We start from the raw sequence: 110,932 nt of genomic DNA, 5'->3' as shown, positions 1-110,932 counted from the left end.
GCAGTCAGGGGGCGCTGACAGACCGCCGCGCTCACTCGTCTCAACGCGACGAATTGTCGGCGCTCAGAACGGTCCGCGAACGCCGTCGGCATACGAAAAGTGATACGCGAAATCGCACGCCAACGGTTCCCAAATCCCGGTTCGCGGGGGAACGAGAACCGTTCGCGGGGTCCGAACCCGCGGTTCGGCGGGGTCACCGAGCGCGCGCGACACGCGAGAGCGGATGGCTTTTTGCGGTGGCCCCCGAAGCGACGCGCATGGACGCGCCGATACCGGACACGGGGGACCGCGGGAGCCGTCGGCAGGCCGCACTCGCGATTCTCCCGTTTCTCCTGCTCGGTCTCGCCGACGTGGTACTCCTGCTCCAGTGGGGGCTGAACCCCCTGTGGGGGTTCGTCATCCTCCCGCCGATTCTGTTCATCAGCGTCCTCGGCTGGATCGGGTTCAAGTCCGGATTCATCCGCGACCAGGGAACGACCGACGCCGACGCGGAGTGACGGCCGTCAGTCGGTGACGGCGACGACGCGAGCGGGCGCGCCGTCCGCGTCGACCGGCAGCGGGTGCGCGCGCACGCTCGTCGCCTCCCCGAGCGCGCCGAGGTTCGTCAGATTCTCCAGCAACAGCAGCCCCTCGCCGAGGAGCGCGCGGTGGGCGGGATAGCCGTCGGGTTCGCCGTCGCGCGCCCGGTCGGTCGGCGTCGGGTCGACGCTCGGCGCGTCCAGCCCCACGGCACAGCCCTGCGCCGCACAGCGCTCGGCCGCCGCGCTCGCGAGATAGGGGTGGTCGAAGTACGACTCGTCGCCCCAGCGCGCGTCGAACCCCGTGTGGAACACCACGAGGTCCGCGTCCGTCTCCGGCACGCGGTCGGCGGGAATCGGCTCTCTGTCGCCGAGGTCGGTGCAGTCCACGACCCGCGCGTCGAACTGGAAGTCGCCGGGCGCGTAGTCGCCGAGCGTCGCACCGTCCGCGAGGAGGTGTGCGGGCGCGTCCAGATGCGTCCCCGAGTGCGTGCTACACGCGATGGCGGCGACGCGGTAGCCGTCCGCCTGCATCGTCGCGTGCGGCGTCACGGACGCCGGCGGGTCGCCGGGGTACGGTAGCCCGGAACCGAGTTCGTGGGAGAGGTCGACGACGGTCACGGCCTCGCTTCGCGGGACGCGCCCGTGAAACCTCGGGTCGGCGCCCCGTCCGGCGGCGACAGGCAGTAAGGATTAAGCCCACCGTGGCGCAGTACGGCGTATGGGACTCCTCGTCGCCGTCGCGTACGCGGCCATCGCGGTCGGCCTGCTCGCCGCGGGGCGCGCGCTGTTCGTCGCGGAGTCGATGGACGGCGTGCCGCTCTACGACCCCGCGGAGGCCGAAGACCCGGACGCGCTCGCCCGCGTCCTCGGCGTCTCGCTCGTCGCGTTCGCCGTCGCGACGTTCGCGTTCGCCGCCTTCGAAGCCAGCGACGGGACGACGACCATCGTGGTCGCCGGCTACACCACGCTCGTCCTCACCATCGCGCTCCTCACGGCGGCCCGGACGCGGAAATACGAGTAATCAGCCGTCCGCGCGCTCGCCGTCGAGGTACGTCTCGTGGACGCGCTCCACCGCCGAGATGTCCGCCAGCGGGTCGTGTTCTAACACCGCGAAGTCCGCCCGGTTGCCGACCTCCAGCGTCCCCACGTCGTCGCGGGGGAGCGTGCGAGCCGCGATGCGCGTCCCGGACTGGAGTGCCTCCATCTCGGACATTCCCACTTCCTCGACGAGCAACCGCATCTCCAGTGCGTTCTCGCCGTGGGGCACCAGCTCGGGCCCCATGAAGTCGGTGCCCGCCGCGATGGGCGTGTTCTCCTCGTAGGCGTTTCGCACGGCGTCGACGTGGGCCTCGCGGGCCTCGCGAGCCTTCTCCATGCCCCACTCCGGCACGCCGTGCTCGTCGCCGTGTTCCGTGATGCGCCACATGATGGCGAGCGTCGGCACGAACGTCCCGCCGCACTCCTTCAACAACTCGATGCACTCGTCGTCGAGGTAGAAGCCGTGCTCGACGGTCGTCGCGCCGTTCCGGAGCGCCGCCTCGATGCCCGCCGCGCCCTGCGCGTGAGCCGCCACGTCGACGCCGACGCGGTCGGCCTCCTCGGTCATCGCGCGAATCTCCTCGTCCGTGAACTGGCGCACGTCCGGCGTGTCCCGCTGACTCAACACGCCGCCGGTCGTCATTATCTTCAGGCAGTCCACGCCCTCCCGGATTCGCTTGCGGGCCTCCCGCCGGCACTCCGTCGGCCCGTCGGCCAGCGTCGACAGCGGCGTGCCGTCGGCCACCCACCCGTAGGGCGCGCCGTGGATGTCGCCGTGGCCCGCCGTCTGGGAGATTGCGCGCCCGCTCGTGAACACGCGCGGCCCCGGCACCTCGCCGGACGCCACGGCCTCTCGAAGCCCGAGGCCGATGGAACTCCCGAGGTCGCGCACGCTCGTGAACCCCGCGTCCACCAGCGACCGCAAGTCCCCGGTGGCGCGCGCCGCCGCCAGCGAATCCGGCGTCGCCATCCAGTCCTCGATGTTCATCGACCGCGCGCCCTGCACGTGAACGTGTGCGTCCACGAACCCCGGCACGACGGTTCGGTCCGGATACTCCACGCGCTCGGCGTCCGGCGGCGCGTCCACGCTCTCCCGGGGGCCGACCGCCGCCACCTCGCCGTCCGCTACGACGAGGCGCGCGTCGTCTATCGCGTCGTCCCGGCGGCCGTCGACCAACCGGGCCACGTCGAACACTCGCATACCGGAGCGTCGGCGGCCCCCACCGAAAACGTTGCCCTCACGCGGGCCGCCTGACGGCGTCGAGCGCGTCGAGCGCGTCCGCCACCAGCGACGCGTCGTACGTCCAGAAGCCGTAGTAGCCGCCGTCGTCTTGCTCCTCAGCCAACAGCGCCGAGGACTGCTGTTCGTTCCCGCCGCCGTCGAACACCACGAACCACGTCGTCGTTATCTCCGGGTCGTCGGTCGCGTGGACCGTGAACGACTCGCCGGCCCCGATTTCCGCGTCGCGCTCCCCGTACACGTGTACGTCGAGGTCGCTGTCCGCCAACTGGGCGTACGTCTCGACTTCCGGTTCGAGGTTCGACAGCCGCTGGAACCCCGCGTGCAGACACCCCGACTTCGCGCGCCACGCGCGGTCCTCTATCTCCCGAGACGCCTGCATCATCTGGCACCGGCTGTACGACGTGAACGTCGTCCGGTCGAGGTGCTCCAACAGCGGACTGTACGCCGCGTCCTCCCCGATGGGGTGTGGTTCGCTCCCGGTCAGCGCGCGCAACGCGTCGGTGCCGACCGACGTGAGGTACTCGCCGTCGTCCGAGAGCACCGCGTGGGCCGGCGCGTCCGTCGTCGGTTCGTGCTCGATGGCGACGTTCTGGGACGCGAAGTACTCTCTGACCGACGCGACGACGTCCGTACCGGGCGGCGCGTACACCGTCAGCGTCTTCTCGCGGCCGCGAACGTCCTCGATTACCCGCCGGAGGCCCATCACGTCCGAACTCTAGGCCTCTGGTACAAATGCGTTGTTCCCGACGGCGGCCCGGACATTTAAGGTGGCAGACCGAGCGCCGTCCCACATGGACCGCGCTATCGCAGTTGTCGAAGCCAGTGACTCAGCGAAATCCCTCGTACAGGAAGCCGGCGAACTCGCCGCCGGCGTCGACGCCGAACTCATCCTGCTCCACGTCACCACCGAAGACGAGTACTCCGAGCGCCGGGAGTCCATGGCGAGCATCCCGGACCTCGACGTGAACTACACCATCGACGAGGCCGTCGACGGCGCCCGCAAGTTCGCGACGGACATCGGCCGCGACGTGCTCGAAGACGTCGACGTGGAGACGGAACCCGTCGGCCGCATCGGGGACAAGGGCGACGAAGTCCTCGAACTCGCCGCCGAGCGCGACGCCGACCACATCTTCGTCGCGGGCCGCAAGCGCTCCCCCACCGGGAAAGCCATCTTCGGCGACGTGACGCAGCGAATCATCCTCGAGTTCGACGGCGCCGTCACCGTCGTCACCACCTGATTCTGCGAACGTTCAAACGGGAAGCCGGGACCACCCTCCGACGTGCCCTGACAGCGGACTCGGGAGCAACGCCCCGCCACGGCGGCACTCACTCCCGAGCGCGCCAGCGACCGCGAGTGTCGCCAGCACGCCCCTACAGCCAGTCCTCGGGTTTCGTGTCGTAGTCCAGTTCCTCGGCCGCGAGGTGTTCGACCTCGCTCCACGCCAACTCCTCGCGTTCCACCTCGTCGCCGTCGTACCGGAGCGCCACGCCGACCTCCTCGGGCTCGGGCTCGCGGTCGTTGCGCCGCGCGCGCTTGCGTTCGGTCTCGCTCACGCGCTTCGTGATGGTGTGCAACACGACCGGTCGGCCCCACAACTCGAAGACGCGCTTTAGCGTCGCCTCCGCCGCGCCGCGGTCCAACATCACGCCGTTGTACTCGTGGCACAACAGCAACTCGCCGCGGTTCTCGTGGTTCGCGTCGTACACCGCGACGGTCGGCTTCCCGAGGTTCGTGAACCGCAGGAGGAGTTTCTTCTTCACGTCCGCGGCGTCCGTGCTGGTCGCGCGGAAGTCGCCGCGGGTCTGACTGTACTCGTACGCGAAGTAGTCGTTCGCGTCCACGAACTCCTGGGTCAGGAACTCGTCCACGAACGTCACGTCGTTGTGACTCTCCCGGACCGCGTACATGCGGTCCCAGCCGGCCGCGAAGTCCACGTCGGCGAGGGCCTGCTCGACGGACGCGTAGCGTTCGTCCTCGAAGAGGTACCGGCTCGTCGCCTCCAACTCGGAGCGGGACACGCGTTCGAGGAATCCCCGGAACTGGGGTTTCGCGAGCGAGTAGTGGCGGCGCGCCAACCCCTCGTAGGTGAACAGTTTCCACGGGAACCGCGTCGCGTCGACGTCGCCGTCGCGGGCCGCCGCGAGCGACTCGCTGTCCACGTACGCGTCCGGCAACGCCGCAACCGCGTCGAGGTCGTCGGCGTCCACGGCGGCGAGCGCGTCCGGCGGCGCGAGCGCGTCCGCGACCGCGGCGAAGTCCACGGCATCGTGGAAGTTCCGCCACGTCACGCCACGCACGCGAAGCAACCGCTCCAGAACTTCGCGGCGGTTCGCGCGGTTCTCCACGTACTCCCAGAGTTCCTTCCCGAGTTTGTACGGATTGAAACCGGGGCTGTTCAGGACGCGGGCCTGGTGGTCGGCGTAGTCGAGGAACTCCGTCTCGTCGGCGAACGCCTCCTCGCCCATCATCACGGACTCCCAGTACGCCGCCCACCCCTCGTTCATCACCTTCGTCGTGCGCTGTGGCGCGAAGTAGTAAGCTTCCCGGCGCAGCATCTCGATTAATTCGCGCTGCCAGTCCTCGAACTCCACGGCCTTCCCGGCGGCCTCGTCGTACGCCCGCCCGTGCTCGCGGAGGAACGCCAGCAGGTCGTACTCGGGTTCCTCGGGGAACCGAACGTCCAGTTCGTCGTCGTCGAGCGCGGCCAGCCAGTCGTCGTCGAACACCTCCGCGCGCACCTCGTCGCTGACGCCGAGGCCGTCGAGCGTGTCCGCGAGCGCGTCCGGGTCGCTCGCGCCGGCGTCCCGGTCGAACGCACGCCGGTACTCGATGTTGTCCTCCAGCGTCGAGACGGTGTCCACGAACCGCTCGACGGCTTCGCGGTCGACCTCGGGGTCGGCGAGCACGTCCTCGATGCGGCGGGCGTGGCGCTCCAGCATCTCCGCGGCGTTCGGGCCGTCGTCGCCGCCGAACAGCGCGAACCACTCGTTGTTCGCGAAGAAGTCGGCGTGGGCCTCGACGTGCGTGATGACCGCCTTCTGGTCCGCGAGGTCGTTCGAGACCTGCAGGAACGCGTTCGACGGGTCGTCGTTGTTCACTATCTCGAAGGCCTTCCCGCCGAGGAACTGGCGCTGTTTGCGTTGCTGTTCGTACTTCATCCCCCACCGCCAGTGCGGGTACCGCGTCTGGAACCCGTCGTACGCGATGAGTTCGTTCATCTCGTCGTGGTCCACGACCCAGTAGTTCACGTCGTAGGGGTCGAGGCCGAGGCGGCGCGCGAGCGCGTTCGCTTCCCGCGCCGGTTCGACGAGTGCCGCGGCCGTCCGCTGTTTGTCTGGTTCAGTCGTCATCTTCGGTGCCGAGAATCGTCTCGATGGCGTCGAGCACGTCGTCGTTGCCCGTGACCGTCGCGACGGCGACGTCCTCGTCGTCGCCGAACGCCTCCCGGAGTTTGCCGGCGTGCGTCCCGGTCTGCATCGTGTCGTTGGGCTGTGTCTCGACGTACGCGTGGAGGTTCGCGTCTATCGCCCGCATCAGGGGGACGACGTTCTCCTCCGTGTCGTTGTGGCTGTTCTCCCCGTCGCCGGCGGCGAACACGTAGCGGTTCCACTCGCTGAACGGGTAGTCCGCGAGCAGTTCGTCGGCGAGTTCGTAGGCCGTCGAGATGCGGGTGCCGCCGCCCGACCGGATGCCGAAGAAGTCCGACCGGTCGACCTCCCAGGCGTCCGCGTCGTGGGCGATGTAGACGAACTCCGCGCGGTCGTACTTCCCGGTGAGGTACCAGTCCAGCGGCGTGAACGTGCGCTCGACGAGTTCGCGCTTGGCGTCCCGCATCGACCCGGAGACGTCCCGGATGTTCACGACGACGACGTTGCGCTCGCGCTCCTCCTCGATTTCCGGGTGGCGGAAGCGCTCGTCGTCCCGGCGGAGCGGCACTTTCCCGACGCCGTCCCGCCGGAGTCGCGCGTGCGTCGGTTCAGGGTCGCGCTCCGCCTCCATCTCCTCGATGGACGCCCAGCGCTCGGGGTCGTCGAGGTCGCGGGCGCGGTCGACCAGCCACGCCTTCGACACCGGGACGTGCTGCTCGCGCGCCCACTCGAAGGCCTCGCTCGGCCCCCAGTCGGCGACGCGCAGGGCTTCCGCGACGTACTCCTCGTCGAAGTCCATCGCGACCGTGCGCTTCAGTCCCTGCTTGTAGAGGTGGTCGAAGTCCAGCGTCCCGCGCGGGCCGCGGCGCGCCGTGTCGTTGAACGCTCCCTCGACTTCCTCGATTACCTTCTTCCCCTTCGGGTCGAGGTCGAGCCCGAGGCGCTCGTCGAGCGCTTGCGCGAACTCCTCGGGGTCCATCTCGTAGTACTCGTGTTCTGCGCCCTCCTCGCCCGCTTCGTCGCCGTCTCCGTCGCCCTCCTGTGGCTCGCCGACCGGGTCGCCGGATTCGGCGTCTCCCTGTCCGACGCCGCCGCGGTCGAGCCTGTCGTACTGGAACTCCGGCAGGTCGACGAGTTTCACCGGGACGCGCACCGAGGTGCGGTCGCTCCCGCCGAGGTCGCCGTACTGGATGAACTCGGCGAGGTCCTGGCGTCGCTGCTCGCCGACCTCGCGGAACCGTTCGCGGTCCTCTCTCAGTCCCATCTGTGTGTCACCTCGGCGACCACGGTCCGGGTCGCCAGTTCGGCGCTCGCCGGCGAGTATCCCCGTTCCGCGGTCAGGTAGTCGATTGCCCGCGCTTTCAGTTCGGCCGTGGCGGTGTCCTCGGGCGGGTCCGGCCACTGCGCCGGGTCGAAGTCCGGGTGGACGCGCTCCACGTCGTCCCAGTCGTTGCCCGCGAGCACGTCACCGAGCACGGGGACGGACGTGAGGTCGACGTCGCGGGCGCGGAACTCGTCGTCGCGGTTCTCCCACGCGTGCCGCGTCACCGCCGTCATCACTGCGTCCTCGCGGAACTCGCGGACCGGCTCCCGCGGGTCGTCGCCGTGGTAGTTCGCGTCGCCGAACCGCCCGAGCGTCTCCGTCTCGAACACCTTCATCGCGAGCGCGTCCGGCGGCACGCGCTCCCCGCGGTCGTTCGTCACGGTGTCGTCGGTCGCCCACGCGTGGACGTGCTCGACGTACTCCTCGACCTCGCTCTCGGTCGCGCCCTCGTCGGCGAGCAACGCGTCCAGCACGTCGCGTTCCTGTTGCTCGTGGACGCGGTCTTTCGCGGGGAGCAGGCGGTCCTCGAACTCCGCGCGCTCGGCGTCCGAGAACACGGGCGCGTCGGCGAGCCCGGACACCATCGCGTCCAGCACGTCGCCGGGCGTGACGACGCGCTCCACCGGGAGGCCGGGGTGGGAGCGGTCGGCGTCGGTGTGCAGGAGGTCCGCGAGCACGTCCCGCGTGTACGTCACCGGGATGCCGTTCGCGCCGTCCGCGTCGCCGTCGAACGCGAACTCGTCGGCGTCCCGCCGGTCCTCGCCCCGGCCGACGTAGCCGCGGTCGAACAACAGCGCCTTGTCCACGAGGTCGAAGTCCTCGGGCAGGTCGCTCGCGTCGAGGCGCGTGACGACGCTGTACAGCGCCGCGGCTTCGAGCGCGTGGGGCGCGAGTTCGCGCTCCACGACGCCGCCGCGGTCCCGCACCTGCACTGTCGCCGGTTCACGGACGCGGGACGCCAGCACGTCGGGGTCCGTCTCGGTCCACACCTCGGTCTCACCCGTGAGTTCGCGGCGCAGGAGCTGGGTTTCGAGGCGAAGGCTCGTGAGGTAGCCGAACTCGTGTTTCGACAGCCGCCGCTTGAGCGCCTTCAGGGGGTCGAATCCCTGCCGGTCGTCGTGCTGGTTCAGTTGCGCCTCCAAGTCCAGATTCGAGATGACGACCAACTGGGTGTCGAGGTCCATCCCGATGCCCTTGTCCAGTTTCACGCGGCGCTCGTCGGGGACGTTCAGGAGTTTCTGGAGCAGGTCGGCGTGCTGGCTGGCGTCCTCCACGACGGTCAGACAGCCGTTGCCCTGGGAGAGCACGCCGTCGTAACTGAACGCCTGGGGGTTCTTCCGGCCCTTCGAGTCGAGCTTCGATAAGAGGGGTGCGACCCACGACCCGACGAGGCGCTCCTTCGGGCTGCCGGCGTCCTCCGAGTGGAGCACGCCGACGCCCTTCCCGCGGTCGACGACGTAGTTTTTCACGCGCAGGTGCTTGCGGTCCGTGACCGCCGCGAACAGGTCGCTGCGGCCCTCGCGGCGGTAAGCCTCTTCGAGGTAGTCGTAGGCCTCCCGCGAGAACGGGTCGAGGTCGGCGTCCACGCGAATCCGGTCGGCGTCGTCGCGGCCCTCGTTCAGTTCCGCGAGCAGGTCCCGGCGCACGTCGGGCGGGAACACCGACAACGGATTCGCCTGCACCGGACTCTCGTACCAGTCGGTCTCCCGGTCCACGCGGTCGTCGCCGTACGTCAGACCGGGGTCGTCCTGGGCGCCCGCGACGTTCCACTCGACCGTGTATCGTCGGCCCTCGGGCGTCTTCGAGAACTCCCGCAGTCCGTTCACGAGACACCGCTTCAGTTCCGACTTCCCGGTGGCGGTCGGCCCCGCGAACCACAGGATGGTCTCGGCTTTCCCCCGTCCGGCGGCGATGGCGCGTAGGTCGTCGACGAACGCGTTCAGCGTCGCCGTGTTCCCGAGGACGGCGTGCTCGCCGTCGTTGTGCGGGTCGTCGAAGAACCGGTAGCGCTCCAGTTCCTCGCCGTGCTCCACGACCTCGCGAGTGCCCTCGCTCTCGATTGCGGCGAGCAGGTAGCGGCTGGCGTGGGCGGCCGCCAGCGGCTGTTCGAACACGCGGTTGACGTACTCCGCGAGGCTCGTCGGCTCGTCGTAGGCGGACCGGAGCGCCCGGTTCGCCCGGGAGACGTAGTCGGTCACGACTCCAGTTCCGCCTTCGCCACCTCGGCGCCGGCGAACTCCAAGACCTCGCGGGCGCCGTCCTCGGAGTAGCCGCGGTCGACGAGCGCGGCCACCCAGTCGTTCCCGTCGTCGTCTATCTCGGCGTTCGACACGAGCGCCGAGAAGTTGATGTTGTGTTTCTTGTCCTCCCAGAGTTTGCGCTCGAGCGCGCGCCGCAGGCGGTCGTTGTCCTGCGGGTCGAACGGCTCGCCCTCGCGGGCGCGCCGGCTCACCCAGTTCGACACCTCCTGTCGGAAGTCGTCCTTGCGGTCCTGCGGGACGCCCAGTTGCTCTTCGACGGCGCGCAGGAACGTCTCGTCGGGTTCCTGCTCGCGGCCCGTGAGCTCGTCCGCGACGGTGTCGTCGTCGATGTACGCCATCACGTGGTCCATGTACTTCTCGCCCTGCCGCTGAATCTCGTCCAAATCGTAGGCGAGCGCGTGGCGCACGTCCTCGATGGCGCGTTCCTTGTACTCCTCGCGGACGAGCTCGAGGTGGCGGCGGTACCCCTCGACGTTCTCCTCTAAGATGGAGCCGTGCTGGCCGACGTGCTCTTCGAGGCGGTTGAAGACGGTGAGCGGCGAGAGGAACCCTCGATCGCGGTCCATCGACTCCATGATGGCGCCGGCTATCTCGTCGCCGACGAACCGCGGACTCACGCCCGACATGCCCTCGCGCTCGCCGGACTCGGCGGCCTCCTCGCGGAGTTTCTCCGGGTCCACGTCCTCCACCTCGTCGAACTCGCCGTTGTACGCCTTGGCCTTCTCCAGTAGCCCGACCATGTCGTTGTCCGGCTCGCGGATGCGCGTCAGCACGCCGAACAGCCCCGCCATGTCGAGCGTGTGCGGTTCGACGTGGATGTCCGGCACGTCCGCGTTCCCGAGCAGTTTCTCGTATATCTGAGCCTCCTGCTCGTATTCGAGGACGTACGGGAAGTCCACGCGCTTCGTGCGGTCGTTGAACGCCTCCATCTTCTCGTCGGCGCGCTTGTCCCGGTACTCGGGCATGTTCGTGCGGCCGACGATGACCTGGTCGATGTCGATTCGGGGGTTGTTCTTCGGCTTGATGGTCTGTTCCTGGGTGGCGTGCAGGAAGTCGTAGAGGAACTCGCGCTGGAGTTTCAGCAGTTCCTCGCCGGAGAAGATGCCGCGGTTCGCGTTGCAGAACGCGCCCGCGTAGTCGAACGCTCGCGGGTCGCTCTCGCCGTACACCGCGAGTTTCGAGTAGTTCACGTCGCCGGTCAGCTCGGTCTCGTCCTGATTCTTCTTGTCCTTCGGTTCGAACGTCTCGATGCAGTTCCGGCGGTTCTCGCTGGCCACCAGCCGGACGACCTCGACGTGGTTCGAGAGGACGGCCTGCAGGTCGTCGTCGTAGTGTGCGAGCAGTTCGTCCATGTAGAACTCGCTCTCGGGGTCGAGGGCCTGCTCGTTGCGCAGGGAGTACGGCGCGTCCAGCACCTCGTTCAGGTCGTCGATGACCTGCTGGCGCTGCTCGCGCGGGAGCAACACGAGCGGGTCCTGGTGCATCGGGGACGTGACCGTGTCGTCGTTCGGGTCCTGGTCGTCCACGACTGAACAGAGGTTCGTCCACCGGAACGTGTAGAGGCGGCCCGCGTCCTGTGCGGTGTAGTCCTCGTAGTAGCGACGCACCTGCCGGTCGACGTCGGACTTGCCCGAGCCGACGGGGCCGAGCAGGAGGATGATACGCTTCTCGGGGCCGAGGCCGCGCGCGCCGCTCTTGACCTTGTTCACGAACTCGTGGATGGCCTCGTGGACTTCGCGCCCGAAGAAGGTGTTCGCACCCTCGCCGAGTGGGTCCTCGGATGCCAGTTCGTACTCGACGACGCCGTCCTCGGTGTTCGAGCCGTAGTAGTCGAACATGTCCGCGAGACGCTGGTGGGCGTTCCGCGCTACCTTGGGGTCGTCGTACAGGGTGTCCAGATACCAGTCGAACCCGTGGGCTCGACGGAGGTCCGACGGAACTGATTCCTTGTACTGCTCGCTGAGGCGGTCGAGGGTTTCCGTCATGTTGGTTGTTCAGTGTGACCAGATGCCACACCCGGGGGCGCAACCGGGTCGTCTCTACTGTGCGACAGGGGACGGGCGGCCGCCGGGTATCACACCGGCACTACTATTATCTTGTGGTGTGTTAACGTATAAGCATTCCGCCGAGGTTGGCACGCATCGCGTCGGCGGCGCGACGACGCGTCGGACACCAATGCGGCGACTGAACGGCGACAAGCCGGCGCCCACCGACGGGCAACCGCGCCGACACGCCGTCGTCGCAGTTCCGGCGTGGACCCGAAGTAAACTCAGATGGTGTCGGTCGGCGCGTGGTCGCTCGCCATCTCGCTGGCCGCCTCGGCGTACCGCTCGCGCTCTGCCGGGTCCGACACCTGCCCGAGGTTCTGCGGGTCGGCGTCGATGGCCGCCGTCGTCGGGCGGTCGTCGCTGAAACTCGTGAGCGCGCGCTCCTTGCGCAGGTAGCGCTCGCCGTCGGGCGTCGCGTACACGAGGATGATGAGATTCTGCTCGTCGTCGGAGTACGTGCGCTCGACCAGCCACACGCGGACGGTCTCCTCGCTCATACGCGTGCTTCGGTACCGAGGCCCAAAAGCCCATCCGCGGCACCGGTATTGTTCTCTTAGTGCAATACAGTTATGTCGCTCCGCGTCCTACGCAGAGACATGACCGACGAGACCATCGACGAAATCAAAGCGCGCAAGAAACGAGAACTCCAGCAGAACGAGGCCGGCGGCGACGTCCCCAGCGAGCCGGTCGAAATCGAGAGCGCCGACCACCTCGACGACGTCCTCGCGAACCACGACACCGTGCTCGTGGACTTCCACGCGGTCTGGTGTGGTCCCTGCCAGATGATGGCGCCCGCCGTGAACAAACTCGCGGCCGACGACGACGTGGTCGTCGCGAAAGTCGACGTCGACGAGCGCAAGCAACTCGCGCAGGCCTGGGGCGTCCAGGGGATGCCGACGCTCGTCGTCGCCGAGGACGGCGAGGAGGTCGAACGGGCGGTCGGCGCGCGCTCCTACGACGGCCTCCGCGGCCTCGTCGCCTGACCCGGCGGTCTTGTACGATACCGCCAACACTTTTCACGCGGCGGTCGTACGTCGCGCCGATGGGATTCCACACGTTCGACCCCGAGGGCGCCGACCGACTCGAAGACCCGTCGCGGTTCCGGTACTGCTCGCGCGAGGAACTCGCGGCCGCGCTCGCGCCCGACGCCGACAGCCGAGTCGCCGACCTCGGTAGCGGGACGGGCTTCTACACCCGCGAAATCGCGCCGTTCGCCGGTCGCGTCGACGCCGTCGACGTCCAACCCGAGATGCACGACGCGTTCCGCGAGCAGGGCGTCCCCGAGAACGTCTCGCTGGTGACCGCGGACGTGAGCGACCTGCCGTTCGCGGACGGCGCCCTCGACGGCGCGTTCTCCACGATGACGTTCCACGAGTTCGCGTCGCCGGACGCGCTCGCGGAGGTCCGCCGCGTCCTCGCCGACGGCGCGCGTTTCGTCGCCGCCGACTGGTCCGCGGCCGGCCGCGGCGAGGACGGGCCGCCGGTCGACGAGCGCTTCGACGCCGACGAGGCGGCCGAACTGCTCGCCGACGCGGGGTTCGACGTCGAGCGCGCCGAGGAGCGCCCCGAGACGCTGTTCGTCGTTGCTCGCGCGTGAATCGAGGCTCCCCGGGCAGTACTGTTATGTGGTAGCACGTACCAGATAACGGGCATGGAGGAGGTACCGTCCCGTCAGCCCGCGTGGAGTCGCCCGGCGGACCGCGCCATCGTCGAGTTCCTCGCCGACCGGAACGCCGAGTACCCGGCCATCGTCGCGAACCGCATCGGCATGCACGCGCCCTACGTCGAGCGACGCTGCGAGGTGCTCGCCGAACGCGGCCTCCTCGAAGCCGTCTCCGGCGAAGTCGTCTACCGACTCACTGACACCGGCGAACGCGCCGCCGACACCGGGATTCTGCCGGAGTGAACGCCTCTTTACGTCCCCACCACTAACTCACGACCATGAACCACGAGTCCTACCTCCGGGCCGTGGGCCTCCCGGACCTCGCCGACGTGCCGACCGACGCCGCCCAGCGCGGCGCTTCGCTCGTCGCGCGACCGCCCCACGCCACCGCGAGCGCCGAAACCGTCGAAGAGCGCTACGTCTACCCCGTCCCCGAGGAGGGCGAGGACGGCGCCTGCGGCGTCGGTCTCGCCGACGAGAAGTACAACCTCGCGCCCATCTGCGGGCTGGAGTACGACCGCGAGCGCCTCCGCGACCACCCGAACACCGCCCGTCTCGTCGCGCTCCACGAGACCGTCCAGCGCGTCGCCGAGGAGACGAACGTCGACTGGGTCGGCGTCTACCGCCGCGCCACCAACCCGGACGGCGAGGAAGTTCTCGTGAAGGAGGCCTACGTCGGCGACCACTCCCGCGCGGAGTTCCCGCTCACCGAGGCGTTCGCGGAGCGCTCGAACAACTCCACCGTCGGCTTGACTGGGGACGCCGTGCTCGTGAACGACGTCGAGGACCACGACGGCCCGTACTACGAGTGCGACGGCCGCGTCGAAAGCGAATTCTGCTGTCCCATCCTCGCGGGCGACGACGTCATCGGCATCGTGGACGCGGAAGCCCACGAACCCGGCTTCTTCACCGAGGAGCGAGTGCTGACTATCGCGGGTGCCTGTGCCGGCCTCGCGGACTCCGACCTGCTCACGCCGCCGCGCGTCGAAGCCTGAACAGGACGCGAATTCTCCGCTCGAAGCCACGTCCGGACAGCGCCGCCGACGCCCCGTTAGATACTGTCAGTAGACTATTGGATTGAATCCACCCCGAAATTTAATACAATAGAATACATACGTGAAAAACAAGCATGGACGACCTCACAGGCTTCCAGCGCGACCTCCTCGTCGTCGCCGCGGGACTCGACGAACCGAACGGCCTGGACATCAAGAGCGAACTCGAATCCTACTACACCTCGGAGATCAACCACGGCCGCCTCTACCCGAATCTCGACACGCTCGTCGACAAGGGCCTCGTCGAGAAGGGACAACAGGACGAGCGCACCAACCAGTACGTCGTCACGGACCGCGGTGAACGCGAGATTCGCGCGCGCCGCGACTGGGAGGACGACTACGTCGCCGACGCGCTCTCCGAGGAACCCACGGTCGTCGCTGACTGACGCGCCTGATTCGACGCGACACGACGCAAGGTTAACCACACTCCTCCGCGAACCGGGGCGTATGCCCGCCGACTCACTCGCCCGCCACATCCGTTCGCTGGACGTCGGCGAGCCCCGAACCGTCGTCCGGTACGACGGCGACGACTACGACACCGTCCATCAGGCCGACGACCTCGACGAGGAGCTCACCGACGAGGAACTCGAAGAAGTCGCCAAACACCTCGTTCTCAAAGGCTTCGACGACGGCCTCGAACAGCCCGAGTTCGCGCGGTTCGGCCACCTCGACGCCACGGTCCGGTGGTTCCACGAGGTCGTCGTCTTGCAGATTCCCCTCGACGACTGGTCGGGAATCATCGTCTCCTTCGACCGCGACAGCATCTCGGACACGGGACGCTTGCTCGACGAGATTCTCGAGTTCGTCGAAGACGAATTCCATCACGACACTGAGCCGGACGAGGTCGCCGACGAGTTCGCCGACGAGTTCGCTCAGTAAGCCACCCAGTCGGTCCGCCCCTGCCCCAGGCCGACGACCCTGACCTCGGTGCCGTCGTCCGTCGCTCTCGTCTGCACCATGCCGTCGTACAGCGGCGCGAGCACGTCGAAGGCCTCCTTGTTGCTGGTGTCGAGGACGCCGAATCCGAGCCAGTCGAGGCGCTCGACGTGCCCCGAGAAGACGTGCAGGAACCGGTAGACGCGCCGCGTGTCCGCGTACATCAGCATCGTCGAGATGGTCGAGACGTTCACGCGCGCTCGGTCGCAGGCGTCCTCGAGTGACTGGAAGAGGCCGCCGAGCCGGATGCCGATGTCCGTGACGTCGCCGGGCGACCCGACGTACTTCACGAGGTCTCGGTCGCGCACGTCGTCGCCTCGCTGCCGGGACACGCAGTCGACGATGCCGCCCCGGCCGTCCTCGACCGCGCGCCAGACGTTCGGTGCGCGCGCTTTGATTCGCTCGGTGCTGTCCCGCGTTCCGACGACGATGCCGCCGTCGCCGCGCTCGCAGCCGTCGTCGACGAGGCCGAGCGCGAGTTCTCGCTTCCCAGTGAGCGGCGGCCCCGCGACGAGGACGTTCGAGCCCGCGGGAATCTCGTCGACGGGCAGTCGGTCGGCGACGGCGTACCCCTGCATCGATTGTATTGGGGTCTGAGCGCGGCGACAGTAAAGGCGTTGTTGCTGACGGGCGACTATTCGCGTTCCGCGCGCAGTTCCTCGACGAGGCCGCGGGCCGCCGTCCGCACGGACTCGTCGCTGGAAAGCGACGGTTCCCAGCCGAGCGCCGACAGCTTCTCGATGGAGAGGCGCATCTTCGGCACGTCACCGGTCCACCCGCGGTCGCCGCCCGTGTACTCGTAGTCCGGGTCGAGTCCCATCTCGTCGGCGACGATGTCGGCGATAGCGTTCACCGACGTCGTGGTGCGCGTCCCGAGGTTGTACGTGTTCAGGTCGTCCTCGGCGTGTTCGACGACGTGGAGCATCGCGTCGACGCACTCCTCGACGTGGAGGTAGGACTTCTCCTGTCGCCCGTCGCCGAGAATCGTCAGCGTCTCCGGGTCCTCGAGCAACTTCTCGATGAAGTCCGGAATCACGTTCCCGCGTTGCTTCGGCCCGACGATGTTCGCGAACCGGTACATCCACGTCTGGATGCCGTGGGAGTGGGCGTACGTCGAGACGATGCCCTCGTCGGCGAGTTTGCTCGCGCCGTAGATGGAGATGGGTTCGAGGGGCGCGTAGTCTTCGGGCGTCGGCATCGGCGCCTCGCCGTACACCGTCGAGGAGGACGTGAACGCGAGGTTGTCGACGCCCACCTCGTCCATGCGTTCGAGGACGTTGTACGTCATCTCGCCGTTCTCCTCGAACAACTGGCGTGGGTTCCCGTAGTTCGTGTCCGTGTACGCCGCGAAGTGGAAGACGATGTCCACGTCCTCGGTGATGGCGTCGGCCACGTCCTCGGGGTCGCACATGTCCCGCTGCCGGAACTCGACGCCGTCGGGCACGCGCTCTCGCGTTCCCTTCGAGAGGTCGTCGACCGCCAGCACGTCGTTGTCGTCGGCGAGCGCGGCGGCGAGGTGCGAGCCGACGAGGCCCGCCGCGCCCGTCACGACGACGCGCTTGTCCGTGAGGTCCATACCGAACGCGTTTGGGGCGGCGGAGAAGTGCTTTCCGATGTTTCTACCGCGAGGCCCGGTCGGCGCTCCACGCCCACAGGTCCGCCGCGAGTTCGTCGTCGGTCGCCGCTGGCGCGGGGTCCACGGCCTTGCAGTCCTTGTAGTACGCGCCGTCCTCGTGGTCGCCGGTCGCCGCGAGGAACGTCGGCGTGATGGCCGCCGACCCCGCGGAGTCCACGCGCCCGAACGTGAACTGCCGCGGGACGAGCGAGAACACGCGCATCACGGCCCGAACGGGGAGCGAGGCGTTCCGCCACAGCCCACTCGACGGCACGAACCCCGGGTGACAGGACACCGACGACAGCGCGTCGTCGCGGCGCGCGAGTTCTCGCGCGAACAGCACGTTCGCCAACTTCGACCGCGAGTACGCCTCGAAGCCGTCGTAGTCGGCGACGCTCGTCACCGCGTCTAAGTCGAGGGTGGCGCGCCGGTGGACCTCGGAGGCCACCGTGACGACCCGGGCGCCGTCGAGCGTCCCGCGCTCCCGCAGGCAGTTCGTGAGGCGGAACGGTGCGAGGTGATTGACGTGGAACGTCCGCTCCACGCCGAGTTCCGTGAGCCCGCCCTCGTCGAAGTGCGCGCCGGCGTTGTTCACGAGCACGTCCAATCCGTCCGCTCGCTCGGCGACGGCGTCCGCGAGTTCGTCGACGGCCTCGATGTCCGCGAAGTCGGCGCGGAAGAACGCCGCGTCCGACCCGAGCGCTCGCAGTTCGCTCGCTACCGATTCGCCGCGGGCGGCGTCTCTGCCGTGAACGAGAACGTCAGCGCCGAGGCGCGCGAGCGCCAGCGCTACCTCGCGTCCGACGCCGCTCGTCGCGCCGGTGACGAGCACTGTCTCCCCCGAGCAGTCGCGGTGTCCCACGCTCGCGCCGACTTCCGGTCGCACCATGCCCGGGCGTTCGACCGGCACCGACAAAAAGCGCCCCGTCGCGCGGTCAGGCGCTCCCGGCAATCGGGAGCAACACGAACGACGCGTACGAGAGCGCCGTCGCGACAGACGGGCCGATAATCCAGAAGGAGACGAACCGCACGACGACGGAGGGGTCGAACAGGTCCCCGGCGTGCTGGACGTCCTCCCCGGGCTCCCGCCCGATTCGCGCGGCGTCTTCGGGCTCCTCGGTCAGCGCGTCGAGTTCCACGTCCTCCTCGTCGACCTCGCCGCGCGCAATCTCGGCCGCCGCCACCGACCGCGTCGCCCGCCCCCACCCGAGGCCGACGATGGTCATCACCGTCGCGAGCGCGAGGCTGATGGGGATGCCGAGCGCCGACGCCACCGTCGTGATTGTCGCCGCGACAACCATCACGATGGTCGCCGCCAACAGCGGCAGGTCGGTGAGCCCGTTCCCGACCGACTCCAGCGTCCGGCGCGCGATGGTGAACGCGCCGAGGCCGATGGTGGCGGTCGCGAGGAACACCGCGTCGTTCGTGCTGACGAGGCCGCCGCCGACGAGCGGCGCGACCGCGTTCGCGACGTTGCTCGCGCCCGCGCTGAACGACATGTAACACGCGATGAGGAACACCACGACCGTGCTCACGGCCTCGCGACGCGACGTCCCCGGCCCGAGCGTCGGTTTCGGCACGACTCCGGACCGGTCCAGCGCCAGTAACGGCCCCTCGGATTGCTGTATCGCGAACCGCTCCTCGATGTGGGGGTAGAAGTACCGCCCGACGACCGCGCCACACCAGAACCCGACGATGGGCGCGATAATCCACCAGACGACGATTTCGCCGAGCACCGCCCAGTCGAGCGTGTTCGTCGCGAGCCCGAGCCCCGAAATCGCGCCGACCGCCGTCATCGACGTCGACACCGGGACGCCGTAGAGGTTCGCCAGCAGCATCCCGAGGCCGATGAACGCCAACACGACGATGCTCGCCTCCGTGGTGAACACGGACTGCCGGACGATTTCGCCGCCGAGCGTGTCGATGACGTTCCGCCCGACGGTCCACCCGCCGAGGAACACGAAGAACGTCATCACCACTGCGACCGCCGTCTTGTTGATGATGTTCGCGCCGACGGCGGGCCCCCACGCGACGCCGGTCGACGAGCCGCCGATGTTGAACCCGACGAACCCCGCGGCGAGGGCTGCCAGAAGGAAGAGGACAGAGACCATGGGCTACGTTGTTCGCGTCACCGACGTATAGGTTCTGATGCCGGCGAGGCCGCGGTTCTCGGACGCCACCCGAACTTTATGCCGGGGTCCGTCGTAGTCGCCGTATGGTCGCTCGCGTTCTCGTCCCGATGGACGACTCTGAGATGGCCGAACGAGCGCTCGAGTACGCCATCGACGCCCACCCCGACGCCGAGATTTCCGTCCTCCACGTCGTCGGCGAACCGTCCGCGACGATGGGGGAGGCGGTCGGCCTGGCGCTGGAGGACGACGTCGAGCGTGCCGCCGAGACCCTCGCCGAGGACGTCCTCGACCGCGCCCGCGAGATTGCGAGCGACGCCGGCGTCGACGTGGCCACCGAAGTCCGCTGGGGGAGCCCCGCGAAAGTCATCGTCGGCATGGCCGACGACTTCGACGTGGTCGTCGTCGGGAGTCACGGCGGCGGCCTGGCCGAGCGACTGTTCGTCGGGAACATCGCGAAGACCGTCTTCCAGCGGTCGCCCGTGCCGGTGACCGTCGTCAGGTGAGCGCTGGAACCCCAGAAAACCGGTAGTCGGCGTCGTTACGACGAGGACTCGTCGTCTTCGTCGCTCTCGTCGCCGTTGACCTTCTCTTCGACTTTCTCCTCGACAGTCTGTTCGACCTTCTCGTCGACAGTTTTCTCGACGGTTTCGTCGACGGTTTCGTCGACCTTCTCTTCGACTTTCTCCTCGACGGTTTTCTCGACGGTTTCGTCGACTTTCTCGTCGACTGTCTCGTCCACGGTCTGGTCGACCTTCTCGTCGACCGTCTGTTCGACGGTCTTCTCGACTGTCTCGTCGACTGTCTCGTCCACGGTCTGGTCCACTTTCTCGTCGACGGTCTTCTCGACTGTCTCGTCGACTGTTTCGTCGACCTTCTCTTCGACGGTCTGTTCGACCTTCTCCTCGACAGTCTGGTCGACCTTCTCGTCGACGGTTTCGTCGACGGTTTCGTCGACCTTCTCTTCGACGGTCTGCTCGACGGTCTTCTCGACAGTTTCGTCCACCTTCTCCTCGACCGTCTCGTCGACGGTTTCGCCGACCGTCTCGTCCACCGTCTCTTCGACTTTCTCCTCGACGGTGACGTTTACCGACTCGTCGACGGTTTCGCCGACCGTCTCGTCGACCTTCTCCTCGACTTTCTGTTCGACTTTCTCCTCGACGGTGACGTCCACGGATTCGTCGACGGTTTCGCCGACCGTCTCGTCGACCTTCTCCTCGACCTTCTCTTCGACTGTCTTCTCGACGGTTTCGCCGACTTTCTCCTCGACGGTTTCGCCGACTTTCTCCTCGACGGTTTTCTCGACGGTCTCGTCCACGGTGTCGCCGACCGTCTTGTCGACGGTTTCGCCGACCGTCTCACCGACCTTCTCCTCGACTGTCTTGTCCACCGTCTCGTCCACTTTCGCCTCCACGGTCTCGCCGACGGTCTGGTCGACGGTCTCCTCGACGGTCCGGGACACCTGCTCCTCGACGGTCTGGTCGACCTTCTGTTCGACCGTCTCGCCGACCGTCTCGTCCACCTTCTTCTCCACCGTCTCGTCGACGGCTTGGGTCATCCACTGCGGGTCGAAGCGCGCCATCTTCCACCCGATGTGGAGCACGTACGACAGCAACGCGCCCAGCCCGAACGCCAACCCGGTCTCCGTCCCGACGACGAGAATCAACGCGACGGACACGAAGATGAGGACGCCGTACGCGAGGTCGGTCAGGCTGTCTACGCGACTCGGATTCACAGACGACACCTCCACGCGATGGCCCGCGCCGCTGCGGGCGCGCGACCGGTGGACACGCTCGATAGCAAGATACTGGAAATACGACGCGCCGAACCCAAAGCGGTTCCGGTGGCCGCAGGCGGCGCCCGAAATCGGCAGTCGAAACGCGTACCCCGACGCGGCGACTCACCCGACGTATGCAGGGTGACAGAGAAGTCGCGGTGCTCCGGTACGGCCACCGTCCGGGCCGCGACGACCGCATGACCACCCACGTCGGCCTGACGGCGCGAGCGCTCGGCGCTGACCGCGTGATTCTCCCGGACAACGCCAGCCAGTCCGAGGAGACCGTCGCGGACATCACGGGCCGCTTCGGCGGGCCGTTCGGCGTGGAGCGAACTGAGGAACTGGACGCCACCATCCGGGACTGGGACGGCGTCGTCGTCCACCTCACGATGTACGGCGAACCCGTCCAGGACGTCGAGGACGACATCCGGAACGCCCACGCTGACGACGCGCTCCTGGTCGTCGTCGGCGGCGAGAAGGTGCCCTTCGACGTCTACCGGCACGCCGACTGGAACGTCGGCGTCACGAACCAACCGCACTCCGAGGTCGCCGGCCTCGCCGTGTTCCTCGACCGCCTGTTCGACGGGTCGGAACTCGACCAGACCTACGAGGACGCCGACCGGCGCGTGATTCCCGAGGCCTGCGGGAAACACGTCGAGGACGTAGACGACGAGTAGCGGCGCGAAAACCGGAAATCGACCGCGTCTCCACGCTCGGGAGTGACAAGACTTAATGGCGCTCCGGCCGGCGTTTCACGCAATGGCTTTTGAGGACTTGCTGGACGAACCCGTGGTGCAGAAGTACCTCCACGAGTTGGTCGGGCCGAAGGGGATGCCCGTGGCCGCGGCGCCCCCGGACGGGGAGGTCACCGACGAAGAGTTGGCCGAGCGCCTCGGTCTGGAGTTGAACGACGTGCGTCGCGCGCTGTTCATCCTCTACGAGAACGACCTCGCGACCTACCGACGGGTGCGCGACGAGGACTCGGGGTGGCTGACGTACCTCTGGACGTTCGAGTACGACAACGTCCCCGAGAACCTCCGCGAGGAGATGGAGCGCTTACTCGACGCGCTCGTGGAGCGCCGCGAGTACGAACTGGAAAACGAGTTCTACCTCTGTGAGGTGTGTTCGATTCGCTTCGAGTTCGCGGAAGCGATGGACCTCGGCTTCGAGTGCCCCGAGTGCGGGTCGTCGGTCGAGGCGATGGAGAACACCCACCTCGTGGACGCGATGGACGAACGCATCGAGAACCTCCGCTCGGAACTAGGCGTGAAGGCCTGATGGTCGTCCTCGCAACCAAACTGTACGTGGAGGGGGACGCCCGCGAGCGAGCGATGGACGGCCTGCGGTCGCTCGTCGCCAACGACGTCGGCGACCTCGACGTGGAGTTCGACGTGGGCGTGCGCCACGACGACTTCCCGACGGTCACGCTCGACGGCCCCGACGAGGTCGCCGCGCGGAACGTCCTCGCGGAGACGTGGGGCGAAATCACCGACGAGTTCGAGGCCGGCGAGACGTACGTCGGCACGCTCGAATCGTGGGACGACGACGGCTTCGTGCTGGACGCCGGCGAGGAGATTCGGATTCCCGCCAGCGAACTCGACCTCGGGCCGGGGTCGCCCGCCCAGATTCGGGAGCGCTTCGGGCTCGTCCAGCACGTCCCCATGACGTTCGTGTACGGCGACCCGTGCCGGCTCGCCGACGAGGAGCGCGACCGGCTCTACGACTGGACGCGGGGCACCGGCCGCCTGAACGTGAACAGCGCGACCCGCGGCGAAGTGCGCGCGACGGTGAACCGCGCGGGCCACGCCCGCGACATCGTCACCGTCGAGCGCCTCGGCCTGCTCGAACAGAGCGTCGTCTGCAAGGAGGGCACCGACCCGCCCGGCCTGCTCGCCGCGGTCGGCGAACACCTGCCCGCGGAACTGCTCTGCGTCGTTCCATGAGGAAACTGCTGGTCGCTGTCGCGGTCGCCGCCCTCGCCGTCAGCGCCGGCTGTCTCGGGGCGGGCGGCGGCGGGCCGAGCCAACAGCAACTCGAACAGAACGCGACCTACGACTGGCAGAAAGACACCGACGTCGCCATCGACGTGGGCGGCGGCGAGTACCGCGTCGTGGCGACCGTCGACAACCAGAGCGAGGTCAGGCTCGCGCGCAACACCGGGTTCGGCGGTCGGAACGCGCTCTCTATCTCCGCGGTGCAGTTCCGCTACGAGAACGGCACGCAGGTCGGCGCCGACGCCATCGACGTGTCCACGCGGAACTCGCGGACGATAGTGACGTTCCCGGCGTCGAACGGGACGTTCGCGTACTCCGCGAACGCGGGCGGCCGGTCGGTGACGGTGCCGGTCGGCTTCGAGGGCTCGCACGAACTCGTGTTGCCCTCGGGGATGCGCGTCTCGGTGCCGGTCTTCGGCGTCGTCGAACCGTCCGGCTGGCAGAAGACAGTCGAGGACAACCGCGTCCACGTCCGCTGGGAGTCTCTCGACGGCGGCACCATCGACGCGAAGTACTACCTCCAGCGGGACCTCCTCCTGTTCGGCGGCATCACGGGCGCGCTGACGGTGGTCGCGCTGCTCGGCGTCGTCTACTACCGCCTCCAGATTCGGCGACTGGAGGACGAGCGCGAGCAGGCGGGACTGGACGTCGAGGAGTAGAGGCGGCTTTTTCCGGGGCGGGGCCGTAGCCGTCCCCATGCAGGTCGCGCTGGTCACCGTCGGCGACGAACTTCTGGTCGGCGACACGGCGAACGGGAACGCGACGTGGCTCGGCGAGCAGTTGACCGAGCGCGGCGCGGATGTCGCGCGGGTCGCCGTCGTGCCGGACGACGTGGACGCCATCCGCGAGGAGGTCGCGCGGCTGGCGTCGGCGTTCGACGCGGTGGTCGTCACGGGCGGCATCGGGCCGACCCACGACGACGTGACGATGGACGGCGTCGCCGCGGCGTTCGACCGCGAGGTCGTCGAGCACGCGGACGCGGTGACGTACTTCGACGACCACGCTACCTACGAGCGACAGGAGTTGACCGACGGCACCACCCACCTCCCGGCGGGCGCGCGCTTACTGGAGAACGTCGAAGGGGTGGCGCCGGGTGCGGTCGTCGAGAACGTCTACGTGATGCCGGGCGTGCCCGCGGAGATGGAGGCGATGTTCGAGACGGTCGCCGACGAGTTCGGTGGCGAGTCTGCCCACGTGGAGTTCGTCTACGTCGACGCGCCCGAGAGTTCGCTGTTGGACGCGCTCGCGGAGTTACGGGAGCGATTCGACGTGACGGTCGGCAGTTACCCCGGCGAGGAGGTGCGCGTGAAGATTCGCCACCGGGACGAGAAGAGAGTCCGCGAGGCGGCCGACTGGTTCCGGGAGCGCGTCGGCACCGCGGTTCAGCGGTAGAGGTACGCCGTCCACGCGACGGCGAGGCCGACTCCGAGAATCGTGACGGCCCAGCCGGTGGCGTTGATCGGTAGCGACGCACTCTCCGCGGCACTCAACAGTTCGAACATACCCGCGTGTTCCGCCGGCCCGGTCTTAACTCTTGGTTCACGCGACGGTGTCCCGGACGACCGAGACGACGTCCCGCCCGAGCACGTCGGCGTCGTCCGCGACGGAGACGAGGTAGCCGCTTTGCGCGTCCGTCGGGACGTGGACGACGATGCCGTCGTCGAACAGGCGGACGGTCGCTCGGAGGTCGCCGAGCGCGTAGAGGTCTTCCTGCCGGTCGTTCCCGACCGCGGAGAGCGCGAGGTCGTCGGCGATGGCGTCGATGTCGTCGGTCTCGTAGGTGTCTCGGAGGTCGTCGCGCATGTAGTCGACGGCCCACGCGTCGCCCTCGTGGTGGCCGACGACGCGGAGCGACTCGCCGACGCGACCGCGGAGTTCGTCGGCGAGCTCGGTCGCAGTCTCGTCCATACGCCGAGAGGACAGCCCCGTCCCTTCACAGTTACGGAGACGGCGACCGGGCGGCTTTTCGGCTCGCGGTACCAACCGCTCGACATGCGAACTGTCGGGGTCGTCGTGAATCCGATTGCTGGCATGGGGGGTCGCGTCGGCTTGAAGGGGACCGACGGGAACGTCGCCGAAGCCCGCGAGCGCGGGGCGGAACCGCGGGCGCCGGACCGCGCTCGCGACGCGCTCGCGGCGCTCCACGAGCACGCGCCCGACGCCGACGTGCTCGCGTACGGCGGCGAGATGGGCGAGTTCGAGGCGCGGGACGCGGGGTTCGACCCGGTGGTCGTCGGCGAGCCCGCGGGCGAGGAGACGACCGCCGCCGACACCCGAGACGCGGTGCGGGCGTTCGCGGAGCGAGACGCGGACCTGATTCTGTTCGTCGGCGGCGACGGCACCGCGACCGACGTGGCGGAGACGCTGGACGAACTCGACGCGGACGTGCCCGTGCTCGGCGTGCCGGCGGGCGTGAAAGTCTACTCGTCGGTGTTCGGCGTCCGGCCCGAGGCGGCGGGCCGGGTCGCTGCGACGTTCGAGGAGACGGAGGCCCGCGAGGTCAGTGACATCGACGAGGACGCCTATCGCGACGGCGACGTGCGCACTCGCCTCCGTGGCGTCGTCGACGTGCCGGTCGCCGAGGACCTCCAGTCCGCGAAGCAAGTCCACGCCGGGAGCACGGGGAGTCTCGCCGAGGGCGTCGCGTCGAGCGTCGAGGGCGGCGTGACCTACGTGCTCGGCCCGGGCGGTACCATCGGGCGCATCGCCGACGAACTCGGCGTCGACGGCTCCCCGCTCGGCGTGGACGTCTACCGGGACGGCGAACTCGTCGTCCGGGACGGGAGCGAGCGCGAGATTCTGGACGCGCTCGGCGACGAGAACGTGATTTTCGTCTCCCCCATCGGCGGTCAGGGGTTCGTGTTCGGCCGGGGGAACCACCAGATTTCGCCCGCCGTCATCGAGCGCAGCGAGGTGCGGGTCGTCGCGTCCCCGCGGAAACTCGACGAGACCGGCGTCCTGCGCGTCGACACCGGCGACGAGTCGGTCGACGAGTCGCTGCGCGGCTGGACGAAGGTCAGGGTGGGACGCTTCGAGGAGCGAATGGTGAAGGTCGTCTGAGGCCGCGTCGCTGCGGTCGAGGGAAGTAGAGAGAGTGGCCGCGTCGCAGAACTGCTCGCGTCAGTCGTCGTCTTTCATCGACTGCAGTTGGTCGATGAGTTCGTCGCTGTCGGCGTCGGAGTCGAAGGTGACGGCCCCGTCGTGGTCGTTCTCGTGAACGTTCACGGCCGCATCCTCGTCGATGTCCGTGTCCTGGTCCCCTTGTTCGGACTCGTCGTAACTACCAAAACCCATGCGTTCGTTCCCCGTTCGCCGTGCGGAAAAGCCCCTCGGAATCCGACGGCCACATCCACACCTTAAGGTGAATATTAGGTTCGAGGGCCAAGATTAAGGTAATTCGTCTCGTCCCGTGTGGTATGGAGACACGGAAGGTACAGCGCCTCGGACCGTCGACGCTGGCGATGACGCTGCCCGCGGAGTGGGCGCGCAAACAGAACGTCGAGAAGGGCGACGAGGTCACCGTCCGCGAGAGCGGGAAGGGGTCGCTCGCCGTCACGCCGGAGTCCGCACACGGCGAGGATACCGAAGCCACCATCCACGCCGCGAACTTCGACGCGGACGCCGTCGAGCGCGCTATCGTCGGGCAGTACGTGCTCGGCCGCCGCATCATCCACGTCGAGAGCGACGAGACCCTCGAATCCGAACACATCAACGCCGTCTACAAGGCCGAGACCCAGTTGATGGGCCTCGGCGTCGTGGAGGAGACGCCCGAACGCATCACCATCCGGTGTTCGGTCGACCCCGAGGACTTCGACCTGGACAACCTCCTCGAACGACTGGAGAACACGGGTTCGACGATGCGCGGCGAGGCGGTGAAGGCGCTCGCACACGGCAGCCCGGACCTCGCCCAGCGCGCGCTCAACCGCGAGCGGCAGGCGAACAAGATTTTCGTCCTCCTGCTCCGCCTCATCTTCACCGCGTACCAGAACCCGAGTCTCGCGCGCGCCGTCGGCCTCGACGACGGCTTCCCGCTCATCGGCTACCGGAGCGTCGCGAAGAACCTCGAACTCGTCGCTGACAACGCCGAGGACATCGCCGAGACGGTCCTCGACACGGACGGCCACACGCTGGAGGTCGACCAGCAGACGATGCGCCGCATCCGCGAGTTCACCGACCAGGTGGACGAAATCACGGCGAGCGCCGTCGACGCCGTCGTCACCCGCGACTACGACGCCACCGTCGACGTCCGCGAGTTGTTCGCGGAAATCGGGGACCGCGAGGGCGACATCCTCGCCGACCTCCCCGAGATGGGCAACGACGACCTGCTGGAAGTGCGGGAAGTGCTCGTGAGTCTCCAGCAGTCCGCGCAGTACTCGATGCGGAACGCCGAAATCGCGGCGAACCTCGCGCTCAACGAGCAGTCCGACCACACCACTATCGACTGACCGCCGGTCGTCCCGGCCCGCGGTTACTCGCCCAGTTTCGGCTGTTCGACCGTCTCCCGCCAGTAGTCGTCGTCGAGGAACTGCTCTTCTACGGCCGAGTGGCCCATCGCCTTCGCGAGTCGCCCGAGCGTCGCCCACGCCGCGCGCTGCACGAACGCCGGTGCGATGGCGAGGTGGGTCTCCTCGCTGACGGCTTCGCTCAACACGAGCGCGTGCATCGGCCCGGGTTCGCCGTACTCGTCGTCGCCGCCGAACTTCCCCTCGTGGTCACAGCCGAAAACGGTGTACTGGGTCGTGGCCGTCTTCGCCCACGGCAGTTTCACGCGGAACGCGACGAACCCGTCCGTGTGGTTCCGGAAGTAGTGTTCGGTGCCGGGGTCGACGGTGTGTGACTCGCCGGGCGCGAGCCGGTGGGTTTCGCCGTCCGCGACGACGGTCAGTTCGCCGGTCAGCGCCTCGAAGGTCTCCTCCCTCGTTCGGTGGACGTGGGCGGGGAGTTCGGCGGCGTCGGGCGCCAGCCACACCACCATCTCGGGGCGGTCGGCGCCGAAGTCGTCCAGCATCACCGACCACGTTCCCGACCCGGGACCCGACGCGAGCGCGTGGGGCGACTCGGAAAAGAGCGTCGCCGCGCGGCCGTCCGAGTCCAATTCCAGCGCGGGGCCGTCGGTCGAGTCGCCGTGCTCGTCGAGGGGTCTGCCGGTCGTGATGGAGGGCACACGCTGACACGCGACGGGCAGCCGGAAAAGTGTTCGCGGGGATGCACGACGACGCGCCAGTGTCCCCGCCGCAGCGAGTCAGGTCTTCTCGGCTTCCAGCGGGTTCCGGGACGCCAGCGTACACGGGAACGCCGGGTGCTCGGCGAAGTGCCGCACGAGCATGTGGCGCCGCGACCCCGTGACGCCCGCGGACGACAGCGCCTCCGCGTCGAACGACGGCGGGAGGCGGTCGAAGAGCCGTCTGGCCTCCGCGAAACTGTCGAACACCGTCGAATTGCCCGTGGAGTCCGCGCCGCGCCGCTCGACGACGTACGTGCCGTCCTCGCGGTGCTCGCAGGCGGTGCGGAAGAACTCCTCGCGGCGCGTCAGGGCGTCCCCGACGGCGTCCCGCAGTTCGGCGGCGTCCTCGCGCGAGAGCGCGATTTCCTCGCCGTCTACGGAGAGACGAATGTCGCCGCCGTCTGGCTCGGCGGCGATGGACTGTTCACTGTCCGAGAACTCGACCAGGAGCGTGGGTACTCCGGTTCATACTCGCCCGGAGTGGCTCCGACCGTAAAAAGATGACTACGGGGTCGATACTCGCCCGCGGTCGAGGAGGCCGTCATCCTCCGTCGTCGTCGACCCGTCGTCGCTGGTCGTCGAGTCCTCAGTCGTGGTCGTGGTGGTATCGTCGCTGGTCGTCGTGGTGTCGCCGTCAGCGGCGGTCGTGGTGTCGCTACTGCTACTGTCGGACTCGCCGCCCGTGTCGCTCTCGTCGCTCGCAGCGGCGTCTTTCGTGCCGAAGAGGTCCGTCTCGATGGTCTTCGTGTACGTCATGTCGTCGAGCGGGACGCGAATCGTCTCCTCGGAGCCCGGCGGCTGAACCTCCGCGTAGAAGTCGATTCGGAGTTCCGTCACCTGGTCGTTTCGCACGTGGCTCACCCACCAGTCGTCGAGGCGCTCGTTCTGGATGGCGGTCGGCGTCTCCACGACGCGGTAGGTCTTCCCCGGAATCGACTCCGTCTCCTCGGTCTCCCCGGAGCCGACCTGCACGTCGTTCATCGTGATGTTGTAGCCGATGTTCGAGATGACGACGGGCGTCGACTTCGGGTTGTAGACGCCGAACTCCAGATTGATAGGGGTCTCTGCGGACGTGACCTCGCCCCACGACGCGTTCGTCTGTCGGACCACCAGCACGGGGTCCTCGACGAGCGCCATGTCGGCGTTCACGGGCCGGCGCTCGCTGGAGTTGAACTGTCCGATGAGGTTCGTGTCGATGGACCGACTCGCCGGCTGGAACGTCGCCGACTGCCCGAGCAGCCCGGATTTCACCGTCGCGTCGATGGTCATGTCGGTCTGCTCGCCGTTCCGGATGTGGGTCACCCACCAGTCCGGAATCCGCTCGTTTTTGAGGTGCGTCGTGAGCGCTATCGTGGAGTTCCCGGTTCCGAGGCCGAGTCCCTGCTTCTCCCCGGTCGCCACCCGGACGTCGTTCATCGACACGGAGTAGTTCACGCCCAGACTCCCGAGGCGCGCCCCGACGGGGTTGGGGTTGTGTACTACGAGGTCCGTTCGAATCTCCGTGTCCGTCTCGTTCACCGCACCGAACCGGTTGTCGACGCGTTCCACGCTCGGCACTCCCAGAATTCCGGCGAGGAACGCGCCGCCGACCGCGAGCCCCAGGCCGAACACGACCGTGGCGGCGGTGCGTAGTTTACTCCCGAACAACAGCGCGCGAACGTCCATACGCCACCTCCCGCACTCGGGGGGTGAAAGTCTGTTGGCCCGGCGTCGCCGCGAGTAGAACCAATTAAGGCACGGGCGTCGCAATCACCGCACATGACGACTGGGTCCGTTCAGGAGACCGACATGGGTGTCGGCGTCGGCCTCGCTCTGGGGACGCTCGCCGCCGCCGCTGCTGTCTACACGTTCGTGACGCCCGGCCAGTTCCAATCCGCGCTCGGCTTCGGCGCCGCAGTCACTTTCGCGGCGCTGTCCGTCGCCGCCATCCACATCTGGGGGTAGGCGGAAACCGTTAAATCCGACCCGCCCCTAGCCCAGACAGATGAGCGACGACTACACCGACGAGGAACGCCGCATCCTCGACTACCTCCGCGACAGCGTCGAGCGAGGCGAGCGGTACTTCCGCGCGAAGAACATCGCGGACTCCCTCGGGCTCTCCTCCAAGCAGGTCGGTGTGCGACTCCCGGAACTCGCGGAGAAGACCGAGGACGTGGACATCGAGAAGTGGAGTCGCTCGAAGTCCACGACGTGGCGCGTCGAACCCGCCTAGAACCCCCGCAATCGGCGGCTTTTTGCGCTCGGCGACGGAACGTCCGGTAATGACAGTTCGGGTCGAGCGGACGTTCGAGTTGTCGGTGCCCCCCGAGGACGTCTGGGAGTTCATCTCGGACCCGGAGAAGCGCGCGGGCGCCATCAGCGTCGTTGACAGTTACGAACGCGAGGGCGACACGACGACGTGGCACGTTCGCCTCCCGATTCCCGTCGTGACCAGCACCATCTCCGTGGAGACGCGGGACGTGGAACAGGACCCGCCGCGGTACGTGAAGTTCGTCGGGAAGTCCGGGATGTTCAACGTCACCGGCGAACACGAAATCGCGGAGACCGAAACCGGCTCCACGCTCACGAATCGGTTCGTCGTCGACGGGAAGGTGCCGGGCGTCGAGCAGTTCTTCAAGCGGAATCTGGACGACGAACTCGACGAACTCGAACGCCAACTGAACGAGGAGACGTGATGCGACTCGCGCTCGCGCAACTCGAAATCGAGCAGGCCGCCGTCGACGCGAACGTCGAGCGCGCCGTCGCCGCCGTCCGGGAGGCCGCCGACCGGGGCGCCGACCTCGTCTGCCTGCCGGAACTGTTCAACGTCGGTTTCTTCGCGTTCGACACCTACCAGCGCGCCGCCGAACCGCTGGACGGCGAGACGCTCACGGCGGTCCGCGATGCCGCCGCTGACGCGGGCGTCGCGGTACTCGCCGGGAGTATCGTGGAGGACTTGGCCGAGACCGACGGCGGCCCCGCCGAGGAGGGCCTCGCGAACACGAGCGTCCTCTTCGACAGCGACGGCGACCGCCGCCTCGTCTACCGGAAACACCACCTGTTCGGCTACGAGTCCGCGGAAGCCGAACTGCTCACCGCGGGCGAAGCCGTCCCCACCACCGACCTGCTCGGATTCACGGTCGGCGCGACGACGTGTTACGACCTCCGGTTCCCGGAACTCTACCGCGGCCTCGCGGACGACGGCGTCGACCTCGTGCTCGTCCCGTCGGCGTGGCCGTACCCGCGCGTCGAACACTGGAAACTCCTGCCGCAGGCGCGCGCCGTCGAGAACCTCGCGTACGTCGCCGCGGTCAACGGCAGCGGGTCGTTCCCGGACGCCGACCTCGTCGGACGCTCGACGGTGTACGACCCGTGGGGCACCACGCTCGCGAGCACCGACGAGGGCCCCGACATCGTGTTCGCCGACCTCGACCCGGACCGTCCCGCCGAGGTCCGCGCGGAGTTCCCGGCGCTCCGCGACCGTCGGTACTGACTCCCGGCACGCACCGTCCCCGATACGTGAATTTAAGTGGCGGCGAGACGTAGCCGTAATCGCCGGAAGCGACGCTTTTCTCGTCGTGACGGCAAACCAACGCTCCGCACCCGCGCCATCCGCCACCACCGTGGCCGCGTTCCGGGACCGCGGCCACACGCTCGTCCGCGTCCACCTTCCCCCTTCTGCCCCTTCCGTTCTCGAACCGTCCAGAAGACTTTCACGCGATTGTGTTGACGTTCGACCGTGAACGAGCCCTCCCGCCGCGCGTTCCTCGCCAGCGCCGCCATCGCCGTCTCGGGGTGTAGCGCGCTCCCCGGCGGCAGTCGAACGACAGCCACGCTGGAGCGCCTCCACGTCGCCAACCGTGACATCCGCGCACACACCGTCCACCTGTACGTCGAGTACGACGACCACGACCCGATGGTCTGGCGGACCCTCGACCTCGGCCCTCCGGACGGCGAGCGCCCGAGCGAGGTGACCGTCGACTACGACTGGCCCGACGACCCCGGGCACTACACGATTCGCGCTCGCACCGACGACCACCGGAACTGGGAGGCGTTCACCGACATCACCGACGAGGACTGCACCACCTTCGAACTCGACGTACTGGAGGGCGGGAGTCTGCTCGGCACGACACCGAGCGAGGCCGCCTGCCCGCTCGACGAATCGTAGCCGTCGCTGACCGTCCCCGTCGCCGAAAAATGTGAAACTGCTACCGGACAGTCAGTCGTCCTGGGTCTTGATGTCCGCAGAGAGGCCCTGGGCCATCTCGATTTCCTTCGAGTCCAAGCCCTCCTCGCTCACTACGTTCGCTCGTCGCCCTTGGAGATTCCACCAGGACGCCGAGATGGCGGACTGGTTCAGTCGTCCTGGGTCTTGATGTCCGCAGACAGCCCTTGGGCCATCTCGATTTCCTTCGAGTTGTTGAGCGTCCACGCGGTGCGCTCGGTGACGGCTTCGATGACCTCGCGGGCGCTCGGGTAGCCGTTGCCGGACTTCTTCACGCCGCCGAACGGCAGCTGGACCTCCGCGCCGATACACGGGAGGTTGCCGTACGCGAGGCCGACTTCGGCGTTGTCGCGGTAGTAGTTGACCTGGCGGTAGTCCTCGCTGATGACCGCGCCGGCGAGGCCGTAGGGCGTGTCGTTGTGAATCTCGACGGCGCGCTCGATGTCGCCGGAGTACTCGATGAGCGCGACGTGCGGCCCGAAGACCTCCTCCTTGATGCAGCGCAGGTCCGGGCTGTAGTCGACCTCGTAGACGAACGGGCCGACCCAGTTACCGGCGTCGTGGCCGTCGGGAATCTCGCTGTCGTCGAGGTCCGTGCGGTCGACGAGCACGTTCTTCGACTCCTCGCGAGCGAGTTCGTTGTACTTCCGAATCTTCTCGACGTGCTCGGGCTCGATGGCCGGGCCCATGAACGTCCCCTCGTCGAGCGGGTCGCCGACGGCGACGTCCTTCGCAATCTCGACGTAGCGCTCCTTGAACTCGTCGTAAACGTCCTCGTGGACGATGAGGCGCTCGCTGGAGACACAGCGCTGACCCGTCGTCTTGAACGAAGACATCACGGCGGAGTGGACGGCGATGTCGAGGTCCGCTTCCTCGGTGACGACGATGCCGTTCTTCCCGCCCATCTCACACGCCGCGAGCTTGCCGGGGTCCTCCGCGACCTTCTGGGCGACCTCGTGGCCGACCTCCGCGGAGCCGGTGAACAGCACGGTGTCGACGCGCTCGTCGTCGACGATGCGGGCGCCGGCGTCGCCGAAGCCCTGGACCATGTTGAACACGCCGTCCGGGATGCCGGCGTCCTCGAACATCTCGGCGATAATCTGACCGCACCACGGCGTCTGCTCGGCGGGCTTCCAGACGACGGTGTTGCCCTCGACCAGCGCGACGGCCATGTGCCAGAACGGGATGGCGACCGGGAAGTTCCACGGCGTGATACAGCCGACGACGCCGCGGGGCTTTCGGCGCATGTAGGCGTCTTTCGCCGCGATTTCCGAGGGTACGATGTCGCCTTTCGGGTGGCGGGCGTCGCCCGCTGCCCACTCGACCATGTGCCACGCCTCGGCCACGTCGGCTTTCCCCTCGGAGATCTCCTTCCCGCACTCCTTGGTGACGACCTCGCCGAGTTCCTGGTGTCGCTCCTTCAACTCGTGGTAGATGTCCCAGAGGTACTCCGCGCGGTCGATGCGGGACATGGACTGCCACTCGTCTTCGGCGTCGTCGGCGGCGGCGACAGCGGTGTCGACGTCCGCTTCGGTGCCGCGGTGGAACTCGCCCAGCGACTCGCCGGTCGCGGGGTTCGTGCTCTCGAAGGTCTCGGAGCCGGTGCCCTCGACCCACTCGCCGTCGATGTAGTGTTCGTACGTCATCGGCAAAAAGTGGGGGAAGGACGGTGAAAAAGGTACACCTTCCATGGGCGGTGTGGGTGTCACCGACCCCCTCGTCGGTCACCGCGTCGCGTCGTTCTCGGCGGTCGCCGCCTTCCCGATTTCGCCGTTCAGCGCGGCGGCGTCGAACGCGTGGTCGGGCCGCATCTGCACGAACCCGAGGAAGTCCTGTGCGCGCAGGAGGGCGTCCGCGGGGCCGTCGACGTCGCTGTCGTCGCCGACCGAGTAGTGGTCGAGCGCCGCCCGGACGGTCGCTTGCGCGCCGATGAGCGGTTCGAGCGCGGAGAGCGCGCACGCGAGGTCGTAGGCGCGGGCGCTCGGCATCCCGTCTTCGGCGACGTTCGTCGCGTCGATGAAGTGGAGTTCGCCCTCGTAGACGAGGACGTTCTCGCCGCGCAGGTCGCCGTGGGCCACGTCGTTCGCGTGCATCGTCGCGAGCGCCTCGAACAACTCCGGGGCGTAGCGCTCGACTTCCTCGGCGGGGAGCCGGTCGAGCGGCGTGAAGTCGGGGAGGTACTCGAGGACGAGGACGCCGAGTCCGTCGACTTCGAACGCCTCCACGGGCTCCGGGGCGTTCACGCCGACGTCCCGGAGTTTCCGCGTCGCTTCGAGTTCGTGTTCGGCCATCTCCACCGGGCCGTCGAACGGCTCGAAGAATCCCTCCGTCCCCGAGGAGAACGCGCCGAGGTTCCGGGCGCTCGTGAACAGCGCGTGAACGAGCGCGTTCTGTCCGCTGACGACCTTCACGAACCACCGGTCGTTCACCACACAGGGCGTCGACAGCCAGTTGTCCGCGTCCAGAAACGACACGCGCACCGTCTCCTCGCCGTACCGCCTGCCGACCTCTCGCGCGACCGCTTCCAGTGACTCCCACGGCACGGTGCCGCGGACGAACCGGCGGATGCTCACAACCGAAAGAGACGACGCCGGGGTAAATGTCCGGCGGCGCTCGGAGCGGCGGTTCCGGTGTCTCGGAGTGGCGGTTCCGGTGTGTTTATGCGGTCGGTGGCAAATTTTGAATCATGGACTTCAACCTTCCCGACGAACACCGGATGATTCGGGACACCGTTCGGGAGTTCTGCGAGGAGGAAATCGAGCCCATCGCGTGGGACATCGAGGAGGAACACCGCTTCCCCGAGGAGGTCTTCGACGAACTCGCGGACCTCGACATGATGGGCGTCCCCATCAGCGAGGAGTACGGCGGGCTCGGCGGCGACCAACTGATGTACTCGCTGGTCACCGAGGAACTCGGGCGCGTCTCCGGGTCCATCGGCCTCTCGTACGCCGCGCACATCTCGCTCGCGTCGAAACCCATCGAACTGTTCGGTACCGAGGAGCAGAAAGAGGAGTGGCTCCGCCCGCTCGCGGAGGGCGAGTACCTCGGGTCGTGGGCGCTCACCGAGCCGTCCAGCGGGAGCGACGCCAGCGACATGGACACCACGGCCGAGAAGGACGGCGACGAGTACGTCCTGAACGGCACCAAGCAGTTCATCACCAACGCCTCGGTCGCCGGAAGCGTCCTCGTGAAGGCCGTCACCGACCCGGACGCGGGCTACGGCGGCATCTCCACGTTCATCGTCGACCCGCGCAACGACGACGGCTTCGAGGTCACGACCGAGTGGGACAAGATGGGGCTGAACGCCTCTCCGACCTGCGAGATTCAACTCACCGACTGCCGCATCCCCGAGGACCGCCTGCTCGGCGAGGAGGGCGAGGGCTGGGAGCAGACCAAAAAGACCCTCGACGGCGGCCGCATCTCCATCGCCGCGCTCTCCACCGGGCTCGCGCAGGGCGCGTTCTCCGCCGCGAAGGAGTACGCCACCGAGCGCGAGCAGTTCGGCCAGCCGATTTCGGAGTTCGACGCCATCCGGAACAAACTCGTGGACATGCACCGGAAGACCGAGCGCGCCCGCCTCCTCACCCACCGGGCCGCCTCGAAGTACGACGACGGCGAGTCCGTCGGCCGCGAGTCCGCGCTCGCGAAACTCGACGCCAGCGAGGCCGCCCGCGAGGTCGCCGAGGACGCCGTCCAGACGCTCGGCGGTTACGGCTACACCACGGACTTCGCGCCCCAGCGGTTCTTCCGCGACGCGAAACTGATGGAAATCGGCGAGGGCACCAGCGAGATTCAGCATCTCGTCATCGGCCGCGAACTCGGCCTGTAAGGCGGACCGGTCCGCGACCGCTCGTCGGCCACGAGATTCTTGGCGCTGGCAGACGACGCATCGACTACGATGTCTGGTGACGACGATTCGACCAGCGACGCCATCGAATCGGCCGCCGACGCCGCCAGAGACGCCATCGACGCGAAACAGTCCGAGACGGAAAACGACAAGAAGGAATCCGCGCTCGACGAAGCGAAAGACCTCGTGGACACCGCCGAACAGAAGGCCAAGGAGCGCGCCGACGACTCGTAGTCAGTCGCCGCGCAGGTCGAGAATCCGATCGATGATGTTGCCCGTCGACAGCAGTTCCCCCTCGTAACCCTTCTCGCGGGGCGACGCCCGCCTGACCTCGCAGTCCACGCCCCGGTCCGCGAGTTCCGCCTCGATGGCTTCCGGGTCGTGGTGCTGGTCGAAGCCGAGCGCGATGACCGACGGCTCTATCTCCTCGATTGGCGCGAAGATGTCGTCGGGGTGGCCGACGCGCGCCTCGTCCACCACGTCGAGCGCGCCGACGACGTCGCGGCGCTGGCGGTTCGGGAGAACCGGCGGTTCCTTGTGCGTGACGTTCTCCCGGCGCGCCACGATGACGTGGAGTTCGTCCCCCATCGCGGCGGCGTCCTCCAGATAGTGGACGTGGCCGGGGTGAATCAGGTCGAACGTTCCCTGCGCGACGACTCGTCTCATTCCAGTTCCTCGTCGATGTCTGCCTGCGTGAAGTCGAAAAACGATTCCGGGTCTTCGAGGTCGACGTCCAGTACGTCCAGCGTCGTCGGCTCGCCCTCGCTGTCGAACGCCCGCCAGTCGTTCCGGCGGTACGGGTGCCCGAGGATGATGTGGACCTGTCCCTTGCCGAACGTCGCCCGGTCGGCGTCCGACGGCGCGAGCACGCCGTTCGGGTGGGAGTGGACGCTCCCGACGTTCCGCATGTCGTTCGGGACTTGCGTCGACCCGAACGTCGCGCTCACGGGGTTGGTCTCCGTTCCGGGCACGACGAGCACGTCGGTCACGACGTAGCCGTCGTCGGCGACACCGAGGTCCTTCGCGGGCGTCGCGCGGAGCAAGCCGAGGTACTCGTCGGGGTGGGAGTCCTCGGCGGCCTCCATCGCGAACTCCAGTGCGTCCGCCGCGATACCGCGGACGGTCGGACGCCCACCGAACACCATACCCCAGTTTCGACGCCCGCGACTGTTGAGGCTTCCGAAACACCCGTCGTCCCGGCCTGTAAAGAGTTAAAAACGCGCGCGGGCTAAGACACTCCAAGATGACTGACGCGACCGCCGACGACGGGGCCGACGGCCCGGTCGTCGTCGACCTCCACTCTTCTTGTACCACGCAGGACGTCGCCACGGGTGAACGCTACCGCGCGACGGTCAACGGCGTCGTCGAGTACGGCGTCTTCGTCGACCTCTCCGAGAACGTCTCCGGACTCGTCCACGAGTCCACGTTCGACGGCGACGAGGACTTCGACGTCGGCGACGAGACCGTCGTCCACCTCACCGAGATTCGGGACAACGGCGACCTGAGTTTCGAACTCGCGGACCCCGACGACCCCGAGACGGTCGACCGCGCCCACGACTACGAGCGCACCGCCGCGGCCTCGGTCGGCGACCGGGTCGGCGACACCGTCCACGTCGAGGGCGAAGTCGTCCAAATCAAGCAGACCGCCGGCCCCACCATCTTCCGGGTGCGAGACGAGACCAACGCGGTGCCGTGTACCGCCTTCGAGGACGCCGGCGTCCGCGCCCACCCCGACGTCGAGGTCGGTGACTTCGTCCACGTCAACGGCGAGGTCGAGGAACGCGAGGGCACCTACCAGATAGAAGTCGGTTCGCTGGACGTGCTCGACGGCGACGAGAGCGCCGACGTCGCTCGCCGCCTCGACGCCGCGTTCGCCGAGCAGGCCGAACCCGTCGACACCGAACCGCTCGTCGAGTGGCCGGCGCTCGAACAGATGATTCCGGGCCTCCGCGACGTGGCGCGCACGCTCCGCCGCGCCGTCCTCGAAGGCCGCCCGATTCGGATGCGCCACCACGCCGACGGCGACGGCATGTGCGCGAGCGTCCCCGTCCAGTACGCGCTCACGCAGTTCATTGAGGACGCCCACCACGACGAGGACGCCGCTCGCCACCTCCTCAAGCGCCTCCCGAGCAAGGCGCCGTACTACGAGATGGAAGACGCCACCCGGGACCTGAACTTCGCGCTGGAGGACCGCGCGCGCCACGGCCAGAAACTCCCGCTCCTCCTGATGCTTGACAACGGCAGCACCGAGGAGGACACGCCCGCGTACAAGACCCTCGACCACTACGACATCCCCATCGTCGTCGTCGACCACCACCACCCCGACCCCGAGGCGGTCGACCCGCTCGTCGACGAGCACGTCAACCCCTACCTCCACGGCGAGGACTACCGCATCACGACGGGGATGCTCTGCGTCGAACTCGCGCGCATGATTTACCCGGGCCTCACCGACGAACTCGAACACGTCCCGGCGGTCGCCGGCCTCTCGGACCGCTCGAAGGCCGACGCGATGACCGACTACCTCGACCTCGCGCGCGACGCCGGCTACGACGAGGAGTTCCTCCAGCAGATTAGCGAGGCGCTGGACTACGAGGCGTACATGCTCCGCTACGACCCCGGCACGCAACTCATCAACGACGTGTTGAACGTGAACGGCGACGACGAGCGCCACCGCGAACTCGTGCCGTTCCTCGCGGAGCGCGCCGACGAGGACGTCGCCGAGCAGTTAGACGCCGCCGAGAGCCACGTCGAACACGAGCGCGTCGCGAACGGCGCGAACCTCTACCGCATCGACGTGGAGAACCACGCCCACCGGTTCACGTACCCCGCGCCCGGCAAGACGACGGGCGAGATTCACGACCGCAAGGTCGAGGAGACGGGTGAACCCGTCATCACCATCGGCTACGGCCCCGACTTCGCCGTGCTCCGGTCGGACGGCGTGCGCCTCGACATCCCGACGATGGTCGAGGACCTGAACGACGAACTGCCCGGCGCCGGCGTCTCCGGCGGCGGCCACCTCGTCGTCGGCTCGATTCGGTTCGTGCCGGGGATGCGCGAGGAGGTCCTCGACGCGCTCATCGAGAAGATGGCGGAAGCCGAACTCGACGAGGAACTCCGGAGCGCCCCCCAGCGGTAGTCACTCGGCGAACTCGATTCTTCTCGCGGCCAGCGCACCGGCCAGCCCCGCGGCCGCGACCAGTCCGCCCAGGCCGACCGGCAACCGCCACGCGCCGCCCCGCCAGTCCGCGGTGAACGCGCGCTCGTAGTAGCCCGCGATTCGGTCGTCGTCCACGACCGCGACGACTTCGCGGTTCTCCGTGGCCGCGTGGTCGTTCCAGTTCAGGCTCCCGACGAGCGCGCGCTCCCCGTCGGCGACCGCGCCCTTCACGTGAATCTTGTCGAACCGCGAGCGCGGTTCCACGAGGCGCGCCCGCAAGTCCAGGTTCTCGCGGTCGGCGACCGAACGCAGGCGCTCCGTAACGTTCCGATTTTCTTCCTGCGAGTACCACGTCCCGGACAGCAACACGCGCACGCTGACGCCGCGTCGCGCCGCGGCTATCGTCCAGTTCACGAACGCGCTCTGCGGGTCTAAGGATACCTGTTGGACGACCAGCGAGTCGTCGGCGGCCGCCACGAACTCGCGGACGCCCCGGCGCGCGTTGTCCGGTGCTAGGAGGACGCGCACTTCGTCGGCCCGCGCGCTCATTGCCGGGAATCGCGTCGGATACGACTCGGTCGCGGGGTCGTCGCCGACGAGCGTGGTGTTCTCGCGGATGTCCGCCCACGGTTTGGCGTCCGGCCAGCCGGTGTCCGCGCGGAACACGCGAGCGAGGTAGTCGGCGACGCCGCCGTCGCGGAGCGTCACGCCCCACCCTCGGCTGGCGTGACCCCCCGTACCGGCCGGCTTCCAGTTCTCCGAGAGCACGACGGCGCGGTCGTCGGCGACGGCGTACTTCGCGTGGTGGAAACTGTACCGCGCGCGCTCGCCGTCCACGACTCGCACGTCGACGCCGACCTCGGCGAGGGCGTCGAGACGTGCGCCCTCCGAGCGCGGCATCCCGCCCGCCACGCCGCCTTCCACGAGCACGCGCACGTCCACGCCCCGGCGCTCCGCGGCGGCGAGCGCTCGCGTCACGCGCTCGGACGTGAGCGTGTATCCGGCGAGGTAGAGTCGGGCGTCGGCGCTCTCCACGACCGACAGCGGCGGCCCCGGATTGTCTGGGAGCACGAACCCGGTGACCGAGACGTCACGCGCGGAAAACACGGGGAAGTCGGTCGCGCCCAGGGGCGTCCACTCGGTGCCGTTCCACGACTCGGCGGTCGGCGCGTCCGGGTACGCCAGCGCGTCCACGCGGTCGCCGTCAGCGCGGAGTTCGACGCGCTCGCCCCCGTTCGCCAGCGACAGGTCGCCGCTGAGCGCGACGGCCGGGAGGTCGGTTCGATTTCGGGCCGCGGACGGGGCCGTGGAGAGCGCGACCGTCCCCGAAAGCGTGCGGTTCGGGAGCGCGACCGCGGTGTCGCCGTCGGTGAGCGTCCACCCGGTCGTGTTCGTCGGCTCGTCGAAGGTGACGGCGACGAACTCCCCGCGGTCGCCGTCGCTCGCCGGGTTCGGCGCGACAGCGGTGATGGTCGCCGACGCGAGCAGGACGGCGACCGCGACTCTCGCGAGCACGCCACCGGGTGGTCCCGTCCTCGCACTTGAACCTACGCGACGCTACCGGACGGGAAAACGGGGGAGAGTTCGAGATTACGCGGCGGCTTCCGCGGTGTCGCTGTCGAGCGCGTCGTCGGCCTTCGCGGCCTCCTGTTCGACGATGTACGACTCGTCGTCGGCGTACTCAGCGGCGGCTTCGAGCGCGCTCTCGGTGCCGATTTGGACGAGCGCCCACGCCGCCGAGGCGCGCACGGTGTCCGACTCGTCGTCGGCGAGCGCGTCCGCGAGCGGGTCGATGGCGCGCGTGTCGCCGATGAGACCGAGCGAGCGCGCGGCCTGACTGCGTACGTCAGCGACGTCCACGTCGAGTTGGTTCGCGACGAGTTGGGTGGAGTCCTCGCTCCCGATTTCGCCGACCGCCTTCAGCGCGGTCGTCTGGAGCGTGACGTTGCTGCCGTCGTCGTCGGCGTAGTCCTCGATGTGTTCGAGACCGTCCTCGCTCCCGATTTTCCCGACGATTTCGACGGCCTTCTCGTCGCGGCGCGCGGCGCGCTGGCCGACCTCGTCGAGGGCCTCCTCCTTGGCGACGTGGAGGAGCGCGTCGAGGCAGTGGCGCTCCATGAACTCGGAGTCGCCCATGTGCTCCATGCAGAGCAGAATCATCTCGACGTTCCCGCGTTTCTCCCACTCCTTCAGGGCGGTCCACTCCGGCGGGAAGTCCTTGTGCTTCTGCCCCATCACGTCGTAGTAGCCCTCGGCGCGGAGCTTCTGGCGGACGGAGAGGTCGTCCCACGCCTGGGCGTCCTCCACGCCGTCGGCGAGGCCGTCGGCGGCCTCGACGAGCGCCGCGATGTCGTCGGCGTCCTCGTCTGCGTCGAGGTCCGCGGTCTCGATTGCGTCCACGACGCCGTCGAGGTCGCCCGCGAGGTCCTCCGGCGACGCGTCCGCGGTCGCGTCGAAGGACTCGTCGAGCACGTCGCCCGCGTCGTCGAGGAACGCGCTCACGGCATCGGCGAGTTCGTCTTCGCCCTGTTCGGTCCAGCGCGTGCTCTCGATGGTAGACTGGGCGTCCTCGACGGTTTCGACGGCGTCGGCGGCGTACGGACCGCGCTGCTCGTCGAGGTCACTGCGGAGTTCGTCGATTCGGGACTGGAGGGCCTCCTCGCGGCTCTCCTCGTCCTCGTCGTCGGGCTCCGGCAGGTCGGCGGCCTCGACGTCGCTCTCCACGCCGTCGAGTGTCGCCTCGACGTCGTCGAGGTCGGCCTCCGTCTCGGCGGCTTCGAGCGCCTCGCCGGCGTCGTCGAGCCGCGATTCCAGCGTGTCGGCGTCGAGTTCCGTCGTCGACTCGTCGGCCGACTCCTCGGGTGCGTCTTCGGGTTCCTCGTCCCCGTCGCTCATACCAATGGCTTCCGCCAGCGCGCCTATGAGCGTTTCCCTTCGCTCCGCCAGTAGAACCGCGGCGCGAGCGCGAGATACGCCAGCGCCCACGCCAACAGGGCACGCGGGAACACGCGACCTGCGAGCGCCGGCACCAGAACTGCGGCGGCCTGCACGACACCCATCGCGAGCGCGTCCCGCGGGAGCAAGTCCGGGTACTCGACGGTAGAGACCATCAGCGGCGTCAGAAGCAGTGTGGCGCCCACGACGACGCGCGGGTCGCCGACGCCCGCGAGCACGCCCGCCGCGAGCAGGGTCGCCGCGAGCGTCGTCGGCACGCCCTCGGTGTGGGCGTTCCCCGTGTCGTAGGCGGTGTAGAGGCCGAGGCGAATCACGCCCGCGGCGACGAATAGCGCGCCCGCCGCGACGGCGAGCGCGCCCCACGCGCTCTCGAATCCCCACGCGTCGCGGGCGACGACGGCGACCAGCGCCGCGGGCGCGACGCCGAACGACGCCACGTCCGCCAGCGAGTCGAGGTGCTGTCCGGCGGGCGTCGACCCGTACCGGCGCGCGAGCAGGCCGTCGAGTCCGTCAGCGATGGCCGCGAGCAACACGAGCCGGGCCGCCAGCCCGACGTCCACCGTCGCCGCCACCACCGCAACGAACCCCAGCGCCGCGTTCGCCGCCGTCACGACGTCCGCGACGCCCAACCGGCCCACGAAGCGGGGGCGCATGTCACGCCAAACTCGGCAGGCGTCCTTACGTGTTTACATCCGCGACCGGGCCGTCCCCCGGCCCGCGCCGGATTCGACGCCCGTACCAAGCCGCCTAAATGCCCGACCCACCGAGTGTCTCGTATGCAACGCCGGGCGTTCCTCGCTTCGGGTGCCGCACTCGCGACCACTGCGCTCGCCGGCTGTCTCGGCCCGTCGCTCGCGTCCTCCGAGTACGACATCGGCATGCAGTCCAACGCGTTCGTCCCCAAGCCCGCCGTCGACGACACGAGCCAGCCGACGTTCGAGGCGTCGGTCGGCGACACCGTCGTCTGGGCGAACTCCGGGTCTCGGAACCACACGGTCACCGGATACGACTCCGGCATCCCCGACGGCGCCGACTACTTCGCCTCCGGCGGCTTCGAGGACGAACAGAGCGCGCGGAACGCCTGGGAGAACAGCCTCGGCGGCGGCGGCATCGTCGCCCCCGGCGAGACCTACGAACACACCTTCGAGGTGCCCGGCGACTACTACTACTTCTGTATCCCCCACGAGAGCGCGGGGATGCGCGGTCGCGTCCTCGTCACCGAGTGAGCCGCGTCGCCGTCACCGACTCGCCGCTCGGGACGGTGCCACCGCTGGCCGGTGAGCGCGAATAGAAAGTCCGGAATCGAGTGGCGTCGTTACGCCTCGTCCTCTTCCTCGACGTCCACGGAGGTCTCCTCTTCCTCGTGGACCTCCTCGGGGTGCGCGACGAGCGTCGTCTTCTGGACCTCGACGCGGCGCAGCGGGTAGATGGTGTTCGCTTCGCCGTAAATCGCCGAGGACAGACGGCCCTCGAGCGCGGAGTCGACGAGCGACTCGAACGTGCGCTCCTCGCCGGCTTCCTCGACGAGGTCGATCATCGTGCGGCGGATGGCCTTCTGCTGGCTCTGGTCGGCCTGCTTGGTCGTGTACGCGACGGGCTGAATCTGGACGCGGTAGTCGTCCGTCGTCAGCACCGTGATTGCGCACTCGATCTTCGAAGAGCCGCGGCGCACGAGACTGCGCTTGTAGTCACGCGTCAGCTCGGACTTCACGAACTCGGTCGACGCGGTGTCGCTGCCCACGTCCGTAATCTGGAACGTGAGCTTGATGTTGTTCTCGCCGCCGTCGGTGAGTTCCGAGAGCGTCGTCTGGATGGTTCGGTCGTAGACCTGTTCGGGTTCTTCAGCGAGGGTCTCACCGAGCTCTTGCCGGTCGAACTCCTCCGGCGCGAGGACGGTGTACCACCGCTTCTCCTGGTTCTGCTTGGATACGGAACGTTCGCTCATGATTGGTGTGTGGTGTGTCGGTGTGCGTGCTGTGCGACTTCCGAAGCGACGGTGAGGTTGACGACGTAGTCGTCGAGCGTGGACTGGAGGCCGCCGGTGTCGTCGCGCTCGATGCGCGTCACGACGGCACCGTCCTCCACGCCGGTCTGCATCTCGTCGGTGTTGTCCGGGCGGACGCAGGCCGCGACCAACTCGGGGTCCGCGACCTCGGTACGGACGGTGGCGGTGCGGGTCACAGTTCACCCCGCACTGTCTCCAGTAGGTCGTTGGTCGCGTCGGCGACGGCGAGCGTCTCGGTGCCCACGCCACCCGGAAGCACGTCGCGTGCGTCCGCGTCCGTGGTCGCGAGCGCTGCCGCGTCCTCGCCGACTGCGAGGACGGCCGGCTCGACCGAACGGTAGTCTCTGACGAGTCGCGCGACGGTCGGCTGTGCGGCGTCCGCGTCGACCGCGACGACGCCGCTGTGGCGCGCCGGGTCGGCCGCGCGGACGACGCGGTGTGCCTCGCTGGCGTGGACTTTCCACGCGTCCAGCGCGGCGGGCGCGTCGGCGGCACCGAGCGCGAGCGCGACCCCGAGTCCGGGGGCGTCGAACGCCAGCGCGCCGAGCACGTCCGCGTACCCCTCGACGGTCTCGAACGGACCGTCCGGGGTCTCGTGCGGGCGCAGCACGTCGCTCACGGCGTCGGCCGCGCGCTCCGTCGCGTCCCCGGTGGCGTCCAGCGCCACGGCGGACGCAAGTCGGCGGCGCGCGCTCTCGTCGAGTTCCGGCGGCAACGCCAGTTCGGAGAGCGTCGCGCCCGCCGCCTGTTCGTCCCCGGAGAACGACGCGTGGACGAGCGTGGAGTGCGCCAGCCCCGCCGCGAGGTCCGCGGTCGGAATCCCGGCCCCCGGACGCCGCGACAGGTCGGCGGCCGAACGCACCGCACTCGACGGCTCGCCGCCGTCGGCGAGCGCGCCGGCGAACGCCAACACCGCACTCGGGTCGCTTCCTGCCTCCGTCGCAACCTCGAACGCCTCGTTCGGCGCGTCGCCCGCGAACACCGCGTCCGCGGCCGGCGCGTCGAACCCGACGGCGACGTGGGTCGCGTCCACTGCATCCGGCGCCGGCGCGGACCGCGCGACGCGCACCTGGTACGGCACGTCGCGCTGTCCGCACGCCCCGGCCACCAGCGCGGCGGCCGCGACGCTCCCGCCGGTCGGCGCGGCGGTCACGCGGACGAACTCCGCGTCCACCAGCGCCGAAACGGCGTCCGGCTCAGTCGATGCAGCGCTGCGACCCGTCGTCGCCATCTATTCGAGCAGCTCGACCGCGCGCTCGTACGAGTACGTGAAGTCCGCGTCGAGTTCGTCGCCGCGGTAGTAGTCCGCGAGGCGGCGAATCTTCGACTGGACGTTCTGCAGCGCGCGCTTGTTCTGGTGGTCCTGCCCGTTCTCGTCGACGTGCTCCTGCAGGCGGACGGCCTTCTCCAGGAGGTTACGGAAGTCCTCCGGGAGGTCCGAGGCGGCGTCGTTCTCCTCCAGAATCTCGGTGACCTTCTTCCCGGTCGCCAGCTTGACGTCCGGAATCGGCGTGCCCTGCACGCCCTCGTCGCGAAGCTTCAAGCCGATCTGCGAGGGGTCGTGCCCCTGCTCGGCGAGCTCCACGACGCGGTCCTCGACTGCGTCTTCGTCTACGTCGCTCCACTCCGGCGGTTCGTCTGCCGTCGGGCGGTCCGAACCGCTCGAACCGCGACGGCGCGTGTGCATTCGTGCCATTGTTCGGATTGGAACAACACGAAACGCTAGCGACGCAGCTGCGTCGCGACACTACCGCAGTCCCGAGTCGCGCGAGAAACGCGGCGCGAGCCGCCGAAAGCGCGACGAGTCAGATCTACGGCCGTGTGGCTCCCTACGAACGCGAAGGCGCGTCGCCGGCTAAAACGTTTGCATATCGACTGCCCGCGAATCGCGGGGTTTATCAACGACCCCGGGCAACGAATGGATGCGTTCGAGGGCTCGTAGATCAGTGGTAGATCATCCCCCTGGCACGGGGAAGGCCTCGGGTTCAAATCCCGACGAGTCCACTTCCTTTCGCTCACTTCGTTCGCTCAGTCGATGAATTAGGCAATCGGCTGTCTCGACGGGGTACGGGTACGAGCCCGCGACGAGGGTCGCGGCCTCCCGTTCGGTCGTTGCGCCCCTCGTCGCACTCAGAGGGAGAACCGGAGGGGCCGTTCGGTTCTCCCTTCGGGGTGTGATAAGGCCACTAATTCAAAACGCACCGCGCTCAGTCAGCACACGAACGTCCCCGGTTCAGTACCACAATCACGCCGAGGTTCGGCGACCAGATTCCCCTCAAATAGCCACTCATCCGGTCTCGTAGGTACCACGTTGACACGGAATCACCACCACCGTCCTACAGTGAAGCTAACACTTATCCGGCGGCGGTGACAGTCATTGGCATGACCGAGGATTCTGGCGACGGCGACCGGCAGGCGAACCCTGAGTCCACACACAGTGGCGCCGGTCCAACCTTCTCGACCGGTCTCCTGGAAACCGATTACGTGTTCGAGGCGTTGGCCACCCCCGACGCCGGTACCTCTGTTACACGCTGCTCGAAGCCACCGAGTGGACGCTCACCGAACTGGCGACGAAACTGGCCGCGTGGGAGCACGACATTTCCGAGAGCAAGGTAAGCGACGACCAGCGTAGCCGCGTCTACGTCTCGCTGTTCCACGCCCACATCCCGAAACTCGTCGCGGACGACATCATCGAGTTCGACGCGGATACCGAAACGATTGTCGCCGGTCCGAACGCCGAGCAGGTCTTAGCCGCGCTCGAAGGCATCGGCGCCAGCCTCGACGCCTACCAGGAAGACCACGCGCGGAGAGACATGGAATGACCGAACACGAACAGAGCAACGGCGGCGCCAGCGACGACAACGTCCAAGAGTCGGCGATCACTCCACAGATGCAGGTTGCACAACGCCATTACAATCCGGTTGAGGACAGCGATTTGACGACTACGCTCGTGTACGCGCTCGCGGAGGCACGCGACATCGACCCGACGGAACTCAAGCACCCACCACTGTACGAGGTGGTCGACGTGGCGGGCATCGAGCAAGCCCTGTTCAAATCGCACAGTCACGAACAGGCCGAGAAAGCGATGGGCAGCGTCGAGTTCACCTACGAGGAGTTTCGCGTGACAGTGAGTAGCGACGGCTGGGTGCAAGTCTACGCCACCAGCCAGTCCTGACGCTCGCGAACCCCCGGGGTTTTGCGCGCTGAGAATTCGGTTCCGAGATACGCACGCGAGACGCGCGAGGTCGTGTGTACGTTCGCCCGCCCATCGTGCTCGCCAGCGCGAACCGGGCGATTCCCTCTCGAATCCGTAACACCGCGAACACCTTTCTTCCCCCTCGAACTGCAACTTCTCGCGGTGTTTCCGATACCGTTTGTGGGCTCTCGGCTGCCCGTCGTTTCCCGCGACCCACGTGTTTTTACTCTCGACTGTCGATGACTCCGGCGTGTCATTTCAGCGCGCTAAACCTATCGACGACCTCTACGACGACGTCGCCGACTACGACCTCGTCGTCGTCCCTGACGCGCCACTCGCGAGCGCCCTGAACCGTCGGCTCGAACACCCCCACCTCGGAACCTTCGCCACTACACCACGCCGCATCGCAGCCGGCCGAAAAGAGACCGCCGAGGACCGCCTCGCCTTCCTCGAACTCGTCGAGCACACCGACCTCGGCTGGAAAGCCAGCGCGTACGCCATCGGGAACATCCTCCAGTGCTGGGAACACCAGGCCAGCATCGAGAGTATCCTCGACTACCCAGCGTACGCGGACGCCACCACGCGGGAAGCAGTCGACTACATCCGGGACCTCGACACTACCTCAAGCGCACTCACCGACTATCGAATCGACGACAGTCAGGAGGTCGCGGTCGTCGGTATCGACCAACTCACCGCCCTCGAACGCTCGATTCTCCCCGACGACTACGACACGTACAGCCCATTCGTCGACGACACCTTCGACTATCCCCCGTTCCAGATCTTCAACTCTCCCACCGACATCGTCGACACAGTCGTCGACAACATCGACGCCACTACTGCAGACGAGGTCGCGGTCGTCCTGGACGCGCAGAGCCAGTACTCCACGCTCGTCGAATCAGCACTCGAAGCCGCCGACATCCCCTTCTACGGCGGTCCCGGGTTCACTGACGACCCCGACCACCGCGCGTTCATCCAACTCCTCCGCACCGCGCACGCTGGCACCGACACTCGCGTTCGCGACATTCGACCGCTACTCACGCGTTTCGACCGCGCGCCGAGCGTCGAACACGACCAGAAACGCTTCCGCGATACCTCCGAAGACGCTGTCGCGTGGCTCAGGGACCTCGCTGACACGGTCGTCGAGGGAACGTTCGGCGACGCACTGTCTGTCTACGAGCGTGAAGCCGACCAAGAACTGACCGCGTTCCGGGAGGAACTGGAAGAACTCGGTATCCACGACGAACCAGTCACCGAACGGAGCGTCGATAACCTCACCTTCTACCTCGACGCGTACGAGGTCCCAGTCGACCGGGACAACGACGGCGTCCTCCTCGCGGATGCGACCGCCGCCGCGTACGTCGACCGCCCGCTCGTTTTTCACCTCGGACTCGACGACAGCTGGACCCAGACCCCGCCACAACGCCCGTGGGTCGACGAGACCGCACAGTACACGCGAACCATCGACGACTTCCAGTTGCTCCTCCAGAGCGGCGCCAGCCGGCACTACCTCGTGACCGACACCGAGGGCGGGACGCCGGTCACGCCGTGTCTCTACTTCGAGGAACTCCTCGACGAGGACTTCGACCAATTCAGTGACCTCGACTCCGAACGGCACACCCGGCAAACGTCCAGCGAGAAGGCCGGCTTCGAGACCGACGGTCGCTCCCAGAACACCGAAGAAATCGCGACGGTCAGTCAGTCCAGTCTGAACACCTACGTCAACAGTCCTCGCGACTACTACTTCGACCGCCTCCTCGACTCGCCCGACCAAGAGCGATTCCGCGAGGGGACGCTGTTCCACGACTTCGCCGAGTTCTACGTCAATCACCCCGAGTTCGTGGACGACGACACCGTCGCGGACGTCGTCGACCACATGGTCGAAGAAACTGGCGCGCTCGCCAGTTCAATCGACGAGGCGACACGGCGCACGCGGTATCGCGTCGGCGTCGAGACTGTCGTCGAGTACCTCGACGAGACGATGCCAGAGACGGATACGTTCCTCTCACCGACGTCCAACTGGGGTGAGAACACGTTCGCGGAACGGTACGGTCGACCCGCGGACGCGCCGACGACGGAGCGCTGGTTCGAGAACCACGACCTCCACATCGAGGGGAAGATCGACCTCGTCGCCGGTCCACACGAGCTGGTCGACCACAAGAGCCGAAGCTCGCGGAACCGACCCGCGAAGGTCGTGCGGAACGCGAGCGTCGACGACCTGAGTGACACGCCGAACTTCCAGGCGCTGCTCTACCTCACACACTGGCGCTCGGAGAACCCCGGCGAACGCCTCGACTTCACGCTGTTCCAGTTCCTCGCCACCCTCGACGACGCCATCACCGGTGAGTCCGACCTCGAGGAGTGTCTCACCACGGTCACGTACTACCCGTACTCCTTCCCGGTCTTCGCACAGTCCCAGGAAGCCTACGCCCGGCTCTCCGACGAGGCGGGCGGTGATGGCAGGAAGACGCTCTCGAAAGCGAGTTACGACGACTACTTCGAAGCCTTCGACACCACGGACTTCCCGAATACCCGAGACAAGAACGAACTCTTGGAGAGCGAGTTCGCGGACGAACTCACGAGTATCATGGAGGATGCCGTCGGCGACTTCAAGTACGTCAGGAACGGCTGTAAGCAACTGCTCCGACAGCTCGACCGCATCCACCGACGGAACTTTTTCGCGGGCGACGTCGACGCGTTCGAATCGTTCGTCGAGACCCAACTCGACGTGCTGAACGCTCGCCGGAGGGGCGAGGAGCGCTTCCCCATCGAGGGACCAGCAGGTGAACCGAGCTATCGCCGCGTCGACCACCGCGACCTCCTCCTGGAGGGCCACCATGACTGAGCCATCTCCGAACCCCGAACAGCAGTATCTCATCGACCACATCGACGGTCTGTATCGCGTCGACGCCGGCGCCGGTACGGGCAAGACGTTCACCGTCACGCGTCGCTACGCCCGAATCGTCGACCAAGACGGCGTCGAGCCCGACGACGTGTTGTTGGCGACGTTCACCGACAACGCCGCCAGCGAGATGAAAGACCGCATCGTCTCCCACTCCGACTACGGGATGCGCGCGCTCGCCGACGCACCCATCCAGACGTTCCACTCGCTGTGCCACGACCTCCTCGAAGAACACGGCCACGACGCCCCTCGTCACCTCGGGCTCGACGACCACATCACGGGCACCACTCGCCTCGTCGAGAACGACGTCGGCGAGGAAGCACTCTTCCGAGAGTTCGCCAACCAGTTCACCGACGCCCACCCCGAGTACCACGACACGCTGCGCGCCGTCGACGACCCCGTGGAGCTACTGGAGTTGATTCGCCAGCTCGCCGCGAAAGGCGTCTTCCCCGAAGCAGACGGCTGGTACCGCGACGGCGAGGAACACCTCGACGGTGACTTCGACGCCTTTCAGGACATCTTCGAGACGCAAAACGAACCACGAAACGACGGCAACAAGCAGTCCGAACTCCGCGCGGAACTCGTCGAGTACGGCAAGAACAGCACGTACCGACCGGACGCCCCGAGTCGCAGCGACCTTCGGGGGAGCGGGAAACAGGTCCCCAGCGTGGTCGCGAACACTGCCTTCGAATCGGACCGCAGCGACCTGAAGGCGTTCGTCCACGACGTCTACTTCGAGTACTTGGCGTTCGCGCTCCGCCGGAACTACCTCACCTTCGGCTTCCTCCAGTTGTTCGCGTTCGTCCTCCTCTGTGAGAATCACACCGTCCGTGAGGCAGTCGACTTCGAGTACGTGATGATCGACGAGTTCCAGGACACCAGCGAGATTCAATTCGAGCTCGCGTTACTCCTCGCCGGCACCAACAATCTCTGCGTGGTCGGCGACTGGAAGCAGAGCATCTACAGCTTCCAGTACGCCGACGTCGACAACATCGTCGAGTTCGCCGACCGCATCGACGCGTTCGCCGACAGCTTGAATCGCGACCACGAGCGCGTGACCTGGTCGACCGAGCCAGTGGAGACCGTCGAGTTGACCGAGAACTATCGGTCCACCCAGCAGATTCTCGACTTCTCCGAGGAGACTCTCCTCACGCCCGCGGCCAGTCGCGACAGCGTCGATACCGACAGCGTTCGCGAGAACGTCGTTTCCCTCGACGCGGCCACCGACCACGACCACACCCGAATCGAAGCCATCCAGAGCTCCGACGAAGAGGAAGCGATTCTAGAGAAAGTCCAATCTATCGTCGGGAACGACGCCTATCAGGTCGAGGACGACGACGGGAACCTTCGGACGCCCGAGTACGGGGACATCGCGGTGGTGACGCGGACGCGAGACTTCGGGCGTGAGTTACTCGCGACCGCCCGCGAGTACGGCCTCCCGATGGCGTACGAGGGCGGCATCGAGTTGTTCCGAACAGACCAAGCGAAACTCCTCCTCGCGTGGCTCCGCATCCTCGAAGACGACTCTGACCGCGGCTGGGCGGTCGTTCTCGAAGACGCCGGCTACACGCTGGACACCGTCGATACCATCCTCGACGAAGCGACGTACCCAGAGGACATGGCGGCGTTCCGCGACTCGCTGGCGGACATGGACACCCTCGCTGGGGTCGCGCAACGCGTCTTCGACCACTACGGCTACGACGACGCCACCGCCGACGTCGTCCTCCAGACCGTTCAGTCCGTCCACGACACGACTACGTTGACTCGGGGCGACCTCATTCGGTTCGTCGAAGACAGCATCGACGCGGGCAGCACTCACGAAGTGCACGCCGGCGAAGGCACGGACTCCGTGACCGTCCAGACCATCCACGCGACGAAGGGACTCGAATACCCCATCGTCGTGCTGGCGAACATGAATCAGGGCGCGTTCCCGCCGCGTGGCGGCAGCGACGGCACCATCACCTACGACGAGCCAGTCGGCCTCCGCCAACACGACGTGTACGACGCCGATGCGTACGACTACCCGCACGTCTACGACAACTGGCGAACCGACATCCTGCAGGCCTGCCTCCAGCGGAACTACGACGAGGAACGCCGCCTCCTGTACGTCGCCGTCACGCGTGCCGAGAGCCACGTCGTCTTCACGGCCAGCGACCGCCCCAACACCTTCATCGAGGAACTCCCCGTCGACGTCGAAACAGTGGAGCCCGACCCGGATTTCGTCGACGCCGAAGACACGAGTCAGTCGACGTTCTCCGTGACGCTCCCCGACGCGGACGGCCCGACCGGCTACGACCCGCACACGCTCATGCGAGACGACGTCTTCGAGGACGTCGACGCGGGACGCGGCACCGAGTTCGGAACCCAAGTCCACGACTTCGCGGAAGCGTACGCCGACGGTGAGGACGTGACGCCGTCGAACGACGACCAACGGCACGTCGCGGCGTTCCTCGACGGCCTCGACGGCGAACTGTCGGTCGAGGTGGACGCACGCCTTCCGCTCACCGTCGACGGCGACGACGTGTCGATTTCGGGCGTCGTCGACTTGGTTCACGTCACCGACGACGAGGCGGTGGTCGTCGACTACAAGACCGACCGTGGCCGACACGGCGAACCCGAGTACCGGAAACAAGTGAGCGTCTACTACCACGTCGTCGACGCCGTCTACCCGGACCGGGACGTGTCCGCCCGGATACTCTACACCGAAGACGGCTCGCTCCGAGCGGTCGAACCGATGTCTCGGGAGGCGCTGGCCGAGGTCGTTCGCGGCGTCGCGACCGACGACTGACGGCCCGCCGGGCCGAGTGCCCGCCAGCGGTCTGGCGGTCGATAGTTTCCAGTTCCGTTCCCCCTAGTTTCAATAGCGTGACGCTCCCGCTGTACGGCATTCACGATGAGTCAAGCGACACTCGGTTCTACTCCCTACCAGAACTCTCGTTCCTCATCGGCGACACAGTCGGATTCTGTGTCGGCCTCTAGAGTCGGTTGTCGACTATTCGAGGCGCGTAACGATTCGCTCCTCGGCACACGAGTACGCGGTATCCGGGCGTGGGGCCTCACTCCGTCGAATCGGTGCGAGAGTCGTCTCCCAAGCACACTGGTCGTTAGCCAGACAGATTACGACCGGTTTCCAGCACGTCGGCTCTCGCTTCACGGCGTACCAAACCGACGAGCCACAGGCCGGACAAACCGCGTCGGGATGACGTCGATAGTTCACACCGGTCCGTCCTCCCGTCCTCGGTCAAGTAATCAAGGACAAAATAGTGGGCGCGCTGTGGACCATGCTGATACCGAAACTCGGGGGGAAAGATGACGTACGACGGCCCCAACGTCTTCAGAGCACCGTACGGGAACGACGCTGCGTACGAAAACTTTCAGCGAACAGTCATCGATGGCATCCCCGGTGAGACGGTCGCCGCGCACTCCTCATTCGGATCTGGGAAGGACAACGTTCGAATGTGGGGAACGAAAGAGACGGTATCGGGTTCCTGGTCGAGTGTCGAGGAGGGTGACTTCCTGTTTTTCTACCGTGACGGATCGTACACCCACGCTGCCGAAGTCATAGAGACAGAGCAAAACGAGGCTCTCGGCCGAGACATTTGGCCGAACCACGAGGAGGACGCACCGTGGCTGTGCGTGATTTATCTCGACGAACCAGTGGAGATTGATGTTGATTCGAGTGAGATCCACGAACTCGCTGGCTACGACATCGACTACCCGATGGGCTTCTCTCCACTCAACGAGATGGGCGTCGGTGGGATTCGTGGTCGGTACGGTTCAGTCGCAGATCTGGTGTACGGTGGAGAAGAACATAGTGTAGAGGAATCTGGCCGGAGTCGTGCCGCCGATATCGAACTCGACACACAGCCAGATGTCGCCCTCCCGAATTCAATACTCGATGGGCTCTACTTCCCGGAATCAGGAGACACTACGAAAACAGACCTGCTTGATCAGGCAGAATCGGCTCTGAACGCCGGGAAGAACGTAATCTTCACCGGCCCACCAGGGACCGGGAAGACCGAAATCGCACAGCGAATCGCTCAGTATCTGGCCGAGTCGTATCCCGAGGTGTACACTGGCTGGAGTACGACAACTGCTACGGCTGACTGGTCGACGTTCGACACCGTCGGTGGATATATGCCTGAAGTAGACGGTGGAGACGAACTCAGCTTCCGGCCTGGGCAGGTCCTCCGTTGCTTCAAACGACAGGAAGAGCAGCGGAACGACGTGCTCGTCATCGACGAAATAAACCGGTCTGATATCGACAAGTCGTTCGGACAACTGTTCACGATGTTGTCTGGTCAATCGATCCAGTTGCCGTTCACTCGCGATGGCAAGTCAGTCGAAGTCACACCTGCGAGCGAGGGTGGGACTTGGCCACTCCAGACACACCAGTACGTCGTACCTTCGTCTTGGCGTCTGCTGGCGACGATGAACAGTTACGACAAGACGTCACTCTACGAGATGTCTTACGCCTTCATGCGGCGATTCGCGTTCATCCACGTCGATGCACCTACTGTCCCAGAAAAGGACCGCGAACGTCGAGCGCTACTCGAAAAGTACCAGAATGTGTGGGGCTTAGAGACCAGTCCAGATACGCTGGACGCTGCCGGAGATGTCTGGTACGTGACGAACAGTTCTGTCGACCATCGGAAAGTCGGCCCGGCAATCGTCAAGGACTTACTTTCACACGTTTCGAACAGCAGCGCTAACCTCGACCAGGCAATCACGCGAGCAGTAGCCAGTTACGTCTTCCCTCAGTTAGAGGGTGTTCGTGGAAGGGAACAGATTGCTTCTGAAATCGCGGCAATCCCGTCGATAGAAACCCACCGACTCCGACAGTTTGCGGACGATATGCTTCGAGTGGACCTCGATGAATAGGGAAGACCTCCTCGATTCGCTGACGTCCGACGTACTGACCTACGTCATGCACGGCCGTATCCCGGAGGAGCATCTCGCAGCAGAGATCAAGCCACGGGGTCTCGACGAACGTTTCGACGACTTCGAATCTCTGGTTCGCCTGCATTTCATTCTTCGCCCCGATGTCGTCGACTTTGTCGAGAAACTCCCATCCCGGATCCGTAGTGTGAAGACACAGACGAAGAACGTCGCTTCGGTCTCGCGTGGAACTGTCGACGGCCGAATCGATTGGGGGAAAACTGTCCAACGGCGACACACGAGAAACCCGAGTGACCGATCGCTGTTCGTCTGTGAGCATCGGTCGGAGAACTACGATATCGACGAGAACGTCGTTCTGAAGAAACTGCTCTCGGTTCTCTATCGAACGCTGGGAGAGTGTCGGGAGTACTTCGAGCGAGAGTACGAGTGGGTCACGGACCGGTGGCACGAAAACGCCGAACTCGTCGATTCGATGGAACAGTTGTTCGAACGAAATGTCCACGTTCGACGGATTCGTTCGCCGGAGTCGTACGAGCCGACAGATCGGATGATTGAGAGGGCGTCAGAGTCACGACAGGCGATTTATCGGGAGGCGAGTCGCTTACTCGTACTGTACCGAGAGACGTTGAACGGTGAGTCACACGCAGTTCGGGAACTGCTAGAGAAGACTGCGATCACACCGGACGACGACGAGACCCTTTTCGAGTTGTACGTTCTGTTTCGCTACATCGACGCCATCGAGGACATCTCTGGAGACGAATTCACGCTCCGAACGATTCGAAGCGGATCACAGGAGGTCGCGCGCCTCGAAAACGATGCCGGCGAAGAACTCGTGCTTTACCACGACAGTTCGGCGCGAGATCGCTCGCTCTCGTTCGTGTCGGACGTCGAGGAGAAGGACGCCGATACGTTGTCCAGAACAGAGAAAATACAGCGTGAGGCGAGGCGAGTTTCGAACAATTACTTCCAGAACGTCGAGTTCCGAACTGCTACGGGACGCCCGGACGTCATCGTACTCGAAATCGATCGGGGTGAGCGAACGGAATATTTGATTACAGAAGTCAAGCACTCCACTCGGCCGGAGACGATACGAACGGGTGTGAAAGAGACGTTGGAGTACTTGGCATTTCTCCGTGACGACGGCGACTTGGTGTTCGAAGAACCAGACGTGTTCGGGTCGGGGAGAAACGGTGTCCTGGTCATTCAGGACTTGGAGGAAACAGCGACAACGCCACCTTCCGACCAGCAGTCGATTCGGATTCTCCAAGCGTCGGAGTTAGATCAGGAACTCCAGTCCGTAATCCGAGAGATACTGTAAGCGATTTCGTCAACTCGATTCATCGAGATTGTCGAGGAGACGGTCGCCGAGTGAGAACGGGCGTCCGGGCGCTGCGCGGCGACGCGCCGAGTTGCGTCCACCCGTAGCGTTATCCTCTGTCGCTCGCAAGTGGCCGACGACATGACCAGTTCGGGAGGTATCGTGGTTCACGTCACGACCGGGGAGGCGAGCGAGTGGCAGATGGCGGTGCGGAATCTCGTGAATCTGGTCCGAGAGGAGTCGGTGTCGATGCCGCCGGAGCGAGTGAAGGTGGTGGTGAACGGGCCGGCCGTGCGATTCCTGCTGGCGTCGTCAGCGGAGTCCGAGAAGGTGGCACAGATGCTGCGTGCGGGCGTGACAATCGGCGCGTGCGCGAACTCCCTGGAGCGATTCGAGTACGCTCGCGAGGACCTCGTGGACGGGGTGGCGCTGGTGAACTCCGGGGTGGCCGAGGTGGTGCGCGCCCAGCAGGATGGCCGCAACTACTTGCGGCTCCCCTGAGGTAGGCCGGCGCGCCCGGCCGGTAGACTCGGGTTGTCGAGTGGTCCGCTGAGGTTTCCCGAATCTCGGACGACCTTACTGCCTCGCGGCGGTTCTCCCGGGCGTCGATACGCCGCGCATATCTAAACCGAATCGTGGCGTTTGCTAGCATATGGCACGAATCCGCACCGCGTCCGTCGCGGCCGTGGCCGTCGCCGTCGCGCTGGCCGTCCCCGCGGCGACGGCGGGGGTCGCCGACAGCGCGCCCGCCGAGCGCGCTGGTCTCGACCTCGAAATCACCACGCCGCAGACCGACGAACCGGTCGAGGAAATCGCCGAGGGCGGCCAGCCCCTCGAACTCGAAATCGCGTACACGGACCTCGGCGCTGGCACGCACCGAATCGAAATCGTCGAGGACGACGTGCTGTTCGACGACGCGCTCCTCACCACCACCGTCACCGGGAGCAGCGGCACGACGACGGTCACGCTGAGTCGCGAGCGCCTCTGGAACGTCCTCGGCGGCGACGTCGAGCGGACGTTCGACGTGGTCGCGCGCACCGGCGACCTCCAGTCCGAAACCCACCGCCTCACTCGCGTCTCGCAGGCGACCTACCTGCGCGGCGTGCCCGACCGCGTCGCGCCGAACGAGGAAATCACGGTAACGTTCTACGGGTGGACCGAAGACCCGACGGCGTCCGTCTACCTCGACGAGGACGACCCGCCGACCAACGTCGAACTGGTCGGGGAGGACGAACAGATTCGGTACCGCGACGTCTCGGTGACCAGCAACTACTTCGAGGGGACGTTCACGTTCACGCCGAGTGACTACCTCGCCGAGGAGGCCGACGGCATCGTGGAGGTTCAGGCTCGCGGCGAGAGCAGCGTCCCCATCGGGCGCATCGAGTACATTCGCGTCGTGGCGGACGCGAACGCCGCGGTGAACGCCACCGCGTGAGAACGGGCGGCCGTGCCCCTCTGCCCCGCCGCGGGCCGCGTCGTTTATCCGGGCGTACCGTCGTCGTTCCGGTATGGCGACGCTCGGCGCGAAACTCGTGGGGATGGACGCGGTGCCAGCGACGATTCACTACGCGGACGGCGGCCAGGACGGCCCGCTGGAGATTCAACACGTACAGGTCGACGGGGACGTGGTGAAAGCCGTCGTCCACGTGCAGGCGGGCGGTACGCAGTCGCTCGCGCGCATCACGGGCGGCGTGGACGACGACGAACTCGCGTTCCAGATTCCGACCGAGCCCGCGGAGTTCGACTCCGTCGAGGCGTTCCTCGACGCGGACGACATCTTCGAGACGGCGAAGACGGTCGTCGACATCCGGACCGACCTGTAGGGTCACGGGCGCGCTTCGACGTCGGGCTTCCGAGCGACGTAGTACGGCCGCGGGTCGAGGTGGACGGGACGGCGGTCGGCGACGGACTTCACGACCGCGGCCACGTCGAAGACGGCGTCCCGCAGTTGTCGCTGCTGGGCGCACGGTGTGATGGCGTGCGTGACGTCGACGCCGTGTGCGAACGCCACGCTCGCGTACCGCGAGGTCAGCGTCCCGCGCCGGCGGTTCCGCGCGACGAACCGCGCCATCTCGCGCCAGCCGTCCGGTGACAGCGGGTCGAAGAGAAAGCGGTTCGCGAGGTTGTTCGCGTCGAACGCGAACACGCCGCCGGGTTCGAGGACGCGGTGGGCTTCGAGAATCGCTCGGAGGCGCCGGGCTGCCGGCCGGACGTCGTCGATGCCGAGGCCCGCGAACAGCACGCACCGGAACGACTCCTCGGCGAAGTCGAGGTCAGTTGCGTCCCCGCGCTCGAAGGGGACGCCGGGGTGGCTGTCGCGCGCCACGTCGAGCAACGGGGCGCTGGCGTCGACGCCGACGACGTCGAATCCGCGGTCGGCGAGCGGACCGGTGGTGCGGCCGGTGCCACACCCCACGTCGAGGACGCGCCCGCGTCGCTCGGCGAAGAACCGGTCGACGACGTCGCGTTCCGCGTCCGTGAGACCGTCGTCGGCGTACGCCGCGTACTGTTCGACGACGTCGTCGTCCTCGTAGTATGCCACCCCCGCCATACGGGCGGTAGTCGCTCCGGCGGTGATTGTTACGAACGGATTACTCGGCGCCGGGGCGGGCGCGGGTCAGCGCGCGCTCGCCCGGAGGACGGCCATCGACCCGCCGCCGACGGTCATCGTCAGCCAGAACCCGCCGATGCTGTGGATGACGACGGCCGCGGCCACCGTCGGGAGCGCGGCGCCGGTCATCGACGTGAGGAGGAGGACGTGAACCGACTCGATGCTGCCGAGGCCGCCGGGCGTCGGGCCGACCGCCGCCATCGTGCCGACCGGGATGACGAAGAAGGGGACGTAGAAGGGAATCGCGGAGCCGAGCGCCTGGAACGTCATCCACATCGCGGTCGCCTGCAGCGCGAGGCCGAGCGTCGACAGCGCGAGCGCGGCGGCGAGGTTGCGCCGGTCGGTCGCGATGCGTTCGATGGACGCGAAGAACTGCTGGAACCCCTGTTCGATGCGTTCCGGGGACGGGACGGGGATGCGCGGGAGGAACTTCGCGCCGGCGCGCAGCGGCGGCGTCGCGAGGCGGACGACGGTCGCTTTCACCGCGCTCCGCTTGTACCATATCGCGAGCGCGAGGACCGAGATGGTGACGCCGAAGACGGCGACCACGCCGACGACCGAGCGGAGGCGCGGACTGACGGCGCTGAGGACGGCGTACGTCGCGCTCCCGACGAGCGCGAGGCTCGTGGACGGCACGAAGTTCAGCGCGTCCGCGCCGGCGATGGCGGCGAGCGCGGTCTCGTAGTCGGCGTCCGAGACGTCCGTGGTGAGGAGCGCGGCGACCGGTTCGCCGCCCGCCTGTCCGAACGGCGTGATGTTGTTCGCGAACGCGGCGCCCGCGAACACGAGGACGGCCGCCCAACTCGACACGCGGATGTCGAGGCTCTGCCACACCACCCAGAGCGCGAGTCCCTGCACGACAATCCACCCGAGCATGAGCGCGGCGACGACGCCCACCAGCGAGAGGTCCGCGCGCGAGAGCGCGTCGAGGATGTCCTGCACGCCGATGAACCAGAACATCGCCGCGAACACGACGCCGGCGGCGGCGAACCCGACGGCCGTCGACCAGAGGCGTTTCGCGCTCACCATGAGGCGTGGCGTGGTCGAGACTGGGGACGTGAGACACGCCCGGCGGTCGGGCGGCGACGCGTCGGCGCTGTCGGGCTACGTGTAGCCGAGGGCTTCGAGCTGTTCACGGTTGGGGTCGGTCTGATTGGTGTCTCTGAGGCTGCCGGCTCGAATGTCTTTCCGTTCGTCGTACGGCACCACCGCCCACGGCACCTTCACGAGCGGGTCGACGGGCGTGTTCTCGGGGTGGCCCCACTCGGAGAACTCGCCGACGACGCGGCCGTCGCGCTCGCCGAGCAGGTCGCCGTGGTCGGCGGTGACGACGGTCTTTCCGTCGAGCGCTTCGACCAGTTCCTCGACGTGTTCCATCGCGAGTTCGAGTGACTCGCGGTACGCGCGCCGAATCGTCTCCGGTTCCACGAGCCCCTCCTTCACGGCGGCGTAGGGCTTGGACTCGTCCATCTCGGCGTCCGGACGCATCGACTGGATGGACGCGCCACTCGGGAGGTCGTCGGCGGTCGGCCCGATGTACGGGATGTGGGGCTGGACCATGTGGACGAGCAGGCGCTTGTGGGGGTACTCCTCGGCCGCGTCGAGCGCCGCGGCCTTGGCGTCCTCAGGGAGGACGGTGTCGTACTCGTCGTTCCAGCGGTCCTTCCAGACGTGGACGATGTCGGTGAACTCCCCGGTCGGTTCCTTGGCGACGCGGGGGTTCGCGTTCACGTACACGAGGTCGTCTTCCTCGACTTCGGGCGGGTAGTTCGCGGCGAGGAAGTCGCCCGTGTCCGACCCGGACGCGAGCCGCGGTTCGAGGTCCCAGTCGGGGTCGGCGACCGACTCGAAGGTGTCGAAGCGGCAGGCGTCGAGGACGATGCAGTTGTCCCAGTCGGCCTCCGCGACGGTGAACTGCTCGACGTCCCCGCGGCGCTTGTACGCCCACCGCGCTCGCCGGAGCGGGCGCGTGAGGACGTTGCGCCAGAGGAACTCGGGTCCCTCGCGCCAGAACGAGGGGTCCCGCCAGTTCGCGCGGAACTCCTCGATCGTTCGGCGGAGTTGACTCATACGTGTGGATGAGCGACGACACTCATAAATCTGTGAGAATCGCTTCGGGCCGCGAGAACGCCCCGAATTAGGCCGGACTCGGCGTCTGGACCGTGGAGATGTAGGAGGTGAGGTCTTTCGTGGTGACGACGCCGATGACGGTGTCGTCGTCCACGACCGGCATGTGGTGGAAGCCGTGTTCTATCATGGCGTCCGCCACGTCGCGGATGGAGTCCTGCGCGCCGGCGGTGATGACGTCCGTGGTCATGTAGCGTTCGACCGTCGTCTGTGCCTTCGGCTTGCTCTTCGCGACGATGTCGACGAAGTCGGTGGTGGTGAGGATGCCTTCGAGGTGGCCGTCGTCGTCCACGACGACGAGGGAGCCGATGCCCTCGCTGAGCATCGTCTCGGCGGCGTCCTCGACGAGGGTGTCCTTCGTGGCGGTGTAGACGTCGTCCGACATCAGTTGGCCGACGAAAATATCGTCCATGTCTACACGTGTCTCCGGACGGGTGATAAGCGTTGTCCGGGCCGCCCGAGACGCCCGCAATATTCGCCGCGATAATCTCCGCGGCGAGGATAATTATCACATCTGCGAAAGGTACTTCACGACGACTGCCGACCCTCCGGTATGGACGACCGCCGACTGGAGACGCTCGCCGTCGGCCACGGCGAAGACCCCGGAGAAACGCATCGCGGCGACGTGGTATCGCCGATTCACCTCGCGTCGACGTTCGCACTTCCCGGCCTCGACCCGGAGATGAGCCTGGAGGACGTCGACCCCGCTGAAGGCGACTTCCTCTACTCTCGTCTAAACAATCCGACACGCTTCGCGCTGGAACGACGCCTCGCCGCACTGGAGGGCGGCGACCACGGCTTCGCGTTCGGGTCGGGCACCGCCGCCATCGCAACCGTCGCGATGGCCTCCGTCGAACCCGGCGACCACGTCGTCGCGTTCGACGACCTCTACGCCGGCACGCGCCGGATGTTCGAGACGCTGTTCCGCGACCGCCTCGACGTCGACGTCTCGTTCGTGGACGCCACCGACCCGGACAACGTCGCCGACGCGGTGCGCCCGGAGACCACGCTCGTCTGGATGGAGACGCCGACGAACCCCCTCATCAAGCTCTGTGACGTCGCCGCCATCGCGGACATCGCCGACGACGCGGACGCCCGCCTCGGCGTCGACAACACCTTCCTCAGCCCGTACTTCCAGAACCCCCTCGAGCTCGGCGCCGACGTGGTCGCCCACTCCACCACGAAGTACCTCAACGGCCACAGCGACTCGGTTGGCGGCGCGCTCGTCACGGACGACGACGAACTCGCCGAGGAACTCCAGTTCCTCCAGCAGGTCGGCCTCGGGAACGTGCTCGCCCCCTTCGACGCCTACCTCGTCCTCCGGGGCACGAAGACGCTCGCCTCGCGGATGCGCGACCACGAGGCGAACGCGCTCGCCATCGCCGAGTACCTCGAAGACCACGACCTCGTGGAGGCGGTCCACTACCCCGGACTGGAGTCCCACCCCCAGCACGAACTCGCACGGGAGCAGACGTCGGGCTACGGCGGCATCCTCTCCTTCGAACTCGCGGGCGAGTTCGACGACGCCAAGCGCTTCCTCGAGGCCCTAGAGGAGTTCGCGCTCGCGGTGAGCGTCGGCGGCGTCGAGAGCCTCGTGGAACTCCCCGCTGGGATGACTCACGAGCCGATTCCGAAGGCGGAACGCGAGGCCCACGGCATCACGGACACGCTGGTTCGGATGTCCGTCGGCATCGAACACCCCGAGGACCTCGTCGAGGACCTCGAACGCGGCTTCGCGGCGATGCGCGGCCAGTCGGTCAGTCACTGACGCCGCCCGCGCGCTCCGCGACGGCCGCCATCACGCCGGCTTCCGCGCGCCGCAGTCGCTCGGCCGCCGCGCTCCCCGAACACCCCAGTTTCTCGCCGACCTCGGCCACGCTCCCCGAGCGCGTCGGTTCGTAGTAGCCACACTCGACGGCGGCGGCGACGGCCTCCAGTTGGGCGTCCGTCAGCGACGCGCCCAGGCCGGTGGCGTGACCGCGGTACGCCGTCACCGACTCGACGGTCACGTCCATCTCGTCGGGGAGCGCGGAGAGCCCCGCCTGCACGTCCTCCCCGGGGCCGACGAGCGCGGCTGTCACCGTGCCGTCGTCGTTGAACGCCACGGGCGGGACCACCGCGATGCCGGGCACGAAGAAGTCCGTCGCCGCCTGCCCGCTCGCGTCGGCCTGCGTGTCCTTCGCGTACACGAACACCGAGTCGCCGGGGCCGTCGGCGACGTGGTGGGCCTCCACCGAGTCGACGGTCGCGATGCGCTCCCGGTAGGCGTCGGCGTCCCCCGAGAACTGGAGGAGGAGCGTCGTCGAGCCGTCCCCCACCGGATACCACTCCACGATGCGGTAGTCCGAGACGTCGTCGCGCTCCACCGCGAACTGGTGCATCGGGTGGCGGTAGGCCGGCGGGAACGCCACGGTCACGCGGACGTGTTTCATCGGCGCCGACTCGCCCGCCCGACTACTTAATTCCCCTTCACCTGTGAGGCAGAATCTGTTGGGCGGTGGCGCCGAAACAGTCCCCCTACGAATGCCGCTCCAACGCCACGACGAGCGAGTCGCCGACGCGCCGGATTCCGTCCTCGACGCCCTCGAACCGCACGCCGTCGACTGGGACGACCACGAGAACGCGCCCGCCGCTGTCGTCCGCGCCGACGACGTGCAGGACGCCCTCTCCGCGCTCCGCGAGGACGCCGGCTTCGACCACCTCGCCTGCGTCACCGCCCAGGAGTACGAGGACCGCTTCGAGAGCATCTACCACCTCCGGCAGTACGACGACCCGACCGAGGAGGTCAGCGTCGTCGTCCCGACCAGCCGCGATGACCCCGTCTCGGAGAGCGGGGCGCCGGTCTTTTCGGGCGCGAACTGGCACGAGCGCGAGGCCTACGACCTCGTCGGGATTCACTACGACGACCACCCCGACCACCGCCGGATTCTGCTCCCGGAGACGTGGCAGGGCCACCCGCTCGGCCGGGACTACAACCAGGACAAGCCCCAGATTGTCACGTTCGAGGAGCACGCCAACCCCCTCGAAGGCCACCAGAACCCCGACGACACGGACACGATGCTCCTCAACATCGGTCCCCACCACCCCGCCACGCACGGCGTCCTCCACCTCGAAGTCGTGCTGGACGGCGAAGTCGTCGCGGACGTGGACCCCGACATCGGCTACATCCACCGCTGCGAGGAGCAGATGTGCCAGCAGGGCACGTATCGCTACCAGATTATGCCGTACCCCGACCGCTGGGACTGGTCGGGCGCGGGCCTCCTGAACGAGTGGGCGTACGCCCGCGTCGCCGAGGACCTCGCGGACATCGAGGTCCCCGAGTACGCCCAAGTCCTGCGCACGATGAGCGGCGAACTCTCCCGCATCCTCGCGCACCTGCTCGCCGTCGGCGCGTACGCCCTCGACATCATCGGCGACTTCACCGCGACGTTCATGTACGCCATCACCGACCGCGAGAAGGTCCAAGACCTCCTCGAAGACCTCACGGGCCAGCGGCTGATGTTCAACTACTTCCGCCTCGGCGGCGTCGTCTGGGACGTCCCCGAGCCCCGCGCGGAGTTCTTCGAGGACGTCCGTGACTTCGTCGACGAGGTGCCCGAGCGCCTCCACGAGTACCGGAACCTCCTCACGGAGAACGAAATCATCCAGGCGCGCACCGTCGACACCGGCTACCTCGACCCCGACGTCGCCAAGGACTACGGCGTTACCGGCCCATCGGCCCGCGGGTCGGGCGTAGATTACGACCTGCGCCGCGACGACCCCTACGGCTACTACGACGAACTCGACTGGAGCGTCGTCACTCAGGACGAGGGCGACAACTTCACGCGCCTGCTCGTCCGCCTCCAGGAGGTCGCGGAATCCGCGAAAATCGTCGAGCAGTGCGTCGACCTGCTCGAGGACTGGCCCGAAGAGGACCGCGAGATTCAGGCCAACGTCCCCCGCACCCTCAAGCCCGAGGCCGACACCGAACTCTACCGCGCCGTCGAGTCCGCGAAGGGCGAACTCGGCATCTACATCCGCGCCGACGGCACCGAGAAGCCGGCGCGGTTCAAGATTCGCGGCCCGTCGTTCTCGAACCTCTCGGCGCTCCACGAGATGACCGAGGGCGGCTACGTCCCCGACCTCATCGCCACGCTCGGCAGCCTCGACACCATCATGGGCGACGTCGACCGGTAGTCAGGACGCGCTCAGCGCGACCACACGGCGGGTCGTGACGCGAACCCGAGCGCTTAGCACGCTTCGGGCGCTAGGGGGAGCCGTGATACCCATCGCGCACGCACAGGCCACGGGCATGAGTCTCCCTCTCGTGGGGGCGCTCGCGCTCGCCGGCGTCGCTGCCGCCCTGCTCACGGGCGCGGCGCTCGCCGTGTTCCTGCGGCGGCGCTCCCGCTCTCACCTGCTGGTCGCGCTCGCGCTCGGCGCGCTGCTCGCGCGCACCGTCGTCGCGGGCGCGAGCCTCGCGGGCGCCGTCGCGCTCGACAGCCACCACCTCGTCGAGCACTCGCTGGACGTGGTGATGGCGGCGCTCGTCGTCGCGGCGGTGTACTACGCGCGCTCCGCGGACGCCGCCGGAGGTGGAACGCGATGACCGACGTGCGCGAAGACATCCGCGACCACGTCGACGCGAACCCGGGCGTCCACTTCAACGCGCTCGTCCGGGAGTTGGACCTCGCCGCCGGCCAAGTCCAACACCACGTCCGGCGCCTCCGCGACGAGGACGCCCTCGACGCCGACGGCTTCTACGGGCGCACTCACTACTTCCCGCCGGAGACCGACGAGTGGGAGCGCGGCGCGCTCGCGCTCGCCCGCCGCGAGACGGCCCGCGACGTGCTCGTCAGTCTGCTAGAGAACGGCCCGTCGTCGCCGGGCGACGTCGCCGAGAGCGTCGGCGTCGCGCGCAGCACGCTCGAACACCACGTCTCGAACCTCGAAGACTGCGGGGTCGTGGAGAAGCGCCGCGACTCGCGGAACCGCGTGACGCTCGCGCTGACTCGCCCCGACGAGACGGTGGCCGTCCTCGAAGCGGTCCGGCCGTCCGCGCCCGAGCGCTTCGTCGACCGCTTCGAGCGCCTCGTGGACTCGCTACTGGACTGACTCGCGGGATTCAAAGGCGCCTTTGAGTGTCGGCCGTGCCTAAGTCCCCCTGCGAGAAACGAGTCGGTATGTCGACGCTCCTGCCGCTGAAGCCGTCCGTCGACGACCGCGACCTCGACCCGGAACTGGTCGCGTTCGACGACGCGGCCGCCGACGACGTGTTCCGCGTGGCATCCTCCGAGACCGCGCGCTCGATTCTCGTCTCGCTCTACGACGACCCTCAGACCGCCTCGGACGTCGCCGACGCCGTCGACTCGTCCGTGCAGAACGTCAGTTACCACCTCGAACGCCTCCGGGACGCCGGCCTCATCGAAGTCGTGGAGACGTGGTACTCCGAGCAGGGCCGCGAGATGGACGTGTACGCGCCGGCGAACGGCTCGCTCGTCCTGTTCGCGGGCGCCGAGCGCGCCCGCCCGTCGGTGTCGCGGGCGCTCCGTCGCGCGCTCTCCGGCGTCGTGTTCGTCGCGCTCGCCAGCCTCGTCGTCCACTTCCGGGCGCTCTCGCAGTCGTCGCCGTCGCCGACGCCGATAGCGGCGCCCCGCGACGCACCCGTCCAGCCAACCGACCCCTCGCTCCTCGACGCCGTCGCCGCCTACGCCACTGGTCCGGGCGGCGCCGTCTTCGCCACCGGCCTGTTCGTCATCGCGGGCGCGTTCGCGTTCTGGCAGTACCGCTACGCGCCGCCGAGTCGGTGACCGACGGGCTACCAGATTCAAACGCGTCTTTGAATCTGGGATACGGGGATGGTGTCCCTCGCTGTAGTCGTGGTATGGAACGCAGAGCGTTTCTGGGAACCGCCGGTATCGCCCTCTCCACACTCGCCGCGGGCTGTGCGTCGCGCGCGCCGAGCGCCGACGACTCGACGACTCGCGGGCCGACGTCCGACGAGACGACGCGCACCGAGACGACAGACGGCGACGCGAACGAGGCGTCGCCGGAAACCGAGCGAACGCGCGTCGCGGCCGGCGAGACGGTGTCGTTCGCGGTCGGTGACGGGTCGCTCGCCGACGCGGGCAGTCGGCGCGAACACCTGCTCGTGGTACCGAACCGCGGCGACGGCGAACTGGTCGCCTCGCTCGCCGTCGAACGCGACGGCGAAGCGTCGTTCGACCGGGCGTTCGCGCTCGCGCCCGGCGCCGCGGTCCGCGTCTCGCTGACCGACCTCGCGCGCTTCGACGCGACCTGCGAACTCCCCGAGCGGAACGCCAGCGAGTCCGTCGCGCTCGGCCCGGACGCGTTCACCTGTAACGTCCAGCGCACGTCGTTCGCGCTCCGGAACGGCGACCTCACCGCACAGACGGCGTCCACGCTGATGGCGTGCCCGGGCGTCGTTACCGAACACGTTCCCGCCGGGGACGCGACGACGGCGACGGTCGGTGGCCCGACGGCGACCACCGAACCGGAGCCCGACGAGCCGGCTCCGCACGCGCTCGTCGCCGAGAATCCGACCGACGAGACGTGGACCGTGCGCTTGCTCGTCGAGCGAGACGGCCAGTACCCGTTCGACGGCGTCTACGCGCTCGAACCCGGCGCCTCGGCGTCGGTGTCGATTCCGGAGCCGGCCGACTACGCGCTGTCCGCGACCGTCGTCGAGTCCGGGGACGCGGCGACCGAGACGGTGGCGGCGTCGTCCTTCGACTGCAATCAGCGCACGACCGCGGCGACGGTCGGCGAGGACGGGACGGTCGACGCGGCGACGGTGTCGACGCTGCTGGCGTGCCCCGAGTGAGTCACTGCGGGACCGCGCTCTGTCCGCCGCCCGTCGACCGCACGAGGCTCCCGAGCAACAACAGGACGCTGGACGCGAAGAAGACGCCGCCGACGGGCGACGCGGGGTTCATGAACGCCCAGTACGCGGGCGTCGCGGCGGCGCCGAAAATCACCGAAATCACGCCGTAGAACGCGGGCGCACAGCAACAGCACGCCGTCGCGCCGGTGCTCGCGGCCATCCCGAGAACCGAGGTACTGGAGTCGGCGGCGGCGCCGGCGCGCCACTGCTGGACGAGCACGCCGACGTTCAGGGTGACGAGCCCCCCGAGCAGGCCGAAGAGGAGGACGGTGCCGACGGAGACGAACCCGGCGAGCGGGACGGAGGGGAACACGAACTCGACGGCGGGCCACGCGACGAGGGGGTCGGCGACCGGGATGAACAACACGAGCGTCTCGGTTGGCGCGCCGACGCCTGCGTCGGGGTTGAGCGTGAGCGTGCCCGCTGAGAACGCGAGGAACACGACGAACATGGTGCCGGCGAGCAGGCCGCCCGCGAGCGGTCGGCGGTCGCGCCGCAGGCTCTGGACGACGGCCCGCGTGTCCCGCCACACGACGTACCCGACGGCGAACGCGACGGTCGCCACGAGCACGTAGCCGAGCGGGTGGTAGACGCCGCCGTTCGGCATCGCGACGGGGTAGACGACCCACGCCGCGAGCAGCACGCCGAGCGCGGTGTACCGGGGGCGCTGGGGGAACTTCCAGCGGCCGACGACGAGACTCCCGACTGCCATCGCGCCCGCGACGGCGAGGCTCAGGCCGGGGTAGATGTCGGTGAGCGACGGCGGCGTCTCGGAGACGACCTGGAGTTCGACGAGGCCGACGAGACCGAACGCCGCGAGGAGCGCCGCCGAGAGCGCCGCGAGCGCGCCGACCGTGCCGTCGAGGGCGCCGCGACGGTACGCCGCGACGGCGCCCGCGGTGCCGAGTGCGCCCGCGATGGCGAGCACGAACAACAGCCAGTGCGGCGTGCCGGCGTGCGTCGTTCCCGAGTGCGCCGCCGCGGTGCCGGCGACTGCCGTCGCTGCGACCGTTCCGCCGGTGGCGCGCGCGGCGCGCCGTATCGTCTGCATACTCCGGCGTAGCGATTCCGTGCCTTAACTGATTCTGGTTCGCGCGTCGAATTCGACGCCCGCACCAGAATCCCTTTTCAGTCGCGTCCGTAACTCTCGACTATGTCCCCCGACGAGCGCGGCGTTCCGCGTCGCGCGTTCCTCAAGTCGGCCGTCGCCATCGGCGGCGCGAGCGCGCTCGCGGCGTGTATGGACCGCGGGAGCGAGGAACCGGTTCCGACAGGGACCGACGACCCCGCTTCCCTCCCCGACCGCCAGCACGCGTGGAACGCACACTCGGCGCGCGACGACCACGCGAACGTGCGCCCGCCGCGCCACCACGTCCTCCTGCACCTCGACTTCGACGGGAGCGAACCGACCGACGACGACCGGGACGCCGTCGAGGCCTCGCTCCGGTCGCTGGAGACCGCCTACGAGTGGTCGAACGAGGGCCTGCTGTTCACCGTCGGCTACTCGCCGGCGTACTTCGAGTCGCTCGGCGGGTCGCCCGAGGGCGTCGGCCTGCCCGAACCGCGCGCGCTCTCGGACCTCGAATCCCCCGCGTTCGACGACTCGGACGCCCTCGTCCACCTCGCGAGCGACCGGGCCGAGGTCGTCCTCGAGGCCGAGGAGGGGCTGCGCGGGAACCGCGAGGACGTCAACGGCGATTCGATGCGGTCGGCGCTCACCGAAGCGTTCTCGGTGACCGAGCGCCGCACCGGCTTCGTCGGCGAGGGCCTGCCGGCGGAGAATCAGGACACCGGCGGCGTCCCCGACTCGGAACCCGTGCCCGACGACGCACCCCTCTACATGGGGTTCAAGTCGGACTTCGAGAAGAGCCAGGCGACCGAGGACCGCGTGACGATTCAGTCCGGGCCGTTCGCGGGCGGCACCACCCAGCACGTCTCCCACATCGACCTGAACCTCCAGCAGTGGTACGAGCAGGACGGCCGCGAGGAGCGCGTCGCGAAGATGTTCTGTCCCGCGCACGCCGAGTCCGGTGCCGTGGAGGGCACCGGCGAGAACCTCGGCGCGACCCCGCAGTTAGACGACTGCGGCGACCCGACCGAGACGGCCCGCGAGGAGGGCGTCGTCGGCCACGGACAGAAACTCCAGTCCGTCCGCGAGGACGGGCGCCCCGTCATTCTGCGGCGGGACTTCGACTCGACGGACGGCGGACGCGCGGGCGTCCACTTCCTCGCGCTCCAGCGCGAAATCGCTGACTTCGAAGCCACCAGAGACGCCATGAACGCAGACGACATCTCACAGCAGTCGGCGGTGGGTCGGCGCACGAACAACGGCATCCGGCAGTACCTGTCGGTGACGCGGCGCGGGAACTACCTCCTGCCGCCCCGGAGCAGTCGGTCGCTCCCGACGCCGGAGGGCAACGATGCGTAGGCGCTCGTTCCTCGCGGCGACCGGCGTGTCGGGGCTCGCGGCGACGGCGGGCTGTTTCGGCCTCTTGGAGACCCAGAAGGCCAACCGGGAGCCGCCGCTCCCCGAGAACCGCCCGGACGAGCCCTACGTTCCGACGCACTACGAGGGGATGACGATGGCGGGGAAGGGCGCGAACGGCCGGTACCGCGCCGCGCTCACGTACACGTTCCCGCACCGCTTCTGGCTGACTCGCGGCTCCGAGACCGAGCGCGTGAACGCGGAATCCGCCGAGGACGTCCACCTGATGGTGTCCGTCTGGGACGCCGAGGCGGGCGTCGCGCTCCCCGCCGCCAGCCCGCGGGTCGAACTCACCGACCCGGACGGCGAGACGAGCACGCTCAGCCCGTGGCAGATGCTCTCCCAGCGGATGGGCGTCCACTACGGCGACAACGTCGAACTCGGCCCGGACGGCGACTACGAGGCGACGGTCAGCGTGGCGCCCGGCGGCACCCGGCGGACGGACGGCGTCGAGGCGCCGGACGGCCCGATTCCGTTCTCCTTCTCGTTCACCTTCGAGTCGGCCGCGCTCGACGACCTCGCGTTCACGGACATCGCCGCCGACCGCGAGGGCACTCCCGGAACGGTCGACCCGATGGGGATGGGGTTCGTGTCGATGGGGCAGTCGCCGCCCGCGGACTCGCTCCCGGTCGACGTGCGCGGCACCGAGTCGGGTGCGGGCGCTGAACTCGTCGTCGGCACCGCCGAATCGCGCGGGAACCTCGCCACGGGGAGCGACGAGACGTACGTCGCGGCGTCCCTGCGCTCGGCCTACAATCGCTTCCCACTGGCCGCGTCGACGCTCGACGTGACTGTCGGCGACTCCGGCGAGTCGGTGCCGCTCGTGCCGACGCTCGACCCCGAACTCGGCTACCACTACGCGGCCGCCGTCTCGGGCGTGAGCGAGGGCGACGACCTGCAGGTGGGCGTCACGTCGCCGACCCAACTGTCGCGCCACGAGGGGTACGAGACGGCCTTCTTCGGGTTCGACGGCGCGACGTTCTGACACCACGAACGTGCCCAGCGAATCTGGTTCCGGCAGTCTTTAGTCGTCGTTCTTGAACACTGCGTATGGAGTTACTCCGCGAGTCCTTCGACGAAGCGCCCGTCATCGAGAAAGACGGCGGCTACGAGTACGTCGTGCTCCCCATCAGCAACGGCGTCCCGATGCTCGAACCCGCGCTCCTCCGCGAGGTCGTCGTCGGCGTCACGCGCGTCGCCGACCTCGAAGGCGTCGACAAAATCGTCACCCCGGAAGCGATGGGTATCCACATCGCCACCGCGGTCAGCCTCCAGACCGACATCCCGCTGACCGTCGTCCGCAAGCGCGAGTACGGCCTCCCCGGCGAGGTGTCCCTCCACCAGGAGACCGGCTACTCCGAGAGCGAGATGTACATCAACGACGTCGACGAGGGCGACCGCGTGCTCGTCCTCGACGACCTGCTCTCGACGGGCGGGACGCTCCGCGCGCTCACCGACTCGCTGGACGACATCGGCGCCGAAATCGCGGACACCGTCGTCGTCATCCGGAAGGTCGGGTCGGACTCCGCGATGGCCGACTCACCCCACGAGGTCACGCCGCTCGTCGACATCGAGGTCGAGGACGGCGACGTGACGGTCGTCGAGGAGTACCAGTAGGCCGACCGCCCCGCAACGTTACCTCGCTGGAGCGCGTCTGTCCTGACATGTCCGCGAGCCAGCGCGCCGACCGCCGGGGGCGGCGATGAGCGACGTGGCGCCCGCCGTCGTCCTCGACGGCGTGCGGAAGACCTACCGGCTCGGCGGGGAGACGGTGTACGCGCTCCGCGACGTCTCTTTGCGCCTCCCCCGGGGGTCGTACACCGCCGTGATGGGGCCGAGTGGCTCCGGGAAGTCCACGCTGATGAACCTCGTCGGCTGCCTCGACACGCCCAGCGAGGGCCGGGTGGTCGTCGACGGCCGGGACGTGACGAAACTCTCGGAGCGCGACCGCACCACGATTCGCGGCACGAAAATCGGGTTCGTGTTCCAGACGTTCAACCTCATGCCGCGGCTCACCGCCGCGGAGAACGTCGCGCTCCCGATGGTGTTCCAGGGCGTGCCGAGTCGCCAGCGCGAGCGCCGCGCCGCCGACCTGCTCGACCGCGTCGGCCTCGGAAGCCGGACGGACCACCTGCCGAGCGAACTGTCGGGCGGCCAGCGCCAGCGCGTCGCCATCGCCCGAGCGCTCGCCAACGACCCGGCGCTGTTGCTCGCCGACGAACCCACCGGGAACCTCGACTCGGAGACGGGACGGGCCATCATGGCGCAGTTCGCTGCCCTTCACCGCGCCGGCAACACCGTCCTCTTAGTCACCCACGAGCGCCACATCGCCGAACACGCCGACCGCATCGTCCACCTGCTCGACGGCGAGGTCGAACGCGAGGAGCGCGTCGCGGAGCCGCGGCGCCCGACCGCGGAGGGCGAGCCGTGAACCCGGTCGAGAGCCTGCGAATGAGCGTACGCGCCATCCGCGGGCACCGCCTCCGGTCGGTGCTGACGACGCTCGGCGTCGCTATCGGCGTCGCCGCCGTCATCACGTTCGTCACGCTCGGCGCGAGCCTGCAGGCAGACGTGCTCGGCGAGGTCGCGGGCGGCCAGTCGCCGTCGATGTCCGTGAGCGCCGCGCCCGCCGACGCCCAGCCCGGCCCGCCCGGTCCCCGGCAGGCTGTGTTCACCGAACACGACGTGAGCGAGATTCGGAACCTGACGGGGGTGAACGCCGTCGTGCCCTCGGGCGACGTGCCGGTCGCGGGGCTGTCGGTCGGCGGGCAGACGCTCGCGTACAACCGCCTCACCGCCAGCACGCCCGCGTTCTTCGAGTACGGCGCGCCACAGGAGTTCGTCGCGGGCGGCCCCTACGCGCAGGGCGCTCCCGAGGTCGTGTTGAACGAACCGGCGGTCGACCTCTTCGACGCGAACGTCTCCGTCGGCGACAGCGTCGTCGTCGTCCGGCCGGACGGCTCGCGCGTGAACGCGACCGTCTCGGGGATTCTCTCGGCGGACGCCGGGCCGTTCGCCGGGTTCGCCGTTCCACAGGTGTACGTGCCGACCGACCCGTTCTACGACACGCGACTGGAGAGTCCGACGCAGGGCGTCCCCCAGCGCGTCTACCCGACGCTCACGGTCGTCGCAGAGGACTTCCAGTCCGTCGACCCGACCCGCGAGCGCGTCCTCGCCTACCTCGACGGCGACTCCGACGCGAGCAGCCTCAAGCCCGCGACCTACGAGTTCCGCGCGCAGACCGCCCAGGACCTCGTGAACCAGATTCGGAGCCTGCTCGACACGTTCACCGCGTTCGTCACGGGCGTCGCGGTCATCTCCCTCGTGGTGGGCTCTATCGGCATCGCGAACATCATGCTCGTCTCCGTCACCGAACGCACCCGCGAAATCGGCATCATGAAAGCCGTCGGCGCGCAGAACCGCGACGTCCTCCAACTGTTCCTCGCCGAAGCCGTCGTGTTGGGCGTCCTCGGTGCCGTCCTCGGCGTCGTGCTCGGACTGCTCGGTGCGTTCGCGGCGACCCGGTACGTCGGCCTGCCGATGACGTTCCCCGTCGAGTGGGCGGCCATCGCCGTCGCCGTCGGCCTGCTCGTCGGCGTCGTCGCCGGCCTCTACCCCGCGTGGGACGCCGCGCGCACCGACCCCATCGACGCGCTCCGGTACGAGTGACTTCGGCGCGCACATCAATCGTGCAACATCATGGCACGTTGTCGCAAGGGTTTTTCACGGTGTAGGGACAGTACCCGGCAATGGCAGGGGACGACGCCGAGGCGGACGGGGAACCCGTCGCCGGCGGCAGTGACGACACAGACGCCGGCGAACCCCCGACAGACCCGGCGACGCCCGACGACGGGGTGACGGTAGGCGACGTCGACAGCGACGCGGTCGACGCGCGCGCGCCGCTGGCCGGCGACCTCGAACCCGCGGTCCGGCGCGTCGACGACGGCCCGACGGACGACTCGCCGGGCGTCGGCGAGTACACGTGGGTGGACTACCTCGACGAGTACGGCCCCGACGGCGCGGCCGAGCGCGTACAGGAGAACCGCGAGCGCGCCCGCCGCGAGGAAGCGAAACGCGAAGCCGAGGCCGCCGACGACGAGCGCGTCGAAGTCACGCCGCCGTACCCGGCGTGGGACGAACTCGACGCCGACCCGCCACAGCCGGACTGGGACGCCGTCGACGCCGACCCGGCCGACGACCTCGGGTTCGAACCGGAAGCACGACACGACGTCGTGGGCGACGCCGTCGAGCGCGCGAGCGACCTCCACGCCTACTTCGACGCGTTCACCGACCCCGCGACGACGCCCGTCGTCAAAGACGAGTGGCTCTGGGAGCACTTCAAGCGCGAACATTACTACGTCGGCGAGAACGACTGGACGCATCCCCGCGACGACGACGGCGAGGTAATCCCGTTCGACCCCGCGAAGTACCTCGGATTCGACCCCGACGACGCGGCCGGGTGGCTGTCGCTGAAGGAGGACGCCGCCACCGAGACGCGCGAACTGGTTGACGAGCGCACGGTCGACGTGCGCGAGGACGTCGACGAGGACGCGTTCTTCTCGACGGTGGACGGCCGCACCACGCTCGCCAACCGCTACGACCTGGAGAAAGCGGTGCCGATACCGAAGAAAGCCCACTTCCGGGAGGTCGAGCGCTACTGGGTGAACAAGCCCTACGCGTTCGTCGTCATCTTCCACTCCGACCGCGAGAACGAGAAGAAGTACTACCTCGTGGAGCCGTACCGCAACCCCATCGAGCGGGACTTACAGGAGTTCCTCACGGGGAAACTCCGCACCGCAATCAAGTACGCGAGCGACGACGTGGCGGCGGCCGCCGACCAGCCACAGCGCCGGCAGGTCATCGAACGCGAGACCCGGAAACTGCTCGACCGCTACGACCTCTTCGACGACCCGACGGCGACCGAGCAGTCGCTTTTGGACCGCGTGCTGGTGGCGCTCGGCGGCCGCGACCCGCCCGAGGAAGCGGCGTCAGACGGCGACCGACTCGAAGGCCTCGCCGCGCGCCCCGAACCCGCCGTACTCGACGAGGACCCGGACACGCTCACCGAGTACCAGGTCGAGACGCTGCTGTACACGCTCCAGCGAGACTTCGTCGGCTACGAGCGCATCGACGGCGTGAAACACGACATCAACGTCGAGGACGTCTCCTGTGACGGCTACGACTCGCCGGTGTTCGTCTACCACACCGACTACGAGAACCTCATCACGAACGTCCAGCACGGCCGCGAGAGCCTCGACGACTTCGTCGTGAAACTCGCCCAGCGCTCCGGGAAGGGCATCTCGAAGCGCCAGCCGCAGGTCGACGCGACGCTCCCGGACGGCTCGCGCGCCCAACTCACGCTCGGGCAGGAGGTCTCGGACCACGGCACGAACTACACCATCCGCCAGTTCAAGGACGTGCCGTTCACGCCGGTCGACCTCGTGAACTGGCAGACGTTCTCGCTGGACGAGATGGCGTTCCTCTGGCTCGCCATCGAGTCCCACAAGAGCATCGTGTTCGCGGGCGGCACCGCCTCTGGGAAGACGACGAGCCTGAACGCAGTCTCGCTTTTCATCCCGAGCAACACGAAAATCGTCTCCATCGAGGACACCCGCGAGGTCGAACTCCCGCAGCGCAACTGGATCGCCAGCGTCACCCGGCCGAGTTTCGGCGAGGACGAGTCCGGCGACATCGACGAGTTCGACCTGCTGGAGGCCGCGCTCCGCCAGCGCCCCGACTACATCGTGATGGGCGAGGTGCGCGGCGAGGAGGGCCGGACGCTGTTCCAGGTGATGTCGACGGGCCACACGACGTACACGACGTTCCACGCGGACAACGTCGGCGAGGTGCTCAAGCGGTTCACCACCGAACCCATCAACGTCTCGAAGACGCTGTTCACGGCGCTCGACCTCGTGAGCGTGCAGTCCCAGACGCGAGTCCGGGGACAGAAGGTTCGGCGCAACCGCTCCATCACGGAAATCAACCGCTACGACGCCGAGAACGACGAGATTAACGTCAACGACGTGTTCCAGTGGGAGCCCGAGGACGACTCCTACCGGCAGACCGCGGACTCCTCGACGCTCGACGAGATTCGGTTCGACCGCGGGTGGACCCACCGCGAACTCGAACGCCAACTCGACGAGCGCCGCGTGCTGCTCGCGTACCTCATCGTCGAGGGCCTCAACGAGTACGCGCAGGTCGCGGCGACAGCCCAGGCGTACATCAACGACCCCGACACCATCCTGACGCTCGTCGCGAACGACCAACTCCAGGAGGCCCTCGAGGACCTCCGCGGGATGGAGAGCGTGCTCATCGACGTGGACCCCGAGAAGGAGGAGATGGTGCCCCGCCCCGACCCCTCGGAGGGCGTCCTCGAAGAGGCCGAGGGCATCCTCGAAACCGCCCGCGAGGACGGCGGCGTGCTCGCCGAGTTCGAGGGCGAGACGCCGGACTCGCTGGCGTCCGCGCTCACGACCGACCCCGCCGACGACGTGGTCGCCGAGCGCACGAGCGACGGCGACCTCGAGTCCGCGATAGAGCGCGTCGCTCACGGCGACGGCTTCGACGAGTTCGACGCTGACGGCGCCGACGAGGCCGCCGACGGCGGCACGGCGCTCGCGGACGACGGCGTCCTCGGCGACGACGCACCGTCGGAGGACGATGCGGAATGAGCACCGAGTCCCGTAGTTTCGGGGAGGGCGCGGACGTCCTCGCGGACCGCTTTTACCCGGTCTACCAGTGGGCGTTCGACGAGCGCAGCGACTTCGTCGCGGACGTCGAGACGAAACTCGCGGAAGCCCGCATGGACGACCCCGTCGAGTTATTCGTCTCGCGCGCCATCGGCGTCGGCGTCCTCGTCGGCGCGCTGCTTTGGTTGGTCGGCCTCGGCCTCGGGTACGTGTTGTTCTACACGGGCGTCGTCGCCACCGACGTCATCATCGGCGTCCCGGTGCCGAACCCGACGCTGCTCGCCATCGTGAACGCGCTGAAGGTGCCCGCGCTCGTCGTCGTCACCGGCCTCGTGTTCGGGTTCTTGGGGTTCACGCTCGGGTTCGGCACGCTGCTCGCCGTCCCCTACATGCGCTCGAACTCCAGAGAGCGCGAGATAAACATGCTCCTCGCGGACTCGGTCTCGTTCATGTACGCGCTGTCCATCGGCGGCATGAACCAACTGGAGATTCTGGAGGCGATGGCGAAGGCCGACGACACCTACGGCGAGGTCGCCATGGAGTTCCGGAGCATCGTCCAGGAGACGGAGTACTTCGACACGGACTACCGGACGGCGGTGCGGAACCGCTCGATGGAGACGCCGAGTGACGAACTCAGCCAGTTTCTGACGGACATGCTCTCCATCATCAACTCCGGGGGTGACATGACGGAGTTCCTCGCGGACAAGAAGGACAAACACATGCGCACCGCCAAACAGCAACAGGAACTCACGCTGGAGACCCTCGAACTGTTCGGCGAGATGTACATGACGCTGTCGCTGTTCCCGCTGCTCCTCATCATCATCCTCGTCATCATGAGCATGCTCGGGCAGGCCCAGATGTTCCTGCTGTACGCCACCGTCTACGTGCTCACGCCGCTGGTCGGCGTCGGCTTCCTCGTGCTCGTCTCCACGGTCAAACAGGACGAACCCGGCGACGGCTACCTCGAGGTCGGCGACGGCGACGACGCCGGACGCGAGCCCGGACTGCTGGATTTGGGGCTCGTCGAGCGTTTCGTCGGCGACTACAGCCTCTTCGACCGCGTGAAGAGCCGCGAGGGCAACTACGAGACGATTCAGGTCGTCCGGCACCCGGTGCGGTTCTTCCGGGACAACCCCCTGTTCACGCTCGCGTTCACCGTCCCCGTGACGCTCGTCGCCGTCGGGTCCGCGGTGTTCGGCGGGGTGGCGCCGACCTCACTGGACGCCATGATAGCGTCCCCGATTTGGGGGACGTTCGTCTACGCCTACCTCCCGCTGTACGTCATCGGCGTGCCGCTGGCGGTGTTCCGCGAGTGGAACGTGCGCTCGCGGCGCCGCATCACGGACAAACTCTCGGACAACCTCCGGAAACTCTCGTCGGCCAACGACACCGGAATGACGCTCCTCGAATCCGTGAAGACCGTCTCTGACACCACCAGCGGGAAACTCGGCCAGGAGTTCGAAGTGATGTACGCGAAGGTGAACTACGGCACGAGCCTGCGGCGCGCGCTCGTCGAGTTCAACAACAAGTACCACATCCCGCGGCTCGCGCGCACCGTGAAACTCGTCGCGAAGGCACAGGAGGCGTCGAGTCGCATCACGGCCGTCCTCACGACCGCCGCGCAGGCCAGCGAGAACCAGGACGACATCGAGCGCGAGCGCCGCTCCCGCGCCCGGATGCAGGTCGTCATCATCGTGATGACGTACCTCACGCTGCTCGCGGTGATGGTCATCCTGAAGGTGAAGTTCCTCGGGACGATGAGCGGCCTCTCCACGTCCGCCGCCGGGTCGGGGAGCGCGGCGGCCGAAGCGGGCGCCAACGAACTGAGCTTCGGCGGGAACATCGACACGCAGGAACTCGGCGCGATGTTCTTCCACGCCGTCACGATGCAGGGGGTCATCTCCGGATTCATCGCGGGGTACATCCGGGACGCCGACCTGCTCTCGGGCGTGAAGTTCGCCGTCGTCCTCCCGACGGTCGCACTGATAGCGTTCGCCTTCACGTGATGACTCGCGCACAGACCACCATGGACTTCGCCGCGGGCGTCAGCGTCTTCCTCGTCACCGTCGCGTTCGCGTTCGCGTTCGTTCCCGGCATCACCACGCCGTTCACGGGCGCCGGCGCGGGCGACCCGGTGTCCGCGAACCGCATCGCCGACGACCTCGCGACCGACAGCCTCGGCGCCCCAGAGGACCCGTACCGACTCGACGCCGAGCAGGTGTCGTCGTTCTTCGCCGACGGGACCGACCCCGCGGCCCGCCTCCCCATCGAGTCCTACCGGAACGTGAACGCCACGCTCGAAACGCCCGATGGCGCGGTCGCCGTGGTGAACGGGACGACCGCTGCGGCGGGCGACGCCGTCCCCCAGGACGGCGACGTCACCGTCGCGTGGCGCATCGTCGACGTCGACGACCGCACTCTCGAACTCGTCGTGAGGGTGTGGTAGCATGCGGGCGCAAGCACACACCCTCGAGGGCGTCTCCGCCGCGCTCGTCGTCATCCTCGCGGTGGCGTTCACGCTCCAGGCGACCGCGGTCACGCCGCTCACCGCGAGCACCGCCAGCCAGCACATCGAGACTCAACACGAGCGCGCCGCCAGCGGCCTGCTCGCGACCGCCCGCGAGGACGGGTCGCTGTCCGCCACGCTCCGGCACTGGAACGCCTCGAACGCGACGTTCCGCGACGCCGGCCAGCGCGGCTACTACGTCGGCGGCCCGCCGGACACGGCGTTCGGGGACGCGCTCGCGGCCGCGTTCGGCGACCGGACCATCGCGTACAACGTGAACGCGTACTACATCACGGCCGACGGCGAGCGGCGACAGCGACGCGTCGTCTTCCAGGGGGAACCGAGCGCCGACGCCGTCGCCGCGACGCGCACGGTGACGCTGTACGACCGGCAGCGCGTCACCGGCGTCCCGGACGGGCCGACGCTGGAGAACGCGACCTACTTCGGGCCGGACGCCCCCGGTCCGGTGTACGCCGTCGTGGACGTGGAGGTGGTGCTGTGGCGGATCTGAGCCGCGGCGTCTCCACCACCCTCGGCTACGTCCTCAACCTCGGCGTCGCCGCCATCCTCGTCACGACGCTGATGATATCCGCGGGGACGCTCGTCGAAGACCAGCGCGAACGCGCCGTCGACACCCAACTCGACGTGGTGGGAGAGCGCGTCGCCAGCGACCTCGAAGCCGCCGACCGGCTCGCGCGAGCGAGCGACGGCGGCACCGTCCGATACGTAATCGAGATGCCGCCCCGGGTCGCCGGGTCGGCCTACGAGGTGCGCGTGAACCCCGGCGGCAACGACACGGTCGTCCTCGAATCCGACCTGCCGCGCGAGGAAGTCGCGGTCGCGGTCGACGTCGAGACGACGCTGAACGCGAGCGTACACGACGGCGGCCGGCTCGTCGCGGTCTACGACGCGAAAAACGACACGCTGGTGGTCGACGATGCGTGAGGGCGCGCGCCGAGCGGTCAGCGACACGCTCGGATTCGTCCTCGTGTTCGGACTCGTCCTGTCGACCATCTCCGTGGTCTACGTCGGCGGCTTCGACGTGCTCACGGACGCCCGCGACACCCAGCAGTTCTCGAACACCGAGCGCGCACTCGACGTCCTCGACGCGAACGTCGAAGACCTCGCCGTGCGCGGCGCCCCCCGTCGCACCACCGAGGTGTTGCTCGCCGACGGCGAACTCTCGTTCGGCCCCGCAGTGACGTTCAACGTCACGGCGAACGACACGAACTACTACGCCGCGACGATACGACCGGTGGTGTACCGCGCGAACGACGGCGACCGCCTCGTCTACGCGAACGGCGCGCTGTTCCGGCAGTACGGCGACGACGCCGTGATGTTCGACGAACCGCGGTTCGCGAGCGGAAATCGCACGCTCGTCCCGTACGTCGTCACGCGCGCCGCCAGCGACGGCGTCAGCGCGAACGACGCCCGCCGCCTGCTCGTCCGCACTACTGTCAACGGGCGCGAAGTCAGGACGTTCGAGAACGACAGCGTCGACCTCACGGTCACGTCGCCGCGGGCGAACGCGTGGGAGCGCTACCTCGAACCGGAACTGAACGTCTCGTGTACGCGCCCGAGCGCCGACCGCGTGCGCTGTCCGCTCGACGCCGACGCCGTCTACGTGCAGGCCGTCGGCGTCGACGTCGCGTTCACGTGACCGAGACGTTCACCGCGTTCTCGGTGACGTGCAGGAACGTCACCACTCGCGCCCCGGAGGAGTTGTACTGGACGTCGACCGTCGACGCGTCGAGGTCGGTGCTCGCGGAGTTCCCCGGCGGACGGTTCTTCCCCTTCGAGGTCACCTCCAGTTCGACGTTTGGCCCCATCTCCGCGAGGTAGTTGTTCACGACGTAGCCGACCGAGTCGTTCGCGAGCGGCGACGTCCCGCCCTGATACGTCACGTTCGTCTCCCCCGTCAGGTCGAAGAACAGCGTCGGCTCCTTCCCGTTCTTGCCGCCGCACGCGTACGTGAACGACGACCCGGACGTCGCCCACGCCGACGTGTTCTCCCACTCGTGGACCGCGCTGCCGTTGTCGTAGGTCACCGACACCAGCGGTTGCTTCCCCTTGCAGGGGTTGCCGCCGTCTATCTCCACCTCGAAGCGGTCCGAGCCGCCGTCGTCGGCGACGAGCGCCCAGTGCAGGTCGTTGAAACTCGACGCCTTGTTCGGGTACATCGTGAACGAGAGTTCCCGAATCGGCTGGCCGTCGCTGAGCCCGCGCAACTCGATCGGCGTCTCGTCCAGCGAGTAGAGGCCGCCCGACCCGCGCGCGATGAGTTCCAAGTCCACGCGCTTTTCGTCCGGGTAGACGCTGACGTTCCCCGCGGTGCGTTGCCGGAAGTACTGCGCCCACCCGCGGTAGTACTCGCTGTGGACGCGAACCACGACGGTCCCGCCGGACAGCGGGTTCGACCGGTTCTCGGTCGGGAACTTCGCGTTCCGCACGTCCGCCTGACTCACGCGCGCTCTCGGCGCGCCCGCCGCCGACGACTCGCCGCCGGTCACGCGAATCAGCGGGAGCGTCAGCGTCGCGCCCTGGTAGTTGAACTCGGGGGGCGACACCAGCGTCGACCCCTGGCCCTCACCCGGCGACTGCCACACGCCGCCGCCCTGGTACGCCACCGTCGCGTCCCCGTTCTCGTAGACGACGGACCCGAGCGTCGCGTTCACGATAGGGTCACCGATCTGCGTGCCGTTCTCGTCCTCGCGCACGAGTGTCATCCGGCCGGCGTCCGGTCGCACCTCGTAACTCCCGCCGGACGCGCCGGACAGCGACACCGACTGACCGTCCGAGCGCCCGAGCGCGACCATCGCGGCGCGCGCGTCGAACACGCTCAGCGACTGCTCGGCGCGCTCGACTGACGCGGCGTGCTCCGCGCTGTCGAGTGCCGTCCCCGCGGCAGCGACCACCACTGCCACCCCGATGACGGAGATCGCGAGCAACAACACCAGCCCGATTGTCTCGGACTGACCGCGAACGTCCATGCTCGCTTCGTTGGCACCTAACACGCAAGAAACTGGTGGTGAAACGTCTGTAGTTGGACACGACCACCGACAGACGCCCTAGGCGACACGAAACACTATCTTGTGACTGCCGCGACGAACAGAGCATGAAGGGCGTGACGGGACCGAGCGAACGCGTAGCGTTCGCGAGGTTCGTCACGCCCGCGAACGAGCGAAGCGAGTGAGCGGGCGTGACGGGATTCGAACCCGCGATCTAGAGGTTAGGAACCTCTCGCCGTGTCCGCTTGGCCACACGCCCTCGTTCGGGGAGAGGGCGGGTCGGCGAAAAAACGGTTGCGTTAGTTGCTGGACGCGGAGTCCGTGGAGTCGGTGCTGGCGTCCGTGGTGTCGGAGTCGGAGTCCGTGGTGGGGTCCGCGCCGTCGCGCATCTCCTCGAGTTCGGCTTCGACTTCCTCGCGGCCCTTCTGGAACTCGCCGATGGCTTCGCCGCTGGAGCGGGCGAGTTTCGGGATCTTGTTGGCGCCGAACAGGAGGACGGCGATGAGCAGGATGACTGCCCACTCCATGCCGCCCGGGAGCCCGCCGACGAACAGTGGGGTACTGGTGAACATCGCTACCCGATGCTTGCCTTCTCTCAATTATAGGCTTTATGCTCGCATCGGGAACGTGGAAATCCGGGTCGTATTGCGCTCTATCCGCTCGAATCCTCGCTTCCGGCGCTCTCGAGGGGGCGTTCCGGTGTCAGTCGGCGCGGCGCGGAGAGTCGCTGGGCTGACGGGCCGAAACGCTCGTTTTCGGGTTCCACAACCAGACGATACCACTTGTCGTGACAGCAACTACCAAGTTGCTTCGTTCTCACGTCTCGATATGTCCCTCGAAGCACGAATCCGGGACGCGCTCGGCGACGGCGTTCGCACGGTCGGGTTGGCGTGGTTCGCGGAGTCAGAGTACGAGATTCGGTACATGCGCGAGGACATCGGCCAGCAGTACTCGAAAGCCGACATGGAGCGCATCTACCAGGACCTCGGCATCGGCGGGTTCGCGAAACAGATACAGGACGAACTGTACGAACCGCTCGGCGACTTCCGGGTGACGGTGCAGGTGTTCGACCACGGCCTGAACGTCGTGCGGTGGAACGAGGCCGGGTCACAGGCGCTGTTCCTCGGACTCGACCGCGACCGCGACCTCATCCTCGACGCCATCGACGCGACCGAGGACGTGTTCCCGCTTCCCGACCCGGCGGCGTGACGGGCACACGGCTTTTTGTCTCGCCGCGCGAACTCACGGGACATGAGCGACGCCACGCAGTCCGACTCCAGCCACGAGTACGACCCGCGGGAGAGCCACGCCTTCCCCGACGACCGACTGAACCGCGTGCTCGCGTTCGTGGACGACGACCCGGAAATCACGACCTACCTCGAAGCCCAGAACGTCAACCCCGTCACGCGCAAGGGGTACAACGACCACGGCACCAAGCACATCGAAATCGTCCGTAACCGCGCCCTACGCCTCTACGAACTTCTCAAGCGCGGCGACGTCGAGTTCAACGGCGCCGCCGACCAGGGCTTAGACGAGGCCGACGAGTCGGTCATCGTCGCGCTCGCCGCCACCCTCCACGACATCGGGCACGTCGTCCACCGCGACAGCCACGCCTACTACTCCATCCCGCTCGCCGCCGACATCCTCGACCGCATCCTCCCCGAGTTCTACGACGCCGAAGACGCCGTCCGCGTCAAGGGCGAAGTCCTCCACGCCATCCTCTGTCACCACACCGAGGAAGACCCGCTCACCACCGAAGCCGGCGTCATCCGCGTCGCCGACGGCCTCGACATGGAACACGGGCGCTCCCGGCTCCCCTACGAGCGCGGCGGCCGCGGCATCAACACCCTCTCCAGCCAAGCCATCGACACCGTCCGCCTCCAAGAGGGCGAGGACGCCCCCGTTCTCGTGGAAATCGAGATGCGGAACGCCGCCGGCGTCTACCAGGTCGACAACCTCCTCAAGGAGAAACTCCACAAATCCGGCATCGAGGACGACGTCCACATCGTCGCGTTGAACTCCAGCGGCGACGGCAACGACGCGCTCGTCGAACGAATCGAGCTCTAGCAGCCACTTTTTGCGCTGCGGGGGTGGCCGCAGGCCACCCCCTCGGCAAAAACTTGGGGAAAAAGCGGCGTCGGACCCCCTATCGGGGGTCCTCGCCGCCAGCGCGCGAAGCGCGCTGTGAACCGCGAGCGCTCCGCGCTCGCGGATGCTCGTCAAACCGGGGACTGAGTCCTCCTAGGCCTCTGCTTCGAACCCGTCCTCGAATCTGAACGTCCCGTTCCGCTGCACGATTTCCCCGTCGACTTCGATGTAGGAGTCCTCGCTCATGTCCGTGATGAAGTCGACGTGGATGGCGGACTCGTTGCGCTCGCGGTCCTCGCCGACGGTGTCGGGGTACGCGTTCCCGACGGCGAGGTGGATTGTGTCGCCCATCTTCTCGTCGAACAGCATGTTGTACGTGAACCGGTCGATGCCGCGGTTCATCCCGACGCCGAGTTCGCCGAGGCGCTTGGCGCCGTCGTCGGTCTCCAGAATCTCTTCGAGGGCGTCTTCGTTCTGTCGCGCGCTGTACTCGACGACCTCGCCGCCCTCGAAAGTCAGGCGGGCGTCCAGAATCTCTTCGCCGCGCCACATCCGCGGCTGGTCGAACAGCACCTCGCCCTCGACGGTGTCCGGGACGGGCGCGGTGAACGCCTCGCCGCCGGGCATGTTGTTGTCGTCGGCGTCGTTCTTCGCGACCATGCCGTCCACGGACATCCGGAGGTCGGTGTGGTCGCCGGAGACGATGCGTACCTCGCTGGCGTCCCGGAGGATGTCCACCATCTGAGACTGGAACGCGCGCTGTTCGTCCCAGTCGCGGTCGACCGCTCGATAGACGAAGTCCTCGTAGGCCGCCGTGCTCATCCCCGCCTTCTGGGCGTTCCCCGGCGCGGGGTACTGGGTGCCGACCCAGCGGATGTCACGCAGTGCCTCCTGCAGTTCCTCGTTCGCGCGCCGGTTCGCGGTGACGTTCTCGCCCGGCACGTCGCTGCGTTCGGCGAGGTTCCGCGACCCGTTGATGCCGATGTAGGCGTCCGTCTCCTCCAGCATCGCGAGCGTGTGGTCGGCCCGCTCGTAGCCCTCGGCGTCCATCGCTCGGTCGTACGCTCGGGTCGCCCGCGACCCCCGCCACGAGAGCGTCGGGCGCGCGCCGACCTCGCCGAGTTTCTCGTAGACGGCGACGACGAGGTCTTCGGCGACCGGCGGCGCGACGACGCGCACCATGTCTCCCTGCTCGACTTCCGCGCACTGCTCGACGAGAATTTCCGCGTGGCGGCGGACTCTGTCGTCCATACGCCCAGACGCCGACGACGCGAGAAAAGGATGTGGGTACCGGGTGTTTCGTCGCGGCTACCGCGCCGCAGTCCGGCGTCGCCTGCCGGGGCCACCACCCCGGACACGGCGGCGTTACCGACCGATTACCAATTTGGGGTGGTGCCGACTGTCGACGCGATGTCCGAACGTGACCGAGACGCGAACGCGCGAGCGGCCGCCGGCGCGACGCTCCGGCGGTCGTGCCGTGCGGTGGTCGTCGGCGTGGGGACCGTTGGCCTCCACCGCGCGCTCGCGTTCGACGACGCCGGCCTCGACGTCGTCGGCTACGACGTCGACGAGTCCCTAGTCGCCGACTACCGCCGCGGTCGGGACGGAACCGAGACCGTCGGCGACGACCGACTCGCGGCGAGTGACTGTTCGTTCACCGCGGACCCGGCGTGCGTCGCGGACGCCGACGTGGTCACCGTCTCGGTTCCGACCGGGCGGGGCGGCGACGGGCGCTCGCTCGAACTGGTGCGGGATGCCGCGGCGACCGTCGGCGAGCACTTGACCGCCGGAACGACCGTCGTCCTCGAGTCGACGGTCCACCCCGGAGGCGTACGGGGAGTGTTCGCGCCGGCGCTGGAGCGGGCGTCGGGCCTCGACGCGGGCCGCGAGTTCGCGGTCGCGCACTCCCCGGAACGCCTCTCACCGGGCGGTCGCACCGACGTCCGCACGAAACTCGTCGGCGCCGACGACCCGGCGGTCGCACGCGACGTCGCGGACCTGTACGGTCGCGTCCACGATTCGGTCCACGTCGTCGACGACCCCGCCGTCGCGGCCGCCGCGAAGTGCGTGGAGAACGTCTACCGGGACGTCACCATAGCGCTCGTGAACGAACTCGCGGCGGCCCTCGACGCGCTCGAACTGGACGCCGACGCCGTCCTCGACGCCGCGGCGACGAAGTGGAACGTCCCCCGTCTCGACCCCGGCCTCGTCGGCGGGACGTGTCTGCCCGTCGACCCGGAGTTGTTCGCGGCCCGAGCGGCCCGCGCCGGTGCGGCCACACCGCTCGTGCGGACTGCTCGCGCGGTCAACGAGGCGGTGCCGGCGCGCGTCGCGGACGAAGTGGTGACCGCACTCGGCGAACGCGGCGACCCCGGCGATTCGACGGTGCTCCTGCTCGGCCTCGCGTACAAGGCCGACGTCGCCGACCTCGCCGGGTCTCGGTGCGTCGACGTCGCGGAGCGCCTCGCGGACAGCGGGGCGGACGTGGTCGGCTACGACCCGCTCGTCTCGGCCGACCGGGCGGACCGAACGCTGCCGTTCGACGTCACCGAGGAGTGCTCGTTCCGGGGCGTGGACGCCGTCGCCGTGCTCGTCGGCCACGAGGCGTTCGACTCCCTCACGCTCGCCGACGTCGCGGGCGCGACGGCCGACCCGCCGGCTGTCGTCGACGTGCCTCGGGTGTTCGACCGGGCGCGCGCCGCGGACCACGGTGTCTCCTACCGGTGTCCGTGATGTACCGGGAGCGAACCGTCGCCGTCGTGGTGCCGGCCCACGACGAGGCCGCGTTCGTCGGGAGCGTGGTCGCCGCGATACCCGACTACGTGGACCGCGTCTACCTCGTGGACGACTGCTCGGGCGACGACACGCGAGCGGTCGCGCTCGACGCCGCGGACCCGGACCGGGGCTGCCGACTCGACGGGACCGTCGACGCGTCCCCTCTCGCCGACCGCGTCGCCGAACTGGACGAGCGCGGTCGGTTGCTCGCGTTCCGCCACGACGAGAACCGAGGCGCGGGCGGCGCGGTCGTGACCGGCTACCTCGCCGCCGTCGCCGAAAGCGTCGACCTCGTCGCGACGATAGACGCCGACGGCCAGATGGACCCCACCGTCCTCGCTCGCTTCCTCGACCCGCTCGCGGACGGCGACGCCGACTACGCGAAGGGGTCTCGACTCGATTCCGTCGAGGACACCAAGCCGATGCCCGCGTTCCGGCTGTTCGGGAACGCCGCCCTCACCGCCCTCTGTCGCGTCGCTTCCGGGTACTGGGGTGTCTCGGACCCCGTGAACGGCTACACCGCAATCACCGGCGACGCCCTCGAGGCAATCGACCCCGCGACCGTCTACGAGGGGTACGGCTACGGCATCGACGTGCTCGGCAGGCTCCGCGCCGCCGACCGCCGGGTCGTCGACGTCCCCCACGAGAGCGCGTACGGCGACGAGGCCAGCGGCATCGACTACGGCACCTACGTCCCCCGCGTTTCGGAACTGCTCGCTCGCACGCTCGCGCGCCGACTCGCGCGCGAACGGCCGAAATCGGTCGCGGCGGCGGGCGTCGCCACCGGCGTCCTCACGATTGGCCTCCTCGAACGGCGGTGGTCGCGATGAGAGTGCTGTTCGACGTGACCCACCCGGCGCTCGTCCACCTGTTCGAGAACCCGGCCCGCGAACTCGCCGACCGCGGGCACGCCGTCGCCGTCGCCGCCCGCGAGAAAGACGTGACGACGCAGCTGCTGGACGCCACCGACATCCCGTACACGGTGGTCTCGCGCGCTCGCGGCGGCCCGCTCGCTCGCGCCGGCGAACTCGCCGTCCGCACCGTCGGCCTCGCGCGTCTCTCCCGGCAGTTCGAACCGACGGTCGTCGTGAGTCAGGTCGACCCCGCCGCCGTCTACGCCGCCCGGCTCGCCGGCGCGAACGCGGTCGTCTTCGACGACAGCGAGCCCGAGCGCGTCGCGGCCGCCGCCACGCATCGCTTCGCCGACGTGGTCTGCACGCCCCGCGGCTTCGGACGAGAGACGCCGAATCAGCGGCGCTACGACGGCTTCCACGAACTCGCGTACCTCCACCCCGAGCGCTTCGAACCGGACCGCGCGGCGCTCTGCGAGCACGGCGTCGACCCCGAGAGCCGGTACGCCGTCCTGCGGTTTGTCTCCTGGGAGGCCCACCACGACCTCGGGCGCGGCGGCCTCTCGCCCGCGGCGAAGCGCCGCCTCGTGGACGAACTCGCCGAAATCGGTGACGTGTACGTCACCAGCGAGGACGCGGCGGGCGCACCGCCGAACGCCGACGCGCTCCCCGTGCCGCCCGAGCGCTTCCACGACCTGCTCGCGTGCGCCGACTGCTACGCCGGCGACTCCCAGACGACGGCGACCGAGGCGGCCGTCCTCGGCGTCCCCGCGGTGCGCACGAACTCCTTCGCGGGCGACGGCGACATGAGCAACTTCCGCGAACTCGAGGCCGACTACGGCCTCCTCGAGTCGTTCGCCGACGAGGACGCCGCCGTCTCCCGTGCCGTCGACCTGTTCCGCGACCCGCCCCGGGAGCGACAGGCGCGCCGCCGCGCCCGACTCGTCGCCGACAAGGTCGACGTGGCCGCGTTCGTCGCCGACACTGTGGAGGGGGTTGCGTGACCGTCTGCTCCGTCGTCGGCGTCCGCCCCGAGTTCGTGCTCGCGACGCCGCTGTCCCGCGCGCTCGCCGACCGCGGCGTCTCGCACGCGCTCGTCCACACCGGCCAGCACCACGACGACGCGCTCTCCGCGGTGTTCTTCGAGGAGTTGTCGCTCCCGGCGCCCGACCACCACCTCGGTGTCGGGTCGGCGCCCCGGGGCGAGCAGGTGGCCCGCGCCGTCGCCCGCCTCCGGCCGATTCTCGCCGCCGAGTCGCCGGACGTCGTGGTCGTCTACGGCGACACCACGTCGACGCTCGCGGGCGCGCTGGCCGCCGTCGCCGCCGACTGCCCGCTCGCGCACGTCGAGGCCGGCCTGCGGAGCGGCGACTGGACGATGTCCGAGGAGCGCACGCGCGTCGTCGTCGACCACCTCGCAGACGCCCGGTTCGCGCCGACGCAGACTGCCGTCGCCAATCTCGCCGACGAGGGCGTGACTGAGAGCGTCCACCGGACCGGCGACCTGCGCGCCGACGCCGTCGAGACGGCGCGCGGCCTCCCGGCCGAGACGCCCGACACGCCCGACGAGTACGTCCTCGCCACCGTCCACCGCGCCGCGACGACCGACGACGAAGCGACGCTCGTCGGCGTCCTCGACGCGCTCGCTCGCGTCTCGCTGCCCGTCGTCCTCCCGCTCCACCCCCGAACCGAGGACCGCCTGCGCGCGTACGGCTGCTACGACTGGGCGGCCGACCGCGTGTCGCTCGTCGACCCGACCGGCTACCCGGCGTTTCTCGACCTGCTCGCGGGCGCCAGCGCCGTCGCCACCGACTCGGGCGGCGTCCAGCGCGAGGCCGCCTACCTCGGGACGCCCTGCGTGACGCTCCGCGAGACGACCGAGTGGGTGGAGACGGTCGCTCGCGGCCAGAACGTCCTCGCCGGAACGCGCCCCGCCGCCGTCACGAACGCCGTCGAAGCCGCGGTCGCCGCCACACCCGGTGACTCACGGCCTCCCACCGGCGCCGCCGACGAGGTCGCGCGAACGCTCGCCGACTGGGCGACGGACGAACCCGCCGCCCGACCGCTCCCCGACCGAGCATGACTCGCGTCCTCCACCTCGTGCCGAGCGCCGACTCCACGGCCTACCGCGGGCAGGTCCGCGCGCTCCGCGAGCGCGGCGTCGACTGCGCGACGCTCGCCGTCCCCGGCGCCCACGTTCCCGGCGAACGGACGCGACGGCCTCGCGACTACCTCGTCCACGCCGCTCGCGCCGTCCGCGCCGCCGGCGACGACTTCGACCTCGTGCACGCCAATCAGGGAATCGTCGCGCCGACCGCGCTCGCCACCCCCGGCCTGCCGGCCGTCGTCTCGCTGTGGGGAACCGACCTCTACGGACGACTCGGCCCCGTCAGCCGGGGCTGTGCGAGGCGGGCCGCCGCGACCGTCGTCATGTCCGAACGGATGGCCCGCGACCTCGGCGCGGACGCGCTCGTCGTCCCCCACGGCGTCGACACCGACTCGTTTTCCCCCCGAGACCCGACCGCGGCGCGCGCGGCGGTCGGCTGGCGCGACGACGAGCGACACGTCCTCTTCCCGTACTCGCCGGCGCGCCCCGCCAAGGACTTCCCGCGCGCCCGCCGCGTCGTCGATGCCGCCCGCGGCCGAATCGACGCCGACGTGGCGCTTCAGGTCCTCACCGACGCGTCCCACGACGAGATGCCGACGTACCTGAACGCGGCCGACGCCCTCCTCCTCACCTCGACCCACGAGGGGTCGCCCAACGCCGTCAAAGAGGCGCTCGCGTGCAATCTTCCGGTCGTCGCCACCCCGGTCGGGGACGTGCCCGAGCGCCTCGACGGCGTCTCGCCCGGCGGCGTCGCCGACACCGACCGCGGCCTCGCGCGCCTGCTCGCCGACGCGCTCTCGGAACGCGAGCGCTCGAACGGCCGCGAGCGCGTCGCACACCTCGACCGCGACTGGACCGCTCGCCGCCTCGAACGCCTCTACCGAGAGGTCGCAGATGGGTAGACTCGGCGCGTACGCGCACGCCGCCCGGTCGCTCGCCGCCGACAAACTCGGTCGCTCCGGGACGGTGACCTCGCTCCCGGACGGCGCGCTCCGGGACGCGCTCGCTGGCTTCGACGCCGACACCGCGGTCGTCTACGCCGGCCTCTCGGACGTCGCGGCGGCGTTCGGCGGCGACCCCTACGAGCGCCTCGCCGACGCGCTGTTCGCGTCCTTCGACGCGATACTCACGCCTGGGTTCACGTTCTCCTTCCGGGACACCGGCTACGTCGACCTCGACCGAGCGCCACCCGAAGTCGGGACGTTCGGCCGGCGGTTCCTCGCCGACGCCGACGTCCGCACCGCAGACCCCGTGTTCTCCCTGCTTGCTGCCGGCGACTTCGAATTCGACGCCGACGGCACGCGGTGCAGTTACGCCCCCGGCGGCTACTGGACGGAACTCCACGACCGCGACGTCCTCTACCTCAACGTCGGCACCGGTCGATTCCGGTGTTCGGCGTTCCACGTCGCAGAACTCCGCCACGACGCTCCCTACGTCTCGATTACCGCCCACCGGGGCGTCGTCCGACGCGACGGCGACACCCACGCGGTCACGCACTACGCGCCCACCGACGACCACTACCGGCGCTTCGCCCGCGAGAAGGTCGCCGCCGACCTCGGCGACGCCTTCCGCGACCGGTCGGTCGGCGGCCTCCGCGTGCAGGGCTGTCGCGCCGGCGCAATCGACTCGCTGCTCGACGACCGCCTCCCCGACGACCCCTACTACCTCGTAACGTGACGGCAGGAAAAACTGGAGAGGCGGTGACTCGCTCGACAGAAATGCACCGACCGGGAGTGAGCAGTCCGGAGGACTGCGAACTTCGGTCGGTAAACGACCGCAGGGAGTGCACCGACCGGGATTTGAACCCGGGCCATGAGCTTGGAAGGCTCAGGTCCTGCCACTAGACCACCGGTGCTCACTTCGTTCACACCGTGGCTCGCGAACCCTTCGGGTTCGCTCACCATCGGTGCGCTCTCGCGCCCCGTCGGTGGAACCATTTCTTCCTTCCCTGCCGTCGTTTATGGGCGTTTCCCTTCGGCGTGGACGGCAGCGTAGCAGTTGCCACTGGAGACGAAGGCGTCGTCGACGGCGAGCGCGCTCGCTTCGAGGTCGGCGCGGAACTCGTCGGGGGCGTAGACGTGGTAGAACCGGGGCACCGTCTCGCCGCCGGGGAGCGTCCAGTCCACGTCGGTGTCGAACCCTTCGTCGGCATCGAACCGGTCGTGTTCGGTGCTCCACGCGCTGACGAGCGCGACGCCGCCCGGGGCGAGGACGCGTTTGAGTTCGTCGAGGCTGGCGACGCGGCTCTCGCGCGTTCGGAGGTGGTGGAGCGTCGCGACGTACACCGCGAGGTCGACGGTGTCGTCTGCGAGCGGGAGGCGTGCGGCGTCGCCGGCGACGAGCGAGAGGTCGAAGTCGCGTTCGCGCGCTCGGTCACGGGCCTCCGCGAGCAGGCCGACGCTCGCGTCGACGCCGAGCACGCGGGCGGCGCGCTCGGCGAGCAGTTCCGCGTGGCGGCCGTTGCCACAGCCGAGGTCGAGGGCCGTGTTGGCCTCGCGGCCGTCGAGGAATTCCTCGACTTCCGGCCACGGGTACTCGCGGGTCTGGGAGAAGTGCTCGGCGATGCGGTCGTAGGTTCGGTGGACGTCGCCGGTCATCCGATGACGAGGAACGTGAGGTACGCGACCAAGAGCATCACGGTCGCGTGTTTCGCGCCGGCTTTCACGCTCGACTCGCCCATCTGTCCGGCGACGAGTCCCGAGCAGACCGCTTGGACGATGCTCGTGTGGAAGAACACGGTGCTGTAGGCCTGTTTCGTGGACTCCGTGAGTTGCGTGGCTCGCGAGAACGGCCCGGTGGAGACCGCCGGGTTCTCGGGGAGGCCCGCGCCCGACCCCGCCGACGGGATGTTCGGGATGAAGATGACGTCGAGCGCGACGACGATGGCGAGGAACACGAAGAAGGCGATGTAGATGACGACGAGGTACGTGAGCATCTCGTTGCGCCGGTCGCGTTCGAGGCGACGCGTGGACTTCGCCTCGTCGGCGGCGATGCGCAACACCGGCCCGAGGTCGCCGCTCGCGCTCATCGCGTTCGTCGTCAGCGTGACGACTCGGGAGACGGCGGGCGTGTCGGTGCGCTGGCGGAACCGCTCGAAGGCGTGTTCGACGCGCGCCCCCCACTGCACGTCGGTCCACGTGCGCTGCAGTTCCTTCGTGAGCGCGCCGAGGTTGCTCGTGACGGTGCGCCCGAGACTCTCCACGACGGACATCCCGGCTTCGTTCGTGGACGCGAACCGGTCGAGGAAGTCCGGCACGCCCGCCTCCACGGCTTTCAGGCGGCGGCGGTGAATCTCGTAGGCGACGGCGAACGTCCCGAGGACGAACAGCGCCGCGTGGACGAACGCGTCGTCGTACGCCGTGAGGTTCGTCACGCCCGCCGACAACTGGGGCCACCACGCGACGAGCAGGTAGAGGAGCGCAATCGGCGTCGTCACCCAGAACAGCACGCGGGGCGTCTCCAGCACGACGGCGAACGGGTGGCGGAGGCGGTAGAGAATCGGGCGCAGGGTCTCGTGTGCTTCGAAGCGCTCGCGGTTCGCTTGCCGGGAGTCGGGGCCCGAAGACACAGCCGTCCCGCCGTCGGTCTGGGTCGGCGAGGGCGCGCGCCGGATGGACTGGAAGCGCGTGCCGGCGTCCACGTCGTCGTGTTCCGATTTGGTGCCGCCGGTCGCCATCTCCGTGATGGAGTCGAGGTAGACGACGAACGCCACCGTCGCCATCGGGATGAGGAGGTAGCCCGTGAGACGGAGGAAGTTCAGCGTACCGCCGAGGGTCAGGCCGATGATGACGAGGATGGTGATGAGGAAGAGTGGCCCCGCGACGAGCACGGTGACGTACCCCTCGGCGAGCGTCGCGAGCAGTTCGAGGAACTGTTCCTGTTTGGCTTCGGACTCCTCGGCGTAGTACTCGTACTCCTGTTTCAGGAACTCGGGGAGTTTCCGGCCGCTCCGCAGGACGCTCGTGAGGTTCTCAGAGAACTCCGAGAGGTCCTCGCTGGGCGTGCGCTGGCCGAGGCGTTCGAGCGCCCGTAGGATGTCCGACCCGAACAGGTCGACGTCCTTCACGACGACGGACATCTCGCGCGCGCTCTCCCCGTACACCTCGCGGTTCTGCGCGAGCGTGCGCAACACGTCCGGGAGCGCCATCCCCGACCGGGAGAGCGCGTACATGAACGCCACCGTGCGCTCCATCGACGCGTCGATGCGGCGCGCGCGCTCCCCGGCGGTGTACGACGGCAGGAGCCAGCGCACGCGGTACGTCGCGTACCCCGCGACCACGCCGAGCGTCGCGCCCGACACGAGGAAGAAGACGAACAGTTCGGGCACCGAGAAGTCCGCCGGGGACGTGGCGAAAAAGCCCTGTACCGCGTCCGGGAACTGCGCCTGCACGCTCTCGCTGGCGTTCCCGAGGAACACCAGCACGCCCGCGACGAGGTAGACGCCGAGGATGCTCCCGGCGAACGCCGCGACGGACGCGAACAGGTAGGTTCGCGCCGCGTACACGCGGTACGTCTGTGCGACGTGCGCGCCCCGAAGCGCCTTCACTTGCTTCGGGTTCGAGGGCTGGCGCTCGCTCGCGAACCGACCGAAGGGAGCGACTGCTACGCGTGAGAGCGCGCGGTCGAACGATGGCACGAGCGGCGCGACAGTGAACAGCGCGACGAGCGCGAACACGACCACCAGCGGGAGGTAGAGCAGAACCATCTCACTCGGAGGCTCCGGGCGCGTCCACGACCACGTCCTCGTCCAGTTCCTCGCGGACGCGCTCGACGACGCGTTCGGGCTGAGCGTAGTACTCGTTGACGAGCGCCGTGAACCGCCGGTAGTCGGTCACGTCCTGTTCGGTGAGGTATCGGAGCACGCGCTTGCGGTTCCGCAACTCGCGGAGGAGTTGGCTGCGCGACCAGCCGCGTTCGTCCTGAATCTCGTCGAGGACGGTGGAGTCGCGTTGGTCGAAGCTGTCGGACGTGGGGTCCCACTCGAACGCCGTGGAGTAGTCCAAGTCTCCGGTGCGCTGGTCGATACCGTCGATTTCCGCGATGACGCGGTTGCGGCGCACGCGCTCGTCGCCGACGTGCGTGAGCGTCTGCACGCAGAGGATGTCGAGGCTCTGAATCATCGCGCGCGGGACGTTGATGGGGTCGTTCTCCAGGCGGTTGATGACCGTCTGCACGCTGTCCGCGTGCATCGTCGAGTACGTCGTGTGGCCGGTGTTCATCGCCTGGAACAGCGTCATCGCCTCGTCGCCGCGCACCTCGCCGACGACGATGTACTCGGGGCGGTGGCGGAGCGCCGACCGCAGCAGGTCGTACATCGTGATGTCGTCGCTCTCGCCGATGGAGTCCCGGGTGACGGAGGACAGCCAGTTCTCGTGGTAGAGCGTCAGTTCCCGGGTGTCCTCGATGGTGAGTACCTTCGAGCGCGGCGGGATGAACATCGAGATGGCGTTCATCGACGTGGTCTTCCCGGAGGCGGTGCCACCCGCGAACAGCAGGCTCTTGTTCGACTCGATGGCGAGCCAGAGGTACGCCATCTGGTCTAAGTCGAAGGTGTCCAGTTCCACGAGGCGCGCGGGCGTGAACGGGTCCTCGCTGTACTTCCGAATCGTGAACGCCGACCCTCTCGGGGTGACCTCCTCACCGAGCGCGAGTTCGGCGCGGGAGCCGTCCGGCAGCGTCGTCTCCGTCACCGGGTCGCCGATGGAGATGTGGCGGCCGGACTGCTGAGCGAGCCGCACGACGAAGCCGTCGAGTTCCTCCTGCTCGTAGGTGACGTTCGTCTCGATGTCCGTGTAGTCGTCGTGGTAGACGAACAGCGGCACGTCGTAGCCGTCACACGAGATGTCCTCGATGTGCGGGTCCTTCATCAGGGGGTCGAGCTTCTCGAACCCCTCGAAGGCCCGGTGGAGGTAGTAGAACAGCCGGTAGAACGCGTTCATCCCGACGTCCACGCCGTACTCCTCCAGCAGGGTCTTCATCTGCTGTTTGAGGACGGCTTCCGGGTCGTCGGGGTCGTACTCCGCGTCGTAGATGAGCGCGTCCCGGATGTCGTCGTACAGCGTCTCTAAGAGTTCCTGCTCGAAGTCGTCTAAGCCCGGTTCGACGACGTGGTAGTGGTGTTCGTCGTTCTCCGGGTCGAAGCCGACGTAGACGAACGCGTACGGCGCGTTCACCCAGTATCGGTCGACCTCCTCGTAGCCCGCGAGGCCGTCGAAGGAGACGAGCGGTCCGTGGGCCGCGGGGTCGTACTCGGTGACCTCCACGGTCGACCCGCGCAGCACTTCGGCGGCCCGGTGGACCTGGTGGCGGAGGCGGTCCACGCGTTCGTCGAGGTCGGCGAGGAAGTCGTTCGGCATCGATGCTACCCACACCTTCGCCCGCGTGAACTTAAAAACTGCCCGCGTTCTCGCGCCGCCTCGCCAGCGCTCGAATCGACCACCGGCGCCGCACCCGCGGCCCGCGCTGTCAGTCCTCGGCGTCGAGTCCGGCCTGCATCCCGGCGTGGACGTACCGCACGAGGATGCGGCCGATGCTGGTGTTCGCGGTCCACATCGCCACCTCGTCGTAGGGTTCGGCGTCGTCGCGGGCGGGCACCGACAGCAACACGGTGGCGTCGTCCACGACGAGCGTCCGCCCCACGTAGCCGTCGTCGCCGCTCGCCGGCGACACGACCACGCGGACGCCGTCGGCGAGTCGCTTTGCTGTCTCGGGGTCCGCCGTCACGACCGTCACCTCGACCCCATCGTCGGCGCGCTCCTCCAGGGCCGCGACGAGGTCGGGGCGCAGGTCGCCGGCGCGCGCACCGACCAGAATCACCTCGTCGTCGGCGTCCGCCGCGAGGTCCGCGGTGCGGTCCCGAATCGTGTCGCTGCCGTGGAGTGTCGCCACGTCGCTCTCGTCGGCGTGGGCGTCGCGCTCCCCGTGGACCGCTTCGAGGTTCTCGAACGCGCGGTCGTGTTGGGACTCGATTCGCTCCCGGAGTTGCGCGCGCGCCCGGTCGAGGCTCACGGGCCGGTACTCCTTCGGCGAGGATTCGACGACTTCGACGAGTCCGCGGACGGCGAGGTCGTCGGCGGCGCCGTACACCTGCGACCGCGGCACCTCGGACGTGCGAGCGACGTCCTGTGCGGTGCCGCCGCCGAGTCGCTGGAGCGCCACGAACACTCTCGCCTCGTAGTTCGAGAGGCCGAGTTCCCGCAGCGCGTCGACTGCCTCGTGTGTGCTCATCGCTCCTGTGATTCGCTCCGCGTCCCGCACTGAAGTCGCTTCGCGTCCGACCCCGCTCGGGTCACGAATTATTGTAGAAATCTACTAAAAGTTAAGTCCACCGGGCGGGCTAGGGCAGACGATGGGAGACGGACTCGCCGACCGATACGCAGCGACCCTGACGAAGTACAGCAAAGTCGTCGTCGCCGTCCTGCTGGTGGCGACGGCGGTGATGGGCGCCGGCGCCGCGAACGTCGACGCCGGCCTCTCGATAACGGGGTTCGCAAGCGACTCGGAGGCGGCACGCCAACTCGACTACGTCCGCGACAACTTCGCGGCGGGCGACCAGAACGTCACCACGATGCAGGTGGTCGTCCGTGGTGACGACGTCCTCTCGAAGGAGTCACTCGTGGACACGCTCCGCCTCCAGCGCGCGCTCCGCGAGAACGCCACCGTCGGGCCGACCCTCCGCGACGGCCAGTCGACGGTCGGCATCGGGAACCTCGTCGCGCTCGCCGGCGCGAACCAGAGCGGCCCGCCGCCGTCGCTCGCCGCCCAAATCGAGACCGTCGAGTCCATGTCGCCCGAAGAAGTCGACGCGGCCGTCGACCGCGTCCTCGACCCCGAGTGGTCCGTCGGCGGCGTCGACCCCTACCGGCTGCTCCCCACGTCCTTCGAGCGCGGGGACGCCGCGTCCACGCGCAGCCTCCTCGTCTTCCAGTCCACCGACGGCGACGCGCTCTCCGCCGACGTCGTGGACGCCCAACTCACCGCACGCGACGTCGCCGCCGAGACGGTCGCCGACGAGACGTTCGTCTTCGGCGCCGGCATCGTCGACGAGGAGTCCGGCAACGCCACGGGTGAGAGTTTCATCCTCATCACGCCCGTCGCGCTCGTGCTCATCCTCGGCATCCTCGGCGTCGCCTACCGCGACGTCGTCGACGTGACGCTCGCGCTCCTCGGCACGCTCCTCACCCTCGTCTGGATGGCCGGCTTCATGGGGTGGGCGGGCATCGGCGTCACCCAGATTCTCATCGCCGTCCCGTTCCTCCTCGTCGGCCTCTCCATCGACTACGCGCTCCACGTCGTGATGCGCTACCGGGAAGCCCGCGCCGACGACGCCGAGCGCGGCCCGTTCGAGGGAATGCGCGCCGGCCTCGCCGGCGTCACCGTCGCGCTCGCCGCGACGACGTTCACGACCGCCGTCGGCTTCCTCTCGAACGCCGTCAGCCCCATCGGCGCCATCGCCGAGTTCGGGGTCGTGAGCGCCGCCGGCATCGTCTCCGCGTTCGTCGTCTTCGCCGTCCTCCTGCCCGCCGTCAAACTCGAAGTCGACGGCCTGCTGGAGCGGGTCGGCTTCGACCGTCGAAAGGCCGCCTTCGGCAACGGCGGCGTCGCCGGACGCATCGTCGGCGTCGGCACGACCGTGGCGCGCCGCGCGCCCCTCGTCGTCATCGCGCTCGCGCTCGTCACGAGCGCCGCCGGCGGGTACGCCGCCACCGACATCGACACGTCCATCGACCAGGTCGACTTCCTGCCCCGCGACTCGCCCGACTGGATGGACTCGCTGCCCGGACCGTTCGCGCCCAGCGACTACCAACTCCGGGAGAACGTCGTCTTCCTCAACGACAACTTCGTGCAGTCCCGCGACAGGGGAACGGGGTACGTCGTCGTCAGGGGCGACGTGACCGAACCCGACACTCTCCAGCGGGTCGCCGCCGCCGAATCCGCGGCCGCCGACGCGCCGAGCGTCATCGACCTCGCGAGCGGGCGGCCCGCCGTCGACAGCCCCCTCTCCGTGCTCCGCGAGGTCGCCGACGGCAACGGGACGGTCGCCGGCATCGTCGCGGACACCGACACCGACGGCGACGGCGTCCCCGACCGCGACCTCGCTCGCGTCTACGACGCGCTGTACGCGAACGCCCCCGACGCCGCGCAGTCGGTCGTCAACCGCGAGGGCGACGAGTACCGCGCGCTGAACGTCCGGTTCGCCGTCTCCGCGAGCGCGAGCACCGGGCAAATCACGAGCGACCTGCGGGGCGTCGCCGCCACCGTCGAGGACGGTTCGGAACTGCGCGCCACCGCAACCGGGTCGCCAGTCGTCGACGAAATCGTCCAGCGCGGCCTGCTGCGCACGCTCGTCGAGACGTTCCTGCTCACGCTCGGCGTCATCCTCGCGTTCCTCACGGCGCTGTTCCACCGCCGGTACGGCGCCGCCTCGCTGGGCGCCGTCACGATGGTGCCCGTGGTCGCCGCGCTCGGCTGGATTCTCGGCGCGATGTACCTGCTCGACATCCCGTTCACCACCGAGACGGCCATCATCGCCAGCATCGCCATCGGTCTCGGCGTCGACTACGCCATCCACGTCAGCGAGCGCTTCGTCCACGAACTCGACGGCGACGCCGACGCCTTCGACGCGCTCGACGCCACCGTCCGCGGCACCGGCGGCGCGCTCCTCGCCTCGGCCGCCTCCACGGCGGGCGGGTTCGGCGTGCTCGTCCTCGCGCTCGTGCCGTCGCTCCGCCGGTTCGGCGCGGTCACCAGCACCGCCATCGCGTTCGCGTTCGTCGCCAGCGTCGTCGTCCTCCCGAGCCTGCTCGCGCTCTGGTACCGCCGCCGCGGCGACGCCATCGACGTGGCGGACTGACGGCCCGACGGCGACCGCGGGCGTTACGTTCATTTCCCCGTCGGCCGTACTGTCCGGCAGGGAATGCGCCGGGACTACTTCGAACTGGACGTGACGAACGTCGACTGGGTCGCCGAGGACGGCGACCCCCGGAAGCCGAACGTCGAAATCGAGTTCACGGGCGACGCCGAGGAGCTCCGCGACCGACTCACGGACCACGAGGGCGACCTGTTGGACGCGAGCGAGACGGACGCCGGCTTCCGGCTGACTGACGACGTGGACGACCCCGGCGCGACCGGCGTCGTCTCCGTCACGAACCGCATCACCGGCGACTTCGTCTTCGAGTTGAACGAGGACGCCGACGACGTCCTCCGCTTCGTGCGCGCGGCCCGCCGCTACGGCGAGTCCACGGACGACGGCGAGGGGCGCTACCGCGTCGAAATTCTCGTCGACGGCGAGCAGTTGGCCGTCTACGAGAAGTCCACGTTCCTCGTCTACAGCGCGGACGGCGACCTCCTGCGCGGCCACAGTCTGATTCCGAGCGGCGTCGAACTCTGAGCCGTCGCCGCCCGGAACACGGCAACTAAGTGAGAGCGACCGCTCCGTCAGCGCATGGACCTCTTCGGTACGGCAGGCATTCGCGGCGACGCCGTCGAACGCGTCAACCCGGAGCTCGCGCTCTCGGTCGGCGCGGCGGCGGCCGCCGAGGCACGGGCTGACGACGACCGCGAGTTCGTCGTGTCGCGTGACGGCAGGGAGACCGGGCCGGCGCTCGCGGCGGCGATGACCGCGGGACTGGAGGCCGCCGGGGCCCGCGTCTTCCGCGCCGGCGTCCTCCCGACGCCGGCGCTCGCGTACGCCTCGCGGGGTCGCCGCGGCGTGCAGTTGACGGCGAGCCACAACCCCCCGGAGGACAACGGCATCAAACTGTTCGTGGACGGCTCCGAGTACGACCGCGAGATGGAGCGCGCGGTCGACGGCCGCGTCGAGGACGGCGCCGACTACGCGACCTGGGACGAGTGGGGCGACGCCGAGGACGTCGACGTGCTCACCGACTACCGAGAGGCGGTCGCCGGCTTCGCCGCGGACCACGGCGCGCCACTCGACGGCCTGACGGTCGCCGTGGACTGCGGGAACGGCGTCGCGAGCGTCGCCACGCCCCAGGTTCTGCGCGCCCTCGGCGCGCACGTCGTGACCCTGAACGCGAACGTCGACGGCCACTTCCCCGGCCGTCCGAGCAAGCCGACGCCGGAAACCGTGACCGACCTCCGGAACTTCGTCGCGGACGGCGACGCGGCGTTCGGCATCGCACACGACGGCGACGCCGACCGCATCGTCGTCGTCGACGGCGACGGCGAAGTCGTCCACGAGGACACCGTGCTCGCGGTGCTCGCCGAGCACTACACGCGGGACAGCGACGCTGACGACCCGGTGGTCGTGACGACGCCGAACGCGAGCGCGCGCATCGACGAACGCGTCGCCGAGGCCGGGGGGCGCGTCGAGCGCGTTCGACTCGGCGCGCTCCACGAGGGCATCGCCGCGGCCGAAGCCGACGGCGGCGACGTCGTGTTCGCGGCGGAACCGTGGAAGCACGTCCACACCGCGTTCGGCGGGTGGATCGACGGCGTCGCCTCGGCCGCCGTGCTCTCCCGACTCGTCGCCGACGCCGGCGGCCTCGGCCCGCTCCGCGACCCGGTCACCGAACGCCCCTACCGGAAGGTCAGCGTGGACTGCCCGGACGAGAAGAAGGCGGCGGCGATGGACGCGCTCGGTGACCGCCTCCCCGAAGCGTACCCGGACGCCGACGTCGACACCGAGTACGGCGTCCGACTGGAGTTCCCGGACGCCTCGTGGCTCCTCGTCCGCCCGAGCGGGACGGAGCCGTACGTCCGCGTGTACGCGGAGAGCGACGACGTGGACGACCTCGTCGAGGAGGCCGCCGGCGTGGTCGAGTCGGCCGTCGCAGACGCCTGACAAGATTTCCGCGTCTGAGACGTCGAATCCCCCGAAACGACGCTTTTATCTGGATACGTACCACTCCTTAGACCAACTATGTCAGAGTTCGACCGGCGGCAGTTCATCAAAGCGACAGCGGGTCTCGGCGCGGCGGGGCTCGGCGGCATCGCTGGCTGTACTGGCGGTCCCTCGGGGGGAGACGACGAAGACACCACGGAGTCGACGACCGAGAGCGGCGACGAGACCGGAACCGAGACGGAGTCGACGACCAGCAGCGAGTCCGACGTGACGAACGTCGGGATGGTGTACGCGACCGGCGGCCTCGGTGACGGGTCGTTCAACGACCAGGCTCAGCAGGGCCTGTTCGCGGCCGCAGACGAGTACAACATCGAGTACGAGGAGACCCAGCCCGACTCCGCGACCCAGTTCTCGAACTACCAGCAGCAACTCGCGGGGTCGACGAACCCGGACTACGACCTCGTCTCCTGCATCGGCTTCCTGCAGAAGGACTCGCTCTCCGAGACGTCCACGCAGTACCCCGACCAGGACTTCCAGATCGTCGACGAGGTCGTCGACGAGCCGAACGTCGCGAGTTACACGTTCCGCGAACACGAGGGGTCGTTCCTCGTCGGCGTGCTCGCGTCCACGCTCACCACGCAGAGCTTCTCCGCGGGCGCCGGCGCCACGCAGTCCGACTCCACGAACCTCGGCTTCGTCGGCGGCGTCGAGGGCGGCCTCATCAAGAAGTTCGAGGCCGGCTTCAAGGCCGGCGTGAAGTACGCCAACGACGACGTCGACGTCTCCACGTCCTACATCGGTAGCTTCAACGACCCGAGCGGCGGCAAGGAGGCAGCGCTCCAGATGTACTCCTCGGGCGCGGACATCATCTACCACGCTTCCGGGAACACCGGGACGGGCGTCTTCCAGGCGGCCCAGCAGGAAGGCAAGTTCGCGGTCGGCGTCGACCGCGACCAGTCCGTCACGAAGTCCAGTTACGCCGACGTCATCCTCGCGAGCATGGCCAAGCGCGTCGACACCGCGGTGTACAACGCCATCGAGGCGAAGGTCAACGGCGAGTACCCCGGCGGCGAACACACCACGCTCGGCCTGCAGGAGGAAGGTGTCTCCTGTGTCTACGGCCAGCAACTCGGCTCCGAGATTCCCAGCGACGTGAAGACCGCAGTCGAGGACGCTCGCACGGGCATCATCGAGGGCGACATCTCCGTCCCGACCGACCCGTCGAACGTTTAGAGCCGCTCCGCCACCCCCCTGTTACCTGCACGAAATGAGCACAACGGACGCGGCAGTCCGACTCGAATCGATTACGAAGCGCTTCCCGGGAGTCGTCGCCAACGACGAAGTCGACCTGACCGTCGAGCGCGGGAGCGTCCACGCGCTGCTCGGCGAGAACGGCGCGGGGAAGACGACGCTGATGAACGTCCTCTACGGGCTCTACCAGCCCACCGACGGGACCATCCGCGTGAACGGCGACGAACACGTCTTCGAGTCGCCGCGGGACGCCATCGACGCGGGCATCGGGATGATTCACCAGCACTTCATGCTCGTGGGCCCGATGACTATCGCGGAGAACATCGCGCTCGGGAACGAACCCCGGAAGTGGGGCGGACTCGCCGTCGACCGCGAGGCGACGCGCCGCGAAGTCGTCGAACTCAGCGAGCGCTACGGCTTCGACGTCGACCCCGACCAGTTGGTCGAGGAGGCGAGCGTCGGCGTCCAGCAACGCGCCGAGATTCTGAAGGCGCTGTACCGCGGCGCCGACATCCTCATCCTCGACGAACCGACCGCGGTCCTGACCCCTCAGGAGGTCGAGGACCTCTTCGGCGTCATCGACGAACTCACCGACCAGGGGAAGACTGTCATCTTCATCACGCACAAACTCGGCGAGGCGATGCACGCCGCCGACGACGTGACCGTCCTCCGGGACGGGAAGCAAGTCGGGACGGTGTCCACCGACGAGACCACCCAGGAGGAACTCGCGGAGTTGATGGTCGGACGCGAAGTCATCCTCGAAGTCGACAAACCCGACGTGACGCCGGGCGAGGAGGTGCTCGGCGTCGACTCGCTGTCCGTGCGCGACGACCGGGACGTCCCGGCCGTCAGCGACGTCTCCTTCTCCGTCCGCGAGGGCGAAGTGTTCGGCATCGCGGGCGTCGACGGCAACGGACAGGCCGAACTCGTCGAAGCCGTCACGGGCCTCCGCGACCCCGAGTCGGGGACGGTCACGTTCGACGGGCGGGACGTCACCGGTGACTCGCGTCGCTCCCGCATCGACCGCGGGATGGCGTACGTCCCCGAGGACCGGCAGGAGCGCGGCCTCGTGATGGAGTTCGACCTCGTGGAGAACGGCATCCTCGGGAGCCAGCACGCCGAACCGTTCGCCGAGAGCGGGCGCATCGACTGGCCAGAATCCCGGAACCACGCCGAAGCAATCGTCGACGAGTACGACGTCCGCCCGCCGAACGCCGACGCCGACGCCGAGTCGCTGTCCGGCGGCAACCAACAGAAGTTCATCGTCGGGCGCGAGTTCGAACGCGACCCCCGGTTGGTCGTCGCCACGCACCCGACCCGCGGCGTCGACATCGGCTCCCAGGAGTTCATCCACGACCGACTGCTCGACCTGCGCGAGGACGGCCGCGGCGTCCTGCTCGTCTCCTCGAAACTCGACGAAGTGAAGGGGCTCTCCGACCGCCTCGCCGTCATGCACGACGGCGACGTGATGGCGGTCGTCGACCCCGACGAGGTCACCGAAGAGCAACTCGGGCTCCTGATGGCGGGCGAGTACCCCGAGGAGTATCCGAGCATCGACGCGCCCGCCACGGGGGTGGAGTCGTGACGCTCCGCGACCGAGCGCAGGCCGCGATGAAACGCCTCGTCACCGCGTCGCGCACCGAACGCATTCTCATCAGCGCGTCGGCGCTCCTGTTGTCCGTGTTCATCGGCGGCCTCATCATCCTCGGCGCCGGCCGGATGGCCGAGTGCCAGACCGCCGCGTACACGCTCGCGTTCCCCGGCAGTTTCGTCACGCAGTTCACGGGCGGCAGTTCGCTGTTCGCGATGGGGTTCTGCTACGACCCGTTCGCCGTCTACGACAAGCTGTTCCTCGGGGCGCTCGGGAACGTCGTCATCGACTTCTCCACGATGACGTTCTCGTGGGACCCCCTGAACGGCCAGTTCGCCACCACGCTCGCCGAGACGACCATCCTCGCGTTCACCGGCGTCGCGGTCGCCGTGGCGTTCCGCGCCGGCGTGTTCAACATCGGCGCGCAGGGCCAGTTGGTCGTCGGCGCGCTCCTCACCGCCGTCGCGATGCTGTACGTCGCGCCGCTGTTCGCGGGCACGGGCGTCGTCGCCGGCCTCGTCTTGCTCCCGCTGGGCATCCTGTTCGGCGCGCTCGGCGGCGGCGCGTACGGCGCGCTCCCCGGCGCGCTGAAGGCGTACGCCGACGCCAACGAGGTCATCACCACCATCATGCTGAACTTCGTCGCGACGTCGGTCGCGCTCTACCTCGTCTCCGACGCCAGCCGATTCAAGGACCCCGAGAGCCTCGCCAACCAGACGAAAGCCCTCCCCGAGTTCTCGCAGTTCCCGGCGCTGCTGTTCCGCGCCCGCGACGACTTCTCGCTGCTCGCACTCGGCCTCGCCGTCCTCGCGCTGGTCGGCATCTGGTACCTGCTCACGCGCACCTCCTTCGGCTACGACGTGCGCACGAGCGGCATTCAACCGGACGCCGCCGAGTACGGCGGCGTGGACGCCGACCGAACCATCGTCTCCAGCATGGCGCTCTCGGGCGCGCTCGCCGGCGTCGGCGGCGCTATCTACGTGCTGATGCAACTCGGGAACTTCCAGACGGGCGTGCCGTCCTACGGCTTCGACGGCATCACCGTCTCCATCCTCGCGGGCAACAACCCGCTCGGCGTCGGGTTCGCCGCGCTCCTGTTCGGCGTGCTCCAGAGCGGGTCCATCGTCGTACAGGTCGGCAGCGACGTGCCGCCGGAACTCGTCGGCGTGCTCCGCGGCCTCATCATCCTGTTCGTCGCGATGCCGGAGTTCTTCCGGCTCCTCGGCCGGAAGTTCGGGACGCTCCTCCCCGAGGACGAACAGCGCCGGGGCGCCGTCGCGACCGACGGAGGTGGTAGCGATGAGTAGCGCCACCGCGCGACTCCTCGGTGCAGTCAGGCGCACGAACGCCGCGCTGTTCGAGGGACGGAGCACCCTCCAGCAGGGCGTCGTCGTCGTCGCGTTGCTGTTCGCGGTCGGCCTCACCGCGGCCGGCCTCCTGTTCCCGAGCACCGACGCCGGTCGCCTGTTCACGGTGCTCACCGCGGACTCCACCCTCGCCGCGACGCTCCGGCTCTCGGTCCCCATCGCGTTCGCCGCGCTCGGCGGCATCTTCGCCGAGAAGGCCGGCGTCATCAACATCGGTCTCGAAGGCCTGCTCATCATCTCCGCGTTCGCCGGCATCTACGCCGTCGACATGACCGGCAGCGTCTGGATCGGCCTGTTCGGCGGCGTCGTCGCGAGCACGCTGCTCGCCGCGCTGTTCGCCGTCGTCTGCATCGAGTTCAAGGCCGACCAGATTATCGCCGGGCTCGCGGTCTGGCTCATCGCGCTCGGCCTCGCGCCGTTCGCGTCGACCGTCATCTACGGCGGGAAGACGTCCACGAGCGTCACGACGCTCCGGACGCTCCCGAACATGAACATCCCCGTCCTCTCGGACCTCCTGGTGACCGACATCCCGGTGGTGGACTTCGCGCTCGTCGACATCCCGTTCTTCGGCGCGCTGTTCGACGCCAACCCCACCGTCTACCTGATGTTCGTCGCCGTCGCGCTGTCGTGGTACACGCTCAACCGCACCGCGTTCGGTCGCTGGGTGCGCGCGAGCGGCGAGAACCCGAAGGCCCTGGACACCGCGGGCGTCGACGTCCACCGCGTCCGGTACGCCGCCGTCCTGCTGTCGGGCGTGCTCTCCGGCGTCGGCGGCGCCGCGCTCGCGCTCGGCATCGGCCAGTTCACCGGGAGCGGCCCGACGATGGTCAACGGCAAGGGCTTCATCGCCATCGTCGCGTACCTGTTCGGGAACTACAACCCCATCGGGGCGTTCCTCTCCACGATGCTGTTCGCGGGCCTCGACGCCACCCAACTCACGCTCCAGGCCCGGGACGTCTTCCAGGTGCCGCGCCCGCTCGTCCGCACCGTCCCCTACATCACGGTCATCGTCGTCCTCGCGCTGTTCGGGCGCACCCGCACCCCGGACGCGGCGGGCGACCCCTACGAGTCGGGCGAAGGCGAGTAACCCGGACGCGGCGGCTTTTTGACTGCGGGTCTCGAATCCGGTGGCATGGACGACTCCGAGTTGTTGGCCCGCGCCCGCGACGCACTCGACGACGCCTACGTGCCGTACTCCGAGTACGAGGTCGGCGCCGCGATTCTCACCGAGAGCGGCGAGGTGTTCGCCGGCTGCAACATCGAGAACGCGAACTACTCGAACAGCCTGCACGCCGAGGAAGTCGCCGTCGGCCGCGCCATCAAGGCCGGCCACCGCGACTTCGAGCGAATCGTCGTCACCTCGGGCGAGCGCGACGGCGTGACGCCCTGCGGGATGTGCCGGCAGACGCTCGCGGAGTTCTGCGACGACGACACCCCCGTGTTGTGTGACACCGGTGACGGCTTCGACCGCTACACGCTCGGCGAACTCATCCCGAACACCATCTCCCCCGAGACGCTCGGGAAGTAGCGGCGCGGACGCCGGCGGGACGGAATCGAACGGCAAGACACTTTGCCCGAGGGGCCCGAATCGGGTGGCATGCCCGGAAACAGCGAGGACCCGAACGACGAGGTCCAGTACCACCTCGAACTCTCCGAGGGTGACGTTGCGAACGCCGTCTTGCTCCCTGGTAACCCCGAGCGCTTGGACAAGATTACGCCGTTCTGGGACGACCACGAGGAGAAGGCCTACCACCGCGAGTACCGCACCGCGACCGGCGAGTACGAGGGGACGCCCATCTCGGTGACGTCCACCGGCATCGGGTCGCCGTCCGCGGCCATCGCCGTCGAGGAACTGGCGCGCGTCGGCGCTGACACGTTCATCCGCGTCGGCTCCTGTGGCGCGCTGCAGGCGGACATGGAGCCAGGCGACCTCGTCATCACGCGGGGCGCGGTCCGACAGGAGGGCACGAGCGACGAGTACGTCCGCGAGGACTACCCCGCGGTCGCCGACCACGAGGTCGTCGCCGCGCTCGTCGCCGCCGCCGAGCGCCTCGGGCACGACTACCACGTCGGCCTCACGATGTCCTCGGACTCCTTCTACGCGGGACAGGGCCGCGACGGCTTCGAGGGGTTCCGCGCCCCGGGCGCGGAGACGATGCTCGACGAACTCCGTGACGCGAACGTGAAGAACATCGAGATGGAGGCCGCCGCCATCTGCACGCTCGGGAACATCTACGGCCTGCGCGCCGGCGCGGTCTGCTCGGTGTTCGCGAACCGCGAGACCGGCGAGTTCCTCACCGAGGGCGAGACCACCGCCGCCGAGACGGCGAGTCTCGCGGTCCACCTGCTCGCGAAAATGGACCAGAAGAAAGCCGAGGAAGGCGTCGACCAGTGGCACGCCGGCATGAGTCTGGAGTAGTCACGCGAACGCGGAGCGTTCGCGCTTTTCGGTGCAAATTTTTCGAGGAGCGGTGCGCGAAGCCGACTACCGCCGGTCACTCTCGCGGCCCGGCGTCGTCGGAGAGGAAGATGCTGTCCTGCTCGGAGTAGAACACGTCGAGAGCTCGTAGCGCGCCGATGTAGACGCCGAGCGCGACGAGCGTCACGGAGACGAACGCGGCGAACGCGAGTTGGAGAACTTCCGCCATGTCGGAGCGTTCGCGGCCCCGGTACTCGAAGATTACTACCCGCTTACAGCGCGTCCCAGGACTTCATCGCGCGCGACCACGACGTGATCTTCGCGATCCAGCGCGCCGCCGCGCCCTTCTTCAGGACCTTTGCCGGCATGCTGTTGAACGTCCGGACCGGCGCGGACACGCCGCCCATCTGGACCTCGTGGGCGATGGCGGTCTCGCCGATGGAGACGAGCGTCCCCTGGTCGTCGTACGTCCAGGACTTCAGCGGGCGCCCCTCGATTTCTCGCGCGACGTTCTCCGCGGCGACGTCGGCGGCCTGCCACGCGGCCTGCGCCGTCGGCGGCGCGCTCTGGTCGTCGCCCTGAGAAATCATCGAACAGTCGCCGACCGCGAACACGCGCTCGTCCTCGGTCTGGAGCGTGGACTCGGCCTGCAGGCGGTTGTGTTCGGCTTCGAGGTCGACCTCGCCGAGTTCGGCGGGGCCGGTGACGCCGCCGGTCCAGAGGAACACGTCGTAGTCGAGCGCGTCCCGCTCGTCGAACTCCAGTTGGTCCTCGGTCGCCGCCGTGATGGGGTCGTCCGTGAGGATGTCGACGCCCGCGTCCTCGAGGCGGTGGCGGAGCGCGCCCTGAATCTCGCTGTCGCCCGGCGGGAAGATTTCGGGCAGCGCCTCCACGAGCGTCACGTCGATGGGGGCGTTGTGGCGGTCGCGGAACTCGGCGACTTCCCCGGCGCTCTGGATGCCGGAGAGGCCGGCGCCGCCGATGACGACCTGCGCGGGGTCCTCGCGGGTCGCGTCCTGCGCGGCTTCCTTGACCTGCTCGTGGATTTCGAGGGCGTCGTCGAGGCCCTTCAGCGTGAGCGGGTGCTCGTCCATTCCCTCGATGCCGTACGTCGCGGTGTCGGAGCCGATGCCGACGACGAGGTAGTCGTAGGACTCGTCGTCGCCGTCCTCGAGTTCGACGACGCGCTCGTCGGTGTCGATGTCAGCGACGGCGTCGTGGACGAACCGCGTCGAGCGGGATTTGATGTCCTCGACCGGAATCGTGATCTTGGACTTCACACCGGGGTCGCGGATGACGCGGTGGGCTTCGTGGAGAACGAGGTGGTAGTCGGTGTCCGAAATCCAGACGAGTTCGGTGTCAGAACCAAGTTCGGATTCGAGTTTGGATATCGCGCCAGCGCCGGCGTAGCCTGCGCCGAGAACGACGACTCTCGTGGTCATGGCAGAGCCTCGGGGGCCCTGCGATACAAAGCCTGCGAAACGCGGTCAGTGTGCTGGTTCTTCGGCGGGCGCCTCCATCGTGTCTATCTTCAGGATGAGGATGTTGCTCGTGTCGTCTTTCCCGTCGACGGTGCCCGCTACGACGAGTTTCGACAGCGGCGTCGGCCCGACGACGACCTCGTCGCCCTCGTGGAACCCCTTGACCGAGCCGCGGAGGTGAATCTCCGCGCGACAGAGTTCGGGGTGGTGGAC

115 protein-coding genes, 3 tRNA genes and 1 pseudogene (1 of these 119 cut by a window edge) are annotated in these 110,932 nt (G+C 68.3%); 72 read left to right on the top strand and 47 right to left on the bottom strand.

Features of this window, described 5'->3' with window-relative positions; all coding sequences use genetic code 11:
- Positions 1-257 precede the first annotated feature (257 nt).
- Positions 258-497, top strand: coding sequence for a hypothetical protein (locus LT972_RS08665; protein ID WP_232569510.1), 240 nt, complete (start codon positions 258-260; stop codon positions 495-497).
- A gap of 6 nt (positions 498-503) precedes the next feature.
- On the opposite strand, the gene LT972_RS08660 is transcribed toward LT972_RS08665, so the two are convergent.
- Positions 504-1,139 carry a cyclase family protein gene (locus LT972_RS08660; protein ID WP_232569508.1) on the bottom strand — a complete coding sequence of 212 codons (636 nt, stop codon included), beginning with the start codon at positions 1,137-1,139 and terminating at the stop codon, positions 504-506.
- 100 nt (positions 1,140-1,239) lie between these two features.
- On the opposite strand from LT972_RS08660, the gene LT972_RS08655 reads away from it, so the two are divergent.
- On the top strand, positions 1,240-1,542 hold the full coding sequence (locus tag LT972_RS08655) for a hypothetical protein (protein ID WP_232569506.1): 303 nt from the start codon (positions 1,240-1,242) through the stop codon (positions 1,540-1,542).
- Here the strand turns inward: LT972_RS08655 and LT972_RS08650 are convergent, their stop codons facing one another.
- Together LT972_RS08650 and LT972_RS08645 are read right to left on the bottom strand one after the other, a co-directional pair.
- Positions 1,543-2,760 carry a metal-dependent hydrolase family protein gene (locus tag LT972_RS08650; protein ID WP_232569505.1) on the bottom strand — a complete coding sequence of 406 codons (1,218 nt, stop codon included), beginning with the start codon at positions 2,758-2,760 and terminating at the stop codon, positions 1,543-1,545. It lies immediately after the preceding gene.
- A gap of 37 nt (positions 2,761-2,797) precedes the next feature.
- Complete coding sequence (locus LT972_RS08645; RefSeq protein ID WP_232569503.1) at positions 2,798-3,505, bottom strand: DICT sensory domain-containing protein; 708 nt, start codon at positions 3,503-3,505, stop codon at positions 2,798-2,800.
- Positions 3,506-3,593: 88 nt separating this feature from the next.
- Here LT972_RS08645 and LT972_RS08640 point away from each other — a divergent pair, with 88 nt between their 5' ends.
- A complete protein-coding gene (locus LT972_RS08640; protein WP_232569501.1) occupies positions 3,594-4,040 on the top strand; it encodes a universal stress protein in 447 nt (148 codons plus the stop codon).
- Positions 4,041-4,173: 133 nt separating this feature from the next.
- Here the strand turns inward: LT972_RS08640 and LT972_RS08635 are convergent, their stop codons facing one another.
- The 5 genes from LT972_RS08635 to LT972_RS08615 all read right to left on the bottom strand — a co-directional run bounded on the left by LT972_RS08635 (position 4,174) and on the right by LT972_RS08615 (position 12,301).
- A complete protein-coding gene (locus LT972_RS08635; protein ID WP_232569499.1) occupies positions 4,174-6,153 on the bottom strand; it encodes a SpoVR family protein in 1,980 nt (659 codons plus the stop codon).
- Positions 6,143-7,435 (bottom strand): YeaH/YhbH family protein, encoded by a 1,293-nt coding sequence (locus LT972_RS08630; RefSeq protein ID WP_232569497.1) that lies wholly within the window; start codon positions 7,433-7,435, stop codon positions 6,143-6,145. Before LT972_RS08630 ends, LT972_RS08635 begins: the two co-directional genes overlap by 11 nt.
- Positions 7,426-9,693 (bottom strand): PrkA family serine protein kinase, encoded by a 2,268-nt coding sequence (locus LT972_RS08625; protein WP_232569495.1) that lies wholly within the window; start codon positions 9,691-9,693, stop codon positions 7,426-7,428. Before LT972_RS08625 ends, LT972_RS08630 begins: the two co-directional genes overlap by 10 nt.
- Positions 9,690-11,741, bottom strand: a complete 2,052-nt coding sequence (locus LT972_RS08620) for a PrkA family serine protein kinase (protein ID WP_232569494.1) — start codon at positions 11,739-11,741, stop codon at positions 9,690-9,692. Before LT972_RS08620 ends, LT972_RS08625 begins: the two co-directional genes overlap by 4 nt.
- 284 nt (positions 11,742-12,025) lie before the next feature.
- Positions 12,026-12,301, bottom strand: coding sequence for a hypothetical protein (locus tag LT972_RS08615; RefSeq protein ID WP_232569492.1), 276 nt, complete (start codon positions 12,299-12,301; stop codon positions 12,026-12,028).
- Positions 12,302-12,400: 99 nt separating this feature from the next.
- On the opposite strand from LT972_RS08615, the gene LT972_RS08610 reads away from it, so the two are divergent.
- From LT972_RS08610 to LT972_RS08585, 6 genes are all read left to right on the top strand, one after another.
- Entirely contained in the window at positions 12,401-12,787 is a 387-nt protein-coding gene (locus LT972_RS08610; protein ID WP_232569490.1) for a thioredoxin family protein, read from the top strand.
- Positions 12,788-12,846: 59 nt separating this feature from the next.
- Complete coding sequence (locus tag LT972_RS08605; protein ID WP_232569488.1) at positions 12,847-13,401, top strand: class I SAM-dependent methyltransferase; 555 nt, start codon at positions 12,847-12,849, stop codon at positions 13,399-13,401.
- Between the two features lie 54 nt (positions 13,402-13,455).
- Positions 13,456-13,710 (top strand): hypothetical protein, encoded by a 255-nt coding sequence (locus tag LT972_RS08600; protein WP_232569486.1) that lies wholly within the window; start codon positions 13,456-13,458, stop codon positions 13,708-13,710.
- 35 nt (positions 13,711-13,745) lie between these two features.
- Positions 13,746-14,462, top strand: a complete 717-nt coding sequence (locus tag LT972_RS08595; RefSeq protein WP_232569484.1) for a GAF domain-containing protein — start codon at positions 13,746-13,748, stop codon at positions 14,460-14,462.
- A gap of 134 nt (positions 14,463-14,596) precedes the next feature.
- Complete coding sequence (locus tag LT972_RS08590) at positions 14,597-14,905, top strand: PadR family transcriptional regulator (protein ID WP_232569482.1); 309 nt, start codon at positions 14,597-14,599, stop codon at positions 14,903-14,905.
- Between the two features lie 61 nt (positions 14,906-14,966).
- Positions 14,967-15,398, top strand: coding sequence for a hypothetical protein (locus tag LT972_RS08585; protein WP_232569480.1), 432 nt, complete (start codon positions 14,967-14,969; stop codon positions 15,396-15,398).
- On the opposite strand, the gene LT972_RS08580 is transcribed toward LT972_RS08585, so the two are convergent.
- From LT972_RS08580 to LT972_RS08565, 4 genes are read right to left on the bottom strand one after another with little or no spacing between them, the layout of a single operon-like run.
- The gene (locus tag LT972_RS08580; RefSeq protein ID WP_232569478.1) at positions 15,392-16,033 is read right to left on the bottom strand and encodes an RAD55 family ATPase; all 642 of its coding nucleotides are present in this window, start codon (positions 16,031-16,033) and stop codon (positions 15,392-15,394) included. The two genes, LT972_RS08585 and LT972_RS08580, sit on opposite strands and share 7 nt — an antisense overlap.
- 56 nt (positions 16,034-16,089) lie before the next feature.
- Positions 16,090-17,031 (bottom strand): NAD-dependent epimerase/dehydratase family protein, encoded by a 942-nt coding sequence (locus LT972_RS08575; protein ID WP_232569476.1) that lies wholly within the window; start codon positions 17,029-17,031, stop codon positions 16,090-16,092.
- Between the two features lie 43 nt (positions 17,032-17,074).
- Positions 17,075-17,959 carry an SDR family NAD(P)-dependent oxidoreductase gene (locus LT972_RS08570; protein WP_232569475.1) on the bottom strand — a complete coding sequence of 295 codons (885 nt, stop codon included), beginning with the start codon at positions 17,957-17,959 and terminating at the stop codon, positions 17,075-17,077.
- Between the two features lie 46 nt (positions 17,960-18,005).
- Positions 18,006-19,181: an inorganic phosphate transporter gene (locus LT972_RS08565; RefSeq protein ID WP_232569473.1), complete on the bottom strand. Its 1,176-nt coding sequence runs from the start codon at positions 19,179-19,181 to the stop codon at positions 18,006-18,008.
- A gap of 104 nt (positions 19,182-19,285) precedes the next feature.
- Between LT972_RS08565 and LT972_RS08560 the strand changes: the two genes are divergently transcribed.
- Positions 19,286-19,705, top strand: coding sequence for a universal stress protein (locus LT972_RS08560; protein WP_232569471.1), 420 nt, complete (start codon positions 19,286-19,288; stop codon positions 19,703-19,705).
- Between the two features lie 35 nt (positions 19,706-19,740).
- Here LT972_RS08560 and LT972_RS08555 read toward each other — a convergent pair whose 3' ends face one another.
- Entirely contained in the window at positions 19,741-20,934 is a 1,194-nt protein-coding gene (locus LT972_RS08555) for a DUF445 family protein (protein ID WP_232569469.1), read from the bottom strand.
- Between the two features lie 176 nt (positions 20,935-21,110).
- Here LT972_RS08555 and LT972_RS08550 point away from each other — a divergent pair, with 176 nt between their 5' ends.
- The 5 genes from LT972_RS08550 to LT972_RS08530 all read left to right on the top strand — a co-directional run bounded on the left by LT972_RS08550 (position 21,111) and on the right by LT972_RS08530 (position 24,362).
- Positions 21,111-21,653 (top strand): tRNA (cytidine(56)-2'-O)-methyltransferase, encoded by a 543-nt coding sequence (locus LT972_RS08550; RefSeq protein WP_232569467.1) that lies wholly within the window; start codon positions 21,111-21,113, stop codon positions 21,651-21,653.
- Between the two features lie 82 nt (positions 21,654-21,735).
- Complete coding sequence (locus LT972_RS08545; protein WP_232569466.1) at positions 21,736-22,254, top strand: transcription factor; 519 nt, start codon at positions 21,736-21,738, stop codon at positions 22,252-22,254.
- Complete coding sequence (locus LT972_RS08540) at positions 22,254-22,919, top strand: DUF2110 family protein (protein WP_232569464.1); 666 nt, start codon at positions 22,254-22,256, stop codon at positions 22,917-22,919. Before LT972_RS08545 ends, LT972_RS08540 begins: the two co-directional genes overlap by 1 nt.
- Positions 22,916-23,629: a DUF5803 family protein gene (locus tag LT972_RS08535; protein ID WP_232569462.1), complete on the top strand. Its 714-nt coding sequence runs from the start codon at positions 22,916-22,918 to the stop codon at positions 23,627-23,629. Before LT972_RS08540 ends, LT972_RS08535 begins: the two co-directional genes overlap by 4 nt.
- Positions 23,630-23,666: 37 nt before the next feature.
- On the top strand, positions 23,667-24,362 hold the full coding sequence (locus LT972_RS08530) for a competence/damage-inducible protein A (protein ID WP_232569461.1): 696 nt from the start codon (positions 23,667-23,669) through the stop codon (positions 24,360-24,362).
- A 147-nt stretch (positions 24,363-24,509) separates the two neighbouring features.
- On the opposite strand, the gene LT972_RS08525 is transcribed toward LT972_RS08530, so the two are convergent.
- Positions 24,510-24,878 (bottom strand): DUF7522 family protein, encoded by a 369-nt coding sequence (locus LT972_RS08525; RefSeq protein ID WP_232569459.1) that lies wholly within the window; start codon positions 24,876-24,878, stop codon positions 24,510-24,512.
- Positions 24,879-24,962: 84 nt separating this feature from the next.
- Here LT972_RS08525 and LT972_RS08520 point away from each other — a divergent pair, with 84 nt between their 5' ends.
- A complete protein-coding gene (locus LT972_RS08520) occupies positions 24,963-26,030 on the top strand; it encodes an ATP-NAD kinase family protein (RefSeq protein ID WP_232569457.1) in 1,068 nt (355 codons plus the stop codon).
- A gap of 60 nt (positions 26,031-26,090) precedes the next feature.
- Here LT972_RS08520 and LT972_RS08515 read toward each other — a convergent pair whose 3' ends face one another.
- Positions 26,091-26,264, bottom strand: coding sequence for a DUF5786 family protein (locus LT972_RS08515; protein WP_232569455.1), 174 nt, complete (start codon positions 26,262-26,264; stop codon positions 26,091-26,093).
- Positions 26,265-26,386: 122 nt separating this feature from the next.
- Here LT972_RS08515 and LT972_RS08510 point away from each other — a divergent pair, with 122 nt between their 5' ends.
- Entirely contained in the window at positions 26,387-27,415 is a 1,029-nt protein-coding gene (locus tag LT972_RS08510) for a phosphate signaling complex PhoU family protein (protein ID WP_232569453.1), read from the top strand.
- A 23-nt stretch (positions 27,416-27,438) separates the two neighbouring features.
- Here LT972_RS08510 and LT972_RS08505 read toward each other — a convergent pair whose 3' ends face one another.
- Together LT972_RS08505 and LT972_RS14930 are read right to left on the bottom strand one after the other, a co-directional pair.
- Positions 27,439-28,134: a cupin domain-containing protein gene (locus LT972_RS08505; RefSeq protein WP_232569451.1), complete on the bottom strand. Its 696-nt coding sequence runs from the start codon at positions 28,132-28,134 to the stop codon at positions 27,439-27,441.
- Between the two features lie 78 nt (positions 28,135-28,212).
- Positions 28,213-28,557: a DUF7528 family protein gene (locus tag LT972_RS14930; protein ID WP_390226333.1), complete on the bottom strand. Its 345-nt coding sequence runs from the start codon at positions 28,555-28,557 to the stop codon at positions 28,213-28,215.
- On the opposite strand from LT972_RS14930, the gene LT972_RS08495 reads away from it, so the two are divergent.
- Complete coding sequence (locus LT972_RS08495; RefSeq protein WP_232569447.1) at positions 28,462-28,698, top strand: hypothetical protein; 237 nt, start codon at positions 28,462-28,464, stop codon at positions 28,696-28,698. The genes LT972_RS14930 and LT972_RS08495 overlap by 96 nt on opposite strands.
- Here the strand turns inward: LT972_RS08495 and LT972_RS08490 are convergent, their stop codons facing one another.
- Positions 28,699-29,859: an LEA type 2 family protein gene (locus LT972_RS08490; RefSeq protein ID WP_232569446.1), complete on the bottom strand. Its 1,161-nt coding sequence runs from the start codon at positions 29,857-29,859 to the stop codon at positions 28,699-28,701.
- A gap of 93 nt (positions 29,860-29,952) precedes the next feature.
- Here LT972_RS08490 and LT972_RS08485 point away from each other — a divergent pair, with 93 nt between their 5' ends.
- From LT972_RS08485 to LT972_RS08465, 5 genes are all read left to right on the top strand, one after another.
- Entirely contained in the window at positions 29,953-30,138 is a 186-nt protein-coding gene (locus LT972_RS08485; RefSeq protein ID WP_232569443.1) for a DUF7525 family protein, read from the top strand.
- Positions 30,139-30,178: 40 nt separating this feature from the next.
- Positions 30,179-30,406 (top strand): DUF7123 family protein, encoded by a 228-nt coding sequence (locus LT972_RS08480; RefSeq protein WP_232569441.1) that lies wholly within the window; start codon positions 30,179-30,181, stop codon positions 30,404-30,406.
- A gap of 49 nt (positions 30,407-30,455) precedes the next feature.
- On the top strand, positions 30,456-30,869 hold the full coding sequence (locus tag LT972_RS08475; protein ID WP_232569439.1) for a CoxG family protein: 414 nt from the start codon (positions 30,456-30,458) through the stop codon (positions 30,867-30,869).
- Positions 30,869-31,666 carry a nitrilase-related carbon-nitrogen hydrolase gene (locus LT972_RS08470; protein ID WP_232569437.1) on the top strand — a complete coding sequence of 266 codons (798 nt, stop codon included), beginning with the start codon at positions 30,869-30,871 and terminating at the stop codon, positions 31,664-31,666. The genes LT972_RS08475 and LT972_RS08470 overlap by 1 nt, the downstream gene beginning before the upstream one ends.
- 246 nt (positions 31,667-31,912) lie before the next feature.
- Positions 31,913-32,341 carry a hypothetical protein gene (locus tag LT972_RS08465; protein WP_232569436.1) on the top strand — a complete coding sequence of 143 codons (429 nt, stop codon included), beginning with the start codon at positions 31,913-31,915 and terminating at the stop codon, positions 32,339-32,341.
- A 188-nt stretch (positions 32,342-32,529) separates the two neighbouring features.
- On the opposite strand, the gene LT972_RS08460 is transcribed toward LT972_RS08465, so the two are convergent.
- Both LT972_RS08460 and LT972_RS08455 read right to left on the bottom strand, forming a co-directional pair.
- Complete coding sequence (locus LT972_RS08460; protein ID WP_232569434.1) at positions 32,530-34,044, bottom strand: aldehyde dehydrogenase family protein; 1,515 nt, start codon at positions 34,042-34,044, stop codon at positions 32,530-32,532.
- Between the two features lie 78 nt (positions 34,045-34,122).
- Entirely contained in the window at positions 34,123-34,971 is an 849-nt protein-coding gene (locus LT972_RS08455) for a phosphotransferase (protein ID WP_232569432.1), read from the bottom strand.
- A 113-nt stretch (positions 34,972-35,084) separates the two neighbouring features.
- On the opposite strand from LT972_RS08455, the gene LT972_RS08450 reads away from it, so the two are divergent.
- Together LT972_RS08450 and LT972_RS08445 are read left to right on the top strand one after the other, a co-directional pair.
- A complete protein-coding gene (locus tag LT972_RS08450; protein ID WP_232569430.1) occupies positions 35,085-36,227 on the top strand; it encodes an acyl-CoA dehydrogenase family protein in 1,143 nt (380 codons plus the stop codon).
- Positions 36,228-36,296: 69 nt separating this feature from the next.
- Complete coding sequence (locus LT972_RS08445) at positions 36,297-36,479, top strand: hypothetical protein (RefSeq protein ID WP_232569428.1); 183 nt, start codon at positions 36,297-36,299, stop codon at positions 36,477-36,479.
- Here the strand turns inward: LT972_RS08445 and LT972_RS08440 are convergent, their stop codons facing one another.
- Positions 36,480-36,911: an adenylyltransferase/cytidyltransferase family protein gene (locus LT972_RS08440; RefSeq protein WP_232569426.1), complete on the bottom strand. Its 432-nt coding sequence runs from the start codon at positions 36,909-36,911 to the stop codon at positions 36,480-36,482.
- Positions 36,908-37,390: a Mov34/MPN/PAD-1 family protein gene (locus LT972_RS08435; protein ID WP_232569424.1), complete on the bottom strand. Its 483-nt coding sequence runs from the start codon at positions 37,388-37,390 to the stop codon at positions 36,908-36,910. The genes LT972_RS08440 and LT972_RS08435 overlap by 4 nt, the downstream gene beginning before the upstream one ends.
- 98 nt (positions 37,391-37,488) lie before the next feature.
- On the opposite strand from LT972_RS08435, the gene LT972_RS08430 reads away from it, so the two are divergent.
- Complete coding sequence (locus LT972_RS08430) at positions 37,489-39,381, top strand: DHH family phosphoesterase (protein WP_232569422.1); 1,893 nt, start codon at positions 37,489-37,491, stop codon at positions 39,379-39,381.
- Here the strand turns inward: LT972_RS08430 and LT972_RS08425 are convergent, their stop codons facing one another.
- The 3 genes from LT972_RS08425 to LT972_RS08415 form a co-directional block, all read right to left on the bottom strand.
- Positions 39,382-40,917 (bottom strand): phospholipase D-like domain-containing protein, encoded by a 1,536-nt coding sequence (locus LT972_RS08425; protein ID WP_232569420.1) that lies wholly within the window; start codon positions 40,915-40,917, stop codon positions 39,382-39,384.
- A gap of 75 nt (positions 40,918-40,992) precedes the next feature.
- Positions 40,993-42,297, bottom strand: a complete 1,305-nt coding sequence (locus tag LT972_RS08420) for a HEAT repeat domain-containing protein (protein WP_232569419.1) — start codon at positions 42,295-42,297, stop codon at positions 40,993-40,995.
- A gap of 23 nt (positions 42,298-42,320) precedes the next feature.
- Positions 42,321-43,010: a protein sorting system archaetidylserine synthase gene (locus LT972_RS08415; RefSeq protein WP_232569417.1), complete on the bottom strand. Its 690-nt coding sequence runs from the start codon at positions 43,008-43,010 to the stop codon at positions 42,321-42,323.
- A gap of 123 nt (positions 43,011-43,133) precedes the next feature.
- On the opposite strand from LT972_RS08415, the gene LT972_RS08410 reads away from it, so the two are divergent.
- Positions 43,134-43,583: a plastocyanin/azurin family copper-binding protein gene (locus tag LT972_RS08410; RefSeq protein ID WP_232569415.1), complete on the top strand. Its 450-nt coding sequence runs from the start codon at positions 43,134-43,136 to the stop codon at positions 43,581-43,583.
- An 89-nt stretch (positions 43,584-43,672) separates the two neighbouring features.
- Here LT972_RS08410 and LT972_RS08405 read toward each other — a convergent pair whose 3' ends face one another.
- Genes LT972_RS08405 through LT972_RS08390 form a run of 4 tightly spaced genes read right to left on the bottom strand, consistent with a single transcriptional unit; the run spans position 43,673 to position 46,058 of the window.
- Positions 43,673-44,302, bottom strand: coding sequence for a 30S ribosomal protein S3ae (locus LT972_RS08405; RefSeq protein WP_232569405.1), 630 nt, complete (start codon positions 44,300-44,302; stop codon positions 43,673-43,675).
- Positions 44,299-44,538: a KEOPS complex subunit Pcc1 gene (locus LT972_RS08400; protein ID WP_232569403.1), complete on the bottom strand. Its 240-nt coding sequence runs from the start codon at positions 44,536-44,538 to the stop codon at positions 44,299-44,301. Before LT972_RS08400 ends, LT972_RS08405 begins: the two co-directional genes overlap by 4 nt.
- Complete coding sequence (locus LT972_RS08395; RefSeq protein ID WP_232569402.1) at positions 44,535-45,593, bottom strand: hypothetical protein; 1,059 nt, start codon at positions 45,591-45,593, stop codon at positions 44,535-44,537. Before LT972_RS08395 ends, LT972_RS08400 begins: the two co-directional genes overlap by 4 nt.
- Entirely contained in the window at positions 45,594-46,058 is a 465-nt protein-coding gene (locus tag LT972_RS08390; protein WP_232569400.1) for a 30S ribosomal protein S15, read from the bottom strand.
- 236 nt (positions 46,059-46,294) lie between these two features.
- Between LT972_RS08390 and LT972_RS08385 the strand changes: the two genes are divergently transcribed.
- The 10 genes and pseudogenes from LT972_RS08385 (at position 46,295) to LT972_RS08345 (ending at position 58,497) form a co-directional block, all read left to right on the top strand.
- Positions 46,295-46,366: transfer RNA gene (locus LT972_RS08385), tRNA-Ala, on the top strand.
- 509 nt (positions 46,367-46,875) lie between these two features.
- Positions 46,876-47,184 (top strand): annotated as a pseudogene (locus LT972_RS14950) (DUF7344 domain-containing protein); the annotation flags it as partial.
- Positions 47,181-47,537 carry a HalOD1 output domain-containing protein gene (locus LT972_RS08380; protein WP_232569398.1) on the top strand — a complete coding sequence of 119 codons (357 nt, stop codon included), beginning with the start codon at positions 47,181-47,183 and terminating at the stop codon, positions 47,535-47,537. The pseudogene LT972_RS14950 and the gene LT972_RS08380, both read left to right, overlap by 4 nt.
- Before the next feature lie 271 nt (positions 47,538-47,808).
- A complete protein-coding gene (locus LT972_RS08375; RefSeq protein ID WP_232569395.1) occupies positions 47,809-50,400 on the top strand; it encodes a PD-(D/E)XK nuclease family protein in 2,592 nt (863 codons plus the stop codon).
- Positions 50,393-53,245, top strand: a complete 2,853-nt coding sequence (locus tag LT972_RS08370) for a UvrD-helicase domain-containing protein (protein ID WP_232569393.1) — start codon at positions 50,393-50,395, stop codon at positions 53,243-53,245. The genes LT972_RS08375 and LT972_RS08370 overlap by 8 nt, the downstream gene beginning before the upstream one ends.
- Before the next feature lie 521 nt (positions 53,246-53,766).
- A complete protein-coding gene (locus LT972_RS08365; protein ID WP_232569391.1) occupies positions 53,767-55,338 on the top strand; it encodes an AAA family ATPase in 1,572 nt (523 codons plus the stop codon).
- A complete protein-coding gene (locus LT972_RS08360; RefSeq protein WP_232569389.1) occupies positions 55,331-56,674 on the top strand; it encodes a hypothetical protein in 1,344 nt (447 codons plus the stop codon). Before LT972_RS08365 ends, LT972_RS08360 begins: the two co-directional genes overlap by 8 nt.
- A 141-nt stretch (positions 56,675-56,815) precedes the next feature.
- Entirely contained in the window at positions 56,816-57,175 is a 360-nt protein-coding gene (locus LT972_RS08355; protein ID WP_232569388.1) for a DsrE family protein, read from the top strand.
- 151 nt (positions 57,176-57,326) lie between these two features.
- Complete coding sequence (locus LT972_RS08350; RefSeq protein WP_232569387.1) at positions 57,327-58,109, top strand: hypothetical protein; 783 nt, start codon at positions 57,327-57,329, stop codon at positions 58,107-58,109.
- Positions 58,110-58,182: 73 nt separating this feature from the next.
- Complete coding sequence (locus LT972_RS08345) at positions 58,183-58,497, top strand: hypothetical protein (RefSeq protein WP_232569385.1); 315 nt, start codon at positions 58,183-58,185, stop codon at positions 58,495-58,497.
- A gap of 2 nt (positions 58,498-58,499) precedes the next feature.
- On the opposite strand, the gene LT972_RS08340 is transcribed toward LT972_RS08345, so the two are convergent.
- Entirely contained in the window at positions 58,500-59,225 is a 726-nt protein-coding gene (locus LT972_RS08340; protein WP_232569383.1) for a class I SAM-dependent DNA methyltransferase, read from the bottom strand.
- A gap of 66 nt (positions 59,226-59,291) precedes the next feature.
- Positions 59,292-60,245, bottom strand: a complete 954-nt coding sequence (locus tag LT972_RS08335) for a lysylphosphatidylglycerol synthase transmembrane domain-containing protein (protein WP_232569381.1) — start codon at positions 60,243-60,245, stop codon at positions 59,292-59,294.
- Here LT972_RS08335 and LT972_RS08330 point away from each other — a divergent pair.
- On the top strand, positions 60,232-60,399 hold the full coding sequence (locus LT972_RS08330; protein WP_232569379.1) for a hypothetical protein: 168 nt from the start codon (positions 60,232-60,234) through the stop codon (positions 60,397-60,399). The two genes, LT972_RS08335 and LT972_RS08330, sit on opposite strands and share 14 nt — an antisense overlap.
- On the opposite strand, the gene LT972_RS08325 is transcribed toward LT972_RS08330, so the two are convergent.
- Entirely contained in the window at positions 60,390-61,355 is a 966-nt protein-coding gene (locus tag LT972_RS08325; protein WP_232569378.1) for a hypothetical protein, read from the bottom strand. The two genes, LT972_RS08330 and LT972_RS08325, sit on opposite strands and share 10 nt — an antisense overlap.
- 67 nt (positions 61,356-61,422) lie before the next feature.
- Positions 61,423-61,824 carry a CBS domain-containing protein gene (locus LT972_RS08320; protein WP_232569376.1) on the bottom strand — a complete coding sequence of 134 codons (402 nt, stop codon included), beginning with the start codon at positions 61,822-61,824 and terminating at the stop codon, positions 61,423-61,425.
- 141 nt (positions 61,825-61,965) lie between these two features.
- Between LT972_RS08320 and LT972_RS08315 the strand changes: the two genes are divergently transcribed.
- Positions 61,966-63,180, top strand: coding sequence for a trans-sulfuration enzyme family protein (locus LT972_RS08315; RefSeq protein WP_232569374.1), 1,215 nt, complete (start codon positions 61,966-61,968; stop codon positions 63,178-63,180).
- On the opposite strand, the gene LT972_RS08310 is transcribed toward LT972_RS08315, so the two are convergent.
- Positions 63,170-63,844: a helix-turn-helix domain-containing protein gene (locus LT972_RS08310; RefSeq protein WP_232569373.1), complete on the bottom strand. Its 675-nt coding sequence runs from the start codon at positions 63,842-63,844 to the stop codon at positions 63,170-63,172. The two genes, LT972_RS08315 and LT972_RS08310, sit on opposite strands and share 11 nt — an antisense overlap.
- A gap of 91 nt (positions 63,845-63,935) precedes the next feature.
- On the opposite strand from LT972_RS08310, the gene LT972_RS08305 reads away from it, so the two are divergent.
- The 5 genes from LT972_RS08305 (at position 63,936) to LT972_RS08285 (ending at position 68,235) form a co-directional block, all read left to right on the top strand.
- Positions 63,936-65,588 (top strand): NADH-quinone oxidoreductase subunit D, encoded by a 1,653-nt coding sequence (locus LT972_RS08305; protein WP_232569371.1) that lies wholly within the window; start codon positions 63,936-63,938, stop codon positions 65,586-65,588.
- 115 nt (positions 65,589-65,703) lie between these two features.
- Positions 65,704-66,000 carry a DUF7471 family protein gene (locus LT972_RS08300; protein ID WP_232569369.1) on the top strand — a complete coding sequence of 99 codons (297 nt, stop codon included), beginning with the start codon at positions 65,704-65,706 and terminating at the stop codon, positions 65,998-66,000.
- A complete protein-coding gene (locus LT972_RS08295; protein ID WP_232569368.1) occupies positions 65,997-66,506 on the top strand; it encodes a winged helix-turn-helix transcriptional regulator in 510 nt (169 codons plus the stop codon). The genes LT972_RS08300 and LT972_RS08295 overlap by 4 nt, the downstream gene beginning before the upstream one ends.
- A 68-nt stretch (positions 66,507-66,574) precedes the next feature.
- Positions 66,575-67,201 (top strand): ArsR/SmtB family transcription factor, encoded by a 627-nt coding sequence (locus LT972_RS08290; protein ID WP_232569366.1) that lies wholly within the window; start codon positions 66,575-66,577, stop codon positions 67,199-67,201.
- Between the two features lie 74 nt (positions 67,202-67,275).
- Positions 67,276-68,235, top strand: coding sequence for a hypothetical protein (locus LT972_RS08285; protein WP_232569364.1), 960 nt, complete (start codon positions 67,276-67,278; stop codon positions 68,233-68,235).
- Position 68,236: 1 nt separating this feature from the next.
- On the opposite strand, the gene LT972_RS08280 is transcribed toward LT972_RS08285, so the two are convergent.
- Complete coding sequence (locus LT972_RS08280) at positions 68,237-69,346, bottom strand: hypothetical protein (protein ID WP_232569362.1); 1,110 nt, start codon at positions 69,344-69,346, stop codon at positions 68,237-68,239.
- 102 nt (positions 69,347-69,448) lie between these two features.
- On the opposite strand from LT972_RS08280, the gene LT972_RS08275 reads away from it, so the two are divergent.
- The 11 genes from LT972_RS08275 (at position 69,449) to LT972_RS08225 (ending at position 81,635) form a co-directional block, all read left to right on the top strand.
- A complete protein-coding gene (locus tag LT972_RS08275; protein ID WP_232569360.1) occupies positions 69,449-70,723 on the top strand; it encodes a DUF7405 family protein in 1,275 nt (424 codons plus the stop codon).
- Entirely contained in the window at positions 70,716-71,765 is a 1,050-nt protein-coding gene (locus LT972_RS08270; protein WP_232569358.1) for a DUF7350 domain-containing protein, read from the top strand. The genes LT972_RS08275 and LT972_RS08270 overlap by 8 nt, the downstream gene beginning before the upstream one ends.
- Positions 71,766-71,830: 65 nt before the next feature.
- Complete coding sequence (gene hpt / locus LT972_RS08265; protein ID WP_232569356.1) at positions 71,831-72,397, top strand: hypoxanthine/guanine phosphoribosyltransferase; 567 nt, start codon at positions 71,831-71,833, stop codon at positions 72,395-72,397.
- An 85-nt stretch (positions 72,398-72,482) separates the two neighbouring features.
- The gene (locus tag LT972_RS08260) at positions 72,483-73,211 is read left to right on the top strand and encodes an ABC transporter ATP-binding protein (RefSeq protein WP_232569354.1); all 729 of its coding nucleotides are present in this window, start codon (positions 72,483-72,485) and stop codon (positions 73,209-73,211) included.
- 20 nt (positions 73,212-73,231) lie between these two features.
- Positions 73,232-74,449 (top strand): ABC transporter permease, encoded by a 1,218-nt coding sequence (locus LT972_RS08255; RefSeq protein ID WP_390226315.1) that lies wholly within the window; start codon positions 73,232-73,234, stop codon positions 74,447-74,449.
- An 80-nt stretch (positions 74,450-74,529) separates the two neighbouring features.
- Complete coding sequence (locus LT972_RS08250) at positions 74,530-77,451, top strand: type II/IV secretion system ATPase subunit (protein ID WP_232569350.1); 2,922 nt, start codon at positions 74,530-74,532, stop codon at positions 77,449-77,451.
- Positions 77,448-79,475: a type II secretion system F family protein gene (locus LT972_RS08245; protein WP_232569348.1), complete on the top strand. Its 2,028-nt coding sequence runs from the start codon at positions 77,448-77,450 to the stop codon at positions 79,473-79,475. The genes LT972_RS08250 and LT972_RS08245 overlap by 4 nt, the downstream gene beginning before the upstream one ends.
- Positions 79,475-79,915, top strand: coding sequence for a DUF7287 family protein (locus LT972_RS08240; RefSeq protein WP_232569346.1), 441 nt, complete (start codon positions 79,475-79,477; stop codon positions 79,913-79,915). The genes LT972_RS08245 and LT972_RS08240 overlap by 1 nt, the downstream gene beginning before the upstream one ends.
- A 1-nt stretch (position 79,916) precedes the next feature.
- Entirely contained in the window at positions 79,917-80,486 is a 570-nt protein-coding gene (locus LT972_RS08235; protein ID WP_232569345.1) for a DUF7288 family protein, read from the top strand.
- Positions 80,474-80,920 (top strand): DUF7266 family protein, encoded by a 447-nt coding sequence (locus LT972_RS08230; RefSeq protein ID WP_232569343.1) that lies wholly within the window; start codon positions 80,474-80,476, stop codon positions 80,918-80,920. The genes LT972_RS08235 and LT972_RS08230 overlap by 13 nt, the downstream gene beginning before the upstream one ends.
- Positions 80,913-81,635 (top strand): DUF7289 family protein, encoded by a 723-nt coding sequence (locus tag LT972_RS08225; RefSeq protein ID WP_232569342.1) that lies wholly within the window; start codon positions 80,913-80,915, stop codon positions 81,633-81,635. Before LT972_RS08230 ends, LT972_RS08225 begins: the two co-directional genes overlap by 8 nt.
- Here the strand turns inward: LT972_RS08225 and LT972_RS08220 are convergent.
- The 3 genes from LT972_RS08220 to LT972_RS08210 form a co-directional block, all read right to left on the bottom strand.
- A complete protein-coding gene (locus LT972_RS08220) occupies positions 81,628-82,965 on the bottom strand; it encodes a DUF7289 family protein (protein ID WP_232569340.1) in 1,338 nt (445 codons plus the stop codon). The two genes, LT972_RS08225 and LT972_RS08220, sit on opposite strands and share 8 nt — an antisense overlap.
- A 204-nt stretch (positions 82,966-83,169) precedes the next feature.
- Positions 83,170-83,242, bottom strand: a tRNA-Arg gene (locus tag LT972_RS08215).
- A 40-nt stretch (positions 83,243-83,282) separates the two neighbouring features.
- Positions 83,283-83,555, bottom strand: coding sequence for a twin-arginine translocase TatA/TatE family subunit (locus LT972_RS08210; RefSeq protein WP_232569338.1), 273 nt, complete (start codon positions 83,553-83,555; stop codon positions 83,283-83,285).
- A gap of 256 nt (positions 83,556-83,811) precedes the next feature.
- Here LT972_RS08210 and LT972_RS08205 point away from each other — a divergent pair, with 256 nt between their 5' ends.
- Both LT972_RS08205 and LT972_RS08200 read left to right on the top strand, forming a co-directional pair.
- Positions 83,812-84,192 carry a DUF7522 family protein gene (locus tag LT972_RS08205; RefSeq protein WP_232569335.1) on the top strand — a complete coding sequence of 127 codons (381 nt, stop codon included), beginning with the start codon at positions 83,812-83,814 and terminating at the stop codon, positions 84,190-84,192.
- A 42-nt stretch (positions 84,193-84,234) separates the two neighbouring features.
- On the top strand, positions 84,235-85,050 hold the full coding sequence (locus LT972_RS08200; protein WP_232569333.1) for an HD domain-containing protein: 816 nt from the start codon (positions 84,235-84,237) through the stop codon (positions 85,048-85,050).
- Positions 85,051-85,224: 174 nt separating this feature from the next.
- Here LT972_RS08200 and LT972_RS08195 read toward each other — a convergent pair whose 3' ends face one another.
- Positions 85,225-86,322 (bottom strand): aminopeptidase, encoded by a 1,098-nt coding sequence (locus LT972_RS08195; protein ID WP_232569331.1) that lies wholly within the window; start codon positions 86,320-86,322, stop codon positions 85,225-85,227.
- Between the two features lie 159 nt (positions 86,323-86,481).
- Here LT972_RS08195 and LT972_RS08190 point away from each other — a divergent pair, with 159 nt between their 5' ends.
- The 6 genes from LT972_RS08190 to LT972_RS08165 are packed head-to-tail and all read left to right on the top strand — an operon-like array spanning position 86,482 to position 92,481.
- Entirely contained in the window at positions 86,482-87,804 is a 1,323-nt protein-coding gene (locus LT972_RS08190) for a nucleotide sugar dehydrogenase (RefSeq protein ID WP_232569329.1), read from the top strand.
- A complete protein-coding gene (locus LT972_RS08185) occupies positions 87,804-88,676 on the top strand; it encodes a glycosyltransferase family 2 protein (RefSeq protein WP_232569327.1) in 873 nt (290 codons plus the stop codon). Before LT972_RS08190 ends, LT972_RS08185 begins: the two co-directional genes overlap by 1 nt.
- Positions 88,673-89,701, top strand: coding sequence for a hypothetical protein (locus LT972_RS08180; protein ID WP_232569325.1), 1,029 nt, complete (start codon positions 88,673-88,675; stop codon positions 89,699-89,701). The genes LT972_RS08185 and LT972_RS08180 overlap by 4 nt, the downstream gene beginning before the upstream one ends.
- Positions 89,698-90,780, top strand: a complete 1,083-nt coding sequence (wecB, locus tag LT972_RS08175; RefSeq protein ID WP_232569323.1) for a non-hydrolyzing UDP-N-acetylglucosamine 2-epimerase — start codon at positions 89,698-89,700, stop codon at positions 90,778-90,780. The genes LT972_RS08180 and wecB overlap by 4 nt, the downstream gene beginning before the upstream one ends.
- Complete coding sequence (locus tag LT972_RS08170) at positions 90,777-91,706, top strand: glycosyltransferase (RefSeq protein WP_232569322.1); 930 nt, start codon at positions 90,777-90,779, stop codon at positions 91,704-91,706. The genes wecB and LT972_RS08170 overlap by 4 nt, the downstream gene beginning before the upstream one ends.
- Entirely contained in the window at positions 91,699-92,481 is a 783-nt protein-coding gene (locus LT972_RS08165) for an AAC(3) family N-acetyltransferase (protein WP_232569320.1), read from the top strand. Before LT972_RS08170 ends, LT972_RS08165 begins: the two co-directional genes overlap by 8 nt.
- Before the next feature lie 107 nt (positions 92,482-92,588).
- Here LT972_RS08165 and LT972_RS08160 read toward each other — a convergent pair.
- From LT972_RS08160 to LT972_RS08140, 5 genes are all read right to left on the bottom strand, one after another.
- Positions 92,589-92,659: transfer RNA gene (locus LT972_RS08160), tRNA-Gly, on the bottom strand.
- 103 nt (positions 92,660-92,762) lie between these two features.
- Positions 92,763-93,401 (bottom strand): class I SAM-dependent methyltransferase, encoded by a 639-nt coding sequence (locus LT972_RS08155; protein ID WP_232569318.1) that lies wholly within the window; start codon positions 93,399-93,401, stop codon positions 92,763-92,765.
- Positions 93,398-95,509: a type II secretion system F family protein gene (locus LT972_RS08150; protein ID WP_232569316.1), complete on the bottom strand. Its 2,112-nt coding sequence runs from the start codon at positions 95,507-95,509 to the stop codon at positions 93,398-93,400. The genes LT972_RS08155 and LT972_RS08150 overlap by 4 nt, the downstream gene beginning before the upstream one ends.
- A gap of 1 nt (position 95,510) precedes the next feature.
- Positions 95,511-97,160, bottom strand: a complete 1,650-nt coding sequence (locus LT972_RS08145; protein ID WP_232569315.1) for a type II/IV secretion system ATPase subunit — start codon at positions 97,158-97,160, stop codon at positions 95,511-95,513.
- Between the two features lie 109 nt (positions 97,161-97,269).
- Positions 97,270-98,031 (bottom strand): TrmB family transcriptional regulator, encoded by a 762-nt coding sequence (locus LT972_RS08140; RefSeq protein WP_232569313.1) that lies wholly within the window; start codon positions 98,029-98,031, stop codon positions 97,270-97,272.
- A gap of 121 nt (positions 98,032-98,152) precedes the next feature.
- Between LT972_RS08140 and LT972_RS08135 the strand changes: the two genes are divergently transcribed.
- From LT972_RS08135 to LT972_RS08095, 9 genes are all read left to right on the top strand, one after another.
- A complete protein-coding gene (locus LT972_RS08135; protein WP_232569311.1) occupies positions 98,153-100,657 on the top strand; it encodes an efflux RND transporter permease subunit in 2,505 nt (834 codons plus the stop codon).
- Positions 100,658-100,720: 63 nt separating this feature from the next.
- Positions 100,721-101,194, top strand: coding sequence for a DUF5793 family protein (locus LT972_RS08130; protein ID WP_232569309.1), 474 nt, complete (start codon positions 100,721-100,723; stop codon positions 101,192-101,194).
- Between the two features lie 54 nt (positions 101,195-101,248).
- Positions 101,249-102,610: a phosphohexomutase domain-containing protein gene (locus tag LT972_RS08125; RefSeq protein ID WP_232569307.1), complete on the top strand. Its 1,362-nt coding sequence runs from the start codon at positions 101,249-101,251 to the stop codon at positions 102,608-102,610.
- Between the two features lie 78 nt (positions 102,611-102,688).
- A complete protein-coding gene (locus tag LT972_RS08120; protein WP_232569305.1) occupies positions 102,689-103,843 on the top strand; it encodes a BMP family lipoprotein in 1,155 nt (384 codons plus the stop codon).
- Between the two features lie 34 nt (positions 103,844-103,877).
- The gene (locus LT972_RS08115) at positions 103,878-105,446 is read left to right on the top strand and encodes an ABC transporter ATP-binding protein (protein ID WP_232569303.1); all 1,569 of its coding nucleotides are present in this window, start codon (positions 103,878-103,880) and stop codon (positions 105,444-105,446) included.
- Entirely contained in the window at positions 105,443-106,759 is a 1,317-nt protein-coding gene (locus tag LT972_RS08110) for an ABC transporter permease (protein ID WP_232569301.1), read from the top strand. The genes LT972_RS08115 and LT972_RS08110 overlap by 4 nt, the downstream gene beginning before the upstream one ends.
- A complete protein-coding gene (locus LT972_RS08105) occupies positions 106,752-107,906 on the top strand; it encodes an ABC transporter permease (RefSeq protein WP_232569299.1) in 1,155 nt (384 codons plus the stop codon). Before LT972_RS08110 ends, LT972_RS08105 begins: the two co-directional genes overlap by 8 nt.
- Before the next feature lie 45 nt (positions 107,907-107,951).
- Positions 107,952-108,347, top strand: coding sequence for a cytidine deaminase (gene cdd, locus LT972_RS08100; RefSeq protein ID WP_232569297.1), 396 nt, complete (start codon positions 107,952-107,954; stop codon positions 108,345-108,347).
- A 69-nt stretch (positions 108,348-108,416) separates the two neighbouring features.
- The gene (locus LT972_RS08095) at positions 108,417-109,238 is read left to right on the top strand and encodes a nucleoside phosphorylase (protein WP_232569295.1); all 822 of its coding nucleotides are present in this window, start codon (positions 108,417-108,419) and stop codon (positions 109,236-109,238) included.
- Positions 109,239-109,314: 76 nt separating this feature from the next.
- On the opposite strand, the gene LT972_RS08090 is transcribed toward LT972_RS08095, so the two are convergent.
- The 3 genes in view from LT972_RS08090 to LT972_RS08080 are tightly spaced (at most 45 nt apart) and all read right to left on the bottom strand, a layout consistent with a single transcriptional unit that may run on beyond the window.
- Positions 109,315-109,467, bottom strand: coding sequence for a hypothetical protein (locus LT972_RS08090; RefSeq protein ID WP_232569293.1), 153 nt, complete (start codon positions 109,465-109,467; stop codon positions 109,315-109,317).
- Between the two features lie 43 nt (positions 109,468-109,510).
- The gene (locus LT972_RS08085; RefSeq protein ID WP_232569291.1) at positions 109,511-110,680 is read right to left on the bottom strand and encodes an NAD(P)/FAD-dependent oxidoreductase; all 1,170 of its coding nucleotides are present in this window, start codon (positions 110,678-110,680) and stop codon (positions 109,511-109,513) included.
- 45 nt (positions 110,681-110,725) lie between these two features.
- Positions 110,726-110,932, bottom strand: the 3' end of a protein-coding gene (locus LT972_RS08080) for an Rrf2 family transcriptional regulator (RefSeq protein ID WP_232569283.1). 327 nt of this gene lie beyond the right edge of the window; 207 of the gene's 534 nt are visible here — the last part of the coding sequence; the start codon falls outside the window, past its right edge; its stop codon occupies positions 110,726-110,728.

The organism is Halobacterium litoreum, assembly GCF_021233415.1.
Lineage (GTDB): Archaea > Halobacteriota > Halobacteria > Halobacteriales > Halobacteriaceae > Halobacterium > Halobacterium litoreum.
Note: the sequence above shows the minus strand (reverse complement) of the source record. Positions and strands in the feature narration are given on the sequence as shown.

Bases quoted from the DNA above. Each gene is read 5' to 3' on its own strand.
- LT972_RS08165 (WP_232569320.1), top strand. From the start codon at position 91,699: ATGGGTAGACTCGGCGCGTACGCGCACGCCGCCCGGTCGCTCGCCGCC.
- LT972_RS08550 (WP_232569467.1), top strand. From the start codon at position 21,111: ATGCAGGGTGACAGAGAAGTCGCGGTGCTCCGGTACGGCCACCGTCCG.
- LT972_RS08305 (WP_232569371.1), top strand. From the start codon at position 63,936: ATGCCGCTCCAACGCCACGACGAGCGAGTCGCCGACGCGCCGGATTCC.
- LT972_RS08540 (WP_232569464.1), top strand. From the start codon at position 22,254: ATGGTCGTCCTCGCAACCAAACTGTACGTGGAGGGGGACGCCCGCGAG.
- LT972_RS08285 (WP_232569364.1), top strand. From the start codon at position 67,276: ATGGAACGCAGAGCGTTTCTGGGAACCGCCGGTATCGCCCTCTCCACA.
- LT972_RS08490 (WP_232569446.1), bottom strand. From the start codon at position 29,859: ATGGACGTTCGCGCGCTGTTGTTCGGGAGTAAACTACGCACCGCCGCC.
- LT972_RS08570 (WP_232569475.1), bottom strand. From the start codon at position 17,959: ATGGTGCGACCGGAAGTCGGCGCGAGCGTGGGACACCGCGACTGCTCG.
- LT972_RS08605 (WP_232569488.1), top strand. From the start codon at position 12,847: ATGGGATTCCACACGTTCGACCCCGAGGGCGCCGACCGACTCGAAGAC.
- hpt (WP_232569356.1), top strand. From the start codon at position 71,831: ATGGAGTTACTCCGCGAGTCCTTCGACGAAGCGCCCGTCATCGAGAAA.
- LT972_RS08195 (WP_232569331.1), bottom strand. From the start codon at position 86,322: ATGGACGACAGAGTCCGCCGCCACGCGGAAATTCTCGTCGAGCAGTGC.
- LT972_RS08565 (WP_232569473.1), bottom strand. From the start codon at position 19,181: ATGGTCTCTGTCCTCTTCCTTCTGGCAGCCCTCGCCGCGGGGTTCGTC.
- LT972_RS08275 (WP_232569360.1), top strand. From the start codon at position 69,449: ATGTCCCCCGACGAGCGCGGCGTTCCGCGTCGCGCGTTCCTCAAGTCG.
- LT972_RS08200 (WP_232569333.1), top strand. From the start codon at position 84,235: ATGAGCGACGCCACGCAGTCCGACTCCAGCCACGAGTACGACCCGCGG.
- LT972_RS08280 (WP_232569362.1), bottom strand. From the start codon at position 69,346: ATGCAGACGATACGGCGCGCCGCGCGCGCCACCGGCGGAACGGTCGCA.
- LT972_RS08180 (WP_232569325.1), top strand. From the start codon at position 88,673: ATGAGAGTGCTGTTCGACGTGACCCACCCGGCGCTCGTCCACCTGTTC.
- LT972_RS08210 (WP_232569338.1), bottom strand. From the start codon at position 83,555: ATGTTCACCAGTACCCCACTGTTCGTCGGCGGGCTCCCGGGCGGCATG.
- LT972_RS08525 (WP_232569459.1), bottom strand. From the start codon at position 24,878: ATGGACGAGACTGCGACCGAGCTCGCCGACGAACTCCGCGGTCGCGTC.
- cdd (WP_232569297.1), top strand. From the start codon at position 107,952: ATGGACGACTCCGAGTTGTTGGCCCGCGCCCGCGACGCACTCGACGAC.
- LT972_RS08395 (WP_232569402.1), bottom strand. From the start codon at position 45,593: ATGGCGACGACGGGTCGCAGCGCTGCATCGACTGAGCCGGACGCCGTT.
- LT972_RS08135 (WP_232569311.1), top strand. From the start codon at position 98,153: ATGGGAGACGGACTCGCCGACCGATACGCAGCGACCCTGACGAAGTAC.
- LT972_RS08350 (WP_232569387.1), top strand. From the start codon at position 57,327: ATGGCACGAATCCGCACCGCGTCCGTCGCGGCCGTGGCCGTCGCCGTC.
- LT972_RS08545 (WP_232569466.1), top strand. From the start codon at position 21,736: ATGGCTTTTGAGGACTTGCTGGACGAACCCGTGGTGCAGAAGTACCTC.
- LT972_RS08145 (WP_232569315.1), bottom strand. From the start codon at position 97,160: ATGCCGAACGACTTCCTCGCCGACCTCGACGAACGCGTGGACCGCCTC.
- LT972_RS08600 (WP_232569486.1), top strand. From the start codon at position 13,456: ATGGAGGAGGTACCGTCCCGTCAGCCCGCGTGGAGTCGCCCGGCGGAC.
- LT972_RS08170 (WP_232569322.1), top strand. From the start codon at position 90,777: ATGACTCGCGTCCTCCACCTCGTGCCGAGCGCCGACTCCACGGCCTAC.
- LT972_RS08480 (WP_232569441.1), top strand. From the start codon at position 30,179: ATGAGCGACGACTACACCGACGAGGAACGCCGCATCCTCGACTACCTC.
- LT972_RS08255 (WP_390226315.1), top strand. From the start codon at position 73,232: ATGAGCGTACGCGCCATCCGCGGGCACCGCCTCCGGTCGGTGCTGACG.
- LT972_RS08430 (WP_232569422.1), top strand. From the start codon at position 37,489: ATGACTGACGCGACCGCCGACGACGGGGCCGACGGCCCGGTCGTCGTC.
- LT972_RS08535 (WP_232569462.1), top strand. From the start codon at position 22,916: ATGAGGAAACTGCTGGTCGCTGTCGCGGTCGCCGCCCTCGCCGTCAGC.
- LT972_RS08595 (WP_232569484.1), top strand. From the start codon at position 13,746: ATGAACCACGAGTCCTACCTCCGGGCCGTGGGCCTCCCGGACCTCGCC.
- LT972_RS08340 (WP_232569383.1), bottom strand. From the start codon at position 59,225: ATGGCGGGGGTGGCATACTACGAGGACGACGACGTCGTCGAACAGTAC.
- LT972_RS08510 (WP_232569453.1), top strand. From the start codon at position 26,387: ATGGAGACACGGAAGGTACAGCGCCTCGGACCGTCGACGCTGGCGATG.
- LT972_RS08615 (WP_232569492.1), bottom strand. From the start codon at position 12,301: ATGAGCGAGGAGACCGTCCGCGTGTGGCTGGTCGAGCGCACGTACTCC.
- LT972_RS08205 (WP_232569335.1), top strand. From the start codon at position 83,812: ATGTCCCTCGAAGCACGAATCCGGGACGCGCTCGGCGACGGCGTTCGC.
- LT972_RS08260 (WP_232569354.1), top strand. From the start codon at position 72,483: ATGAGCGACGTGGCGCCCGCCGTCGTCCTCGACGGCGTGCGGAAGACC.
- LT972_RS08245 (WP_232569348.1), top strand. From the start codon at position 77,448: ATGAGCACCGAGTCCCGTAGTTTCGGGGAGGGCGCGGACGTCCTCGCG.
- LT972_RS08520 (WP_232569457.1), top strand. From the start codon at position 24,963: ATGCGAACTGTCGGGGTCGTCGTGAATCCGATTGCTGGCATGGGGGGT.
- LT972_RS08415 (WP_232569417.1), bottom strand. From the start codon at position 43,010: ATGCGCCCCCGCTTCGTGGGCCGGTTGGGCGTCGCGGACGTCGTGACG.
- LT972_RS08470 (WP_232569437.1), top strand. From the start codon at position 30,869: ATGCGACTCGCGCTCGCGCAACTCGAAATCGAGCAGGCCGCCGTCGAC.
- LT972_RS08665 (WP_232569510.1), top strand. From the start codon at position 258: ATGGACGCGCCGATACCGGACACGGGGGACCGCGGGAGCCGTCGGCAG.
- LT972_RS08475 (WP_232569439.1), top strand. From the start codon at position 30,456: ATGACAGTTCGGGTCGAGCGGACGTTCGAGTTGTCGGTGCCCCCCGAG.
- LT972_RS08320 (WP_232569376.1), bottom strand. From the start codon at position 61,824: ATGGACGATATTTTCGTCGGCCAACTGATGTCGGACGACGTCTACACC.
- LT972_RS08530 (WP_232569461.1), top strand. From the start codon at position 23,667: ATGCAGGTCGCGCTGGTCACCGTCGGCGACGAACTTCTGGTCGGCGAC.
- LT972_RS08575 (WP_232569476.1), bottom strand. From the start codon at position 17,031: ATGGACCTCACGGACAAGCGCGTCGTCGTGACGGGCGCGGCGGGCCTC.
- LT972_RS08095 (WP_232569295.1), top strand. From the start codon at position 108,417: ATGCCCGGAAACAGCGAGGACCCGAACGACGAGGTCCAGTACCACCTC.
- LT972_RS08315 (WP_232569374.1), top strand. From the start codon at position 61,966: ATGGACGACCGCCGACTGGAGACGCTCGCCGTCGGCCACGGCGAAGAC.
- LT972_RS08290 (WP_232569366.1), top strand. From the start codon at position 66,575: ATGTCGACGCTCCTGCCGCTGAAGCCGTCCGTCGACGACCGCGACCTC.
- LT972_RS08155 (WP_232569318.1), bottom strand. From the start codon at position 93,401: ATGACCGGCGACGTCCACCGAACCTACGACCGCATCGCCGAGCACTTC.
- LT972_RS08635 (WP_232569499.1), bottom strand. From the start codon at position 6,153: ATGACGACTGAACCAGACAAACAGCGGACGGCCGCGGCACTCGTCGAA.
- LT972_RS08090 (WP_232569293.1), bottom strand. From the start codon at position 109,467: ATGGCGGAAGTTCTCCAACTCGCGTTCGCCGCGTTCGTCTCCGTGACG.
- LT972_RS08225 (WP_232569342.1), top strand. From the start codon at position 80,913: ATGCGTGAGGGCGCGCGCCGAGCGGTCAGCGACACGCTCGGATTCGTC.
- LT972_RS08330 (WP_232569379.1), top strand. From the start codon at position 60,232: ATGAACCAGAACATCGCCGCGAACACGACGCCGGCGGCGGCGAACCCG.
- LT972_RS08115 (WP_232569303.1), top strand. From the start codon at position 103,878: ATGAGCACAACGGACGCGGCAGTCCGACTCGAATCGATTACGAAGCGC.
- LT972_RS08270 (WP_232569358.1), top strand. From the start codon at position 70,716: ATGCGTAGGCGCTCGTTCCTCGCGGCGACCGGCGTGTCGGGGCTCGCG.
- LT972_RS08610 (WP_232569490.1), top strand. From the start codon at position 12,401: ATGACCGACGAGACCATCGACGAAATCAAAGCGCGCAAGAAACGAGAA.
- LT972_RS08655 (WP_232569506.1), top strand. From the start codon at position 1,240: ATGGGACTCCTCGTCGCCGTCGCGTACGCGGCCATCGCGGTCGGCCTG.
- LT972_RS08630 (WP_232569497.1), bottom strand. From the start codon at position 7,435: ATGGGACTGAGAGAGGACCGCGAACGGTTCCGCGAGGTCGGCGAGCAG.
- LT972_RS08250 (WP_232569350.1), top strand. From the start codon at position 74,530: ATGGCAGGGGACGACGCCGAGGCGGACGGGGAACCCGTCGCCGGCGGC.
- LT972_RS08450 (WP_232569430.1), top strand. From the start codon at position 35,085: ATGGACTTCAACCTTCCCGACGAACACCGGATGATTCGGGACACCGTT.
- LT972_RS08105 (WP_232569299.1), top strand. From the start codon at position 106,752: ATGAGTAGCGCCACCGCGCGACTCCTCGGTGCAGTCAGGCGCACGAAC.
- LT972_RS08300 (WP_232569369.1), top strand. From the start codon at position 65,704: ATGAGTCTCCCTCTCGTGGGGGCGCTCGCGCTCGCCGGCGTCGCTGCC.
- LT972_RS08335 (WP_232569381.1), bottom strand. From the start codon at position 60,245: ATGTTCTGGTTCATCGGCGTGCAGGACATCCTCGACGCGCTCTCGCGC.
- LT972_RS08345 (WP_232569385.1), top strand. From the start codon at position 58,183: ATGGCGACGCTCGGCGCGAAACTCGTGGGGATGGACGCGGTGCCAGCG.
- LT972_RS08370 (WP_232569393.1), top strand. From the start codon at position 50,393: ATGACTGAGCCATCTCCGAACCCCGAACAGCAGTATCTCATCGACCAC.
- LT972_RS08560 (WP_232569471.1), top strand. From the start codon at position 19,286: ATGGTCGCTCGCGTTCTCGTCCCGATGGACGACTCTGAGATGGCCGAA.
- LT972_RS08410 (WP_232569415.1), top strand. From the start codon at position 43,134: ATGCAACGCCGGGCGTTCCTCGCTTCGGGTGCCGCACTCGCGACCACT.
- LT972_RS08445 (WP_232569428.1), top strand. From the start codon at position 36,297: ATGTCTGGTGACGACGATTCGACCAGCGACGCCATCGAATCGGCCGCC.
- LT972_RS08310 (WP_232569373.1), bottom strand. From the start codon at position 63,844: ATGAAACACGTCCGCGTGACCGTGGCGTTCCCGCCGGCCTACCGCCAC.
- LT972_RS08645 (WP_232569503.1), bottom strand. From the start codon at position 3,505: ATGGGCCTCCGGCGGGTAATCGAGGACGTTCGCGGCCGCGAGAAGACG.
- LT972_RS08390 (WP_232569400.1), bottom strand. From the start codon at position 46,058: ATGGCACGAATGCACACGCGCCGTCGCGGTTCGAGCGGTTCGGACCGC.
- LT972_RS08580 (WP_232569478.1), bottom strand. From the start codon at position 16,033: ATGCAGGGGTACGCCGTCGCCGACCGACTGCCCGTCGACGAGATTCCC.
- LT972_RS08150 (WP_232569316.1), bottom strand. From the start codon at position 95,509: ATGGTTCTGCTCTACCTCCCGCTGGTGGTCGTGTTCGCGCTCGTCGCG.
- LT972_RS08085 (WP_232569291.1), bottom strand. From the start codon at position 110,680: ATGACCACGAGAGTCGTCGTTCTCGGCGCAGGCTACGCCGGCGCTGGC.
- LT972_RS08120 (WP_232569305.1), top strand. From the start codon at position 102,689: ATGTCAGAGTTCGACCGGCGGCAGTTCATCAAAGCGACAGCGGGTCTC.
- LT972_RS08355 (WP_232569388.1), top strand. From the start codon at position 56,816: ATGACCAGTTCGGGAGGTATCGTGGTTCACGTCACGACCGGGGAGGCG.
- LT972_RS08380 (WP_232569398.1), top strand. From the start codon at position 47,181: ATGACCGAACACGAACAGAGCAACGGCGGCGCCAGCGACGACAACGTC.
- LT972_RS08405 (WP_232569405.1), bottom strand. From the start codon at position 44,302: ATGAGCGAACGTTCCGTATCCAAGCAGAACCAGGAGAAGCGGTGGTAC.
- LT972_RS08650 (WP_232569505.1), bottom strand. From the start codon at position 2,760: ATGCGAGTGTTCGACGTGGCCCGGTTGGTCGACGGCCGCCGGGACGAC.
- LT972_RS08440 (WP_232569426.1), bottom strand. From the start codon at position 36,911: ATGAGACGAGTCGTCGCGCAGGGAACGTTCGACCTGATTCACCCCGGC.
- LT972_RS08185 (WP_232569327.1), top strand. From the start codon at position 87,804: ATGTACCGGGAGCGAACCGTCGCCGTCGTGGTGCCGGCCCACGACGAG.
- LT972_RS08585 (WP_232569480.1), top strand. From the start codon at position 14,967: ATGCCCGCCGACTCACTCGCCCGCCACATCCGTTCGCTGGACGTCGGC.
- LT972_RS08295 (WP_232569368.1), top strand. From the start codon at position 65,997: ATGACCGACGTGCGCGAAGACATCCGCGACCACGTCGACGCGAACCCG.
- LT972_RS08125 (WP_232569307.1), top strand. From the start codon at position 101,249: ATGGACCTCTTCGGTACGGCAGGCATTCGCGGCGACGCCGTCGAACGC.
- LT972_RS08140 (WP_232569313.1), bottom strand. From the start codon at position 98,031: ATGAGCACACACGAGGCAGTCGACGCGCTGCGGGAACTCGGCCTCTCG.
- LT972_RS08435 (WP_232569424.1), bottom strand. From the start codon at position 37,390: ATGGTGTTCGGTGGGCGTCCGACCGTCCGCGGTATCGCGGCGGACGCA.
- LT972_RS08235 (WP_232569345.1), top strand. From the start codon at position 79,917: ATGCGGGCGCAAGCACACACCCTCGAGGGCGTCTCCGCCGCGCTCGTC.
- LT972_RS08220 (WP_232569340.1), bottom strand. From the start codon at position 82,965: ATGGACGTTCGCGGTCAGTCCGAGACAATCGGGCTGGTGTTGTTGCTC.
- LT972_RS08620 (WP_232569494.1), bottom strand. From the start codon at position 11,741: ATGACGGAAACCCTCGACCGCCTCAGCGAGCAGTACAAGGAATCAGTT.
- LT972_RS08360 (WP_232569389.1), top strand. From the start codon at position 55,331: ATGAATAGGGAAGACCTCCTCGATTCGCTGACGTCCGACGTACTGACC.
- LT972_RS08190 (WP_232569329.1), top strand. From the start codon at position 86,482: ATGTCCGAACGTGACCGAGACGCGAACGCGCGAGCGGCCGCCGGCGCG.
- LT972_RS08485 (WP_232569443.1), top strand. From the start codon at position 29,953: ATGACGACTGGGTCCGTTCAGGAGACCGACATGGGTGTCGGCGTCGGC.
- LT972_RS08420 (WP_232569419.1), bottom strand. From the start codon at position 42,297: ATGAGCGACGGGGACGAGGAACCCGAAGACGCACCCGAGGAGTCGGCC.
- LT972_RS08325 (WP_232569378.1), bottom strand. From the start codon at position 61,355: ATGAGTCAACTCCGCCGAACGATCGAGGAGTTCCGCGCGAACTGGCGG.
- LT972_RS08515 (WP_232569455.1), bottom strand. From the start codon at position 26,264: ATGGGTTTTGGTAGTTACGACGAGTCCGAACAAGGGGACCAGGACACG.
- LT972_RS08640 (WP_232569501.1), top strand. From the start codon at position 3,594: ATGGACCGCGCTATCGCAGTTGTCGAAGCCAGTGACTCAGCGAAATCC.
- LT972_RS08590 (WP_232569482.1), top strand. From the start codon at position 14,597: ATGGACGACCTCACAGGCTTCCAGCGCGACCTCCTCGTCGTCGCCGCG.
- LT972_RS08365 (WP_232569391.1), top strand. From the start codon at position 53,767: ATGACGTACGACGGCCCCAACGTCTTCAGAGCACCGTACGGGAACGAC.
- LT972_RS08130 (WP_232569309.1), top strand. From the start codon at position 100,721: ATGCGCCGGGACTACTTCGAACTGGACGTGACGAACGTCGACTGGGTC.
- LT972_RS08460 (WP_232569434.1), bottom strand. From the start codon at position 34,044: ATGACGTACGAACACTACATCGACGGCGAGTGGGTCGAGGGCACCGGC.
- LT972_RS08240 (WP_232569346.1), top strand. From the start codon at position 79,475: ATGACTCGCGCACAGACCACCATGGACTTCGCCGCGGGCGTCAGCGTC.